Genomic DNA, 111707 nt, shown 5'->3' with positions numbered 1-111707 from the left:
CAGATTCGGAGCACGTCACCGGATTCGGATCAAACCGGCATCCACATCCGAATCTGCGGCCGATCTCCGAATCTGGTGACGCGGGCCGAGCGTGGTCAGGCCTCGGCGCGCGAGAACTCGGACGCCCGGGCCACCTGCTCGGGGGTCGGCGTGACGCCCGTGTAGCGCGCGAACTGGCGAGCGGCCTGCAACGCGATGACCTCGGCGCCCGTGATCACCGCCCGGTCGGCGGCGCGCGCGGCGCGGATGAGCGGCGTCTCGGAGGGGAACGCGACGACATCGAACACGGTCGTCGCGGCCTCGATGTGGGCGGGAGTGAACGACAGCGTCTCGGCATCGGCGCCCCGCATGCCGAGCGGCGTCACATTGACGAGCACGCTGTGCCCCGGCGCCGGATCGGCGGTGACCGATCGGTAGTCGTAGGTCGCCGCGATCGCATCGCCGGCATCCGCGTTGCGGGCGACGATCGTGACGTCGTCGAACCCGGCGCCGCGGAACGCCGCGACGACGGCCTTGGCCATGCCGCCCGAGCCGCGCACGAGGACGGATGCCGCGGGGTCGAGCCGGTGCTCGGCGAGCAGCTCTGCGACCGCTTCGTAGTCGGTGTTCGACGCGGTCAGCACGCCGTTGTCGTTGACGATCGTGTTCACCGACTCGATCGCGGCCGCCGACGGTTCGACGATGTCGACCAGCGGGATCACCGCCTCTTTGAACGGCATCGACACCGAGCAGCCGCGGATGCCGAGGCCGCGCACGCCGGCGATCGCCGCGTCGAGGTCATCGGTCGTGAACGCTTTGTAGACGAAGTTCAGGCCGAGCTCGTCATAGAGGAAATTGTGGAACCGCGTGCCGATGTTCGACGGCCTCGCCGCCAACGAGATGCAGAGGGTCATGTCTTTGTTGAGAATCGGCATACCCACATCCTCCCGCACGGGTCGCCGCGCGCTGTCAAGCCCCCTGCTCGCGCTGCGGAGCGGCGCTAGGTTCGCGGCATGGGCAAGTTCATCTACGAGGGGTCGATCAAGGTCGACTTCGACGACCGCGTGCTCGCGCATCTGCAGGTGGTCATGCTCGACAAGCTGCGACGCGGCGAGCCGTTTCCGTTCAGTTGGAAAGACGATCGCAGCATCGGCAACGGGCGCACGACAGTGTGGGTGCACCCGCACGCGTCGCTCGTGTTCAAGTTCTACGGTTCTCGGCCGCCATCGATGAACCGCGCCTGGGTGGATGCCATGAGCCAAGCGGCGAATTCTGCCCGCGGCCTGTGGATTCTGCCCGAGGCGACCGAGGACTCGGCAACGGAGGAGACGGCACGATGAAGCGGATCGACATCGAGTACGGCGGGCGGCTGTACAGCATCGGCGGGCGGGAACTGGTCGATGTGCTGAAGGAGGTCGAAGACGGCGTCGCCTCGGGCGGGGCGACGTGGATGAAGGTGAACGACGGCGAGGGTGAGCGCCGCGACGCGCTGCTGCTGATCACCCCCGGTGTGCCGTTCGCCGTCATCCCCGTCCCGGCGCCCGAAGAGGGCGACGACGAGGATTCCGTGCCACCTGGGCTCGCCTGAAGGCGGGCCGCCCAGACGCTCACGGGGAAGTCAACCCCTACCGGATGTCGCAGGGATGAGTAAGACTCTTATCCGGGGGTGAGTGCATGAACGGTGTACTCGGTGCGCAGACCACTTCTGCGCGGAACAGTCTCGTCATCGAGGCGCTCGGGCAGGACGACGCGTGGCGACTGTGCGACGGGCGGGTCGGCCCGCGCGACGCCGAACACGTCATTGGCTACGCCGAGCGCACGGCCGGCGGCTTCGACGTCGTGTGGTTGTGCGGCGCGGAACACCGCGGCCGCTACGACGTGTGGGAGTCGGTGATCGCGGCAGCCGAATGGCATCTGTCATCGCGCGGCACCTCTGGCGCCACCCGGCCCATCCCGATCGCGTCGAAGGCGCCGCGCCGCGCCTGACGGGCGCTCGGCCGGCAACGCGCGGCGCCTGACGGGCGCCCGGCCTGACGCACGAGAACGGCGCCCCACCCGAGGGTGGAGCGCCGTCACGACGGGTCAGTTGTTGAAGGCGTCCTTGACCTTCTCGCCGGCCTGCTTCAGGTCGGCTTTGGCCTGATCTGCCTTGCCTTCGGCTTCGAGGTTCTCGTTGCCGGTGACCTTGCCGGCGGCTTCCTTCGACTTGCCGCCGAGGTCCTCCGCCGTGTTCTTGATCTTGTCGTCGAGGCCCATGGCATCCGTCCTTTCGTCTGAGACCGCCCGGTGTGGCGGTGGCTTTCCACGCTAGGCACGTCCGGCCGGTGAGCCGAGGGGGTTGACCGGGGCCGGGTCGTCGGTTACGCGAGTACCGCGACGACGTCCCCGGGCCGCGCGTCGCAGATTCGGAGATTGTCGTCGGAATCGGATGCCGCGGGCCCTCGCATCCGAATCTGCGGTCATTCTCCGAATCTGCGACCGTAGGCTGGAGGTATGGCTGCCGGGGCGACGATCCACACGTTCGATGTGCAGTTGGCGAACGTGGATCGCGGCGTTTATGAAGACCTGACGCTGCGGGTCGCGCGGCATCCGTCCGAGACCGACCAGTTCATGTTGACGCGGCTGCTGGCGTACTGCCTCGAATACACCGAGGGCATCGCGTTCAGTGAAGGCATCTCGGCGACCGACGAGCCCGCCGTCTTCGTGCGTGACCTCACCGGCCGCCTCACCGCCTGGATCGAGGTGGGCGCGCCGGATGCCGAGAAGCTGCACCTCGGCAGTCGCCAGGCCGAGCGCACCGTGGTGTACACGCACCGCGACCCCGCCAAGGTCGCCGCGCGGTGGGAGGGTGCTCGCATCCACCGTGGCGAAGCCATTTTGCTGTACAGCTTCGACCCCGGCTTCATCGACAGCGCCGTCGGCTCGCTCGAACGCCGCAACACCCTGACGGTCTCGGTCACTGAACGCCAGCTCTACCTCGTCCTCAACGGCGTGACGACGTCATCTGCCGTGCACGAGCAGCCCGCGGCCTGACGCCGAGTCGCTGGGATTCGATGATGTGCGCGGGAGCGCCCGTGCATTACGCTGTGATCGCATCCAGCGGTCGACCGGGTTCGGGGTGGGGTCTGATCTCTCATCGGTGACGCTGACTCGTGCGGCGCGCGACCCGGCATCCGGGTGGCGGGCCGGGCAGATCAGCCCACCGAACGAGAGAGGCACCGTCATGCCCAACCCCCGAAAACTCACGACCATGTTCAGCGCCGCGATGGTCGCAGTCGCGCTGACCATCACCCCGGCGCTCGGCGCATCGGCCGCGACGAACCCCCCGTACGTCACGAAGACCGAGTTCGGACAACTGAAGTTCGGCATGACGCGTAGTGCGGTCGCGAGTCTTTTCGGCACATCCGGCCGCACCTACGCCGAGAACGAGGACTACATTCTGAAGGAGTACCGGATCGCGTACGGCAAACGTTCGTACAGCGTAGACCTCACCTTCTGGGTGGATGACCGCGGTGTCTACCGCATGGTGGACTACAGCGCGATCTGGACCTACAAGCCCAACCGCACGCAGGACCCGGCAACGAAGACCGAGTACAGCAAGATCAAACTCGGCCACTCCCTCGCTCAGGTGCGAGCGACGATCGGGTCAGCGGGCACGATCTGGTTCGACAATCACGCCGACCTCGAGTCGCAGGAGGACTTGCATATCAAGTCCTTCCTCTGGCCGGTCTCGTACAACAGCTACGGCGAGGTGCAGATCACCTTCGAACGCAACGCCTCAGGAACGTACGTCGTGACCGACAAATGGGCGTTCTGGAGCTGACCGGAGGGTCCGAGACGCCCGCGGCCTGACCGTTCGCACCGTCACCGGATTCGGAGATTGTCGCCGGATTCGGGGCGGATCAGGCTCCCGGGTCCGAATCCACGACCTTCGTCCGAATCTGCGACACCTCGGGCCGCACGAACAGCGCGACCGCAACGGCAGCGCCCACCGCGGCGCCCACGAGCTGTGCGGCGATGAACGGCAGGACGGATGCCGGGGCGATGCCGGCGAACGTGTCGGTGAACGCGCGGCCGATCGTGATCGCAGGGTTCGCAAAGCTCGTCGACGACGTGAACCAGTAGGCGGCGCCGATGTAGGCGCCGACCGCCGGCGCGACCCATGTCGAGCGCCCGGCCCGCACGAGGCCGAAGATCACGAGCACGAGGCCGGCGGTAGCGACGACCTCGGCGAGCAGCGTCGTGCCGGACGCGCGCTCGGTCGTGCTCCAGGCGACGGCCGGCAGGCCGAACATGGCGTTCGCGAGCATCGCGCCGGCGATGCACCCGGCGATCTGCGCGCCGATGAACGTCATCACCCGTGCGGGCTTCGGGGGCCCGCCCCGCACCGCGAGTGCCGCATCCACGAGCGTCACCGCAGGATTGAAGTGTGCGCCGCTCACCGGCTGGAACACCGCGATGAGGACTGCGAGTCCCAGGGTCGTCGCGAGCGAGTTCTGCAGCAGCTGCAGCCCGACGTCGCCGGGGGAGAGGGATGCCGCTGCGATGCCGGATCCGACGACGATGGCCGACAGCAGCAGTGCGCCGGTGAACTCGGCGCCGGCCGCACGGGCGAGACCGGTCACGTCGTGACGAACAGGCCGGACAGGCGCTCGAGCGCGCCGGGCACGATCGCGTAGTACGCCCAGGTGCCGCGCTTGCTGCGGGTGAGGAACCCGGCCTCCGTGAGGATCTTGAGGTGGTGCGACACGGTCGGCTGGCTGAGGCCCACCGGGTCGGTCAGATCGCACACGCACGCTTCGCCGTTCTGGGTCGCGGCGACGATCGACAGCAGCCGAAGGCGCGTCGGATCGGCGAGCGCCTTGAGGGTGTGGGCGAGCTGCTCGGCATCCGCTGCCGTGAGCGTCTCCCGCACGAGCGGCGTGCAACAGGCGACTGTCGAGATGTCGGTGACGTCGAGCGTGGTCATGCATCGATGATAGTCGATATTGACAAACTTCGATACAAGGTGGAAGCTCGCTTGCATTGACGATCTTCGATATAGAGGAAGTTGGCATGACGCTTCTCGATCTCACCCCCACGCGACCGCACGTGGCGACCATCTCCCACCCGGTGGTGATCATCGGCGCCGGACCGGTCGGGCTCGCCGCGGCCGCGCACCTCGCGACACGCGAGATTCCCTTCGAACTGTTCGAGGCAGGCGACATCGCTGATGCCGTCGACCGGTGGGGGCACACACGACTGTTCTCACCGTGGCGCTATCTTGTGGATCCGGTGGCGGTCGAACTGCTGGAGACGACGTCGTGGGCGATGCCTCCGGCAGATATCGCCCCCATCGGCACCGAGTTGCGCGAGGCGTACCTGCGCCCGCTCGCCGAGCTCCCACAGCTTGCCACTCACCTCCACACCGGCGCTCGCGTGACGGGGGTATCGCGACAGGGGATGGATCGCACGCGAACCCGCGGCCGCGCTGCCGCACCGTTCGTCCTCAGAGTTCAGCGGGGAGATCGCGAAGAAACGGTGCTCGCGAGCGCCGTCATCGACGCGTCGGGCACGTTCGACCAGCCGAGTCCGCTTGCATCCGACGGACTGCCGTTGCGCGGTGCCGATGACATCGGCGATGCGCTCGTCGGGCCGCTCCCCGATGTGCTCGGTAGTGATCGGCACCGCTTCGAAGGACGGCGCGTCAGCGTGGTCGGCGCTGGACACTCCGCCGCGAACACACTGTTGGCACTCGTCGCGCTCGCCGACGAAGCGCCCGCGACCCGGATCGCGTGGGTCATCCGCACCGCCGACGCCGTGCGGGTGTCGAGTTCGAGCGACGATGAGCTTCCCGACCGCGCCGCGCTCGGGCGACGCCTCGATGCGCATATCGCCGCCGGCAGGATCGACGTGGTCGACCGGTTCGAGACGGATGCGGTGCGACGTGTCGACGGCGGGATTGAGCTCATCGGACGAAGCGGGCCGGTGTCCTCGGTGCACGCCACCGATGTGGTTGTCGCGTCGACCGGCTTCCGACCCGACCTGGGCATGCTGCGCGAGCTCCGTCTCGACTTCGACGAGATCGTCGAGGCGCCGCGTCGACTCGCGCCGCTGATCGACCCCAATGTGCACAGTTGCGGCACCGTCGAACCGCACGGTTTCCGAGAGCTCGCACATCCCGAGGAGCACTTCTTCGTCGTGGGAATGAAGTCGTATGGGCGAGCTCCGACCTTCCTCCTCGCGACCGGTTACGAGCAGGTGAGGTCGGTGGTTGCGGCGATCGCAGGCGACCTCGAGGCCGCCTCGCACGTGCAGCTCGAACTGCCCGCGACCGGTGTGTGCTCGACGGGTGGGGTGGGCGAGGGGTGTTGCGGGTGAGTGTCACGACGAGGTCGATGGATGCGGGGGATTGGCCGGCCGTCGAGCAGATCTTCGCACAGGGGATTGAGGACGGAGAGGCGACGTTCGAGTCGTCGACACCCGAATGGGAGGCGTTCGATGCGGCGCGCCGATCCGACCTCAGGCTCGTCGCGGTCGATGCCGACGGCGCGGTCGTCGGCTGGGTTGCGGCATCCCCCGTCTCATCGAGGGCGGCGTACCGCGGCATCATTGAGCATTCGGTCTACGTCGCGCGCGGCGCGCGGGGCCGAGGGATCGGTGGCATATTGCTCGCTGCATTCATCGATGCCGCTGAGGCTTCGGGGGTGTGGACGATCCAGTCGTCGATCTTCCCCGAGAACGCGGGAAGTGCTGCGTTGCACGAGCGAGCGGGCTTTCGTGTCGTGGGCCGGCGAGAGCGTATCGGCAGGTCGGAGCGCGGCGTGCACGCCGGGCGGTGGCGCGACACGCTGCTCATCGAGCGACGCAGCCGGACCAACGGGGTTGATGGTCAATAGACTGTGATCTATGCGTCAAGCGCAGGATCTTTCGGTGCTCGCCGATCCCAGGCGCGCCGGCATCCTGCGGATGATCCGCGACGCTCCGGATGGCCGGGTGCTCGTCGGTGATGTCGCCGAGCGCCTCGGACTTCGGCAGCCGACCGTCAGTCATCACATGCGCGTTCTGCTCGACGACGGGATCGTGACGCGGACGCCGGACGGGCGGCGTGCCTGGTATGCACTGGCACCAGCGCATGCGGCGCGGGTCAGTGCCCTGCTCGAACCCGGTGATGAGCCGCTTGCGCCGAGCCGTGACCGTGCCGTTGCAGACCTCGCGAGACGCTACGCCGGTGTGTACGGTGCTGAGACCGTCGCCGAACAGTTCGCCGACAGCATCGAACAACTGCGTGGCCTCGGGCTGGACGACGCGACGTTGCTCGCGCGGGCTGCAGCGTTCACGGTCGGGCGGCTCGATATCGCGGCCGACAGTGCGAAGCCCGAGGTGCTGACCGTGCTGTTCGTGTGCGTGCAGAACGCCGGGCGTTCGCAGCTGGCGGCTGCGATCTTGCGGCGGCTCGCCGGTGATCGGTTGGTTGTGGCGACGGCAGGGTCGAACCCAGCGTCCGAAGTGCGTCCGGTTGTCTTGCAGGCGCTGACCGAAATCGGTATCGCGGCCGAGGGGGAGTTTCCCAAGCCGCTCACCGATGACGTCGTGCGGGGCGCCGATGTCATCGTCACGATGGGATGCGGCGATGCGTGCCCGGTCTATCCGGGGCGACGCTACCTCGACTGGGAGGTCGACGACCCCGCAGGGCTGCCGCTGCCACAGGTGCGCGCGATCCGCGACGACATCGATCGTCGGGTGCAGGCGTTGGTCGACGAGCTGGTCGGGTGAGCGTTCACCGCTCGTTCATCGACAAATAGATAGATCTGCATCTATGCTTTTGGAAACACCAGAAGGGATGCCCCGATGTCTCACACCCCCACCGTCCTCTTCGTCTGCGTGCACAACGCGGGCCGATCGCAGATGGCCGCAGGGTTCCTGCGCGAACTCGGCGGCGATCGCGTCGAGGTGCTGTCGGCGGGCTCGGCACCGAAGGATGAGATTAACCCCGTCGCGGTCGCCGCGATGGCTGAGGAGGGCATCGACATCGCCGGTGAGCAGCCGAAGGTGCTCACGGTCGACACGGTGCGCGAGTCCGACGTCGTCATCACCATGGGATGCGGTGACGCGTGCCCGATCTTCCCCGGCAAACGCTACGAGGACTGGCAGCTCGACGACCCCGCAGGACAGGGCATCGAGGCGGTGCGGCCGATCCGCGACGAGATCCGCGCCCGCGTCGAGGGCCTGCTGGCAGAACTCGTCAATGGGCGGGCGGCATCATGAGCGGGAGTGATGGGCAAGGGTCGCTCCTCGCGCCCGAGCAGTTGCTGCATCGCGCGGCCGAGCGTCTCGCCGACGCCTTCGACGGATCGATCTCGGCCGAGACCGTCGAACGCGTCGTGTTCGAGTCGTATACGGCGCTCGGACGCACGGCGACGGTCCGCACCCACCTGCCGAGTCTCACCGAGCGGTTCGCCAAGGACCGGCTGACCGCGCTTGCGCAGTCGCGCGGGCTGAGCGCGAAGCCGGTGCCCGAGGTGCTGTACATCTGCGTGCACAACGCCGGCCGCTCACAGATGGCGGCGGCACTCACCGAGCACCTCGCGCGCGGGCGAGTCCATGTGCGATCGGCGGGTTCGCAGCCGTCGGGCACCGGCATCCTGCCTGCAGTCGTCACCGCGCTCGCCGAGATCGGCATCGACGTGACAGAGCAGTACCCCAAGCCGCTCACGGACGACGTCGTGCGAGCGGCGGATGCCGTCGTCACCATGGGGTGCGGCGACGCGTGCCCGGTCTACCCGGGCAAGCGGTACCTCGACTGGCAGATCCCCGACCCCTCCGAGCTGGATTTGGGCGGGGTGCGCCGGATCCGCGACGAGATCCGCGCCCGCGTCGAGACGCTCCTGGCAGAACTCATCGGCTGACATCGCCCCAAGGTCGTCGGTCGGGACTACCGTGACGTCATGACCGACGCGTTCACCCCGGCCCAGCGCCTCACGCTGACGGTCGCGGTGCTGGCGTCGTTCGTGTCGTTCCTCGACGGCACGATCGTCAACGTCGCACTCCCCGCGATCAGCACCGAGCTCGGCGGCGGGCTCACGACGCAGCAATGGGTCGTGGATGCCTATCTGATCACGCTCGGCGCCCTCATCCTCGTCGCGGGTTCGGCCAGCGACGCGTTCGGCCGACTGCTGGTGATGCGCATCGGGCTGGTCGGATTCGGGGTCGCCTCGGTCGCGATCGCGCTCGCTCCCGACCCGGTGTTCCTCATCGTCGCGCGCGCCGTGCAGGGCGCGGCCGCCGCCTTCTTGGTGCCGAGTTCGCTCGCCCTCATCACCTCCACCTTCCGCGATGCGGCGCAGTCGCGCGCGATCGGCATCTGGACGGCCATGACCACCGCCGCGATGCTCGTCGGCCCCCTGCTGGGTGGCGCACTCATCGACCTCGCATCGTGGCGGTGGGCCTTCCTCATCAACGTGGTCCCGATCGCCGGGACGCTCGCGCTCATCCCGCGCACCGGACTGCGCGACGTGCGCACACCGGATGCCGCGGTCGACGTGCTCGGCGCCGTGGTGTGCACGCTCGGGCTCGGCGCGACGGTCTTCGCGCTCATCGAACAGCCGAACCTTGGGTGGGCGCACCCGGCGGTGTGGGGGTCGCTCCTCGGCGGTATCGCATTGCTCGCCGTCTTCCTCGCTCGACAGCGCCGCGTGCGGGCGCCGATGCTGCCGCTGTCGCTGTTCCGGGTGCGCAACTTCTCGGCGGGCAACCTGGCCACACTGTTCATCTACGCCGCACTGTCACTTGTGATGCTCGTGCTCACGGTCTATCTGCAGCAGACCCAGGGGTTCTCGGCGACCCTCGCCGGGCTCGCGAGCCTGCCCGCGACGGTCCTCGTCGCGATGCTGAGCTCACGCGCCGGCGCGCTGGCTGGCCGTTACGGGCCGCGGGTGTTCATGACGGCCGGGCCGCTCATCATGGCCGGGGGACTGCTGTTGCTGCTGACCGTCGGCGAACCGTTCTCGTATTGGTGGCAGGTGCTGCCCGGCATGCTCGTGTTCGGCGTCGGACTCGCCGCGACCGTCTCGCCCCTCACCTCCACGATCCTCGGTGCGATCGGGCCGGAGCGGGCCGGCACCGCCTCGGCCGTGAACAACGCGATCTCGCGCATCGCCGGCCTGCTGGCCGTCGCGGCGCTGGCGTTCATCGTCGGCGGCGCGCTCGATCTCGAAGGCCTGCACCGGGCCGTCATCGCGTGTGTGCTCCTGCTCGTCGCCGGTGGCGTGACGTCGTGGTTCGGCATCCGGATGCCCGTCACTTCACCTGGCGCTTGACGCGGCTTCGCCCTCGTTCGCCTGTCGCGTTGTGCGCCATGCGGGCGCCGAAGCGACCAGACGCGCCAGGCGAACTGAATGCAGGGCGCGTGCGCGCGCCGAAACGACAACACGCGCCAGGCGAACGGCGCGCGCAGATGCAGGACGCGTGTGGCCGCCTCGACACGCGCGACGCGACCACACGCGTCCTGCAGAGACCGATGCCGGGGTCAGCGCACCTCGAAGCCCGCGACGAGCAGTGCCTCTTCGCGCGAGGACGGGCCGACGAGCATCTCGAACGCGCCGGGTTCGACGATGCGGTCACCGGCGGTATCCACGATCGTGCACGCGGCGACCGGCACCTCGAACGTCACCGTCTCGGCGGTGCCGGGCGCGACCTCGTCCCGACGTCGCGGTCTGACGCCGCGCGTTCGCTGGGCGCGTGTGGTCGCTTCGGCGCGGTTTACAGGACGCATCTTGTCGCCTCGGGCGTGCTGAGCCGACAAAACGCGCCCTGTAAACGAGGGGATTGGGGCCCGTCGCGCCTCGTCGGGCATACCCCCAGGGGGTACCATGGCGGCATGGAGACGACGCAGCGCACGCGGGCCGGGTGGGCCGTCGCGCTGCTGCTGGCCGTTGCCGTCATCGCGGGCCTGCTGGGCATGCACGTGCTTTCGCCGCCTGGTGGGCACGATGCCCACGGAGCGACCACCGTGGCCGCGCCAGCCCATCACGCCGCTGACCCCGCCATCGAGGATGCGGTGGGGGCGCCCATGGGCGCCGACGCGGCGGCCGTGCTGTGCCTGTTGGCGCTCCTGGCGCTCGTCGCGTTGGGTGCACGTCGCGTCGCACGACTGCGGGTGCGGATGCCGGTGCGCAGACCCGCGGCATCCACGCGACCGGCGGGCGTGATCGGTGCCCCTGCGCCGGATCTCGCGCTGCTCTGCATCAGTCGTACGTGAGGCCGTGCCGCGCAGCGGCCTTTCGACGCGTCCCGTTCCGGGCGCGTTCCTTCGCGCGCCCGCGAAACGTCGGCGCGCCACGACGACACCACGAAAGCAGAACCCATGAAGATGAAGACCCAGATCCGTGCCGCACTGGCGGCGACCATTCCCCTCGTGCTCGCCATGACCCTGGCGGGCTGCTCGGATGCGTCGACCACGCCGGCCGACCCGTCGGCGACCGGCGAAGCGCAGAGCCCCGGCATGGCCGACATCATGTTCACCACGATGATGATCCCGCACCACGAGCAGGCCATCGAGATGAGCGACGTCGTGCTCGACAAGGACGGCATCGACCCGCGCGTGGCCGACTTGGCGGAGCGTATCAAGGCGGCCCAAGGCCCCGAGATCGACATGCTCCGCGGGTGGCTCGACGCGTGGGGCGTCGACGAGGCCGGCGACATGTCGGGTATGGGGCACGGCGACGGAATGATGTCGGATGCCGACATGACCGCGCTCGCGGATGCCCCAGCCGACGAGGCGTCGCGACTGTTCCTGGAGCAGATGATCGTGCACCACGAAGGTGCCGTCGAGATGGCCGAAGTGCAGGTCGCCGAAGGACAGGATGCCGGCGCCATCGCGCTCGCCCAGGCGGTGATAGACGCGCAGACCGCGGAGATCGCCGAGATGCGGGAGTTGCTCGAAGACCTGTGATCCGGCGCTGGGGGTGGGGGTGCACGGGTGCTCCCACCCTTGGCCGGGAATACCCCCGGGGGGTATTCTGGTTGTTGCGGAGAGACGACATCGGAAGGATTGCACCATGAGCGCTCACGACCACCACGGCACCCACACGCCGGCCGAGCCCGCATCCCCGAACGCGCACGCGTCGCAGGATCACTCTGCGCACGACCACGCCGGTCACTCCGGTCACGCCGGTCACGCCGGTCACGCCGCTCACGACCACGCCAGTAGCCACGCGGCGCACGCCGGGCACGACCACGCTGGGCACGAGAGCCACGGAGGTCACGAGAGCCACGGAGGTCACGACATGGCGGGCGGCCACGGCGGCCACGGCGGGCACGGGGGCCACGCAGGACACGGCGACCACGTCGGCCAGTTCCGGCGCCTCTTCTGGATCAACCTCCTCCTCGCCGTCCCGGTCGTCGCGTTCTCGGGCATGTTCGGCATGCTGCTGGGCTACCAGATTCCGGCGTGGGCGACGTTCGTGTCTCCCGTCATCGGCACCGTCATGTACGTGTGGGGCGGGCGCCCGTTCCTCACCGGCGCCGTGTCCGAACTGCGCTCCCGCAAGCCCGGCATGATGCTGCTGATCGCCCTCGCGATCACCGTCGCGTTCTTCGCGTCGTGGGGAGCGAGCCTCGGCATCCTGCACCACGAACTCGAGTTCTGGTGGGAGCTGGCGCTGCTGATCGTCATCATGCTGCTCGGCCACTGGATCGAGATGCGCTCGCTCGCGCAGACCACCTCGGCGCTCGACTCGCTCGCGGCCCTCCTGCCCGATGAGGCCGAGCGGGTCGAGGGCGACACCATCGTCACGGTCTCGCCCACCGACCTGCGGGTCGGGGACGTCGTCGTCGTCCGCCCCGGCGGCAGTGTGCCCGCCGACGGTCGTGTCGTCGACGGTGCCGCCGATATGGACGAGTCGATGGTCACCGGCGAATCCCGCCCGGTCGCCCGCACCGTGGGGGACACGGTGACGGCCGGCACCGTGGCGACCGACTCCGGCATCCGCGTCGAGGTCACCGCGATCGGCGATGACACGGCGCTCGCAGGGATCTCGCGCCTCGTCGCCGACGCGCAGGCGTCGTCGTCGCGCGCCCAACGCCTCGCCGACCGCGCCGCCGGGTGGCTGTTCTGGTTCGCACTCGGCGCCGCCGTGATCACCGCGGTCCTGTGGTCGGTGCTGGGCGATCCGGATGCCGCCGTCGTCCGCACCGTCACGGTGCTCGTGATCGCCTGCCCCCACGCGCTGGGCCTCGCGATCCCGCTCGTCGTCTCCATCGCGACCGAGCGCGCGGCGCGCGGCGGCGTGCTCGTGAAGGACCGCCTGGCCCTCGAGAGCATGCGCACCGTCGACACCGTGCTGTTCGACAAGACCGGCACCCTCACCAAGGGTGAGCCGACGGTCACCGGGGTCGACGCCGATGGCGATGAAGACCGGATGCTGGCGCTCGCCGCATCCGCAGAGGCCGACAGCGAGCACCCGCTGGCCCGCGCCATCGTGCGCGCCGCGACCGAGCGCGGCCTCGATCTGCCGCGGGCGACAGGGTTCACGTCGTCGCCCGCGGTCGGCGTGACCGCGACCGTCGACGGCGCCGAGATCCGGGTCGGCGGCCCGAAGATGATCGAAGAGATCGGGGCGTCCGAGCGCGCGATCGCCGACACGTGGCGTGCGGACGGGGCGATCATCCTGCACGTCGCCCGCGACGGGGTCGTGATCGGTGCCCTGGCCCTCGCCGACGAGATCCGGCCCGAGTCGCGTGAGGCGATCGAGGCGCTGCACCGCGTCGGGGTGCAGGTCGTGATGATCACCGGTGATGCCGAGGCCGTCGCGCGCGCGGTCGGCACCGAACTCGGCATCGACCGGGTCTTCGCCGGGGTGCGCCCGGAGGACAAGGCCGCGAAGGTCGCCGAGCTGCAGCGCGAAGGCCGCAAGGTCGCGATGGTGGGTGACGGCGTCAACGACGCACCCGCGCTCGCGCAGGCCGACGTCGGCATCGCGATCGGCGCCGGCACCGATGTCGCGATCGGCTCGGCCGGTGTCATCCTCGCCGGGGACGACCCGCGCGCGGTCCTGTCGATCATCGAACTTTCGAAGGCGAGCTACCGCAAGATGCAGCAGAACCTGTGGTGGGCGGCGGGGTACAACCTCATCTCGGTGCCGCTGGCCGCCGGCATCCTCGCCCCCATCGGGTTCGTCATGCCGATGTCGATCGGCGCCATGCTGATGTCGCTGTCGACCGTCGTCGTCGCTGTCAACGCCCAGTTGCTGCGCCGCCTCGACCTCGCCCCCGCCGCCGTGGTCGGCCGCATCCTGCGGGGCTGACCGCCCCGCCCCGTTCAACATTCAGTCTCCGCGACGCCCGCCCCGCGCCGCACCCGCGGAATTCCGCGGGCCGGGGTGCGGCACGTCGCGCAGAGCCTGAATGTTGCACGCCATCGCGCGCCTCGGGGTCTTGTGCCCCGGCGCGGGCGGCCTTACCCTGGCGGCACGCACCACCGGACGACCCGACGACCGGACGACCCGACGTGAGCGACATGGGGACGCACGCACGCAGAGCGACATCGACCACGGCGCGCGCACTCCGCGCGCTGGTCGTGGTCGTGTTCGCGCTCGCCGTGGTCGTGGCGCCCGCGTGGACAGCCTCCGCTGCGACCACGCAGCCGGTCACGTGCGACGACCTGGTCGACCAGCAGCTGCGCGCCGAGCTCGCCGAGGCGCAGTACACCTTCTTCGACACGTCCGGCGCCGACACCGGCGGTGTGGAAAACCACCCCGACGCCGAGGACTGGACGGCCTGGGGACACCTCGGCGAAGGCGGCGGACTGACGTGCTGGTGGTTCCAGATGGACGGCTCCGAGGCCGCAGCCATCGGCTACGCCCTGCTCGACGACGAGACGGACCTCGTCACCCGCCTGACGGATGCCGGCTACGCACCGTCGCAGACACCCGACGGCGCCGTGTTCTCGCGCTACGAACCGCTCGACCTGACCCAACCCGAAGTGTCGTATCCGGCGCAGGAGGTGCTGATCGGCGAGGGTGTCGTCATGGCCGGACGGGGGTTCGCGCCCGAGCTGCTCGCGCAGATCCGCGCGAGAATCCTCCCGCTGCTCGACATTCCCGAACCGTCGACGCCGACACCGCTGCCGACCGAGGAGCCCGTCACCGAACCGGTCGCCATCGAACTCGCCGAGGAGGAGCCGGTCGTCGCCGAACCGATCGCGGGCGGGCGGCTCGCAGAGGGTCCCGGGGCGCCGTCGACCTATGACGGGCTCAGGACCGGCGCGCAGCTCGATCTGCGTCCGGTGGTGCTGGCGTGCACGGTCGCGCTCGTGCTGGTGTTCGCGGCAATCCTCGCCTTTCCGGGCAAGCTGCTCGAGTCGGCTGTGCAGGAGCACTACGACCGGGTCTCACGGCTGTGGGCACCGGCATCCCGACTGATCGGACGTATCGGACGCGGCCTGCATCGGGGTGGCCAGTCGCTGCCGATCTGGATGCCGGTTGCCTTCGGTCTCGTGGCGGCGGCCGTGATCGCGGGCTTCGTGGATCCGTCGTTCGGCTTCAACGCCGGATCGGTGCGGATGGTCGCGTCGAGCCTGGTCTCGTTCATCGTCGAAGGCGTCGTCGCGGCGCTTGTGGTCGGCGCTGTCGCCGTGCGGTGGGGCGTCGCCGAGCGGCCTCGCGTGCGACTGCTCGGCGGTGCGCTGGTCCTGCTGGTCGTGACGGTCGTGCTCTCCAGGGTGACTGGGTTCGTGCCGGGCGTCGTGTTCGGCGTGCTGCTCGGCGCGGTGCTGCCGGCGACCGTTTCGCAACGGGACACGCTGCGCCTCGCCCTCGTCGAGGTCGGGTACGTCGCGACGCTCGCGATCGTCGCGTTCGCCGGCTACTCGGCGCTCGCCGAACCGCTCGGCGAGACCGGCGGCGTGCTCGACACCTTCGCCGTCGAAGCCCTCGCCGCCACGGCGGTGGTGGGGTTCTCTGCGCTGCCGGTCATGCTGCTGCCGTTCGCCGGGATGCCGGGAGGTGTGCTGTTCGCGCGCAGCCGCTGGTGGTGGCTGGCGACGTGGACGGCTGCAACGATCGCGTTCATGATCGTGCTGCTGCCGTTCCCGGCGAGCTGGGAAGAGACGAGCACGCCGTTCTGGCTGTGGATCTCACTGTTCGCGGTGTACGCCGCGGTGGCGGTCGGCGTGTGGTGGTGGCTCACGGCGACGGCGACGGCGAAGACGGTGGCGGCGAAGCAGGAGTCGAAGCGGCCGTCGCGCTGAAACGTGGGAGACCCGTGCCGGTTCGTCGGATCGCTGTGGCTGGTGTCATCCGGTGAGGAGCCGGCGACGGTCGCGGGTGCCGTGCGGGAAGTGCTCGCCCTGCTGCGCGCGATCGACACTCTCGAGAAGCCTGAATGTTGAACCGGAACCCGGGTCAGACCTCGATGCCGACGGTGGCCGTGCAGCGTGCGAGCTCGTCGTCGGTGAGGCTGAGATCGGCGGCTCGTGCCGAGTCGCTGATGGATGCCGCGCGTCGCGCGCCCGGGATCGGCACGACGTGGGGGCTCAGCGACAGCTCCCAGGCCAGCACGACCTGCTGCGGGCTGACACCGTGCGCGTCGCCGATCTCGCGGAATACGCCGAAGCGTTCGCCGACCGACCGCCCGCCGCCACCGGTGCCGCCGAGCGGGCTCCACGGCAGGAAAGCGATGCCGTGGTCGTGGCAGTAGCGCAGTTCGCCGTAGCTGCCGGGGTGGCGGGGCGAGAACTCGTTCTGCACGCTCACCAGGCCGCCCTCGCCGAGCACCTCCTGGGCGATCGCGATCTCCTCGACGCTCGCGTTGGAGATGCCGATCTCGCGCACGTGGCCTTCGTCTCGGAGCGTCCGCAGGTTCTCGATGATGTGTCCGTAGACCATCCAGCGGTCGGGGCGGTGGTACTGGTAGAGGTCGATGACGTCGACGCCGAGATTGCGCTTCGATGCCTCGACGGCACGGCGCAGATAGTCGAGCGAACCGTCGCGGCCGAAGTCCTTGTGCTCGTCGCGTGTGATGCCGCCCTTGGTCGCCACGAGGACCTTCGAGGTGTCGCCGTGCCACGATGCGAGTGCGTCGCGGACGATCTGCTCGTTGTGGCCCATCGTGTCCCACGAGGGCGCGTAGATGTCGGCGGTATCGATGAAGGTCAAGCCGGCGTCGAGGGCGGCGTGCACCGTCGCAATCGCGTCGTCGCGGTCGGGCAGCACGCCGTCGCCATTCATCGAAACGGGCATCGCGCCCAGTCCGATCGCCGAGACGCTGAAGGGGCCGATTGTTCTGGTCTGCATGCGATTCCTCCGGTGTGTCAGCGGGTCGTCACCCAGCCGGCCAGTGCGGCGATGAGCGCGCGGTGGCCGGGGGACTCGTATGAGCGTACGTCGTGGCCGAGGACGTCGACCGCGACCCGCGCGGCCCCGTACTCGCGCACCCACGCGGTGGGCTCGGCTGCGGGCGCGTCGTCGGCCCCGTCGTGCCGGGCCACGATGTGCCGCCTCCCGATCTGCTGCAAACGGCAGTAGCGCTCGTCGAAGAGTTCGAAGTCGTCGATGGGCGTGCCGTCCGGCAGTGCGCCGCCGCGGATCGTCGTCACCCCGGCATCCGGATGCATCGACAGCGACGGCACCCACATGGCGCCGACCGCCGCGGCCCAGTCGGGGTAGTCGCGCAGGGTTGCCGTCGCGCAGTGGAACGCGAGGATGCCGATGCCGCGGTCGATCGCGGCGGCGAACCCGTCGAGCGAGCCCTGCGCCACCTGCACCGGCTCGGCGTCGCGCCACGGGTCGCCGGCGTTGACGACGATCAGGTCGACGCCGTCGAGTCGGGTCATCGCGCCGTCGATGTCGTCGTCGATGCGCACCGTGAAGCCGGCGTCTTCGAGCACGTCCGCGATCAGGGGACTCGTGTCGGGGAACGGATGCCACGGGTCCGCGTAGCGGCCTGCACCACTCGCGATGACGGCGGTGGGCTGCGGCGTCGTCGACATGCCCCCAGCCTACCGGGGAGAGCGCTTACCGGGGTCGGCTCAATTGTGGGGGAAGTCGATCTCGATGCTCGCGAACCGTGTGCCGTCGACGAGATTGATCTCGACGTCGGCACCCTTCAGCGCACCGGCCTCGAGGCCGAGGCGGCTCTCGAGCTGCGCCGTGCTGAGCGCCGCGAGGTTCGCGATCTCAGACGCCGGTGCGAGGAACTTCATGTCCTGTCCTGGTGCCTTCTCGCCGTAGGCGTCGGGCTTTCCCTGACCGATCGCGTCTTCGTAGAGCTCTTCGATGAACTGCTGGGGCACCTTCTTCGGTGCGCCCTTGATCTCATCGAGGATGTCGCCGGGAACGGCGCGGATCTCTTTCGCGATGGATGCGCCGAGGTCGCGGGCGGCGTCGTAGTCGGGATCGGCGTGCTTGCCGGTGCGCCCGATCTGTTCGCGCCCCTTCGTGACGTCGGTGAGGATGTCGTATTTCTTCGCGTGCGACGTCGGCTTGTCGGCCCGGTGCTTGGGCTTCGCATCCTTGGCGTTCTTGCGGTCGAGCTCTCGGATGGCATCCGCGTCGGCGCGGTGCTTGCCGCCGCGTGCGCGGAAGGCGCCCGAGAACCCCTTCTTGAATTCGTGCCCCGCGCTGTCCATCGTGTCGATGATGTCGCGGATGACCTTCTTCATCGTCATGGAGTCACTCCCCGGAGATCTGCAGGTTGGCCAAGTCGGCGATGAGGCGTTCGGTCAGCTCTTCGACGTCGTCGGCGTGGGCGTCCATGTCTTCGGCGGCCTGATCGAGCGCCATGAGGTCGGCGTAGAACTCGTCGGCATCGCCGATGTTGTCTTCGACCACCGGCGCGTCGAGCATCGCCTGCACGAGACCCGGCACCTTCTCGGCGAGCGGCTCGACCGCCAGCGGCAGCACCTCGTTGATGACCTTCTCGAGGGTCGCCTCCATCATGAACGAGAACATCTTCTTGCGCGCGAGGATGAGCAGCGCCGCACCGCCCGCGCCGAAGGGACCGGCGGCCAGCAGCGGGACGAGTTGGATGAGGGTCAGCGTGACCTCGGCGATCACCTTGATCTTGAGCGCCAGCACGATGTCGGCGGCGATGTCCATGCCCTGGGATGCCGGGCCCAGCAGGTCGATGAGCTGCTGCACGTTCTCGGACCGGTTGCGGTTCCATGCCTCGACGTGAGCCGGGCCCAATTGGCCGCGCATGGCGTTCGCGATGTCGCCGTTGATCTTGCGGTCGGCGGTCTGCACGAGTGTCTCGAGGTCGTCGCGATAGGTGCGGACGTAGTCGGCGCCCTTGCGCACCTCATCTTCATCGATGTCGGGCCACTCCAAGCCGAGCTTGTCCATCACCCACACGAGATCGTTCGGCAGCATCATGCCCATGTCGACCACCTCCGCCGACGACGCTATCGGCGGGCATGCCGCCACGGCGATGGGGAGAACACCCCACCCGTGGTCAGCGGGGCTGGTCTCCGGGCACGAAGTACCGTGCGGGGGAGAGCCCGGTGCGAACGATCGCATCGTCACCGGCGTCGAGGAACTGATCCATCGTCGCGACGCTCAGCGTGCCCGACGGATCGGCGATCATGACGTTGTCGACCACCGGCAGCAGCGTTGCGGTGCCCTTCGGCCACGCCGCGAAGGTGAGCGTGACGCCGTCTTCGCGCACGTGGATCTTCGGGTCGGCGATGTGCACGTCGGGTCGGGCGAGGGCGACAGACTGCGCCTCGTAGGCGCGAACGCTGAACAGGCGAAGCGCGCGCTGGATGCGCAGGTCGAGCGCGGGAAAGCGCTCGTGCCACGCGAACGGGGCCCACGCGCCGTCGGTCAGCACGATCGGGTGGGCGCTGACGAGGGGCCCACCGGCTTCGAAGAGCTGATCGATGAGGTCGAGCACCGTGGCTACGCCCGCTTCGTCGTCGGATCCGACGACGACGACCTGCTCACGCGAGAGGGCGAACACGACGGGGTCGCCCTCCAGTGCCGGCCACTGCACGTTCGCGGGCGTCAGCAGCACCGCCGCTGCCTGCGTCTCGTCGGTGACGGTCGCGAGACCGTCACGCGTCTCGAAGGTCGTCTGCTGGGGAAGCGCTGCTGCGACGGTGTCGTCGAACGGAGCGGCTGCCTGCGCCGCGTCGCCCTGCGTGATCGCGCCGCCGGTCGAACGGTCGAGACCGACGAACAGTTCGCCGCCGACGTAGACCACCCGCGGGTGTGCGTCTCCCGGTGCGGTGAGCGACAGCACGCCGAGCTCGCTCGCGCCGTAGATGCGCGGGGTGATGTCGATCTCGACGTCTCCGAAAACAGCGGTCATCGTCTGGTGCCTTCCTGTGGCGATCGGTTCAAGCGTATCCGGCGGGATCGGTGCCGATGTCAGAGATCGACCACCGCAGATCATCGGCGGCGGGGGCGGCCGCGCCGCCGATGCCCGCCCACGCGGGCGGCACGACCTGCAGTGACAGTGAGAGGTCGCCGTCGGCGGCGTCTCCGGTCGTCACCAGCACGAGCGCATGACGTCCACCGAACGCCCAGTACTCGGCGGCGGTGGCGCCCGCACCGCGCAATGCGTGCGCGTACACGGCGGCCGCGTCCGTGCCCGTCGCCGCGAGGTCGAGACCGATCGCCTGCCCCTCACGGTGCTCGCAGGCATCGCGGACGTCGTCGTGCAGCGCCGTGATGCGCCGCCGTTCCTCGCGCGGGTCCCGTCCGCTCGAGGGCGGTGCCTGCACTGCGAGCGGGATGATCTGTGCGGCGCCGCGTTCGATGACGGGCACCGCGGTGACCGGTGATCCGGCGGCGACCAGCAGATCGACGGCATCCATGATGTCGCGCGATCCGCCCGCGATCCGCCACCCGCCGTCGGTCGGCACCTCGCCACTCGCATACGCTTCGACGGCCGCGAGGGCGGCGTCGATCGCATCGAGGCCGAAGCGCTCCGACTCGCCTGGCGCCGAGGGGGCCACGACGCCGTCCCACTCCCCGAACGGCGGGAGCGCCGTGCGAACGTGGGCGAGATCGACCGCGCCCTCGACGACCGTGTCATGCTCGATCGGCGACGAGAGGACGGAACGGACGATGCCGTCGGCCCCGATCTCATGCGTCACCGAGAACACCTGACTGAACGGCACTCGCCGGCCGGGGTCGCCGTCCGGGTAGAAGAGATCGATCAGGCGACGGCACAGCAGCCCGTCACCGTCGCGCTCCCACGTTGCATCGCGCAGCGGCGTGCCGGTCGGCGCATAGAAGGTGACCGAGAAGCGGTGGTGATCCGGCGCGACGAGCAGGAACCACGCCGGCGGCTCGCCCTCGGGCACGACGTGCAGGCTGTTGCCGGCCGCATAGCGCTGCTGCGCTTCGGTGACCTCGAGGTGCGGGGGTGTGCCCACCGCCACGAGCCGCGCGATGTCGAACTTGTTGGGGTACCGCACGCCCGCCGCGCCGGGTGACTGACTACTTGACATAGAAGTGCGTGAAGGTGCCGCCCGAGCCGTCCGAGACGTTGAAGACCGCCTCGGGGATGCCCTCCGGCAGGTAGCCGCCGGGGATCCACTGCGCGTTCGCGCCGCCCTCGGTGCCGCGCGGCATGCGGATGTTGCCGTTCATGAGCTGCTCAGGGTCGAAGTCGGCGCGGATGATGTCGACCGCGTTGCCATCGGCATCCACAAAGAAGTTCTCGCCGAGCCCGAGCATCGTGCCGAGCTTCTTCGGGTCGCCGTCGGCCTTCTTGATGATGTCGTCGATCTCAGACGTCGGGAACACGAAGGTCGTGCCGTTGTTGCCGGGACCGTACTTGTCGAGGCTGTCGGCACGATAGAACCGGGTCGCGCCATCGTCGAACCGGGCGATGTGCTGCTGGATGTAGTCGTTGTCGAGGTATTCGGCCGGGTAGGGGCGGTTCTGCTTGCCGCCCGCGACGACGCGGTCGGGGGTGTGCCAGCTGTCCTTCTTCCAGCCGTCGCGCAGTTCCTGCGGCACACCGGTGTTGTCGAGATCGGTGACTTCGCTGTCGTTGCGCTTCTGCTTCTTGCCGTGCTTGCGGAACATGTCGGCGAGCTGGCGCACGTGCACGGGCATGTCGTCGAGCGAATTCTTGAGCGGGCGGATGATCGCCTCGCCGATGTCTTTGCCCACGTCAGTTCTCCGGGTTCGGTCGTGTCTGGTCTGCTGCTTCGACCACGTCGGCCCATGTCCACGCGAGATCCACGTCGACCGCGGGTCGCTTGCGCGTGTCCGTGACCCAGGCCAGCGGAACCACCTGCACAGCCGTCGCGGACTTCGGTGCAGGGATCCCTTCACCGTAGACGACGAGTACGACAGCCGCATCGCCGAACGTCCAGCGGTCCGCGCGTCGCGCACCGGAACGTCGCAGCGCGATCGCATACGGGTCGGTCGTGTCCGCATCGAGGCCGATCGAGATCGGCGCGCCATGTCGGTACTGGCAGGCACCCGAGACCTCGGTCCACAGCTCGGTGGCACGTCGGCGCAGGGAGTCGACCTGCTTCGCATCGCTGCCGGCATCCACCGGCTCCCACGACAGCGGCACGATCGTCGCCTGCCCGCGGTGCAGCGTGACGACCTCGGGCAGCAGCCACGCGCCGTCGGTGCTGCCGGCGTCGATCGCCTCGACGATGCTCGCGCCGCTCGTCACGAGATGGTCGCCGCGGTACGTGACGACGGCGCCCGTGCCGACCGACTGCGGGTCGTACGGCGACACGTCAGCTGTTGCCATTGTTCGTCAGCGTCAGGCCCTGGCCGGTGCCCGGCCACAGTCCGTGGTTGTAATCGGTGCCGCCGTTGTCGAGATTGCCGTACCCTGTGGCCGACTCGGGCACGTCGATGACGGCCTCGGGGATGCCTGTGGGCAGATAGCCGCCGGGAATCCACTTCGGATTCGCCCCGCCCTCGTTGCCGGAAGGCATGCGCAGCCCGGACAGCTCGTCGGGTGTGAAGTTGCGGATCTCGACGGGCAGCGGGTTGCCGTCGGAATCGAGGTAGAAGTCGGCATCCATGCCGAGTCGCAGCGCGAGCTGCTGGGCGTCGCCGCCGGTCTCGTCGAGGATGGTCTGCAGTTCGTCGGTCGGGAAGACGAACGTCGTGTGGTCGGCTTGTCCCGGTCCCCACTGGTGCAGAGATCCCGACACGTAGATGCGGCTCGCACCGTTCTCGAACCGCGCCAGGTGCTGATCGATGTAGGACTGGTCGAGATACTCCGACGGATCGGGCCGGGTACCGTGACGATCGCCCACGACGCTGTTCGGGGTGTCGCCGTCGCGTCGCCACCCGTCGCGCAGCGGCTGGGGCACCTCGGTGTTGTCGAGATCGGTGATCTCGCTGTCGTTGTCCTTCTGCTTCTTGCCGTGCTTGCGGAACATCTCGGCGAGCTGGCGCACGTGCACCGGCATGTCGTCGAGCGAATTCTTGAGGGGGCGGATGATCGCCTCGCCGATGTCCTTCCCCACGTCAGTCTCCCGAGATGTTGAGGCTCGACAGGTCCGCCATGAGGCGCTCCGTCAGCGTCTCGACGTCGGCGGCGTGCTGCTCCATCTCGCCCTCCGCAGCCTCGAGCGCCTGCAGGTCTGCATAGAACTCGTCGGGGTCACCCGCGACGGCCTCGACGATCGGCGAGTCGAGCGCGGCCATAATGACGGTCGGCAGCTCTTCGGCGAGCGGCTCGATGACCATCGGAAGGATCTGGTTCAACAGCTGCTCGATGACGATGTCGACGGCAGCGCTGAGGAGCTTCTTCTTGATGATCAGCATCGGGCCGGCACCCGCCGCGGTGATCGGGTTGGTGAGCATGCCCACCAGTGTGATCATCGTCGTGGTGACGTCGGCGATGACCTTGATCTTGAGCCCGAACACCACGTCCGCGGCGATCTCCATGCCGGTCGGTGCGGGGCCGAGCAGATCGAGCAGCTTCTGCAGGTTCTGCGAGCGGTTCTGGTTCCACGCACCCACGTACGCGGGCCCTGCCTGGCCCCGCATGGCGGCGGCCAGGTCGCCGTTGACCTTGTTGTCCATCGCCTGGATCTTCGACTCGAGGTCGTCACGGAACACCCGGACCATGCCGGCGCCACGGCGCAGCTCGTCCTCATCGACATCCGGCCAGTCGAAACCGAGCTTCTCCATCACCCAGATGAGCTCGTTCGGCAACATCATTCCCACGCGCAAACCTCCGATGATGACGATAACCGCTGGCGCGAATCCGCTGCGATGGGGAGAACACCCCATGCCCCGATCACGGGACCGCCGCCCATTGCGCCGCCCCGTACGTCCACGGCGCGACCGACCCGCTTCTCGGCGCGATGCCGGTCACGTCGCGGTCGATGACACTCACCCGAGGGTTGACGGCCAGCGGACGAACGACCGCGGCGCGCACGATCGTGGCCTCGATCTGCGCGAGCACTTCGCGGGCCTGATAGACATCGCTCGTGTGCGCGTACTGTGCGATCAGCTCGTCGCGCTCGGGATCGGATTGGCGGGCGATCGATGTCTCCGACCCGCTGCCCCATTGCGCCGCGATGTCGGCAGGGGTGCGCGGCACCGCGATGCGGGTGATCACGGCATCCCACCCGCGCGCCTTCAGCGAGGCGCCGAAGTCGTCGGTGCTGCAGTCCGTGACGTCCCAACCGCCCTCGCGGGCGCCCTCACGGAGCGCTGCGAAGGCGCCGGTCGCGAATTCGCTGCGGCGGTCGTACAGCACGCACACGCGTGTGCCGTCGGACGCACCCGCGTCCTGCCGGTCGACGGCCGGGTCGTCGGCCGGCGAGCCCAGTTGCTCCGTGAAGCCGGAGTCCTCGTTCACGATGTCGTACGCGCGCGCACCGGGGGCTGAGACCACAGACGTCGATGCGGCGTACGCCGACGCCCACTGGCCGCCGCCGCGCTCGACCATCGCGCCGGCGGGGATCGCGCGGATGAACGCCGCACGCACCTGGGGCCGCGCGAACGTTCCCGTCGGCTTGAGGACGACCGCCCACGTCGTGCCGTCATGCGAGGTGTCGACGATGAAGTCGGTGCGTTCGAGGTCGCGCACGGCGGTACGTGTGGATGCCACCGGACTCACGCGCGCGAGATCGAGGGTGTCGCCGAGCGCTGCGACGGCATCGTCACCGGGCGGCACGAGCGAGACGCGCGCGATCTGTGGCGATACGAGCCCGCGGTACGCTCCGTTCGGCACGAGCTCGACGGACTGCCCGTCGCCGGACTCGGTGGCCTCGTCGATCGAGAACGGGCCGCTCGACAGTCGCAGCGCTGCCGGGATGTCGGCGCCTTCGACGATCTCGAAGCCGGTGTGCCAGACGTCGGTGATCGAGGCCAGCGCCGTCTTGTCACCCGACTGCACCGCCTCGATGACCGCCTGCTTGGCCTCCATGGGGTCGTCGATGCCGAACGCCTTCTGGCCCACGATGTGGGCGGGCACCGGCACCGTGACCGCCTGCTGCCACAGCACGCTCGGCTCGGAGAATGCGATGTCGACGGAGCGCGCGAACTCGTCAACGCCGACGAGCGACTGCTCCGTCGACGTCGATGTCGCGTCGGTCGCTTCGGGCTCGAGGGCGAACGCGCCGGCGGCACCGGCCCAGCCGAGCACCAGATCGGCGGCGTCGAGCGGGATGCCGTCGGACCACGACGGCTCGGCGAGGTCGAAGCGGACCGTGAACGGGTCGTCGGCGACGATCTCGACGGTGCCGAAGCCCTCGTCGGGGACGAACTCGCCGTCGATGACGTCGCCGAAGTCGCCGCGGATCATCTCGGCGACGTCGAGGTTGCCTGCGGTCGGCGAAGCTGCGGCGTTCACCGACGTGAACGTCCCGGTCCAGCCGACCGTCACCTGCGTGCCCGGAACGACCGACTCCGGCACGCTTGGACCGCACGCGACCAGTGTTGCGGCCAGCAGCACGACGACCGGCGCCGCGGCGCGGCGATACCCGGTCACCACGTCGGCGTCACAGGTAGTCGGCGGGGGTTTCGCCCTCGGCCTCGGCCTCGGCCATTTCGCGGAAGGGCTCGCTCTCTTCGCTTTCGAGCCACGCGCGCGCGTGCTCGAGCAGCACGGCGGGCGACTCCTCCGCTTCGGCGGCCGTCGCGAACGGGCCGAGCGTGTCCTCAGACGGACGCTCGTCCGCGCGCAGCACGGACTGGGTGGTCAGGTTGTACCAATAGCTCTGCGACCCGCTCATCAGCTCGACGCTCCGTTCATGTCCCCGATTGTATGTGGCGCGGGAATCCTCCCCGCAAAAGGAGAGAGGCCGCGGCGGCGGTCTTTCGACCGGCGCCACGACCTCCCTTGCTGCAGCGCGACGGATCAGCCGCCGGCGAGCTCCGAGTCCTTGTCGCGGATCTGGTCCGCCATGCGGTCGAGCGCCTGCGCCATGTCGTTGACGGCCTCAGCGGCGTCGTCGAGCGACGTGGTCAGCTCCGAGTACGCGGTGGAGTAGGCTTCCGACGCGTTCTCGGTCTTGAAGCCGTCCTGCACGAGGTCGTCGATGACGCCCTGCAGTTCCTTCAGGGTGTCGGTGACGGTGCTGCGACCGTCGCGCAGGCGCGATGCCGCGCTTTCCATCTCGCTGTATGTTGCTCCGAAATCGTGGGCCATGAGAACCGCCTCCTAAGCGTTCGTTCTGATCAGGCCGCTTCGGCCTCTTGCGTCGAGAGTATCCAAACTTCCCAATTCATCGAATGGGGAGATGTACCCATCCCTAGGACGTCGCCGCCTCATCGGCCACGAAGGGCATCTGCATCGTGATGGCACGCCCGGCCTGTACGAAGATGCCTCGACCGACGGGGAAGTCTGCACGCTTGATGCGACCGAACGGCGTCTTGAAGATCGACTCGCCGTCGTACGTGTCGGGTTTGAGCACGATGCCCTGCCGGCCCGTCTTCCACTCGCCCAGCACGCCGATGCTGCCGCTGGCGCGTGTGATCTCGGCCTCGCCGATCAGCAGGTGATCGCTGTTGTTCATCGCCTGCAGCAGTGCGCGCATCGGCCGGTCGGCGGGGCCGTCGGCCAGGTGCGGCATGTCTTCGATCACGATCATGATGCGGCCTTCGGTCGTGTCGCTCGTCACGAGCTCGGCCAGCTCCGCAGCCAAGTCCTTCTCGTCCTCGGGGCGGGTGGCGCTGGCCACCCACGGACGGAAATCCTTGAGCTCGGCGCGGCGACTGCCGAAGTGATACATGCGCACCTTCGGATCGAACCGTTCCACGGCCACGACGAGCGCCTTCAGCGCGTTGGTCTTGCCCGACGCGGGCGGGCCCGAGATGACGAACGAGCCGATCGGTTCGAAGCCGTGCGGCGCGAGCGTGTCGTCTGCGACGCCGAAGACCGGGAACTCGCCAACGGTGCGCGGCATCTCTTCGACCGGAACCATCGTCGGCAGCGCGCCGATCTCGGGCAGATCCCGCACGCCCTCTGCGCGCAGCCGTTCGCCGAGCACGCCCAGCGCCTTCGTCTGCTCGACGACGTTCGTGGTGCCGCCCAGCACGGCGATCTGCGCCTCGTGGCCGTCGATGACGGCCCGGCCCGGCTCGGACTGCTCGTCGAGCACGTCGCGGGGCACGCCCAGCAGCATGTACTGGCTCGCGTCACCCATGCGCAGCACGATGCGGCGGGGGATGTTCGATGCGACGGCGCTCGGCACCGCGTTGCCGCGGTCGGCCGTGATGACCGTGTGCAGCCCCAGCGTGCGGCCTTCGCCGAGCATCCGCATGAAGATGCGGTAGAACGGGCCGCGGCCCGGTGCCATCTCCCAGTCCTTCTTGAACTCGGGATAGTTGTCGATCAGCACCAGGATGCGGGGCATGTTCGGGTCGGCGATGTCGCGGTACTCCTGCACCGACGCGGCGCTCGCGGCCGAGAACGCGGCGGCGCGCCGATCCATCTCGCCGTCGAGGGTGCGAAGCAGGCGCTGGATGCGCTCGGCATCCGAACTGTCGACGACTGACCCGACGTGCGGCAGTGCGGCGAGCGGGCCGAGGGCACCCGAGGCGAAGTCGAGGCAGTACACCTGTACGCGGCCGAGGTCTGGGCGCATGCCGGCAGAGGTCGCGATCGTCTTCAGCAGCGTCGACTTGCCCGAGCCCGACGTGCCGTACACGACGAGCGAACCGTCGCGGTCGGGCGAGAACACGCCGGCCTGCTGCAGCTGCTTCTCGGGAACGTCCATCATGGCGATCGGGATGCGGGTGTCGCCCTCGTGCGGCAGCGCGTTGAGATCGACCAGCGGAGAGAGATCGTCGAGCCACGGGCGGCGCGGAGCGGGCAACGCCGCCGTCTCGCTCGCGCGGATCAGCGTGCGCACGATGCGCTTCTGGTCGTTCGGGCCGAGATCCTCCTCGTGCGAGTCCGACTCCGCGGGCCGGTCGGGCTCCCATTCGCTGACCGCACCGAAGCGCAGTTCGCCGACGCGCACCTCGGCGGTGCCCGACTCGTCGTCGGTGGTCCAACCGCCCGCATACGCGGACTGGAACGGCACGAGGCGGCCGGGGCCCGTCTTCGCGATCGCGCGGCCGGGGAGGGTCGCCGGGAACGAGGCGGCGATGTCGTCGTCGACGACGTCGCGCGAGTCGGACTCGTCGGCCATGCGCAGCGCGATGCGCAGGTTCGTGTTGGCGCGCAGGTTGTCTTTGATGACACCGGCGGGCCGCTGCGTCGCCATGATCAGATGGATGCCGAGCGAGCGACCGCGCTGGGCGATGTCGACGACGCCGTCGACGAACTCGGGCATCTCCGAGGCGAGCGCCGCGAACTCGTCGATGACGAGCACGAGCGCGGGCGGTGTCTCGGGATCTTGGCGCTTCTCGAGTTCGAGCAGGTCCTTCGCCTTCTTGCGGTTGAGCAGGTGCTCGCGGTGGTGCAGCTCGGCGCGCAGGCTCGTGAGCGCGCGGCGCACGAGATGCGGGCTGAGGTCGGTGACCAGCCCCACGCAGTGCGGCAGCTCGACACAGTCGGCGAACGCCGACCCGCCTTTGTAGTCGACGAACAGGAACGTCACGCGGTCGGGGCTGTGCGCGGCGGCCATACCCAGCACCCACGCCTGCAGGAACTCCGACTTGCCCGCGCCGGTGGTGCCGCCGACGAGGGCGTGCGGGCCGTGCGTGCGCAGGTCGAGGGTCATCGCGTCGCTCGCGCCCTGGCCGATGATCGCGCGCAGCGTCCCCGACTTCTTCAGACGCGGACGCGGATTGGGGGAGCGGTCGACGATCGTGTTGTTCTGCCGCCAGCGTTCGATGACCACCTGCGGGTCCTCGGCGATCGCGGGGTCGACGAGCTGCAGGAACATCACCGAACTGGGGATGTCGGACGAGTCGTGCACGACGGTGCTCGCGTCGACAACCGGCGCCAGACGGCGTGCCAGCATCTGCATGTAGGCGTTCGAGACGCCCTCCACGCGCACGTGCTCGAAGTTCTCGCCCGCGCGGACGAGACCCACAGTGGCGTCGTTCAGCCCCGTCGTGACGTCGATGTAACTGCGACAGGCGGCCGGCAGTGACTCGACGGTGGGCGCGACGAACACCGCGTGCACGCCGTAGTCCGCCCCGCGCTCGAGCACGTCGGTGAGGCGGCCGCGATCGACGGGTGCGTCGCCGCTGACGAAGACGAGCACCGAGACCGGCGGCGTCTTGAGGTGCTCACCGGCCGCTCGCGAGACGTCGGTGCCGTACAGCTGCGGGTTCCAGTCCTCCTTGAATGGACCGCGAGGGTCGCCGGCGGGGGCGTTGCCCGCGGCCTGCTTCACGTACTCTTCGAGCGAACTGAGCAGGGCTGCCGCCGTCGGGGCGGAGTCGGCCAGCGGTGCGTGACGGAACGGGCTGCGCTCGCTGGAGGTGTGCGGCATCCACTTGAGCCAGTCGAGCTCGGGTGTCCACGACGAATCGGCGAACGCGACCGCGACGACGTCGTTGGGGGCGTGGAGGCCGAACAGCTGCACCGCGATCCCGCGCATCGCATCGGCGACCGGTCCCTGGGGGCCTGCGATGCCGATGGAGCCCGCGTCGGCCATCGTGTCGAAGATCGGCACGTCGTCGACGTACTTGTAGCGTTCACGCAACCGCTCGACGCGGTCGATGAACTCGGGCAGGCCTTCGGGGGTCTCGGTGTCATCGATCGAATTGCGCGCCGGCAGCCGGCAGCTGCCGAGCCGCAGACCGAGGAAGTTCCAGTGCTCGGGGCGTCTCGTCCACAGCAGCGGGCCGAGTCGGAGGGCATGGTCGAAGACCTCGGCGACCGGGGGCGCCTCGGCGTTGCGGACGGCCTCTTCTTCGGGCTTGCCGCGGAAGAAGTCTTCTTCGAGCTGCTCGTACTGCCGCTCGAACAGCAGGAACTCATGGTTCTGGCTCTTCTTGCTCTGCGCGCTCTGGTTGATGATGTTGCCGAACATCATCAGCGGCGTCATCACGATCATGAGCAGCGCGCGAGGGTTGCCGTTCATGAGATACAGCGCGACACCCATCAGAATGGGCGCGATCAGAATCGGCCACGGGAACATCTTGCCGATCTTCTCGGTGGGCAGCCGCGGCGGCTTGAACGTCGTGCCCGGGTAGCGCACCTCGACGCGGGGGCTGCGGTTGAACAGCAGCCCGCCGCCGCGCTCGATGACCGGTTCGTCGGCCGTCGACCCGTCGAACGACCGCGCCAGGCGCAGCACCAGGGTCGTGCCGCCGATGACGAACGGCTCGCCCTCTTCGACGCGCACACGCTGGATCGCCACACCGTCGACGAGCACGCCGTTCGCGGAGTTGAGGTCGACGACCTCGATGTGCGCGCCCACTTCGAGTCGCGCGTGGCGCTTCGAGACCATCGGGTCGGCGAGGACGACATCGTTGCCGCTCTCACGGCCGAGGATCACGTGGCCGGCGGCGATGGGAAACTCCTGCCCGGCAAGGGTTCCGGCGATCGCGTGCAGGGTGCCGACGACGCGGCGCTGGTCGGAACGCGAGAACTCCGGCCCGTAGTTGACGATCGACGCGGCGAAGCCCGATCCGATGGGTGCTTCGCCGATCGGCACGTCGGGCTGCAGGGGCACGAGGCGCTCGCCCGACGGCGGCGCGACGGCGAGGGTGACGACGTCGCCGTCTGCGACCGGCGTCGACCTGCTCGGGTCAGCCTCGGCGACGTGCCGGGCGACATCGCCCGTGGTCGCGGTCGAATCCGTCGTGATGACGATGTCGACGGGGTCTTCTGCGGGGCGGTGGAGGGTCAGCTTCAGCCTCATGCGTGCGACTCGGTCCCGTTCATCAGTTCAGCGGTCAACGTGTTTCTTCCACTTCTCGGCTGTGGCGCACCGGTCACACCCGCACGACGTCGGCCGTGCGGTCGCCGATGCGGATGATGTCGCCCTCGATCGTGGCCACCGCGGCGCCGGCCTCGACGGTGTGCTCGACGCCCTCGCGCACGAGCGCGGAGCCGTTCGTCGAGCGGCAGTCGGTGATTTCGAGGCCGCCGGCGATCGGGCGCACCAGCAGGTGGGTCTTCGACAGCGAGCGGCTCTCATCGGGGAGTGGAACGGCGCGCGCACCGGGGTGCCCGCTGGCATCCGGGTTGCGTCCGAGCAGGACCGGGCCGGAGATGAGGATGCTCTCGCCCGTGTCGAGTCGCAGTCCGAACCGCGCCGCGGGCTGCTGCGCGGAGGGCTTCGCGGCGGCGGGCTGTGGTGCCGCGGGGGTGGGTGCGGGTGCCGGTGCGGCGGCGGGCGCCGGCGTCTGCACTGCCGGTGTTTGCGGGGAAGGGGCGGATGCGGTCGGCTGGGGCCCCGGAGCTGCGGCCGGGAGGGTGGCCGGCGGCGTCCACGCGGGCGGCGCGGGCTGTACCGGCGTGCCGTCGACTGCCGGTGCGGCGCTTGCGTCGGGGGCACGGTAGCCGCCCAGCACCGGCTTGCCTGCTTCGGCGGGCGCGGCTTCGGTGCGCGGCGCCGACTGCGAGAGGCCGATTGACGGACGCTCGCGGGACTCGTGCGGGCGGGCGACGCCGAGCACCCCCGCGCTGACCCGCGATCCGGGGCGATACTCGGGCTGCGCGCCGGGGTCGAGCGGCGTGGCGAGCGAGGGCAGTGCGGAGCGCTCCATCGTGGGCTCGGCTTTGACGACCTTGCGGGCCACCCGCATCCGCTTCTCGTCGTACGGATGCAGGCCCTGGCGCACATCGACGAGCCAGACGCCGGTCGCCTTGTCGTGCCAGCCTCGGCCACGCCCGCTCGGATCGAAGGTGGGGGAGAGGATGAAGAGTGCTGGACCGATCGCCGGAACGAGGCCCGAGCCGACGATGATCAAGAACCGCAGCAGCACCGGCCCGGCTCCGGGCCGCTCGAGGGTGCGCACGTTCACCGAGCGGATGCCGGAGATCGCCTTGCCGATCGTCACACCCTTGCGGCCGTGCAGCACGAGCTGCACGATCGAGAACGCCAGCGTGAGGAGCACCGTGACGCCGGCCATGACGGCGGCGAGTACGAAACTCGGATGGTTGACGAAGCCGTAGGTCGAGACCGAGCCGGTCATGAGCTTGGCGAGAAGCGGCATCGCACCGATCCACAGGGGCAGCTGCAGCAGCAGGAACACGGCGTAGTCGCAGGCCACGGCAAGGGCGCGGCGGCCGAACGGGGCATTGAGCAGACCGAGGGCCGCTGCGTACGCGGGGTCCGGGCGTCCCTCTGCGTCGAGTCCCTCGATCGTCCGCTTCTTCTCGTCGATCTCCCAGATCATGCCGTGTGCTGTCTCCCTCCGCGCCCGTCACGCCGACAGCGGCTCCGGTCAACTGTACGGGGTCGGGACGCACCCCTGGCAATGGGGCGAACTGCCCGTTTTCACGGTGTGTCGAATGCACACGACGACGGCCGACGGGAGCCCCCACCCGTCGGCCGTCGTCGTGTTCGTGCGTGTCTACAGGCGCGTCCAGGCCTCCGTGAGGACGCTGCGGAGGATCTGCTCGATCTCGTCGAACTCGCTCGGCCCGATCGTGAGCGGCGGTGCGAGCTGGATGACGGGGTCGCCGCGGTCGTCGGCGCGGCAGTACAGTCCCGCGTCGAACAGCGCCTTGGAGAGGAATCCGCGCAGCAGGCGCTCCGACTCGTCGTCGTCGAAGGTCTCCTTCGTGGCCTTGTCCTTGACGAGTTCGATGCCGAAGAAGTAGCCGTCGCCGCGCACGTCGCCGACGATCGGCAGGTCGGTGAGGCGCTCGAGGGCCGCGCGGAACAACGGTGAGTTCTCACGCACCCGTTCGTTGAGCCCCTCCTCCTCGAAGATGTCGAGGTTCTCCATCGCGACCGCCGTCGAGACGGGGTGCCCGCCGAAGGTGTAGCCGTGATAGAACGCGCGGTCGCCGTGGGCGAACGGCTCGTAGATCTTGTCGCTGACGACCGTGCCGCCCAGCGGTGCGTAGCCGCTCGTGACGGCCTTCGCGAACGTGATCATGTCGGGCTGGTAGCCGTACGCGTCGCACGCGAAGGTGTGGCCGATGCGGCCGAAGGCGCAGATGACCTCGTCCGAGACGAGGAGGACGTCGTACTTGTCGCAGATCTCTCGCACGCGCTGGAAGTACCCGGGCGGGGGAGGGAAGCATCCACCCGAGTTCTGCACCGGCTCGAGGAACACTGCCGCGACCGTCTCTGGCCCCTCGAACTGGATCATCTCTTCGATGCGGTCGGCCGCCCACACTCCGAACTGCTCGAGGCTGTCGGACGGCGCGCCCATCTCGGCGGCGCGGTAGAAATTCGTGTTCGGCACGCGGAACCCGCCCGGGGTGACCGGTTCGAACATCGCCTTCATCGCAGGGATGCCGGTGATCGCGAGCGCCCCTTGCGGGGTGCCGTGGTAGGCGACCGAGCGCGAGATGACCTTGTGCTTGGTGGGCTGACCCTGCAGCTTCCAGTAGTACTTCGCGAGCTTGAACGCCGTCTCGACGGCCTCACCGCCGCCGGTGGAGAAGAACACCTTGTTGAGGTCGCCGGGCGCCGCGTCGGCGATGCGGTCGGCGAGCTGGATGGCCGGCGGATGCGCGTACGACCAGATCGGGAAGAATGCGAGCTCTTCGGCCTGCTTGGCCGCCGCCTGAGCCAGCCGCTTGCGGCCGTGGCCAGCCGCGACGACGAACAGGCCGGCGAGGCCGTCGATGTACTTCTTGCCCTTGTCGTCCCAGATGTGGTGGCCCTCGCCCTTGACGATGATCGGCACGCCCGGCCCGTCGGTCATGACGGACTGGCGTGCGAAATGCATCCAGAGGTGGTCGCGGGCCTTTTCCTGCAGGTCTGCGGAGTCGTATTCGGTCATGGGGTCCCCCAGTTGTAGAGCTGACGGTGGAGCTTGAGGTACACGAAGGTCTCGGTCTCGCGCACGTTCGGGTGCGCGCGGATGCTGTCGTTGAGGATGCCGATGAGGTCGTCGTCGCTCTCGCACACGACCTCGACGAGCACGTCGAACGAGCCGGCAGTGGCGACGACGTACGAGACGCCCGGGAGCTTCGCGAGGTCTTCCGCCGCCACCCGGATGTCGCCGATGACCTTAACGCCGATCATCGCCTGGCGTGCGAAGCCGAGCTGCAGCGGGTCGGTGACGGCGACGATCTGCATGACGCCGGCATCCGTCAGCTTCTGCACGCGCTGTCGCGTCGCGGCCTCGCTCAGCCCGACCGCTTTGCCGATGTCGGCGTACGAGCGGCGGCCGTCTTCTTGCAGCTGCTCGATGATGGCCTTCGAGGTCTCATCCAGTGGTGTCGCGGTGGTTTTCGGCATCGTTATCGTCCTGCCGCAACGGTATCAGTCGCGGTTCATGCCGTCCACGGTGCTTTTCGTCAGCCGGTCGCTCGGCGGCCCCGGCATCCCGGCATGCACCGGATTCGGATCGTGCACGCAGATTCGGGCCACACGGCCGGGTCCGATCCGAATCCGGCGTCATTGTCCGAATCCGGTGCACCGTGCGGACGGCGGATGGTGGCGTCCGCGGGCGCCCGGAACTCAGGCCATGGTGTCGAGGATGCCGGTGAGGTCTTCGAACGTGGTGCGCGGGTTGAGGATCGCGAAGCGGGCGTTCGTGCGGCCGGCGTGGCTCGACGGGGTGACGAAGGCGTGCTGGTCGTCCAGGAGTTTCGACGACCAGGCGTTGTAGTCGGCCTTCTCCCACCCGCGACGCTCGAAGACGACGACGCCGAGCTGCGGGCGGCGAACGAGTTCCAGTTCGGGACGCGTCTCGATCTCGTCGGCGATGCGGCGGGCGAGCTCGATCGACGACGTGATCGCGTCGCGGTAGACGCCGGCGCCGTACGTGGCGAGCGAGAACCACAGCGGCAGGCCGCGGGCGCGCCGGGTGAGGTGCGCGGCGAAATCCGACGGGCTCCAGTCGCTCGTCTCGGTGAGCGTGTCGAGATACTCGGCGTGCTGCGTGTGCGCGCGGCGGCCGAGTTCGGGGTCGCGGTAGATGAGCGCGCACGCGTCGAACGGTGCGAACAGCCACTTGTGCGGGTCGACGATGAGCGAGTCGGCGTGCTCGACGCCCGCGAAGAACGAACGCGCCGCCGGCGACAGCATCCCGGCCAGCCCGTAGGCGCCGTCGACGTGCAGCCAGACACCCTTCTCGCGGGTCACCGAAGAGATGGATGCCAGGTCGTCCACGATCCCGAAATTCGTCGACCCGGCGGTCGCGACGACCGCGAACACGCTGTCGCCGTGCTCGTCGAGCGCTGCACGCACCGCGTCGCCGCGCAGCACGCCACCGGCATCCGGCGCGACCGGCACGACCTCGATGTCCATGACCCGCGCGGCCGACTTGATCGACGAGTGCGCCTCGGCCGAGCACACGACCCGCCAGCGGTCGGGGCGGATGCCGCGGTCACGCGCCGTCTCCCGCGCAGCCACGAGCGCCGACAGGTTGCCGAGTGTGCCGCCCTGCACAAAGACGCCGCCCGCACCGGCCGGCAGTCCGAACTCGGCTGACAGCCATCGCAGCACCTCGTTCTCGGCGTGTACCGCCCCCGCCCCCTCGAGCCAGGACCCGCCGTACAGTGCGCTCGCCGAGACGACCAGGTCGAACGCGGCCGCCGCTTTCGACGGCGCGCTCGGGATGAACGACAGATACCGGGGGTCGTCGATCGTGAGGCACGCGGGCGCCAGCACGTGCTCGAACACGCCCATCGCCTTGCGCGCGCCGATGCCCGCCTCGCTGATCGTCGTGCCGGCGAGCCGGGCGAGTTCGACCGGCGGCAGCGGCTTGTCGAGCGGGTTGTCGTCGGTGAGCAGCCGGTTGCGCGAATAATCGAGCACCAGGTCGACGATCTGACGGGTCTCGTCGGTCACGTCGTGCATGCGCGCGGGCTGCGGGCGCTGGGTCATCGGGTCTCCTTGGGTCACGTCCATTGTGTGGTGCGGGGGGCGTTTCGTCTCGCTTCGCTCGCTCAACGACCGGGGCTTCGCTCGCGAGGCGACCGGCAACGGTTCTGGTCGTTGAGCGAGGAGCGACGCGACGAGACGAAACGCAGACGAGATGGAACGCACACGAAGCGGGTCAGCCGAGTGGCGGAGTTCGCGGCGGGGTGGTGCGGCGGGGACGGAGGGCCTCGAAGGCGGCGGCCAGGCGCAACAGGGCGGTGTCGTCGTAGGCGCGGCCGGCGAAGGTGAGCCCGACCGGCATCCGGATGTCGGCCATCGTGCCCATCGGCACCGTCACGGTCGGGATGCCGAGGTGTCGGATCGCCAGGTTGCCGTTGGCGACCCAGGTGCCGTTGCGCCAGCCGAGGTCGGCGGAGGCTTCGTTCACGTCCATGTCGGCAGGGCCGACGTCGGCGACGGCGGGGAAGACGACGGCATCCAGGCCGAGGCCGTCCATCCACTCCTCCAGGTCGACGCGGCGGGTCTGCTCCAGGCCGCGCAGGCCGTCGGCGAGCTCGGGCATGTCGTCGAGCGCGGCATCCGGATGCCGTCGCACCCACGCCGGGTAGTCGGCGATGTCGTCGTCGAATCCCGTGTAGCGGTCGGGGAGGGCGCCGGGTGGATGCGGGAAGATCGTCGCACCATCGACGTCTGCGAGCGTGCGCAGCGCGGGGTCGCCGTTGGCGGCGAGGAAGTCCTCCCACCCCCACGCCGACAGGTCGACGATCTCGCGGTGCAGGTACTCGGGGCTGACGAACCCGCGGGTCGCGATCGTCGGCGCGCCGGCGCGGTCGCCCTCGTAGTTGCTGATCACCGGAAAGTCGACCTCGACCACTTCGGCGCCTGCGGCTTCGAGGTCGGCGCGGGCCGCCCGCCACAGGTCGACGACGGATGCCCGGGTCTCGATGCGCTCGCCCGTCGGGCCGCCGATGCCGGTGCCCGTGCCGGCATCCGCGTCGTCATTGAGGTACATGCGGGGGATGCCGATGCGTGTGCCGGCGAGCGTCGCGCCCTCGGCCACGGTCGGGTATGACGCCGGTCGAATCGCGGATGCCGCGGGAATCTCGACCCACGGCTGCACACGCCAGAAGTCTCCGCGGGTCTCGGCGTCGTCCGCGACGATCACGTCGAGCACCTCGAGCAGGTCCGCCATCGTGCGGGTGTGCGGCACGACGACATCCATCGTCGGCACGAGCGGCCAATTGCCGCGCACGGAGATGACTCCGCGCGACGGCGTGTAGGCGCAGAGTGCGTTGTTCGAGGCGGGGCCGCGGCCGGACGACCACGTCTCCTCGCCGAGTCCGAACGCCGCGAAGCTCGCCGCCGTCGCGGTGCCCGAGCCGTTGGACGATCCCGAGCCGAACGGTGCCGTGAGGAACTCGGCGTTGTACGGGCTCTCGGCGCGGCCGTAGACGCCGCGCTGCATGCCGCCGTTGGCCATCGGTGGCATGTTGGTGAGGCCGAGGCAGATCGCACCGGCATCCCGCAGCCGTTCAATCGTGAACGCGTCGCGCTGCGCGACGAGGTCGGCGAACGCGGGGGAGCCTGCCGCGGCGGTCAGTCCGCGGACGAGGTAGCTGTCCTTCGCGGTGTAGGGGATGCCGTCGAGCGGCCCCCGCACCTGCCCGCGCGCCCGGCGCTCATCGGATGCGGCCGCTTCTGCTCTGGCATCCGGATTGCGCACGACGACCGCGTTCAGCGCGGTGTCGGTGCCGAGGTCGTCGTATGCGTCGATGCGCGCGAGATACGCGTCGACGAGCTCGACCGCCGTCGTCGTGCCCGCTTCCAGCGCCGCCCGCAACTCGGCGATGGACGCCTCAGTCACCTCGATCATCGCCCTGACTCCCTACCCGCCACCTGCTCACCTGTCACGATCCCCGGCGCGCAACGCCGTTTCGTGACAGGTGAGCGGCCGGCGGTCGTGCTCGCCTGTCGCAATCGTCGGGCGGTGACCCTCGTTCGTGACAGGTGAGCGGTGGGCGGGGTTGACCGGGGCGCGGGGGCGCGGGCGATCACGACGCCACCGCCGGCTGCTGCTGGGTGATGCAGTGGATGCCGCCGCCGCGGGCGAACAGGCCCCTCGCGTCGACGGTGACGACCTCGCGGCCGGGGTAGGCATCGGCGAGGATGCTGCGGGCGGTCGCGTCGGCCTGCTCCTCACCGAACCCGCATGCGATGACGCCGCCGTTGACGACGAGGTGGTTGACGTAGCTCCAGTCCACGGGCCCGTGGGCGTCGGTGAGGGTCGCGGGGGCGGGCAAGTCGATGATCTCGAAGGTGCGGCCCGCGGCATCCGTCTGCCCGGCGAGCTCTGCCCGCAGCTGTGCGGAGACGGCGTGGTCGGGGTGGTCGGCATCCCGCTGGTCGTGCAGCAGCAGACGCCCGGGTGAGGGGATCGTCGCGACGATGTCGACATGCCCGTTCGTGCCGAAGTCGTCGTAATCGCGGGTGAGTCCGCGGCTGAGCCAGACCGCGCGGGTCGTGCCGAGCGTGCGCGCCATCTCTGCCTCGACGCGCGCCCGGTCGACGAACCGATTGCGCCGTGGGTCGAGCTGCACGGTCTCGGTCAGCAGCACCGTGCCCTCGCCGTCGACGTGGATGCCGCCGCCCTCGTTCACGAGCACCGACGAGACGACCTCGGCGCCGACCTCGGCCGCGATGAGCCGCGCGTGGGCCGCCGAGTCCTGCCACTGCGCCCAGTCGGGCGCGCCCCAGCCGTTGAAGATCCAATCGACGCCGCCGAGCGCGCCCGGCCGTTCGTCGTCGACGACGAAGGTGGGGCCGTGGTCGCGCATCCAGAACTCGTCGACGGGCGCTTCGAGCAGCGTGATCTCGCCCGGCAGCATCCGCCGCGCGCGATCGAGCTCGCTCGGATCGACGACCATCGACACCGGCTCGAACCGGGCGACGACGGCGGCGACCGCTGCCCAGGTCGCATAGCCCTCTTCGCGCTCGGCGTCGGTCTCGCCGAGAGTGAACCCCTCGCGCGGGAACGCCATCCAGGTGCGCTCGTGCGGGTCGGTTTCGCTCGGCATCCGCCAGCCCATGGCGTTCTCCCTCGGTCTGCGATAGGTTATTGATCACGCGATCAATACGAGGAGCGTACCGACCAGATGAGCGACACGTCAACCACCCGCCGCGTGCGCAAGAGCCCCGAGCAGCGCCGCACCGAGGTCTCGGCCGCCGCGATCGAACTCGCCCTCGAGTCGGGACTCGACGCCGTCACGCTGCGCGCTGTCGCCGCGCGAGTGGGCGTCGCACCGGGGCTCGTCGCCCACTACATCCCCAGCATGGACGTGCTCGTCGCCGAGACCTTCGGCGAGATCGTCGCAGGAGAGTTGCGCGGTGTCGTCGGTCTTCTCGAGGGTGTGGATGCCGCGCCGCAACGTCTCGGCATGCTCATCGACACGGTGCTCGACGGGTCGCGCCGCGACGTCACGCTCGTGTGGGTGCAGGGGTGGGCGCTCGGTTCGCGCAACGACGCCCTTGCTGCGAGGGTGCGAGGCGAGATGGATGCCTGGCAGCAGATGATCGCGGCCGAGATCGAGCGCGGCAAGCAGGCCGGAGCATTCGGCGAGGTCGACGCCGACGCGATCGCCTGGCACCTGCTCGCGATGATCGACGGCCTTGGCGCCCACGGTCTCGTGCGCTGGCGCGAACACCCCGAGCGCGCCGACCTCACCCGGCGAGTGCTTGCCGGGCTGCTGGGCGTCGCGCCCGAGGCGCTCGCCTAGGTGAACGCGGGTCGAAGCTCGTCGCTCACCGTGTCGATGTTCTCGGGAGTCACCTTCCAGCGCGTGGCATCCGCATCTTCATAGGTGATCTCGAACTGTCCGGAGTCACGATTGAACTGCACAAGCAGCTTGAGCGGCAGCTTCTGATCCGGCGTGTACTTGTCTGCCAGGTACGCCTGTACTGCAGGCAGGATGCCGGAGGGGCGGGAGGCGACGGCCGAAACCGCACCGTCGGGCGAGTAGGTGTAGCCGAACGTGTTGCCCACACGGCCGTCGCGCAACTCCACGACGATCGACAGCGTGCGCCAGCCCTCTGCCGCTCCGCGCATGTGCTCGATCAGCGCTCGGACAAGGTCAGTCGTCGGATCGCTGGGCCGCGACGTCACTCTTCGTCGGGTGTGGGGTTGAAGAACGGATCCCACTGTCCGAAGGCGGGCACCGCGAACCAGTTCACCGACACGTCGACGTCGTTGTACTCCCGCTCCTCGGTCGACGCGGGCTCGCCGGGACCGCGCTTGGTGGTGCGGACTTCTTTGCCGTACCCCTGCGGCGTGAACTCCATGCGCACGTTGCCCAGAGACTCGAATCGATCCAAAAAGCGATCAGCCTCGGGATAGACGTACCAGACGATCTGGTTCAAGAAGAGTCGAGGTGCGCCTTCGCCCGCGTCGGCATCATCGCCGGTCGCGTACGCGCCCCACGAGTACGACGCAGCCACGCTGCCGTTCCGGTCGAGCGTGTGCAGCACCACCCCGTTCGCCTGAGGGCACATTTGGAGGTACGCAGACGGAGCTTCGTCGTCGACAGTTCGGACGATTCCGAACCAGTCGTCACGTCGTGAAACCGGAAGCGCATACCGCTGCATCGCCTCCTCCGGCGACAACTCTTCGGTGAACAGCCCCCAGCGCTTCGCGGGATGCTCCGGCCCAGCACCGACCTTGTCCGTGTAGATGTATCGCTCAGTCATGACACTCTCAGTTGTACACGTTGCCGAGGACGTCTCGGATCACGACCCGGGGATCCTTGCTGTTCGCATGATCGATGATCGTCTGCGACACAGGCGAGTTCTGGACGGGCACCTCGAGGATCGGGGTGCCGTCGAGCACCTCGGTGTCGTTGATCTTCGTACCGGGGGCGTACTTGTTCAGCACTTCGTTGATGTAGTTGATCGCGGTCTCCGGGCGAACATCGTCAAGCTGCGTGTTCTTGCGCGAGACGATCGCCTCGCCCGGGTCGTACGAGTCCACTCGTTTGCCGTTCGCGAGGGTGACCTCGTTCTGCGGGTACCGGTGGTGGTTCTGGTAGTTGAACTGGTCGCCCTCGGCCATGCGCCTGCGCCAGAACGGCAGGTCGGTATCGGCGAGGCGATCGTTGAGCCAATCCGGATTGCGGCTCGGGTCGATCGGCGGATTGCGGCTCGGGTCGATCGGCGGGTTCTGGCCGGGGTTGTTCGGCGTGTTGGGGGCGTTCGGTGTGTTCGGGGCGTCGTTGAACTCATCGAGACTGTGCACACCCTGGCGCGAGGTCACGACATGGTTGTCGATCTTCTTGGCGACCCCGTCCGGGAGCCGCACGTTCATGTCGTCGGCGCTCTTGCGAATCGCTTCCAGTCCATCCTTGAGGATGCGTCCGGCGGTCGTCATCAGGCGTCCCCTCCGAAGTCGAGGGCGGCGACGTCGGCGACGAACGTCGACGTCAGGGTTTGGATGTCTGCACCGTGGATGCCCAGCGAGGCTTGGGCGTCGTCGAGCGCTTGCAGATCCGCGTAGAACTCGTCGGTGTCGCCGACGGTGTTCTCGACGACCGGTGCATCCAAGATCGCGTCGAGCACGGCAGGAAGCTGCTCGGCCATCGGTTCGATGACCATCGGGGCGATCTGGATGATCAGCTGTTCGACGACGATGTCGACGGCGGCGTTGAGCAGCTTCTTCTTGATGAGCAACATCGGACCCGCGCCTGCCGCCGTGAACGGGTTGGTCAGCATCGCGACAAGCGTGATCAGGGTGCTCGTGACGTCGGCGATGACCTTGATCTTCAGGCCGAAGATGACATCCGCACCGACATCCATCGCCGTCGAGGCCGGGGGCATGATGTCGATCAGTTTCTGCAGGTTGGTCGACCGGTTCGCGTTCCAAGCGGCGACGGTCGCGGGGCCGGTCTTGCCGCGCATCGCGTTCGCGAGATCGTTGTTGACGACCCGGTCGACCGCCTGGATGACGCTCTCGAGGTCGTTGCCGTAGTTGCGCACGAGCACGGCCGCCTTGCGGACTTCGTCCTCGTCGATGTCGGGCCACTCGAACCCGAGCTTCTCCATCACCCAGATGAGCTCGTTCGGCAACATCATTCCCATGGCGCGACCCCCCTTTGGATCGACCGTAGATGCATGTCGGCGGAATGAACATGGGGAGTGCTCCCCATGCCCTGCAGCGCGACCGAAGGCTCCGTTCCGCGCATGAGAACTGCAAGCTATTGTCATGATATGAGCACGCTGCAGGTGAGGAACCTTCCCGACGAGCTGCACGCCAGGCTCGGCGAGCGAGCGCAACGGCTGGGCATGTCGATGTCCGAGTACGTGACGCGTGTGCTGCGCGACGACCTCGCGCGCCCGCTCGTGGAGGACTGGGCGGCATCCGCCCGGGCTGCCGGTCAGGGGCGTCCGATCGACGTCGTCGGTGCGCTCGATGGCGTGCGAGTCGAGTACGACCCGAACGCATGAGCAGGCGGGTCGTCGATGCGAGTGCGTTCCTCGACGCGGTGTTGCCGACGGATCGGCAGGACGCGGCCCTCCGCGCACTTTCGGGGCATGAGCTCTGGGCGCCCGCGATCCTCGATCTGGAGGTGACGTCGGCGCTCTGGCGTCTCGCGCGGACGTCGGCGATCTCGCTCGAAGAAGCGGAGCGGGGGCTCGCCCGGCTCCACGATGCGCCGATCCGACGCGTGGACCATGTGGGGCTGGCGGGGGCGGCATGGCGGTCGCGGGAGGCGATCCGGATCAGTGACGGCTTCTATGTCGCAGCGGCGCACGCGCTCGCCGCTGACCTGCTCACCTCTGACGCGCGACTCTCGCGCGCTCCGAGTCTCGGAGTCACCGTCACACTCCTGCGCTGACGTTTCGTCTCGCTGCGCTCGCTCAACGACCGAGAGCGGCGTGCTCCGGTCGTCGAGCGAGGAGCGCAGCAACGAGACGAAACGCTGCGCCGGTCAGCGGCCGGCGACGACGTTCGCGGCGTGCGCGATCCACGAGGTGCGCTCGCCGCCGCGGGCCTCGATGCGGTCGGCGATACCGTAGGCGGTGTAGAGCCCGTGGGTCGCGAGCCAGCGCAGCGGCTCCACCTCCCAGCGGCGGGCGCGGTGTCCGACCCACGGCAGGCGCACGAGGTCGGTGTCGCGGCGCAGCACGAGGTCGGCAAGCGTGCGGCCGGCGAGGTTCGTTGTCGCGACCCCGGTGCCGACGTAGCCGCCGGCCGAGCCCAGGCCGGATGCCGGGTCGAACCGCACCGACGGTGACCAGTCGCGGGGCACACCGAGCACCCCCGACCACGCGTGCGCGATCGGCACGTCGGCCGCTGCGGGAAAGAAGTCGCGCAGGAGCGCCGTGAGCGAGGCGATCGTGCGCTGCTGCGTGCGGCCGTCGGTGTCGACCCGTGACCCGTACCGGTATGGCACACCCCGTCCGCCGAACGCGATGCGGTCGTCGGCTGTGCGCTGTGCATACATGTAGACGTGCGCAGCGTCGCCGAGGGTCGCGGCATCCGCCCAGCCGACGGCCTGCCAGAAGGATGCCGGCAGCGGGTCGGTGACGATCATCGACGAGTTCATGGGCAGCCACGTGCGGTGCTCGCCGGCGAGATCGGCGGTGAAGCCCTCGGTCGCGCGGATGACGGCATCCGCCCGCACCGTGCCGCGATCGGTCACCGCGCGACCCGGCTCGATCGCGTCGACCCGGGTGTCTTCGTAGATCGTCACGCCGAGGCCTTCGACGGTCTCGGCGAGCCCCCGCACGAGCTTGGCGGGGTGGATGCGGGCCCCGTGCGGGTGCCACGCCCCGCCCAGCGCCCCGGCGATCTGCAGCCGCTCGCCGAGCCCTGCGGCATCCCACAGTTCGACGTCGGTGTGCGGCCAGGTCTGCTCGGCGCGGGCGTCGGCCCGCGTGCGCGCCCACTGGGCGGCGTTGCGGGCGACGACGAGCTCACCGCCCTTGCGGATATCGGCGTCGATGCCCTCGGCATCCGCCACCCGGATCACCTCGTCGACGGTGTCGTTCATCGCGACCTGCTGCGCGATCGCGGCATCCCGCCCGTGCGTCTTGACGTACTGACCGCGGCCGCCGGTGACCGAGTTCACGAGCCAGCCGCCGTTGCGGCCCGACGCGCCGAACCCGGCGAAGCGCTGTTCGACCACCGCGATGCGGAGGTCGGGCTGCAGCGTCTTCAGGTAATACGCCGTCCACAGCCCGGTGTAGCCGGCGCCGACGATGCAGACGTCGACGTCGAGGTCACCCGGCAGTGGCGCCCTGGCCGGTGCGACCCCGACCTGCCGCCACCAGAACGAGACCTCGCCGTTGCGCGTCACGCGAGGCTCGACATGACGTGCTTGATGCGCGTGTAGTCCTCGAAGCCGTAGACCGAGAGGTCTTTGCCGTAGCCCGAGTGCTTGAACCCGCCGTGCGGCATGTCGGAGACGAACGGGATGTGCGCGTTGATCCACACGCACCCGAAGTCGAGGTCGCGGCTGAAGCGCATCGCGCGGCCGTGGTCGCGGGTCCAGATCGAGGATGCCAGGGCGTACGGTACGCCGTTGGCGAGCGCGAGGGCCTCTTCGTCGGTGTCGAACGGCTGCACCGTCAGCACCGGGCCGAAGACCTCCTGCTGGACGACCTCATCGTCCTGGTTCACGCCGGTGACGATCGTCGGTGCGAAGAAGAAGCCGCGGTCGCCGACGCGGGCGCCGCCGGTCGCGACGGTCGCGTGCGCGGGCAGTCGGTCGATGAATCCCTGCACCCGGGCCAGTTGGTCGGCGTTGTTGACGGGCCCGAAGAAGACGCCATCCTCGTGCGGTGCTCCCGTCTTCGCGTGCGCCTCGGTGTGCGCGACGAGGCGGCTGACGAGCTCGTCGTGCACTGAGCGGTGCACGAGCACGCGGGTCGCGGCGGTGCAGTCCTGCCCGGCGTTGAAGTACGCGGCCTCCACGATGCCGGGGACGACGGCGTCGAGGTCGGCGTCGTCGAACACGATCGCCGGCGCCTTGCCGCCGAGTTCGAGGTGCACCCGCTTGAGCTGCTTCGACGCGGCCTCGGCGACCGCCATGCCGGCGCGTACCGACCCGGTGATCGCGACGAGCTGAGGGGTCGGGTGCTCGATCAGCAGCTGGCCGGTCGAGCGGTCACCGAGGACGACGTTGAAGACACCGGGCGGGAGGATGTGCGAGGCGAGCTCGGCCAGACGCACCGTCGTCTGCGGGGTCGTCTCGCTCGGCTTCAGCACGATCGTGTTGCCCGCCGCGAGGGCGGGAGCGATCTTCCAGATCGCCATGTTCAGCGGATAGTTCCACGGCGTCACCTGCGCGACGACGCCGATCGGCTCGCGCCGCACGAACGACGTGAACCCCTCGGCGTACTCCGCGGCGGCCCGCCCGTCGAGGTCACGGGCGGCACCCGCGAAGAACCGCAGCTGGTCGACCGACTGGTCGATCTCGTCGGCGACGAGGCTCGCCCGCGGCTTGCCGGTGTCCTGCGATTCGAGGTCAGCGAATTCCTCCGCCGCGTCTTCCAGGGCGTCGGCGAGGCGGAACAGCATGAGCTGCCGCTGCGCCGGCGTCGTCTCGCGCCACGCGGGGAAGGCTCGCTCGGCCGCGGCGAACGCGGCATCCACCTCGTCGGCGGTGGAGATCGGCGCCCGCCCGTACACTTCCTCGGTGACCGGGTCGATGAGGTCCATCAGCTCGCCCGACGACGGCGACAGCGCCCCGTCGATGACGTTGTGCAGGGTGGTCATGTCGTCCTCCTCGGTGAGAGCGGATGCGGACGTGGGTCCGTCTCGTGTCTACAGGGCGGCGTCGGCCTCGTCGAGCACCCGGTCGATGATGTCAAGCCCGCGCACCAGGTCGTCCTCGCTGATCACGAGCGGCGGTGCGACGTGCACGCGGTTGAAGTGCGTGAACGGCCACAGCCCCGCCTTCTTGCACGCGGCGGCGACGGCGGCGACCGGGGCGGCATCGGCGCCGGCGGCGTTGAACGGCACGAGCGGCTCACGCGTCTGCTGGTCGCGCACGAGCTCGATCGCCCAGAACAGTCCGCGCCCGCGCACCTCACCGACCGACGGGTGACGCTGCGCCAGCTCACGCAGGCGCGGGCCGACGACCCGCTCGCCGAGGTCGCGCACACGCTCCAGGATGCCGTCGCGACGGAATACCTCGAACGTCGCCACGCCCGCGGCGCACGCGAGCGGGTGGCCCGAATAGGTGAGGCCGCCGGGGAAGGAGACGGTGTCGAAGTGGCTCGCCACGGCATCCGAGATGACGACGCCGCCCAGCGGCACGTACCCCGAGTTCACGCCCTTCGCGAAGGTGATGAGGTCGGGCACGACGTCGAACGCGTCGATCGCGAACCATTCCCCGATGCGGCCGAAACCGACCATGACCTCGTCGGCGATGTAGAGGATGCCGTACTTGTCGCACAGGGCGCGCACACCCGGCAGGTAGCCGGGCGGCGGGATGAGGACGCCGTTGGTGCCGACGACGGTCTCGAGGATGATCGCGCCGATCGTCGACGCGCCCTCCAGGATGATCGTCTGCTCGAGGTGCTCCAGCGCGCGAGCCGTCTCCTCCTCAGGGCTCGAGGCGTGGAACGGCGAGCGGTACGGGTAGGGGCCGAAGAAGTGCGCGACCGAACCGTCGCCGGGCTCGTTCGGCCAGCGGCGGGGGTCACCGGTCAGCGTGATCGCCGTGGAGGTGTTGCCGTGGTAGCTGCGGTACATCGACAGCACCTTGCGCTTGCCGGTGACCAGCCGTGCCATGCGCACCGCGTTCTCGTTCGCGTCGGCGCCACCGTTCGTGAAGAACACCTTTGAGAACCCGTCGGGCGCCACCTCGGAGATCAGTCGGGCAAGCTCGCCGCGCACGTCATTCGCCATCGACGGCTGGATCGTCGCCAGCCGCCCCGCCTGCTCCTGGATCGCCGCGACGAGATCGGGATGCTGGTGCCCGAGGTTCAGGTTCACCAGTTGCGACGAGAAGTCGAGGTAGGTGTTTCCGGCGTAGTCCCAGAACATCGCGCCGTCACCGCCCGCGACCGGCAACGGATCGATGAGGGCCTGTGCGCTCCACGAGTGGAAGACGTGCCCGCGGTCATCGGCGCGCACGCGCGCGTCGGCGTCGAGGTCGACGGTGGGGGAGACGGTGGTCATGGTGTCCTTCTTCCGGTGGTGCGAAACCGTCAGTGGTTGCTGGGGAAGCCGAGGCTGATCTGGCTCTCGGACGGTTCGGGCCAGCGAGTGGTGACGACCTTGCTGCGGGTGTAGAAGTGGATCGATTCGGGGCCGTAGATGTGCGAGTCGCCGAACAGCGAGTTCTTCCAGCCGCCGAACGAGAACGCACCGACCGGCACCGGGATCGGCACATTGATGCCGACCATGCCGACCTCGATGTCGAACTCGAACTGGCGGGCCGTGCCGCCGTCACGGGTGAAGACGGCCGTGCCGTTGGCGAACGGCGAGTCGTTGACGAGCGCGACGGCCTCGTCGTAGTCGGCGACGCGGGCGACCGACAGCACCGGACCGAAGATCTCGTCGTCGTACACCTTCATGCCGGGCTTCACGTGGTCGACGAGCGAGACGCCGATGAAGAAGCCGTCTCCGTCGAAGGACTGCGTCGTGCCGTCGACGACGACCGTCGCACCCTCGGCGGCGGCGCCGGTGACGTACGAGGCCACCTTGTCGCGGTGCTCGCCGGTGATGAGCGGACCCATCTCGCTCGCGGCATCCGTGCCGGCGCCGATCGTGAGGCCGGCGATGCGCTCGGCGACCTTCGAGACGAGGGCGTCGGCGGTCTCATCGCCGACCGCGACCAGCACAGAGACGGCCATGCAGCGCTCGCCGGCGGAGCCGTAGGCAGCCGAGACGGCGGCGTCGGCGGCGGCGTCGAGGTCGGCGTCGGGCATGACGACCATGTGGTTCTTCGCGCCTCCGAGGGCCTGCACGCGCTTGCCGTGGTCGGCTGCGCGCGTGTAGATCGACTTCGCGATCGGGGTGGAGCCGACGAAGCTCACGGCCCGCACGGTGGGGGAGTCGAGGATCGCGTCGACGGCGACCTTGTCGCCCTGCACCACGTTGAGCACACCCGCGGGCAGGCCTGCCTCTTCGTAGAGCTGCGCGAGGAACAGGGCCGCCGACGGGTCCTTCTCGCTGGGCTTGAGCACGACGGTGTTGCCGCACGCGATGGCGGATGCCGTCATCCACAGCGGCACCATCACCGGGAAGTTGAACGGGGTGATGCAGCCGACGACGCCGACGGGCTGCTTGACGGAGTGCACGTCGACGCCGCGCGAGACCTGCTCGGCGCGCTCACCCTTCAGCAGGTGCACGAGGCCGGCGGCGAACTCGACGTTCTCGATGCCGCGGCTGATCTCGCCCTTCGCGTCGGAGAGCACCTTGCCGTGCTCACTCGTGATGATGGCGGCGAGGTCGTCGGCGCGCTCCACGAGCAGCTGGCGCAGTCGGAAGAACACGTCGGCACGCTTGATCAGGCTCGTCGCGCGCCACGCCGGGAGGGCTGCTGCGGCGGCGGCGATGGCGGCATCCGTCTCGTCCTTCGACGCGAACGCGACCTCGTGCTGCACGACGCCGGTCGCGGGGTCGTACACCTTGCCGGTGCGCTCGGCCGAACCGGACTCGGCGCCCGCGATGTGGTGGCGAATGAGGGCCATGGATGCTCCTGTGGGGGTCTTCGGGGCGACTGCGAGGGCCCGATCCGGACAGATCGACCGGCGCTCGCTAGGCTGTTCGCGTCCCAGTGTGTCAGAGCAGAAGTGGGTGGCCGAGTGGCTGAACGTCGCGAAGAACCGTCGATCCATACGGATCGTCCGGGTACGCACGAGAGTTCGCCGACGGTGCGCGAGATCATCGGTCTCGATGCCGTCGTGGCGGGGCATCCGCAACTGCTCGCGGGCGAGTCCGGGCTCGATGCGCGCGTGCGCTGGGTGCACGTCTCCGACAGCGCCGGGGTCGCCCGTCTGCTCGACGGCGGCGAGTTGCTGTTGTCGACAGGATCGGGCTGGCCCGAGCAGCCCGACGAGTTGCGCGCGTTCGTCGACGGGCTCGTCACGGCGGGCCTCGCCTGCCTCGTTGTCGAACTCGGCACCCACTACCGCTACATGCCGGCGGTGCTCATCGACGCGGCGCGCGCCGGCGGACTGCCGCTGGTCGCGCTGCACCGCGAAGTGAAGTTCGTGACCATCACCGAGGCGGTGCACCGTCGCATCATCGCCGAGCAGACGGCAGCCCTGCGTGCCCGCGACGACGTGCGCGCCCGGTTCACGGCGCTGGCGCTGCGCGGCTCACCGGCCGACTTCATCGTGCACCAGCTCGCCCAGACGCTCGGCGCTGCCGTCGTGCTCGAGAACCTCGCCCACGAAGTCGTCGTCGCCGATGTCGCCCCGAGCGTTGAAGAAGAGGTCCTCACCCGGTGGGAGGTGCGATCGCGCATCGCCCATCGTGACGGCGCCGCATCTGCCGAGGACTGGCTCATCGTGCCGGTCGAGGCACGCGGCATCCGGTGGGGGTACCTGGTCGCGTTGCCGGGCCCGCCACACCCTGCCGGTCGTGCCGGTGTGCTCGAACAGGGCGCGATCGCGCTCGCTCTGGGCAGACTCACCGACACCGACGGCGACGAATGGGCGCTGATCGGCAGGCGCCGACTGCTCGACGAGCTGCTCGCCGGCCGGTGGTCGACGGCCGGCGGCGCCACCGCGCGCGTCGAGGCGGCAGGCATGCCCGTCGACAGTGCCCAGCTCTACGGGCTCGTCGCCTCGGGAGTCGATGTGCGTCCCGAGACGGCGGATGTCGCGGCGGCCGAGCTCGGTGGCCGTGCGCTCACGGCAGGCGGCCCGAACACGGCGATCCTGCTCTCCCTGCCGGCACGCGTCCCCTTCGACGATGCGACGGCGCGCCGCTTCGCATCGGCGCTCACCCCCGTCGCCGATCGGCTCGTGCTCTCGATCGGCGCCGCCGGCGTCGGGCTCGAAGCGGGTCTGCGTTCCGTGCAGGAGGCCGCAGATCTTGCCCGTGCGGTGCGCCCCGTGGCAGCTCGCGGACCGCACATCCGGCGGGTCGACGAACGGCCGCTCGCGCGGCTCGTCTCAGCGTTGCGCGACGACCACCGCGTCCTGCAGCACGGCGAACGGATGCTCGCACCGCTCATCGAGTACGACATGACCCGCCACGGCGACCTGCTCGATGTGCTGGGGGCAATGCTCTCCCACCCGGGCAACCGCACGGCGGCGGCATCCGCCTCACATCTGTCGCGTTCGGTGTTCTACCAGCGCATCGCACTCATCCAAGAGCTGTTGGATGCCGACCTCGACGACGGCGAAGTGCAGGCGGCCCTCCACCTCGCCCTGCTCGTGCGGCGCAGCTCTGCCCGGTGAGGCGCCTCGCCTCGTCCGCGAACCCACACAGTTTTCGCCAACCCACATACTTTGCGCGCAGAGAACGTGTGGGTTCGTCGAAAGTCTGTGGGTTCGCGGGTCAGGGGCCGCTGACGGCGGAGAGTTTGTCGGGGTTGCGGGTCGCCCAGATGCGCTCGATCAGGCCGTCGCGCACGGCGACCTGGTAGATGCCGTCACCGTCGGATGCCGACAGCACCAGCAGCGCCGTCCGCCGGTTGACGTCGACCGCGTTGATCGCATCGACCTGCCACTTCGTGAGCGCCCCTAGCAGGAACCGCAGTACATTGTCGGCCCCGACGATCGGGCGTCGCGACGCGCGCGCCCGCCCGCCGCTGTCGGCGATGAACTCCACCGTCGGCGACAGCAGTGCGAGCGCCGCCTCCACGTCGCCGCGCTGCACGGCGTCGGCGAACGCGAGCGATGTGCGAGTGTGCGAGGCGGTATCGGCATCGTCGGGCGGGTCGTCCTTCAGGCGCGACCGCGCGCGGGAGACGAGCTTTCGCACCGCCTCGGGCGAGCGTTCGAGCGTGTCAGCCACGTCGGCCGTCGACACGTCGAACACGTCGCGCAGGATGAACGCGGCGCGCTCGAGCGGGGAGAGCCGTTCGAGCATGACGAGCATCGCGAACGACACCGAGTCGGCGATCTCCGCCGCCTCATCGGGCAGTCGCGCGCTGGAGACCGGTTCGGGCAGCCAGTCGCCGATGTAGTCCTCACGCCTGCGTGCCAGGGTGCGGATGCGGTTGAGGGCGCGGTGGGTCACCGCCTTCGCGAGGTAGGCGGCCGGATTGTCGACGGATGCGGCACCCACCTCGTTCCACGCGATCCAGGTCTCCTGCACGACGTCTTCGGCGTCGGCGAAACTGCCGAGCAGCCGGTACGCGATGCCGAGCAGCCGCGGCCGTTCGTCGTCGAACGTCGTCATCGCGCTCCGCTTCGTGCCGGCAGCGCGCATTGAGCCTTGAAGCCTTGGCTGGTGAGTCCCAGTGCGCTGTTGAACCGGGATCGCTGGTTCTCCACAGCAACCATCATGGCCAATTCCACCAGCGCAGGCTCGCCGAGTTCTTCGCGCAGGTGCGCCACGAGCCCGTCGGGCACGTCCTGCACCTCGCCGCTGACGAGCTCGGCGAACTCGAGCACCCGCCGCTGCGTCGGGGTGAACACGTCGCTCTCGCGCCACCGGGGGACGGCTTCGAGGAGTTCGACCGGCATCCCTTCAGCGTGCGCCGACCAGTAGCCGAAGTCGGTGCACCACGAGCATCCGATGCGATGGGCGCTGCCCATGACGGCGAGCACCTTCAGCTGCGGGTCGAGCGCGCGCCAGCCGCGCAGGCCCAACTCGAAGAATCCGTACGACCACATGACGCGGCCGTTGTGCGCCACCGCCGCCACAGGGTCGAGCTCAGCCTTGTTGACGCGGCGCGAGACCCATCTGAACAGCCGGTTCGACAGCGATGGTCGTGGGGTGAGCGAAATGCGGGCCATGGTTCCTCCTCGATCGGGGTTCACCAGGAAGACACCGCCCGCGCCCGGAGTGTGACATCCGGTCCGAGAAACCAATTCCGCGCCGAGAAGCCGCTGCTGGCGTAGTTTCTCGGGCAAGAGTGGTTTCTCAGGTCGGTGTCAGACCAGATACACCTTGCGAAGGGTTTCGCGGACGGTCCACACCGTCTTCATGCCGGCTTCGAGCGAGACGACGGCGCCGGGGGCGAGCTCGATCGTGGGGAGCTTCGGGTCGACGAACTCGACCGTGGCGGAGCCTGCGACGACGACGAACACCTCCTCGATCTCGGTGTCGCGCATGGCGCCGGGGGTCATCTCCCACACGCCGATGCCGAGGTCTTCTTCGAGGTCGACCGAACCGGTCGCGGGGGTGCCGGCGACGACCTGCGCGGCTGTGACGGGCTCGAGGGGCACCTCGACGGTGAGGGCGGAGACGACGCGGCCGGGATCGAGTTCGGTCATGAGTCGAATCCTAGGCCGAGGGCGTCGAGGGTCTTCAGCAGCAGGTTGCGGCGACCGCCGTTGTGGTCGGCGCGGTCGAGCGACCACCGTGTCGCGTTGATACCGATCGCCGCGGCCGGCTCTGGTGGGAATGGCAGCGGGCGCTTTCGCACCATCTCGAGCTCGGTCCGCTCGTTCTTCGTGCCCGCCAGCAGGTCGAGCATGACGTTGCCGGCGAAGCGGGTCGACCCGACGCCGAGGCCTGTGAATCCGGCGGCGTAGGCGACGCGGCCACCGCGGGCCGTGCCGAAGAACGCCGTGAACTGGGTGGACGTGTCGATCGCCCCGGCCCACTGGTGCGAGAAGCGCAGGCCCTCCAACTGCGGGAAGGTCGTGAAGAAATGACTCGCGAGCTTGCGCCACACGTCGGGGCGGTGCTCGTACGCCGGGTCGACGCGGCGCCCATAGTGGTAGAGCGCGTCGTACCCGCCGAACAGGATGCGGTTGTCGCGGCTGAGCCGGTAGTAGTGGAACTGGTTGGCCATGTCGCCGATGCCCTGCCTGTCCGCCCAGCCGATCGAGGCGAGCTGGTCGCCCGTGAGCGGCTCGGTCATGAGCGCGTAGTCGTACACCGGCACCGTCATGAGGCGGTTGCGCTTGAGCAGCGACGGAAACACGTTCGTGGCGAGCACGGCCTGCTCGGCATCCACCCGTCCCGACGCCGTCATGAGCGAGACGCGCCCGCCGCGGGTCTCCATGGCCGCGACGCGCGACCGCTCGAAGATCTCGACGCCGCGCTCCTCGGCCACGCGGGCGAGCTCGGCTGCCATGCGGGCCGGATGCACGAGCCCGCAGGTGCGCTGCTCCCACATCGCGGCGAGGTAGGTCGGCGAGGCGACGGATGCCTGCACCGCAGCCTCATCGAGGTAGACGACGTGCGGGTCGTCGGCGGCCTCGGCACGCCACTCGTCGAGCCACTCCAACTGGTGCGGTTCGATCGCCGGCGCGAGCTGCCCGGTGCGCTCGAAGTGGAAATCCATGCCGAACTGCGCCTCCGACGCCTCGATCTCGTCGAGGTTCTCGAGCCCCAGGCGGTGCAGCGTCGGCATTTCGCCCGGCCAGCGGTTCTGCCCGTTCTCGTCGCCGTGGGTGAGGCTCGATTCGCAGAATCCGCCGTTGCGGCCCGAGGCCGCCCATCCGACGCGGTTCGCCTCCAGCAGTACAATGCGCCTGCCGGGGTCGCGCTCCTTGGCGAGCAGTGCGGTCCACAGGCCGGTGTACCCGCCGCCGACGATGACGAGGTCGGCGCTGGTCGTACCGCGCAGCGACGGCCGGTCGGGTCGGAGGTCGGCGGGCAGGTCGTCGATCCAGAACGCGCCCTCACGGGTGTTCGTGAACGACTCGTCGATGACGGATGCCGAGGGCACACGTCTCTCGAAGACGGTGGTTCCCACGGGTATCACTTCCTTCTGTTGGGTGTCGGCGTCGGCGGGTACTCCGCAGTTTGACGCCTTCTCCGCAGGATTCTCGTCGGATTCTGCGGAGTTCGCGACAGTGTGCGGAGTTCGAGGGTGGATGCGGACGGTTCGGCGCGTCGCGGTCAGGCGTCGTCGGCGGCGTAGACGCGCTCGCCTTCGACGAAGGTCTGCAGCACGCGGGTCGCGCCGATCTCGTCGGCGGGGCCGGCGAACGGGTCGCGGTCCAGCAGGGCGAGGTCGGCGTACTTGCCGACCTCGATCGTGCCGGTCGACTCGTCGAGGTGGTTCACCCACGCAGAGCCGGCGGTGTAGGCGGTGAGGGAGGTCGCCAGGTCGATCGCCTGCTCGGGCAGGAACGGCTCGTAGTCGCCCTCCTCGTGACCGGGCGCGGCCTGTCGGTTGACGGCGGTGTGGATCGCGGCCATCGGATCGGGCGAGCTCACCGACCAGTCGCTTCCGGCCGCGAGCACCGCGCCCGAGCGCAGCAGGTCGCCGAACGGGTACTGCCAGGCATCCCGCGGCGACCCGAGGAACGGCAACGTGAGTTCGACCATCTGCGGCTCGAGCGTCGCCCACAGCGACTGCATGTTCGCAGCGACCCCCAGCGTGCGGAAGCGCGGGATGTCCTCGGGATGCACCACCTGGATGTGCGCGATGTGGTGGCGATTGTCGCCGCGCCCGTTGCGGGCGATCGCGTGCTCGACGGCGTCGAGGCACTCGCGCACGGCGCGGTCGCCGATCGCGTGGAAGTGCACCTGAAAGCCTTCGGCATCCAGCAGCGGCACCGCCTCGTTCAGGATCTCGGGCGGCACGAACGAGATGCCGCTGTTGTCGGTGGGGTGGCCGTGCCCGTCGCAGTAGGGCTCGAGCATGGATGCCGTGAAGTTCTCGGCCACGCCGTCCTGCATGACCTTGATCGAGGTCGCCGCGAACCGTCCGCCGCGGTAGCGGTCGCGACGCTCCAGAAGCGACGGGATCTGCTCCAGCCCCTGCGTGCGGTCCCACCAGATCGCGCCGACGACGCGGGCGGTGAGCGTGCCGTCGGCGGCTGCCTTCAGGTAGGCGGGGCCGGGGTCGCCGGCATCCCCGTATGCGCCGACGATCGCGTCCTGCCAGGCCGTGATGCCGAAGGAGTGCAGGTAGCGCTGCCCGACGAGGAGCGCTTCGGTGAGGCGCTCCAGTGGTTCTTCGGGCAGCAGGCGGTTCACGAGCGACATCGCACCCTCGTGCAGGGTGCCGCTCGGCGTGCCGTCGGCGTCGCGCTCGATGCGTCCGTCGGCCGGATCGGGGGTGTCGCGGTCGATGCCCGCCAGCCGCAGGGCGGCCGAGTTCACCCAGGCACCGTGTCCGTCGCGGTTCGGAAAGAATGCCGGACGGTCGCCGGTGACGGCATCCAACGCGGATGCCGTGGGCGTGCCGCCCGGGAATGCCGACATCTGCCAGCCACCCCCGAGGATCCACTCGTCATCGGGGTGCGAGGCGGCGTACGCGCCGATCGCCTCGAGGTATTCGGGCGCTGTCGAAAGCTCAGCCAGGTCGCACCGGAGCATATCGAGACCGCCCCACACCGGGTGCACGTGCGCGTCCTGGAAGCCGGGCACCAGCATCCGCCCGGCCAGGTCGACGACCTCTGTGCGCGGCCCGATGAGCTCACGCACCTCATCGCCGCCCACCGCGACGATCCGTCCACCGCTGACCGCCACCGCCGACGCCCGCGACCGCACCGTGTCGGCCGTGAACACCGCCCCGCCCGTGAACACCAGCTCCGCGTGCGTCACGATCAGCCGCCGGTCATGGTGCGGGCGATCTGCGTCGCCGAGTCGCCGGCGCGGCGCAGCACGAGTGCGACGATCGCGAGCGCCACGAGCGTCAGCAGCAGCATGACGGTCGACACCGCGGCGATCTCGGGGCGCAGGCCCGAGCGCACGGCGCTCAGCACGTACACCGGCCACGGGGTCGTGCCTGAGACCTGCACGAACGCGGCGATGATCGTGTTGTCGAGGCTCAGCGTGAACGCCAGCAAGAAGCCGGCCAGCACGGCGGGCATCGCCAGCGGCAGCGTCACCTTGAAGAACGTCTTCAGCGGGCGGGCGTAGAGGTCGGCGGATGCCTCTTCGAGGTTCGCCTCCTGCCCGACCAGGCGTGCCCGCACGATGTACGACACGACGGCCGTCGCGAACAGCGACGAACCGATCGACAGGCGCACGATGCCGTCGTTGAACGCGGTGATGCCCATGTCTTGACCGAGGAAGACGTACCAGGGGAGCAGCGAGACGGCGTCGACGATCTCGGGTGTGACCGACACGAGCAGTAGCAGGACGAGGAACCAGCCCACCCATTTGCCGGGGAAGCGTGCCATCGCGATACCGGCGAGCGTGCCCAGCACGGTGGCGATGATCGCCGAGATGACGGCGACGATGAGCGAGATGCGCACCGCGTTCTGCACGGCCGGCTTATTGAGGATCGTCGCGAACGCGTCGAGCCCGAAGCCGTCGAACGACACGAGGAGCCTGCCGGTGTTGAACGAATACACGACGATGACGATGATCGGCGCGAACAGGAACAGCATCACGAGGACGCCCCACACGTTCAGCGCGACGTCCGACCACGAACGGCCCGACGTGCGGCGCACCTTCGTGGTCGAGCGCTCGCGGGCGATCGCCTCGGTGACGGTCTGCGTCATGCGGAGGCCTCCTGTCCGAGCACGAGCCGCTGCCGGGCGCGGAACGGCAGACTCACCAGCCACAGGATGAGCGCGGCGACGCCGATGGTCAGCGCGATCACGAGCATGAGGATGACGGCCATCGCCGATCCGAGCGCCCAGTTCTGCGCCGTCTGGAACTGGCTGGCGACGAGCTGGCCGATCATGTTGCCGCGCGCGCCGCCGAGCACGGTGGCGGTGATGTAGTCACCCATGAGCGGAATGAACACCAGCAGCACGCCGGCGATGATGCCGGGTCGCGAGAGCGGCAGCGTCACGCGCATCAGGGTCGACAGCCGCCCGGCGCCGAGGTCCTTCGACGCTTCGCGGACGGCGGGGCCGACCCGGTCGAACGCGACGAACAGCGGCAGGATCATGAGCGGCAGGTAGTTGTAGACGACACCGATCAGCACAGCCTCGCGGGTGTACAGCAGGTCGAGCGGGCCGTTCGCGAGCCCGATCGACTGCAGCAGCGTCGAAAGCCACCCCTCGGGCGCGATGATCACCTGCCAGCCGATGGTGCGTACCAGGAAGTTCGTCCAGAACGGCACGAGCACGAGCGCGATCAGCAGTCCGCGACGTTCGGGACGCACCTTGAACGCCATCCAGTACGCGACCGGCGCGCCGATCGCGAAGCACAGGATGGTGCCCAGCACGCCCACCCACAGCGTGTTCAGGAACACGCTGAAGAAGGTGGGCGTGAGCGCTTCGGCGTACCGGTCGAACGACAGCACATCGGTGGCGTGCGTGCCGAAGATGCCCGGCTTGTAGCCGAAGCTGAAGTACACCACCATCCCGACCGGGACGATGAAGAAGATGACGAGCCACACCCACGCCGGAACGGCGAGAGCGGCTCCGAAGGAGCGTCTACGCACCCGCAGCGGCCTTCATCTCGTTCCAGATCGCCACACGCGTGGTCTGCGAGTCGTTGAGTTCCTGCTCGTGCATCGCGGCGAGCTGCTCGTCGCTGAAGAAGATCAGCTCGGGCAGGTCGAGCCCGTTCGCCTCTGCTTCGCCTTCCATGTCGGCGCCGCCGACGTTGTAGCCGATGTAGTCGAGGTTGAGGTAGAGGTTCTCGGGCGTCATGGAGTGGTTGATGAACGCGTGCGCGGCCTCGGGGTGCGGAGCGCCCTCCGCGATGGCCCAGTTGTCCATCCACAGTTCGGTCACGGGGCCGGGCAGCACCCACTGCCAGCGCTCGGGCTCGCTCGATTCGAGTAGGCCGAGTCGGGCGTCTCCGTTCCACGCCTGCATGAGCACCTGGGTGCCCTGCGGGATCGCGTTCGTGCCGGGGTAGGAGTCGAACGCCGAGATGTGCGGGGCGATCTCCTCGACGAGGAACTTGCGGCAGGCCTCGAGCTCGTCGGCATCCTCGGTGTTCCAGTCCATGTCGTTGGCCCAGAAGTAGGCGCCGATGATCCCGGCCGGGTCGTCCGACATCGACGTCTTGCCGCTGGCCTCGTTCTTGGCGGCGTCGAAGAAGTCGCCCCACGTCGCCAGTTCGCGGGTGATGATGTTCTTGTCGTAGACGAATCCGGTCGTGCCCCACGCCTTGCACACCGAGTAGTCGTTGTTCGGGTCCCAGGCGCGCCCGAGTGCGGTGGGGTCCATGTTCTCGAGGTTCGGGAGCAGGTCCTTGTTGAACTTCATCAGCAGGCCGTTCTCGATCATCTGCGGAATGAAAACGCCGGTGGGCACGACGATGTCGTAGCCCGACGTGCCCTTGGCCGCGATGAGCTTCGCGATCAGCTCTTCGTTCGAGCTGTATGAGTCGAGGGTGACCTTCGGGCCGAGCTCGGAGGTGAACGACGAGACGACGTCGGGGGAGTCGTAGTCGCCCCACGTGTACACCGACAGGGCGTTCTCGAGTGCGCCTCCCGTCGCCCCGGCGGACGGGGCGGTCTGACCGCCGCCGGTGGAGCAGGCGGCGAGCAGTGCGGTACCGCCGGCGACCGCCGCGAGGCTCAGGAGCCTGCGACGCGAGAGTTCTTTCGCGATGATCGGCACCGAAGCGGAGGGCGCGATGATGCGGATGGGGGTACGGGACTCGGACATGCGGTGCCTCCTGGTCGGGTTCGGGATCACGCGGTGGGTGGTGCGACGTAGCCGCCGGCTTCGGCGGCGGTGTCGGCGGGGAACAGCAGGACGTGCTCGGGCGCCCAGCGGCACACGACGCGGTCGCCGACCGACAGCCCGAGCGCTTCGGGTGTGGGGCGGCGCGCGATGATGCTCTGCGCCTCGCCGGCGGGGCCGGTGAGTTGTACGAGGTACTGCATCGTCTCGCCGAGGTGCGAGATGCCGATCAGTTCGCCGACGGGGGTGTTGACGTCGGTGGTGGCGTCGGATGCCGCGCGCTCCACGCGCACGTTCTCGGGGCGGACCGCTGCTTCGGCGTTGCCCGCGGCGGCCAGCGGCGCGTTCGCCTTGACGACGACGTGGGGCGATTCGACCGCCGAGCCACCCGCGGCGAGCGGGCCGCGGAAGAAGTTCTGCTGGCCGACGAAGGCGGCGACGTATGCGGATGCCGGGCGCGCGTAGACCGTGTCGGCATCGGCGAGCTGTTCGATGCGGCCGCTGCGCATGATCGCGATCCGGTCGCTCATCGAGAGCGCTTCGCCCTGATCGTGCGTGACGAACACGAAGGTGATCCCGAGTCGCGCCTGCAGCAGCTTCAGCTCGAGCTGCATCTCTTCGCGCAGCTGCCGGTCGAGTGCGCCGAGCGGCTCGTCGAGCAGCAGCACCGAGGGGCGGTTGACGAGGGCTCGGGCGAGCGCGACGCGCTGCTGCTGACCGCCCGAGAGCTGCGTGGGCTTGCGGTCGGCGAAACGGCGCATCTGCACCATGTCGAGGGCTGCGGTGACCCGCTCCCGCACCTCCGACTTCGGTGTGCGGCGCTGCTGCAGCCCGTACGCGACGTTCTCGGCGATGGACATGTGCGGAAACAGCGCGTACGCCTGGAAGACGGTGTTCACGTCGCGCTTGAACGGCTGCGTGCCGAGCACGCTGGTGCCCGAGATGCGGATGTCACCGGCATCCGGGTGCTCGAAGCCGGCGATCATGCGCAGGGTCGTGGTCTTGCCGCAGCCGGACGGCCCGAGCAGCGAGAGGAACTCACCCGCTTCGATCTCGAGGGAGAGGTCGTCGACGGCCGTCTGGTCGCCGTAGCGCTTGGTCACGCCGGTGAGGACCACCGTGCCCGTGCTGTCTGGGCCGGACGGCCGTTCGATCGTCGTTTCGGGTGCCGACGTCACGCGTACTCCGCTTCTGCTTCACCATGTCGCCTTGGGGTGATGCGTGTCGGCCATTCAATACGTCCGGGTCGGGGTGCGCAATGGTCACGTGGGTTCACCGGACGGAGTCTCCCGTCGAATCGGCGCGCCCGACAGTCTGTCCGAACGTGCGTAACGGTGCGGAAACACCGTTGTCTCGCGCTCGCCGTCGCGCTATGGCATCGGGGGTTCCGCAGCGAGTGGATGCACGTGAGGATGGGCGTATGCGACGTGCGTGGGCGGGTGCGGTCGCGGTGATCGCCGCGTTCGCGCTCGCCGCGTGCACGACCGAGGCGGAGCCCGTGCCGCGGGGTCCGGATGTTCCGGAGCCTTCGGCATCGGCGACCGCCGATCCTGCCGACACGACATCGTTTGCGGTCGAAGAGATCGATCGCTTCGACGATCCGTGGGCGATGGCGTTCCTGCCCGACGGTGCGCTGCTGATCACCGAACGCACCGGCGCGTTGCATCTGCGCGACATGGATGCCGGGACGCTCGTGTCCGTCTCGGGTGCGCCCGAGGTCGTCGTGGCGGGGCAGGGTGGCCTCGGCGATGTCGTGCCGTCGCCGACGTTCGAGGCCGACGGCGTCGTGTACCTCAGTTGGGTCGAAGCGGGCGACGGCGGCACGGGCGCTGTCGTCGGGCGCGCGGTGCTCGAACGTGCCGGCGATGCCGCCGCGCTCCAGGGCCTCGAAGTCATTTGGCGGCAGCAGCCCAAGACGACGGGCGACGGGCACTTCAGTCACCGCATCGCGTTCAGTCCCGACGGTCGGCACCTGTTCGTCACGTCGGGGGATCGGCAGCAGATGGACCCGGCGCAGGACCGCTCCAACACCCTCGGCACGATCGTGCGGCTCACCCTCGACGGCGAGGCCGCGGCGGATAACCCCTGGAACGACGAGGGCGGGGTGACGGCGCAGATCCACAGCTACGGGCACCGCAATCCGCTCGGCATCGCCTTCGCGCCCGACGGCACGCTGTGGTCGACCGAGATGGGACCGCAGGGCGGCGACGAGCTCAATCTCATCGAAGCGGGCGGCAATTACGGCTGGCCGCTCGCGTCGAACGGCAGCCACTACGGCGGCGGCGAGATCCCCGACCACGCTGCCGGCGACGGATTCGTGGCGCCGAGCGTGTGGTGGAATCCGAGCATTTCACCCGGTTCGCTGCACATCTATCGCGGCGACCTGTTCGCGGGATGGACGGGCGACGCCGTCATCGGCGCGCTGTCGGGGGAGTCGCTCATCCGCGTCGATCTCGAGGGCGAGACGGCGGGCATCGTGGTCGATTGGCCGATGGGCGCCCGCATCCGCGCCGTCACCGAAGACGCCGACGGTGCCATCTGGGTACTGGAGGATGCCGGGTCGGGGCGGCTTCTGCGGCTGACGCCCGAATGACGTGCGTGGTGGGGATGTCGGCGCGACGCGCGGGTGGGCGCACGTAGACTTCGAGGCGTGGCAGCACCCGATGGCAAAGAGCCGACCTCACCCGCGCGGATCGCGATCTGGGTGGTCGTCGGCGCCATCGGCGCGTACATGCTCATCAGCGGCCTGCTTGGCGCGCTGACCTGACGCCTCATCGGTCGCGGGAACAGGCGCGACGTCTGAGACCCCGAGCAGGAACCGCACGATCTGGATCGCCGGCGCTTCGAGCGCCGGGCCGCGCCCCAGTGTCCAATCGGTATCGCTCGCCCTGATGGTGTGCCCTGAGACGACGGCTCGCCGATCGAACGGCAGCCGCGCAGAGGCGAGCATCGCGGTCGTGCCCAGCGCGGCATCCGACAGCGAGACCGGAACGCCTGCAGCATCCGATGCGCGCAGCAGTATCGTCATCGCGCGCAGCAGTTCGGCGGTCGTCCGGCCACGGCCTGCCGCGGCGGCGACGGCTTCGCGGTCGCCGGCAGGCAGCACGCGCGCAGCGGCGACGACCTGCGCGATGAGCGCACGCCGGTCTGTCGTCAGGCCGGACTCGTCGTCGTCCGACCGTTGACTCAGCGGAAGGAAGCGGGCGAAGTCGGGCACGAGCACAGTGTCGCACGACCGCGATCGGCGCGGTGGATGCCGCCCGACGCATGTGACAGTCACATCGCCGCGTCTGCCGGGGCGCGCTCGGAGTCGTTCCTGCGTCATAATCGCAGGACAGCCCCGTGTGACCGTGCACACGGCGAACGTGCGAAGTGAGCCTCATCGATGAGCGGAGACGTCTCCGGACGACGCCCCAGCATTCGCGATGTCGCGCGCGTCGCCGACGTGTCGCATCAGACCGTCTCTCGCGTGCTCAACGACCACCCGAGCATCCGCGAAGAGACGAAGCAGCGCGTACTCGAGGCGATGGAACAGCTCGCCTACCGACCGAATCGCGCGGCACGGGTGCTCGTGACGAGTCGCTCGCAGACGATCGGCATCCTCGCGGCGTCCAGTTCGATGTACGGGCCGGCGTCGTCGATCGCAGCCATCGAGGCCGCGGCACGGGAGCGCGGGTACTGGGTCAGCACCGCCAACATCGATCCGCGCGACCCGAAATCGATCCCCGAGGGGCTCGCGCACCTGATGGCCCAATTGATCGAAGGTCTCGTGGTCATCGCACCGCAGGCCCGCGTCATCCGGACCCTGGCCGCGCAGTCGATCGACATCCCGTACGTGACGCTGCAGTCCGCCGACCTCGATGTCGACCACGTGCTCAACGTCGACCAGATCGCCGGTGCGCGCATGGCCACGCGGCATCTGATCGACCTCGGGCACCGTGACATCTACCACCTGGCGGGGCCGCAGGACTGGATCGAGGCGGAAGGGCGAATGCGCGGATTCCTCGAGGAGATGAGCGCGCGAGACGTCTCGACGACGGCGCCGATCCTCGGCGACTGGACGGCAGACTTCGGGTTCTACGCCGGCCGCGAGATGCTCGGCATGCGCGACTTCACGGCGGTCTTCTGCTCGAACGACCAGATGGCGCTCGGGTTCGTGCACGCCGTCCACGATGCGGGGCTCCGGGTGCCGCACGACGTGAGTGTGATCGGCTTCGACGACATTCCCGAGGCCGCGCATTTCTGGCCGCCGCTGACCACGATCCGCCAGGACTTTCCCGAGCTCGGCAGGCGGTGCGTCGACCTGCTGCTTGGCCCGTCGGACCCGGCGACGACGGCGCGCAGAGCCCCGATCACCCCCGAGTTGATCGTGCGTGGATCGACCGGCGCACCTGCGTGGCGCTGACCGGGCGCACGCAGCGTCGATCGACGGGTCCATCGGATGCCGTGATCATTCCGTGACCTGACGATGTTGGCGTGCTCGCCGACGATGTGGCTATCATCGCCATGTGAACGGTCACATCGCGTGACCATCGATCGCAGCAGACGATCCCGCACCCAGACGAAGGAGTCGACCCCGTGTCAGGCGAAGCCACCGAGCAGGACCGCTACGTGAGCGGTGTGAAGACCGAGGTGGCCATCGCCCGGGTGCGTGAAGAGGTCGCAGCCCTGCACGCAGAGCTCGTCCGCTACGGCCTCGTGGTGTGGACCGGCGGCAACGTCTCGGGTCGCGTGCCCGGCGCCGATCTGTTCGTGATCAAGCCTTCCGGCGTCTCATACGACGACCTCGCGCCGGAGAACATGATCCTCTGCGACCTCGACGGCAACGTCATCGCGGGCACCCCCGGCAGCGAGCGCGCACCGTCGTCCGACACGGCCGCGCACGCCTACGTGTACCGCAACATGCCCGAAGTCGGCGGTGTCGTGCACACCCACTCCACCTACGCCGTCGCGTGGGCCGCGCGGGGCGAAGAGATCCCCTGCGTCATCACGGCGATGGCCGACGAGTTCGGTGGGCCGATCCCGGTCGGGCCGTTCGCGATCATCGGCGACGACTCGATCGGCCGCGGCATCGTCGAGACGCTCAGCGGGCACCGCTCGCGCGCTGTGCTCATGCAGAACCACGGCCCGTTCACGATCGGCAAGAACGCGAAGGATGCCGTGAAGGCCGCCGTGATGCTCGAAGACGTCGCGCGCACCGTGCACATCGCGAAGCAGGGCGGCGAGCTGATCCCCATGGCCGAAGAGGCGATCGACAGCCTCTACGACCGCTATCAGAACGTCTACGGACAGACCACCGACGACCGCCGGTAGCCCACGGGCACGCGGTCACCACCCCCACAACAGAACACACACCGAGGACCCAGAGACAGCGATGTCCATGGAAAGGAACACACAGTGAACGTGAAGAAGATCCTCTTCGCCGGCGTGGCAGCCGGCGCCCTGCTGCTCGCCGGCTGCGCGAGCGGCACCGGCGGCACCGGTGGCGAGGGCGAAGGCGACGGCGGCCTCATCGGCGTCGCGATGCCCACCAAGAGCTCGGAGCGCTGGATCCAGGACGGGAACGCCGTCAAGGCCGCGCTCGAAGAGCAGGGCTACACCGTCGACCTGCAGTACGCAGAGGACGACATCCCCACGCAGGTCTCGCAGATCGAGAACATGATCACGAAGGGCGCCGAGGCGCTCATCGTCGCCTCGATCGACGGCACCACCCTCTCGGAGGTGCTGCAGACCGCGGCCGACAGCGAGATCCCCGTCATCGCCTACGACCGCCTCATCAAGGGCACCGAGAACGTCGACTACTACGCGACGTTCGACAACGAGCTCGTCGGCAACCAGCAGGCGTGGACGGTGCTCAACGGCCTGGGCCTGACGGATCTCGAGGGCAACCCGCTCGACGACGCGCCCGAGGGTCCGTTCAACGTCGAGCTGTTCGCGGGTTCGCTCGACGACAACAACGCGTTCTTCTTCTTCAACGGAGCCATGGACGTGCTGCAGCCCTACATCGACGAGGGAACCCTCGTCGTCCAGTCTGGCCAGACCTCGATCGAGCAGGCCGCGACGCTGCGCTGGGACGGCGAGACCGCCCAGAGCCGCATGGAGGACATCCTCACGGCGAACTACTCCGACGGCTCGCAGGTCGACGCCGTGCTCTCGCCCTACGACGGCATCTCGCGCGGCATCATCTCGGCCCTCACCGACGCCGGCTACTCGGTCGGCGACGAATGGCCGATCATCTCGGGTCAGGATGCCGAGGTCGACTCGGTCAAGGCGATCCTGTCGGGCGAGCAGTACGCGACCATCTTCAAGGACACCCGTGAGCTCGCGAAGGTCGCCGCCGGCATGGCCGTCTCAGTGCTCAACGAGGAGGAGCCCGAGGTCAACGACACCGAGACATACGACAACGACGTGAAGGTCGTCCCGTCGTACCTGCTGGCCCCCGTGCCGGTGGTCAAGGACAACGTCGAGTCGTCGCTGGTCGACACCGGCTACTGGACGGCCGAGGAGCTCGGCCTCTGATCGGCGACCAGCCCTTCGACGCACAGCGGTGACGCGGCGGCGGCGGGAGCACCCCTCCCGCCGCCGCCCGCATCGCCGCTACGCTCCCCACACAGTCACTCAGTCCCCACGAGGAAGTCGGCGAACGTGAACGACAACATCCTGGAGATGCGCGGCATCACCAAGACCTTCCCCGGCGTGAAGGCGCTCTCGAATGTGAACCTCGCCGTGCAGCGCGGCGAGATCCACGCGATCTGCGGCGAGAACGGCGCCGGCAAGTCCACCCTCATGAAGGTGCTGTCGGGCGTCTACCCGCACGGCACCTACGACGGCGAGATCATCTACGCCGGCGAGAACGTCGAGTTCCGCAACCTCCGCGACAGCGAGGCCAAGGGCATCGTCATCATCCACCAGGAGCTGGCGCTCAGCCCCTACATGTCGATCGCCGAGAACATCTTCCTCAACAACGAACGCAAGGTCGGTGGGCTCATCGACTGGAATCAGACCAACCACGAGGCCGCGAAGCTGCTCAAGCGCGTCGGCCTGCGCGAGAACCCGACGACCAAGGTCAACCAGATCGGCGTCGGCAAGCAGCAGCTCGTCGAGATCGCCAAGGCACTGTCGAAGGAGGTCAAGCTCCTCATCCTCGACGAGCCGACGGCCGCCCTCAACGACGAGGACTCCGACCACCTGCTCGACCTCATCCTGAGCCTTCGCGAAGAGGGCATCAGCTCGATCATCATCAGCCACAAGCTGAACGAGATCAAAAAGGTCTCAGACACCGTCACGGTCATCCGCGACGGCAAGACGATCGAGACGATCTCGAAGACCGACGTGACCGAAGACCGCATCATCAAAGACATGGTCGGCCGCGACCTCGAGCACCGTTACCCCGACCACGAGCCGCAGCTCGGCGAAGAGCTGCTGCGCGTCGAGAACTGGACCGCGCATCACCCGCAGGACCCGACCCGCGTCATGGTCGACGACGTCTCGATCACGGTGCGCGCCGGCGAGATCGTCGGCATCGCGGGCCTCATGGGCGCCGGGCGCACCGAGTTCGCGATGAGCCTGTTCGGCCACTCCTACGGGTCGCGCATCTCGGGCAGCGTCTTCATGCGCGGCAAGCCCATCAAGACGCGCACCGTCTCGGAGGCGATCTCCAACGGCCTCGCCTACGCCACCGAAGACCGCAAGACCTACGGGCTCAACCTCATCGAGGACATCAAGCGGAACATCTCGATGGCATCCCTGAAGAAGCTCGAGCGCGGCGGCCTCGTCGACGACAACGAAGAATTCAAGATCGCCAACGAGTACCGCAAGAGCATGAACATCAAGGCGCCGAGCGTCCTCGCCAAGACCGGCAAGCTCTCCGGCGGCAACCAGCAGAAGGTCGTGCTGTCGAAGTGGATCTACTCCGACCCCGACGTGCTGATCCTCGACGAGCCCACCCGCGGCATCGACGTCGGCGCCAAGTACGAGATCTACACGATCATCAACCGTCTCGCGGCATCCGGGAAGGGGATCATCGTGATCTCGTCCGAGCTGCCCGAACTGCTCGGCATCTCCGACCGCGTCTACGCGCTGTCGGAGGGCCGCATCACGGGCGAGCTGCCCATCGAACAGGCCACCCCCGAATCCGTCCTGAAGCTCATGACCATGGAGAAGCCCCGCTGACGGGCAGGAGAACGACATGTCGAACGACACCCTCACCCCCGACACCTCCGCAGGCGGCGGCGTCAACCCGGCCGAGAACCGGTTCACGCGCTGGCTGAGCCACGTGCTCAGCGACCTCGGCAAGAACGGCATCTTCATCGCGCTCATCGCCGTTGTGGCGCTGTTCGCGATCCTGACCAACGGCATCCTGCTGCGGCCGCAGAACATCTCGAACCTGATCGTCCAGAACGGCTACATCCTGGTGCTGGCGATCGGCATGGTGATGATCATCATCGCCGGCCACATCGACCTGTCGGTCGGGTCGGTCGCCGCCTTCATCGGTGCCGTCTCGGGCGTGCTCGCCGTCAAGATGGGGCTGCCGTGGTGGCTCGCGATCATCCTGTCGCTGCTGATCGGCGCCCTCGTCGGCGCCTGGCAGGGATTCTGGGTCGCGTACGTCGGCATCCCAGCGTTCATCGTGACGTTGGCGGGCATGCTGATCTTCAGAGGGCTCGCCCTCGTCGTGCTCGGCAACGCGAACATCGGTTCGTTCCCGACCGAATACCGCGCGCTCGGCAACGGCTTCTTGTCGGGGCTGTTCGGCGAGACGGATCCAGACGTGTTCACGCTGCTCATCGGTGCCGTCGCGATCGTCGCGCTCGTCGTGCAGCAGGTGCGCACGCGCGCCGCCCGTCAGAAGTACGACCAGGAGGTCGAGCCCTTCGTCTGGTTCGTCGTCAAGCTCGCCCTCATCGGCGTCGTCATCGCGTGGTTCACGTGGGCGCTCGCCTCGTACAAGGGCATCCCGGTGACACTCATCGTCCTTGCCGTGCTCGTGATGGTCTACGGCATCGTCATGAACCGCACCGTGTTCGGCCGTCACGTCTACGCGATCGGCGGCAACCGTCACGCGGCTGAGCTGTCGGGCATCAAGACCCGTCGCATCGACTTCTGGCTGTTCGTGAACATGGGCGTGCTGGCTGCCCTCGCCGGCCTCATCTTCACGGCGCGACTGAACCTCGCCGGCCCCAAGGCCGGTGACGGCTTCGAGCTCGAGGCGATCTCGGCGGCCTTCATCGGCGGCGCCGCGGTGCAGGGCGGTGTCGGCACGATCGGCGGCGCGATCATCGGTGGCCTCATCATCGGTGTGCTCAACAACGGCATGTCGATCATGGGCATCGGCATCGAGTGGCAGCAGGCCGTCAAGGGGCTCGTGCTGCTGCTGGCCGTCGCGTTCGACGTCTACAACAAGCGCCGCAGCGGCCACTGAGGCACCGCGCGATTACCGCCCCGCGGTCAGGCGAGCGAGAGGAACAGCTTCTCGAGCTCGGCGACCGTGGGGCGGCCGTCGTCGGTCTCGGTCTCGTCGTCGGTGAGGCACTCCTGCATGGCGTGGGCGATGATCATGAATCCCGCCCGGTCGAGGGCGGAGCCCACGGCGGCGAGTTGGGTGACGACCGCGCGGCAGTCCGCATCCGCCTCGACGGCGCCGATGACGGCGGCCAGCTGACCCTGCGCGCGTCGCAGCCGGTTGATCACGGCTTTGCGGGTCGTCTCATCGGTGCTCATGCGCCGACCTCCTCGCGGATGCGATCCGCGGCACGTGCGGAGGTGCCGGCGAGCCAGGTGCGGTAGCCGCCGTCGAGGTTGACGGCGTCGATGCCGTGGCCCGCCAGCAGGCGTGCGGCGGTGTGGCCGCGCTGGCCGACCTGGCAGTGCACGACGAGCCCGCCGTGGGGGAGTTCGGGCAGTTCGTGCAGGCGGTCGCGCAGCTCGTCGACGGGGATGTTGATCGCGCCCGGAATGGCTCCTGCGGCGAACTCTCGCGCCGTGCGCACGTCGATGACGGGGCGTTCGTCACCGGCGAGTTCGTGCCACTGGATGCTGCGGCTCGACCCGGCACGCAGATTGTCGGCGACGTAGCCGACCTGGTTGATCGGGTCTTTGGCCGACCCGAACTGCGGTGCGTAGGCGAGCTCGAGCCGGGTCAGGCCCGATGCGGTGATGCCGCCGGCCATCGCGACGGCGATGACGTCGATGCGCTTGTCGACCCCGTCGCGGCCGACGATCTGCGCGCCGAGGATCGCGTCGGTGTCGGCGTGGACGAGCAGTTTGATCGACATGCCCTGCGCGCCCGGGTAGTAGGTCGCGTGCGAGGCGGGGTGGGTGTGGACGATGCGGTGGGGGATGCCGGCGGCCACCAGTTGCTGTTCGCTCCAGCCGGTTTTGGCCGCAACCATGCCGAGCACGGCGACGATGCTGGTGCCGAGGGCGGGCGTGTTGCGCTCGTCGCGACCCGCGATGATGTCGGCGACGGTGCGGCCGTGCCGGTTGGCGAGTCCTGCCATCGCGATGAGTGCGGGTGCGCCGCCCACCGCGTCGACCTTCTCGACCCCGTCGCCGACGGCGAACACGTTCGGGTCGCTGGTGCGGTTGTCGTCGTCGACGGCGATGCCGCCGGTCGCGCCGATCGCGAGGCCCGCGGCGACGGCGAGGTCGGTCGCGGGGCGGACGCCGGTGGCGTCGATCACGAAGCGTGCCGTGATCGTCGTGCCGTCGCTGAGCGTGACGCCGTCGGCGGTGACGGCCGTGACCACGGTGCCGGTGCGCACGTCGACGCCGCGTGCGAGCAGGTGCTCGTGGATGGGCTGCGCCATTTCGGGGTCGAGTGGTGAGAGCACGTGCGCGCCACGCTGCACGAGGATGACATCGAGGCCGCGTTCGACGAGGTTCTCGACCGCTTCGAGCCCGATGAACCCGGCGCCGGCGACGATGACAGGCCCGCTGGCCGCGGTGTCGTCGAGCAGTGCCGTGATCGCGTCGACGTCGTCGATCGTCCGCAGTGTGTGCACCGGCACGCCGGCGTCGGTCGGCAGGGTGCCGCCGGCGGCACCTGTCGCGATGATGAGGTGGTCGTAGCGTTCGATCTGTTCATGCCCGGTCTGCGTGTGGCGGACGGTCACGGTGCGCGCGTCGCGATCGATCGCCGTGACCTCGTGGTGCACACGGACGTCGAGCCGGAAGCGCGCGCCCAGGGACTTCGGGGTCTGCAGCAGCAGACTGCTGCGGTCGGTGATCGCGCCGCCGACATAGTAGGGGAGGCCGCAGTTGGCGAACGAGACGTACGGCCCTCGCTCGAGCACGACGATCTCGGCCTGTTCGTCGAGCCGGCGGAGTCTCGTGGCGGCCGACATGCCTGCGGCGACGCCGCCGATGATGATGGTGCGCATGTCCGCTATTATACCCCTGGGGGTATGTTGAACGCCCCGCCGACGACGAAAGAAGATGCCCCATGTGTTACCCCGTGACCTGCCCGACCTGCGGCAAGACGACCTGGGACGGCTGCGGTCAGCACGTCGACAGCGTGCGCGAGCAGGTGCCCGCCGCGCAGTGGTGCGAGGGCCACGCGGCGCGCTGAGCGCCCGCGTCAGACGGCGGTGAGCCTGGGCGATGCGCCCGGCTCGCCGTGCAGTTCGCGGTGCAGCCGCTCCATGCGCGCGTCGAGTTCAGCGGCGGTGCCTGCGGCATCCGTGAGCTCTGCCAGGAGTCCCGCGGGCACGTCGCCGTCGTACTTGTAGTAGATCTTGTGCTCGAGGCTCGCCCAGAAGTCCATCGCGATTGTGCGGAACTGCACCTCGACGGTCACCTCGACCCGGCCCGACGACAGGAACACCGGAATCTGCACGATCGCGTGCAGGCTCTTGTACCCGTTCGCCTTCGGGTGCGCGATGTAATCCTTCACCTCGAGCACCGTGATGTCGTCCTGCTGGGTCAGCAGGTCGAACAGGCGATACGCGTCCTTCACGAAACTGCATGTGACCCGCACGCCCGCGATGTCGGTGATGTGTCGACGGATGCTGTCGAGGTCGGGTTCAACGCCCTTGCGCACGACCTTCTCGACGATGCTGTCGGCCGACTTCACACGGCTCGAGACGTGCTCGATCGGGTTGTAGTCGTGCATCGTCTGGAACTCGTCGCGGAGAATGCCGATCTTCGTCTCGACCTCGCGCATGCCGAAGCCGTATTCCATGAGGAAGCGCTGGAACTCGTCGCGCATCGCGCGCAACTGCTCCGGCGAAAAGGTCGCCGCTCCCGCTCCGGTCGTGACGGTCAGAGACTCCGGCGTCGCACGCATGCTCCGAACGTACCCGCCGCCGTTCTGCGGTGGCTGTGAATCACGATCCGCACGACTGTCTTGCACGCCGCTCGGCCCGCGCAGTGGGCGTGATCTGATGGACTGTGGGTGGAGGAATCACCCATGACGACAGTTCCCGCGGCATCCGCACCCGCCGGCCGCGCCCGCGGTGCGCAGACCGTGCTCGAAGTGGTCGCCACCGAACAGCTCACGCCGCACCTCGTGCGCGTGCACCTCGGCGGTCCCGGCTTCGCGGCGTTCGTCACCGGCGCCGACCCCGCCAAGCTCGCGCTCACCGACAAGTACGTGAAGCTGCTGTTCGCCGACCCCGCGCTCGGCCTCGAGCCGCCCTACGACATGGAGGCGCTGCGAGAGACGCTGCAGCCGCACCAGATGCCGACGCGACGCACCTACACGATCCGATCGGTCGGCCCGCAGTCGCTCGCCATCGACTTCGTCGTGCACGGCGACGAGGGCATCGCGGGGCCGTGGGCTGCGCGCGCCGTCGTCGGCGACAAGATCGCCTTCAGCGGTCCCGGCGCACAGTTCGCACCGCGCCCCGAGGCCATCGAGCGGCGCTACCTGGGTGATGACTCGGCCATCCCCGCCCTCGCGGCCGCGCTCGAAGCCCTCCCCGCAGACGCGACGGGAATCGCACTCATCGAGGTGGACAGCGCCGCCGACGAGGTCGACCTCCAGGTGCCCTCCGGCATCGAGCTCACGTGGCTGCACCGACGCGGCGACGACGGCGAAGTCGCGCCGTACGGGCAGCGGCTCGTGGATGCCGTCGCTGCGCTGCCGGCACCCGACGGCCCCGTCGAGGTGTTCGCCCACGGGGAGCGCGAGGCGATGAAGCGATTGCGCCCCATCGTCAACGGTGAATGGGGTGTGCCGCGAGCAGACCTGTCGCTGTCGGCGTACTGGGCGTTCGGCCGCGCAGAGGACACGTTCCAGGCCGAGAAGCGCGCGCCCGTCGGGCAGATCTTCGAGGACTGACCGCCCAGACCCCGTGGTCGTTCGGGGTGCGCGGCGCCGACTGCCGACCGAAGCCGAGTGGGAGGCCGACTGGTTCCGCACCGTCGCGCTCGGCGCCGGGCGCCCGCGACGGCTAGCTGTAGGAGGCCAGGACGTTGTTGACGCGTGCCGGAGTTGCGGATGCGGGCGGCTGTCCTTTATGAGCGCCGTGGGGTCGGTGGTAGTTGTAGTGGCGGTTCCAGGCGTTGAGTGCGGTGGACCGTTCGGCCTCTGAGTGCCAGGTGCGGGCGTAGAGGAATTCTTCGGCGAGGATTCGGTTGTAGCGCTCGATCTTGCCGTTGTGCCGTGGGGTGTACGGAGTGATGCGCTGGTGTCTGCTCGTGCCCACCGCTTCGCGGAACGCGTTCGCTCGATAACAGGCGCCGTTGTCGGTGACGATCCGCTCGATGGTCAGGATGCCATGGCGGGCGAACCATTCACGGGCGCGGTCGAGGAAGGCGACGGCGGTGGCGGCCCTCTCATCGGGCAGCGCTTCGGTGTAAGCGAGGCGCGAATAGCCATCTATCGCGGAGTGCAGGAACACGTAGCCGGCTTTGGTGCCTCGGGTCTTGGTTCGAGCGATTGCTCTGGCCTGCTCGCTGTGCTTCCCGTGGACACGCCACCCACCACCATCGGGGATTCGGCCGACCTTCTTCACGTCGACGTGGATCATGTGTCCTGGCCTCTCGGCCGTGATCCGTTGCGGCTGGCGGTTGCTGTCGCCGTTCGGGTCGATGAACCTTCGTCTGTTCAGGCCGAGCTGCGCGAGCAGCCGGGTGACGGTGCGCCGACTGACTGGCGTTCCGGCTTGATGAAGCTCGTGCGAGATCCGGGACGCTGACCACTTGCCCTCTCGGCGCATAGTCTCGATTCGATCGATGAGACGGCCGGGTGTGGCTGTCGATTGCAGCGTCGGCGCCGATGAACTGTCGAGGAGGCCGATGTCCCCCTAGCGCCGGTATCGATTGACCCATTTGGATGCGGTCGCTCGGGAGATCCCCATCTCGGCCGCGACGTGCGCGATGGGGCGTGTTCGGCAGCGTTCGACAAGTCGTCTCCGCCCTTCTGGGGAGAGCGGGGCGTTGGAGTGCCCGCGGTTTGCCACGATGATCCGATTCCGACGCTCAGATCAGTTCCATCACCGGCCCCTCGTGTACGGCCCGGTAGATATCGTTGCGGATCTTGTTTGCCTCATCGGAGGTGAGGGTGCGATCGATGGGTCGCAGCACGATCCGTAGCAGCACATTCACCTGCCCGGCGCGGGTGTCCAAGCGGGTCTGAGCGGCCTCGGGGAGCTCGTCGTGCGGGGTGCGGCTGAGCACTTCGACGGACTCGATCACGTCGGCGTCGTCGCCGAGCGCTGTGCGGATCCGATCACCGAGCGTCTCGTCGTCCTCATGCTCCCCGAGGACGACGGAGATGTCGCGGCGGGTCGCGGGCAGCGGTGAAACGTGCTGCCAGGGCTCGAGTGTGAGCATTTGCTCCGCGATCCGGGGCTCTGCCGCCCGGAGGTACCGGATGTCGGGGATGGACTTTCGCAGCATGAGGGCTCGCTCCAACCCCATGCCCAGCGCGAGCCCGGACCAGTGAGCGGGGTCGAGGCCTGAGCCGCGCAGCACGTCGGGGTGGATGCGTCCGCACTCTGCGAGTTCCAGCCACTCACCGTTGTGGAGCACGTCGATCTGCCGGCCACCGAGCGTGTACGGGTGGGTGACGTCGGTGACTGTCCACTCGGCGCCGGGGAGCACCGCCTCAACCAGCTGGCCGATCATCGTGAGCATGTCGCCGTCGTCGATATCCGGCGCGCTACAGATGCGCCACAGATCCACTTGATGCGGTTCGCCGACGTGGCTGCGGTCGACGACGTCACGTCGGTAGACGAGGCCAGGGGCGACGATCAACTCGTCGACGTCGGCATGCCCCGCGTAAGCGTCGAGCGCGGAAGGGAGCTTCGCGCTCGTGTGACTGCGGAGCATCACCGTCGGGCTGATGTAGCGGGTGTATCGCTGCGCCCGGGTGACGTCGCCGGGTTCGTAGCCCAGGCGATCGTAGTTCTCCCGGACGGGCACAATCGGGGAGCTGCGCACGTAGCGGACGGTGTTGCCCCACGTGGACTGAAGCGCCGAGACGACCGCATCGAGGAGGGCTTGGATGGCGTGCGTGCCCTGCGCGGGATCGGTCAGATCACGCATCGTCAGTGCGCGGTGGAGCTGGTCAGAAGTCAGATAGTCGGCATGCGACATGAGAGGGTCTCCGTTTGGTTGAAGGCTGGCTGCGAGGAGAACTTCCCCCGGCCGCGCCTACGGAGACCCAAGTGCTACTGGCGCACGTCGATGACCCCGCGGCCATATCCCGGCCGGGGGCTACAAAATCGCTGCTGCCAACGCACGGTCCCAGAGTACATGGCGAGGTGGGTCACATCGACCTGCCGCCAACAACGTCATGGCCAGCAACAGCTAGCAGGTCGGCGCGCGGGCGGCAAGGCCCTGGGCGGCCGGCCCGGCGTCGGCGATGATTCGAGCGAGCCCGAAGGAGCATCTTCCGGAAGGAGGGCCATGAAGCACCTGCACCTCGCCGGCCTCGATCTGCAGACCACCGACGACCTCGCCGACGCGACGCTGCGCTACGCGTTCGAACTCGGGCAGCGCGGCTCGTCGGATGTCGTCGAGATTCCGGGGGTCGTCGACGGACAGTTCGCCCGCTGCACGCTGCTGCTCAGCGGTGCCGGGGTCATGGCCACCGTCGCCCCCGCTCGCGGCAGACCGGACTCGCTCGACGGTGCCGATGAGGCGTGCGCCGACATCCGGCGACGACTCGGGGAGCTGTGGCCGGAGGTCACTTGAGAGCGGTCGTCAGCCCGTCGCCGACTCGACGTGCTCCTCGGTGAGTGTGATGCCGCCCGACGTGTTGGCCGAGTTGGCGAGCTCCTCGATCCACTGTCGGCTGAGGGTCGGCGGCTCGGTGTCGGCGAAGTCGAATTGCAGCGGGATCGCCGGGTGCAGCCAGATGCTCGATCGACCGACCGGTCCGCCATCGGTGTGCCGCCATGACAGCGTGAAGCTCTCGTTGCGACGGAGCTTGGTCGCGATGACGACCTTCAGATGTGCGAGGGCGCGATCCTCGATGTCGATCGGCAACGCCGATCCGCCGTAATAGAGTGTGCCCACGTCCGCTGACGCTACTACGTCACCGGCGACACTCCCGGTAGCCCCGACGAAGGATGTGCATGGGCAAGCTCACATATGAAGGCAACGTGTCGATCGACGTCGAAGACCGCACGCTGCTGCACCTCCAGGTCGTGATCGGTGCGAAGCTGCGCCGCGGCGAGGCGTTCCACTTCACGTGGCGCGACGACCCGAGCATCGGCGACGGGCGCACGACCGTGTGGGTGCACCCCCGGTCGTCGCTGGTCTACAAGTTCTACGGCAGCCGCACCCCGCGCCTGAACCGCGCATGGGTCGACGCGCTCGCGCAGACCGCGAACGCGCCCGGCGGACTGTTCATCGTGTCGGAGCCGCCCGAGCCCGCCGCCGGAGACGACCTCACGGGGGAGTGATCGTGTGAGCGAGCCCGCCGAGATGTCGGTCGCGCAGCGCACCCATACGTGGTTGCGGCTCTCGCTCGTGGGTGTCGTCGTGGTCGTCTTCGCGGCCGTCGCGGTCGAAAGCGTGCGCATCGGCGGCATCTTGCCCTCGGTCAGCCACTACTACTACTCGCCGGCACGCAATGCCCTCGTCGGTGCGCTGATCGCGGCATCCATGGCCTTGCTGGCGCTGTCGGGCCGCAACATCGAGTCGGCGCTGCTCGACCTGGCGGCACCGCTCGCGCCGCTGGTCGCGCTCGTTCCGACGCGTGTCGTGATCACCGACGTGCCCGGTGCGGTCGCGACCTGCCCCGCCGGACGGGACGAGTGCGTGCCGCAAGAGGTGATCCCGGATGTCGTCAACGGCGTCACCGTCTACCTCGCGGTGCTGGGCATCCTCGTCGTGACGGGCGTCGTGCGGGCGGTGAAGGCGGGGCCGTCGCAGCCCGGCGAATTCGGTCCGCGACGACGGATCACGGTCGCCGTCGTCGGTGGCGCCGTCGTCGGGGTCGGGGTGCTCGTCGCGGCGGTGATCCCCGCGGCGACCGGGCAGCCGCCGCTGCTCACGCTCGTGCACTTCGCGGCCGCAAGCCTCTTTCTGCTCGCGGTGGGGTCGGTCGCGATCCTCAATGCGTTCTGGCGCACCGACGCCCGCCAGGCGGCGGGGTGGGAGCGGGTCGTCTACATCGTGATCGCGACGCTGCTGCTGGTCGATCTGGCCGTCGCAGTGTGGGCGGTCTGGTTCGCGCCGGCCTCGACGGCCGTGTTCTGGGTCGAGATGGTCGCGCTGGTCCTCATCGCCGCCTTCTTCACCGTGCAGACGGTGCAGCGCCGCGGCGACGAAGACCCGCCGTCACTGCGGGCGCACGTGCAGCGACTCGCGCCGCTGCGCCCCTCGCTCAGAGCCAGCCGCGGCGCTTGAAGATCGCATAGAGACCGCCCGCGAAGGCGAGCATGAGCGCGATCGAGGCGGGATACCCCCAGGGCTGTTCGAGCTCGGGCATGTAGGTGAAGTTCATGCCGTAGACGGCCGCGATGAGACTCGGTGCGAAGATGATCGCCGCCCAGCTCGAGATCTTCTTCGACTGCTCGCTCTGCGCGAGCGCCGTCTCGGACAGGTTCTTCATCTCTTCGTTCTGCCGCTGCGCGACGAGCGTCGAATGCACCTGCAGCGCGTTCTGCAGCAGCTGCCGGAACCCCTCGCCGCGCTCGACGATGCGCAGAACATGGTCTTTCACGTCGCGCAGGTAGCGCTGCAGTTCGAGGTCGACCGCGTACTTCTCGAAGCCGCGTTCCAGCCCGTCGAACATGGCCACGAGGGGCCGCGTCGCTCGCTGGAACTCCATCACCTCGCTCGCCAGCGCGTAGATGCGCCGGGTCACTTCGGGGTCGCCCGAGAACAACTGCTCCTCGATCTCGTCGATGTCGTTCTCGAGCCCGGCGTCGACGGGTGCGTACTCGTCGACGACTTCGTCGAGCACGGCGTAAAGCACCGCCTCAGGCCCCTGCGCGAGGAGGTCGGCGGCCTCTTCGAGCCGCCGCCGTACGCGGGCGATGTCGGGCGACTCGGAGTGGCGGATCGTGATGGCGAAGTCGGGCCCGATGAACACGTGCAGTTCACCGAATTCGACCTGCTCGCGGTCATCGAGGTAGCGGGCGGGTCGCAGCACGACGAACAGGGTGGTGCCGTAGCGCTCGAGCTTCGCGCGCTGATGGCCCTTCTTCGCGTCTTCGACGGCGAGCGGATGCAGGTCGAACTCGCCCGCGAGGGCGTCGATCTCGGCATCCGTCGGCCGGTACAGGCCGATCCACGCGAACCCGCCGTGCGCGGCGCGGGTCTCGAACGTCTCGGTGAGCGAGGCGGGCGTCGCGACCCGCCTGCCCTCGCGGTAGATCGCATTGTCGACGACGGGCATGGCGGCAGTCTCGTCGGCTTCGCGCGCGGCGGCGTGCGGACACGCCGCCGCGCGAGCGCGTCAGAACGGGCTCGATCAGCTCGCGCGTCGGCTCGTGGAGTCAGCGGTCGCGCACGCCCGGCTGCCCCGTCGCGGTCGGAAACACGCCTGCAGACATGGTCGGCGTCGTCTGAGCGTGGCGCCTGCGCGTCGCGAGACTTCACGAATGTCACGTTTTGATCGTTCACAACGAGACATTTGTGAAGTCTCGCGGGCTATCAGCGGCGGCGGAACCAGCGGCGGCGCGGCGGGGGAGGCGTGGCCGGAGCGGGGGTGGATGTCGGGGCCCGGCGGGCGCGCCACGCGGCGACTTCGGCATCGACGTCGCGCAATGGGGTGACGACGGGCGGGCCGCCCTGCAGTTGACGACGGGCGTCGACCACGCGCCGGTTGAAGTCGTCGACGTACTCGCGCACCTGCTCCTCGCGGGTGAGCGCATCGACGCGCTCGTCGAACTCTGCGTGCTCGGTGCGCAGCAGCAGTGCCGGCGGTCCGAGCCCGGTGAGCTGCTCGGTCTGGATCTTGCGCCGGATCCACCAGTCCGGGTCGTGGTGGGTGCCGAGGCCTTCGAGGGGCTTTCCGGCACCGGGCAGGTCGTCGAAGTCGCCGCGCCGGATCGCCTGCTGGATCGCGGTCTCGACGTACATCGCGCGGTCGGCCGCTGTCGGGGTTCCCGCGGTGCCGCGCGGTTCGGCGGGTGCCTCATCGGGCTCGGCGAATCCGGCCTCGCGGGCGGCCTGCTCGGCGCGGTAGCGTGCCGCTTCGAGCTTCGCGTCGCGGTCGGCATCCATGCCTCAACGCTACGCCGCGTGGGATGGTTGAGGTTGCATGCGCAGTATGCATATACTCGGAAATTACATACTGCGTATGGGTGATGGGAGATGTGGATGTCGGTGCGACAGAGCCTGCTGGCGATCCTCGATCAGGGGCCGTGCTACGGCTATCAGCTGCGGGCGGAGTTCGACCGTCGCACGGGATCGACCTGGCCGCTGAATGTGGGGCAGATCTACAACACGCTCGACCGACTCGAGCGCGACGGGCTCGTCGAGAAGGGCGAGGTCGACGAGCAAGGCCACGTCTACTGGCAGATCACGGATGCCGGTCGCACCGAGGTGCGCACCTGGCTCGCCTCGCCGGTCGAACGCGCTCAGGGCACGCGCGACGAGCTCGCGATCAAGCTCGCACTGGCGGCCACACTGCCCGGCGTCGACGTCGCGCAGGTGATCCACACGCAGCGCATCTCGTCGCTGCGGCAGCTGCAAGAGCTCAATCGCGCCAAGTACGCCGGCAGCAACCCCGACGGCGCCGAAGAGCTCGCCTGGTCGCTCGTCGTCGACTCGATGATCTTCCAGGCCGAGGCCGAGATCCGCTGGCTTGACCACACCGAGGCCCGCCTCGCGCAGCATCCGCAGCACACGCTCGCACTCGAGCTCTCGACCGACCGGCCCAAGCGCGGCCGACCGGCGAAGGCGGATGCCGCGGTCGGCGGCGACGTGCAGGCCGGCGCATGACCGCGCCCGTGCTGCAGCTGGTAGGGGTGACACAGCAGTACGGCGAAGGCGCGACGAGCGTGTCGGCGCTGTCGGGCGTCGACCTGCAGGTCGACAAAGGCGAACTGGTCGCCATCATGGGCGCGTCGGGTTCGGGCAAGTCGACGCTGCTGTCGATCGCGGGCGGCCTGCAGAAGCCGACCACCGGCGAGGTGATCGTCGAAGGCACGTACCTGTCGACGGCATCCCCTCGCGAGCTGGCGGCGTTGCGCCGCCGATCCCTGGGCTTCGTGTTCCAGGACTTCAATCTCATCCCGACCCTCACGGCCCTCGAGAACGTGACGCTGCCGCTGGAGCTCGACGGCTTCCGAGCCCGCGCAGCGAGCCGTGCGGGTCGGGATGCCCTTGCCTCGGTCGGCCTCGAGGACAAGCTCGCCTCCTATCCCGATGACCTGTCGGGCGGGCAGCAGCAGCGGGTCGCGATCGCCCGCGCCGTCGTGGGCGGACGGCGACTCATCCTCGCCGACGAGCCGACCGGGGCGCTGGACTCGGTCACCGGTGAGGCGGTCATGAAGATGATCCGTACCCGCGTCGACCAGGGCGCCGCCGGCATCCTCGTCACGCACGAGGCACGCCACGCCGCGTGGGCCGACCGCATCGTGTTCCTGCGCGACGGTCGCATCGTCGACGAATCGCGCCGCGACGGCGCCGAGACGCTGCTGGCCGCACGATGACCGGGGTGCTGGAGCGGCCGAAGGCGGATGCCGCGGCCGTGTCATCGGGGGAGCGCAGGCGCATGCGCTCGAGGTTGCGGGTCGACCTGCGCCTTGCTCGCCGACAGGTGATGCGCACGAAGGGATCGAGCCTGCTGGTCGGGCTGCTCGTGGCGATCCCTGTCGCCGGCATGGTGGCGGCGGCGGTGTACTGGCAGAGTCACGTGCCCACCCGTGCGCAGGAGGTCGGTTTCGAGCTCGGCGGGATGGCCTCGCGCGTCGAGATCGTCGGCGGCGAAGACCCGAGCCGGTGGCAGGCGGTCGACTCGACCTGGGACTACGGCGTCGACTACGACCAGAACACCGGGCAACCGTTGAACCCCGAGCGGCCGATGCCGGAGAATCCCGACGGCGTCATCCCCGCAGCCAGCACCGTGTACCCGGTCGAGGAGTATGGCTCGGTCGTGGTCGAAACGGCGACCGGCATCGGCCGCGTCGATGTGACCGCAGGCGACGTCTGGGCGCCCGCGTTCGAAGGACGATTCGTCGATCGCACGGGCGAGACGCCCACCGGCCCCGACGAGGCGATGGTCACGCCGGGCCTACTCGACCGCCTCGGCGTCGGCATCGGCGCCGAGGTCGTGCTCACCGACGGTAGCCCGAGTTTCACGATCACCGGCACGATCCGCCGCGCCGACATGCGCCCGAGCGAGCAGATGCTGTTCCTGCCCGCGGCGGCGGGCGATGTGATCCAAGGGAACACGATCTGGTTCGTCGAGGACTGGCAACCGACCCTCGCCGAACTGGCGGATGCCAATGTCGCCGGCTTCATGATCTACGCGCGTGATTTCGCGCTCGACCCGCCCGCTGGTGCCCGAACGACCGAGTACCGGGCCGACACCCAGCAGGGGTGGGCGATGCTCGTCACGGGGTCGATCGTCGGGACCTTCGCCGGGTACCTTGTCGTGCTGCTCGCGGGCGCCGCGTTCGCGGTCGCCGCGCGCCGTCAGCAGCGCACCCTCGCCGTCGCCGGCAGCGTCGGCGCCGACAAACCCGACATCTTCCGCATCGTCGTGCTGCAGGGGACCGTGCTCGGGGTTGTGGGAGGTGTCGTCGGTGCCGCGGTCGGTGTCGGACTGGCCGCCGGGGTGATCGCCGCGACCGACGACGGTGCGGTCGGCGGGTTCTGGGGCGCGTGGGGGTTCAACGTTCCGTGGATGCTCGTCATCGGCATCCTCGTGTTCGCGACGGTCGTGGGGACGATCGCTGCGATCGCGCCGGCCCGCTCGGCGACGAACGGCGACGTGCTGGGCGCCCTGCGGGGCTCCCGGCGCCCAGCCACGCTCAACACGAAGCGCCCGCTCGCCGGGGTGGGCATGATCGTCGGCGGTCTCGCGGCCACCGTCGGATCGAGCCTGCTGCTCGTCGCACTCATGCAGTGGGCACCGCAGGACTACGGAAACCCACTGTGGATCGTGCTGCAGTTCGGGATCGTGCTCGGTCCGATCGTCTTTCAGATCGGGGTGCTCGTCGCGGGGCACTGGATCATCAGCATGATCGCGAAGGTGCTGTCACGACTCGGCCTGGCGGCCCGCATCGCGGCGCGGGATGCCGCGGCGAACCCCTCGCGCGTCGTGCCTGCGTTCGCGGCGATCGCCGCGTGTGTGTTCATCGCCTCGTTCGCACTCTCTGCGGTTGCGATCACGTCGGCGTCCAGCACGCGCAACTACTACTGGAGTGCGCCGCTCGGGTCGCTGTCGGTCAACATGTGGAGCGCGACCGGTGATGAGGACGCGGCTCTCGAGGTCGCCCGGGAGGTCGTCGCCACCTTCGACGCGGATGGCGCGGTTGTCGTCTCGGTGCCGAAGAATCCGGTGTGGGATGAAGACACGGGCGCTGCCGTCGATCCGGAGGCGCCGGTCTTCTCGATCGCCTGGCCCGAGGGTGAGCGATGCGCAGGATGCCTCGAACGGCAGTCGCTGGCAAACGGGCAGCTGTACATCGTCGAACCTGACGACGTGGTCGCACTGCTCGGGGCCGACGTTTCCACCGACGCGCTCGATGCGTACCGGAGCGGCGCAGCGCTTGCTGTTGGAGACGAGGCGGAGTACCTCGTGTCAGCGGCCGGCACGTTGTCGATCACGGAGTGGACGAGCGAGTCATCCGACGCATACCACGACGCTCTCGGCGACATGTGGAATGCGTCGAACGGCGGCGATCCGACCGACGCTCAGCTCGACGCCCTTCCGGGGCCGGATCGCGTCCATGCGGTCGACGCCGTCCATGTCGATCTCGGGTACCCGGTGCAGCACGGCACGCTCATCGCCCCCGAGACCGCCGAGGGCATCGGCATCGACCCGGCCCCCTCGACGCTCATCGCGCTCTTCGACGAGGTGCAGTCGACCGCCGATTACGACCGGATGATGGCGGAGGCCGAGAGTGCGCCCGTACCGGACGGCGCTTTGCACGCGTACCCCGAGCGTGGACCGGAATCGTCGGATCCGTGGCTGTGGCTCATCGCGGGCGCCGCCGTCGTGCTGGTGGTCGGCGCCGGTGCCGTCTGCCTCGGCCTCGCGCGCTTCGAGCGTCGACCCGACGACGCGACACTCACCGCAGTCGGCGGGAGCACCGGCATCCGTCGTCGCATCAACGCGTGGCAGGCGGCGATCATCGTGGGGATCGGTGCGGTCGTGGGGACGATCGCCGGTCAGATCCCGATGTGGGGCATCGCGCAGACGTCGACCTCGATCCGCTACTGGCAGGACGCGCCCTGGTTGTGGCTCGCCGTGCTGGCCGTCGGTCTGCCCGTGCTCGTGACGGTGGTGTCGTGGCTCGTGCCGCCGCGCAAGCCCGAGCTGACCCGCCGCACCGCGATCGCGTGATGGAATGGGGGCCACCCACCGGCGCAGGCCCCCATGTCAGCCGGCGCCCTCGTCACCGGCGCCTCGTCGGGGATCGGCGCAGCCACCGCGCTGCAGCGGCTCGGCTCGGCGCCCGAGCTCGTCGGCCGGCTGCTCGCCTGACCGGGCGAGCGTAGCCTCCCGTTCGTTCGCGCCCAACTGTCGCCCCGCCCCTGCACAGGCAGCACGACGGCGCGAATGAACCTGGCATCCATCTGTTCATTCGTGCCCAACTGCGCGCTGAGTTCCGCAGACCCAGCACTTCGGCGCGAGCGAACCGAACGCCCCGGCGTAGCCTCGGGAGCATGGATGAGAACGGGATGCTGATCACCTCCGCCGAACTGGCCGATGCGCTCGCCGGTGGCGCGCCGCCGCGGGTGCTCGATGTGCGGTGGCGGCTCGACCGGCCGGACGGGCGCCCCGAGTACGAGGCCGGCCACATCCCCGGCGCGGTGTACGTGTCGCTCGACGACGACCTCGCTGCTCACGGTGAGCCGACGGACGGCCGGCATCCGCTGCCCGCCGTCGCCGACCTGCAGGCCGCGGCGCGCAGGTGGGGGCTCGACGACGGCGACGAGGTGGTCGTCTACGACGACTGGTCGTCGTTCTCAGCCGCGCGGGCCTGGTGGGTGCTCACGGATGCCGGGGTCGCCCGGGTCCGCATCCTCGACGGCGGGCTCTCGGCGTGGCGCGCGGCCGGACTGCCGCTCGAGACCGGCGACGTGCAGGCTGCGCGCGGCGACATCAGCCTCGCACCCGGCCACCTGCCGCAACTGACCCCCGACGAGGCGGCCGAGCTTGCGGCATCCACCGGCACCCTGCTCGATGTGCGGGCGCCTGAGCGCTACCGCGGCGAAGTCGAGCCGATCGACCCGCGTGCGGGGCACGTGCCCGGCGCCGTCAACGCACCGACCGGTGGCAACCTCGACACCGACGGACGGTTCCTGACACCCGCCGCGCTGCGCGCCCGGTTCGAGGCCCTCGGTGTCGACGGCGCGGTCGGGGCGTACTGCGGGTCGGGGGTCACGGCATCCCACACCGTCTTCGCCCTTCGCCTGGCCGGCATCGACGCCGCCCTCTACCCCGGCTCGTGGAGCCAGTGGTCGAACCTGTCCGACCGCCCCGTCGCGACCGGCGCCACCCCCTGAGTCCACGATTCCAGCGCGAGTCACCCGCTCAGACGGGCGGACTCATGGTCGAAGCCCGGACTCACCGGCCAACGCACGGCGACGCGGCAAGATGGGCGCATGGGCAGCAGCGACACGAGCACGGCGCGGTGGGCGATTCTCGGGGCGGGCGGCATCAGCCGCGACTTCGCGGCGGGACTGCGGCATGCGCAGCGCGGTCGGCTGCATGCCGTCGGCGCGAGGGATGCCGCGGCTGCACGGGCGTTCGCCGACGAGCACGGCGCTGACATCGCCGGCACGTACGACGAGGTCATCGCGCGCGACGACATCGACGCGGTCTACATCGGCACGGTGCACACGACCCACGCCGAACTCGCGATCGCAGCGCTCGAGGCCGGCAAAGGCGTGCTGTGCGAGAAGCCGCTGACGGCAACCCCCGCCGACACCGACGCCGTGCTCGACGTCGCGGCGCGCACCGGGATGCCGCTGCTCGAAGCGTTCAAGTACCGTTTCGGTCCCTTCCCGACAGCGCTCGCCGAGCTGATCGCGGGCGGGGCGCTCGGCGCCGTGCAGCGGGTCGATGCCGAACTCGGGTTCGCGGCCGCCGAGCGCACGGGGCGCCTGTTCGACCCCGCGGTCGCGGGCGGGGCGATCCTCGACGTCGGCTGCTACCCGGTCTCGCTCGCCGTCGGTGTGGCGGCCTGGGCGGGCGCGCCGGTCGAGCAGGCGGCCGTGGTCGACGCGACAGGTGTGATCGGCCCGACGGGGGTCGACGAGACGGCGACCGCGTCCCTTCGGATCGGCGGCGTCGACGCGCACGTGCACACCTCGATCGTCGAGCCCACGCCCCGCGCCGCGCGGATCACGGGCGACGAGGCAGTGCTCGAGATCCCGAACGCGTGGGGGAGTCGCACCGCCAGCACCGACACCGCGACGCTGCGCCGCGCCGACGGGTCGGTCGAGACCCTCACGTTCGGCACCGTCGAGCCGATGGCGGCCGAGGCGGATGCCGTCATCCTCGCGCTGCTCGAAGGTCGCACCGAGGTCCCCGAAATGCCGTGGGTGCAGACGCGTGCCGTGGCCCGCCTGCTCGCCGACTGGCGCGCCGGACTCGGCTGAACCGTGTTCGGCTGAACCGCGCTCGACGGAACTGCGCTCGACCGGACCGACCCGCCAGGCGCCGTCAGGCGCGCGGCGCCGCCGTGGTGTCGCGCACGATGAGCCGGGGGCTCAGCTGCACGCGGTGTGCGGGGCGGTCGGGGTGAGCGATGCGCTTGGCGAGCAGGCCACCCCCAGCGAAGTGCAGGCGGCGCTCGGCCTCGGGCTCACCGGGCTGGAGGCGTTCCCCGCGCAGTGGCTCGGATCGGCGTGGTTCCGCCACATCCGCGGGCCGTTCCCGCAGGCGCGCTTCATCGCGACCGGCGGGATGGATGCCGGCTACGCCGCCGAGTTCCTCGATGCCGGTGTGCGGGTCGTCGCCGTCGGATCGGCGCTCGAGGACGAGACCCAGCTGCAGCAACTCGCCGGGCTGCTCGCCGCGCGCCGCGGCTGAGTGTCTGACCCGACCGCCCATCCACACCCGCCAGGATTGACGCATGACCCGTTTCGAGATCGGTGAGACCGACTTTCTGCTCGACGGCAGCCCCCACCGCATCCTCTCGGGGGCGCTGCATTACTTTCGTGTGCACCCCGGGCAGTGGGCCGACCGCATCCGCAAGGCCCGGCAGATGGGCCTCAACACGATCGAGACCTACGTCGCGTGGAACGCCCACGAGCCCGTGCGCGGGCAGTGGGATGCAACGGGTGCCAACGACCTCGCGGCCTTCCTCGACCTCGTCGCCGCCGAAGGCATGCACGCCATCGTGCGCCCGGGGCCGTACATCTGCGCCGAGTGGGCGAACGGCGGGCTGCCGGCCTGGCTGACCGCGATCCCGGGCATCGGCCTGCGCCGCTCCGAGCCGACGTACCTCGCCGAGGTGACGCGATACCTGCAGCGCGTGTACGAGATCGTCGCGCCGCGGCAGATCGACAACGGTGGACCCGTCATCCTCGTGCAGATCGAGAACGAATACGGCGCGTACGGCGCCGACAAGGCCTACCTCGCCGAACTCGTCCGCATCACGCGGGATGCCGGCATCACGGTGCCGCTGACGACGATCGACCAGCCCACGCCGCAGATGCTCGGCGACGGCTCGCTGCCCGAACTGCACAAGACCGGCTCATTCGGATCGCGCGCGACCGAACGGCTCGCGACGCTGCGCGAGCACCAGCCGACCGGGCCGCTCATGTGCGCCGAGTTCTGGGACGGCTGGTTCGACTGGTGGGGCGGCGTGCACCACACCACGACGCCCGCGGTCTCGGCCGCCGAACTCGAGAGCCTGCTCGCGGCGGGTGCGTCGGTGAACTTCTACATGTTCCACGGCGGCACCAACTTCGGCCTCACGAACGGCGCCAACCACAAGGGGCGTTACCTGCCGATCACGACGTCGTACGACTATTCGGCCCCGCTCGACGAGCGCGGCGGCCCCACCGACAAGTACTGGGCGTTCCGCGACGTCATCGCCCGATACGCCCCCGTGCCTGACGACGTGCCGCCCGCATCCGGCCCGGCACCGGCGCTCGAGGTCGAACTCGCCGACGTCGGCGACCTCATCGGCGACGTGCCCACCGACACGACGGTGCGAACCGTGCCGCCGACGTTCGAAGACCTCGCCTTCCCCGGTGCCCTCGTGCGCTACGAAGCGACCCTGCCCGCGGGCGACGGCGCACGCCGCTTCGAAGCCGGCGAGGTGCGCGATCGCGCGTGGATCGAGGTCGACGGCACGCCGGTCGGCGCCCTCTCGCGCACGCACGGTGAGCGCTCGCTGCCGATCCCGCCGGGTCGGACCCTGCGGGTGCTCGTCGAAGAGCAAGGCCGCGTCAACTACGACGAGCGCATCGGAGAGCCCAAGGGGCTCATCGGTCCCGTACGCGTTGGCGGTATCGAGCCGACCGAGTGGACGGCAACCCCGATCGACCTCGACGCCATCGCGGCCGCCGCGCTCGAAGCTGCGGCATCCGACGGGCCGGCGCGTGCCGGCCGCACCTGCCTGCGGGCCGCGTTCGATCTTGACGAGCCGGCCGACCTGTTCCTCGACACCACCGGATGGGGCACCGGCTACGCCGTCGTCAACGGCTTCGTGCTCGGCCGCTACAACCGCACTGGACCGCAGCGAACCCTGTACGTGCCCGCCCCGGCGACGAAGTCCGGCGCCAACACGCTGGTCGTCATCGAACTCGCCGACGCGCCCGACCCGGTCGCCCGCTTCGTGCCCGCGCCACTCCTCGGTCCCATCGAGGAGTAACCCGCCGTCCGGCGCGCCCCGCCTGGTACGCCCCGCGCGTGCCCCGCGCGTGCCGAACTCCTGAGTATTGGTCTCCGAGCCCCCGAAAGGCCCGGATTCTGGGCGCCCGGTGGCGAAAACTCATGAGTTACGCGCAAGGGGCGCTTGGCGATGTCGAGTCGAGGATGTCCGGGCATGTGTGGCCTGAGCGCTCTGGACAAGCCGCCACCGCGTGCCGAACTCCTGAGTTTTGGTCTCCGAGCCCCCGAAAGGCCCCGATTCTGGGTGCCCGGCGGCGAAAACTCAGGAGTTACGCGCAGGGCGTGAGTGGCCGCACCGGCCGCTAGCCTTGTCGATCATGAGCGAGACGACCGAGGCGGCCCCGCGCGCACGGGTGGGTGTGCGAGAGGTCGCGGCGGCGGCGGGCGTGTCGACGCAGACGGTGTCGCGCGTCATCAACGATCACCCGCACATCCGCCCCGAGACGCGCGAACGGGTCGAGGTCGCGATGGCCGAACTCGGTTATCGCGTCAACAACGCGGCCCGCGCGCTCGGCACTGCCACGACCCGCACGATCGGGGTGCTCGCGTCCGATTCCGATCTGTTCGGCCCGGCGGCGGGCATCGCGGCGCTCGAAGCGGCGGCCCGCGTGACGGGGCGATGGATCTCGACCGCGTACGCCGACGGCGCCGACACGGATGCCGTGGTCGCAGCGGCAGAGCATCTGCTGGTGCAGGGGGTCGACGGCATCGTCGTCGTCGCGCCCCACGCCGGCACGCTCGACCAGTTGGCGGCGGCGAAGCTCGGCGTGCCGCTCGTTTCGCTGCACGGCGACGCGAGTGGGCAATCGGCGGCCATCGCGCTCGCGGTCGATCACCTCGTCGAACAGGGGCACCGCCGCATCGCGCACCTGAGCGGGCCGGGCGCGTGGGTCGAAGCGGCCGCGCGTGCCGGCGGCGTCACGGCGGCGCTTGCACGGCACGGGCTCGAGCCCGGAGGGGTGTGGGAGGGTGATTGGTCGGCGCGTTCGGGCGCAGCGCTCGCCGCCCCGATCGCCGACGCGCTGCGCACACCGGACGCGCCGACCGCGATCGTCGCGGGCAACGACCAAATGGCGCTCGGGCTGGTCGCGGGGCTCGATGCCCTCGGCATCCGCGTGCCAGAGGACGTGAGCGTGACGGGCTTCGACGACAACCCCGACGCCGCGTTCTATCGTCCCGCGCTGACGACGGTACGACTCGACGTGGCGGGAGAGGCCCGGCGCTGCATCGAGGCGTTGACCTCCGGTGGTGCCGCGCCCGCCGCAGCCGAGGCGCGGCTCGTCGTGCGCGCCTCGACGGCACGGGCCTGATCGGTGCGGGCGGTCGTGCTGGCATCCACAGCGTGTTACCGGTAACATAGCTACGTCTTCACGGCACGAGACCAATGGAGGAACCCGTGACCCGCACCGACGACGTGCGCGAGGCGATCGCCGCAGGCCGCACGAGCCTCGGTATCGAGCTCGGCTCGACCCGCATCAAGGCCTGCCTCATCGGCGCCGACCCGTCAGATGTGCTCTCCGTCGGCGACCACGCGTGGGAGAACAGTTTCGAGAACCGGCTGTGGACCTACCCGATCGACGAGGTCTGGGCAGGACTTCAGGCCGCGTTCGCGGCACTGGCATCCGACGTCGCCGACCGCTACGGCGTGCCGCTGCGCACGGTCGGCGCCCTCGGTGTCTCGGCGATGATGCACGGCTACCTCGCATTCGATGCCTCAGGTGACCTGCTCGTGCCGTTCCGCACTTGGCGCAACACCAACACCGGTCCTGCCGCCGCCGAGCTCACCGATCTGCTCGGCGTGAACATTCCGCTGCGGTGGTCGATCGCGCACCTGCACCAGGCCGTCATCGACGGCGAGGCCCACGTGTCGCAGATCGCGAGCATCACGACCCTCGCCGGCTACGTGCACCGCGCGCTCACCGGCCGTCACGTGCTCGGGGTCGGCGACGCGTCTGGCATGTTCCCGATCGACTCTGCCACCGCCGACTACGACGCAGATCTCGTCGCCCGCTACGACGCCCACGCCGCCGGTCGCATCCCGGGCCTGCGCGACCTGCTGCCCCAGTCGTTGCCGGCCGGTGCGGATGCCGGCACGCTCACCGCCGAAGGGGCGGCGCTGCTCGATGCGACCGGAACGCTGCAGCCCGGCATCCCGCTGTGCCCGCCCGAGGGTGACGCCGGCACCGGCATGGTCGCCACGAACGCCGTCGCGCCCCGCACCGGCAACGTGAGCGCCGGCACCAGCATCTTCGCGATGGTCGTGCTCGAACGGCCGCTGACGCAGGTGCACCACGAACTCGACCTCGTCACCACGCCCGTCGGCGATGTCGTCGCGATGGTGCACTGCAACAACGGCGCCAGCGAGCTGGCCGCGTGGGTCAGCATGTTCACGCGGTTCGCCGAGGCCGTCGGCACCCCGGTCGGCGCGGATGCCGCGTACGACACGCTCTTCCGCGAAGCGCTCGCCGGCGACGCCGACGCGGGCGGACTGCTCGCCTACAACCACCTCGCCGGCGAGCCGATCGCGGGGCTCACCGAGGGGCGGCCGCTGTTCGTGCGCACGCCCGACAGCGCGTTCACGCTGGGCAATGCGATGCGCGCACAACTCTACGGCGTGTTCGGCACGCTCGCCCTCGGCATGGAGGTTCTCGCGGGGGAGGGCGTCGCCCTCGACCGGATGTATGCGCACGGCGGCATGTTCCGCACGGCCGGGATTGCGCAGCGGTTCCTGGCCGGAGCGCTCGACGCACCCGTGGCTGTCGGCGAGACGGCATCCGAGGGTGGCGCGTGGGGCATCGCGGTGCTCGCCTCGTACCTCGCGCACACCGACCGCCCCCTGCCTGTCTATCTCGACGAGACCGTGTTCGCGTCGGCGCCCGTCACCGTCGCCGACCCCGACCCTGCCGATGTCGCGGGCTTCGCCACCTACCTCACCCGCTACCGCGCCGGCCTCGCCGTCGAAGCCGCCGCCGTCTCCGCCCTCTGACCATGAAAGAAGACACGCCATGACGCTCACCACCAGCCTCGACCAGTACACGGTCTGGTTCGTCACCGGCAGCCAGAACCTCTACGGCGAAGAGACGCTGCGCCAGGTCGCCGAGCAGTCGCAGGCCGTCGCTGCCGGGCTCGCGGGGCTGCCGGTCAAGGTCGAGTGGATGCCGGTGCTGAAAGACGCCGACAGCATCCGCCGCCTGGCCCTCGACGCCAACGCGGATGACAGCGTCATCGGCGTGATCGCCTGGATGCACACGTTCAGCCCCGCGAAGATGTGGATCTCGGGCCTCGACGCGCTGCGCAAGCCGCTCCTGCACCTGCACACGCAGGCCAACGTCGAACTGCCGTGGGCAGACATCGACTTCGACTTCATGAACCTGAACCAGGCCGCGCACGGCGACCGCGAGTTCGGATACATCCAGACCCGCCTGGGCGTCTCGCGCAAGACGGTCGTGGGGCACGTGTCGAACCCGGCCGTCGTGCAGCAGATCGACGACTGGCAGCGCGCCGCCGCGGGTTGGCAGGCGGCCCGCACCCTGAAGCTCGCCCGCTTCGGTGACAACATGCGCTACGTCGCCGTCACCGAGGGTGACAAGACCGAGGCTGAGCTCGCGTTCGGCGTGCAGGTGAACACGTGGGGTGTGAACGACCTGGTCGAGGCGGTCGAGCAGGCATCGGATGCCGAGGTCGACGCGCTCGTGCGGGTCTACCTCGACGAATACGACGTCGCGCCCGAGCTGCTGCCCGGCGCCGAGCGACACCAGTCGCTGCGTGACGGCGCCGCGATCGAGCTGGGCCTGCGATCCTTCCTCGAAGCGGGCGGGTTCGGGGCGTTCACGACGACCTTTGAAGACCTGGGCGCGCTCAAGCAGCTGCCCGGCCTCGCGGTGCAGCGGCTGATGGCCGAGGGGTACGGGTTCGGCGCCGAGGGCGACTGGAAGACCGCCATCCTGGTGCGCGTCGCGAACGTCATGGGGGCGGGGCTGCCCGGCGGGGCGAGCCTCATGGAGGACTACACGTACGACCTCGCACCGGGTGACGAGAAGATCCTCGGCGCGCACATGCTCGAGGTCTCGCCGTCGCTGACCACCGAGCGCCCGCGTCTCGAGGTGCATCCGCTCGGCATCGGCGGCAAGGAAGACCCCGTCCGTCTGGTGTTCACCGCCGACCCCGGCCCCGCGCTGGTGGTGGCGATGAGCGACATGCGCGACCGGTTCCGCCTGGTCGCGAACGTCGTCGAGAACGTCACGAGCCCCGACCTGCCCAACCTGCCGGTGGGGCGCGCGGTGTGGAAGCCGGCGCCCGATTTCGCGACGAGCGCGGCGTGCTGGCTCGCCGCCGGGGCCGCGCACCATACGGTGATGACGACGGCCGTCGGCATCGAGGTGTTCCGCGACTTCGCCGAGATCGCGAAGACCGAACTCCTCGTCATCGACGACGACACGACCACGCGCTCGTTCCAGCGCGAACTGCGCTGGAACCAGGCCTACTACCGACTCGCCCAGGGATTTTGATGACACCGCTCTCCGGAACGCAGTACACACTCGAAGCAGGCGACTACCGCGCCGACATCGCCTCGGTGGGTGCGTCGCTGCGTACGCTCACCTTCCGCGGTCGCGATCTCGTCGTGCCGTTCCAGGCCGATGAGGTGCGGCCCGGTTCGCGGGGCGTGCTGCTCGCACCGTGGCCGAACCGTGTCGTCGACGGCAAGTACTCGTTCGACGGCGTGGACTACGTGCTGCCGCTGACGGAGCCGGCCCGGCAGCAGGCGCTGCACGGCTTCGTGATGTGGCAGGAGTTCACCCCGGTGGCGCAGTCGCAGACCGAGGTGACCCTCGCGACGGTGATCGAGCCGCGTCGGGAGTATCCGTGGCGCATCTTCCTCGAGACGACGTTCTCGCTCACCGCGGAGGGCCTCACCCAGTCGGTGCGCGCGTCGAACCTCAGCGCGTCGGCGGCCCCCTTCGGCACCGGCCCCCACCCGTACCTCGTGGGTGGCACGTCGCCGCTGGATGAGTGGACGCTCGAGCTGCCGGCATCCGATGTCATCGAGGTGACGCCCGACCGGCTCTCGCCGGTGGCGCTGCACGCAGCCGCAGACCTCGACGCCGAGCGGTTCGACTGGCGTGAGCAGCGGGTGCTGGGTGAGGTGAAGATCGACCACGCGTACACGGGGCTGACCCGCGACGCCGACGGCATGGCGACCGTCCGGGTGACCGACGCGTCGGGTTCGGGTGTCGCGATGACGTGGGATGCGCGGTGCCCGTGGGTGCAGATCCACACCGCCGACCTGCCGAACGGCCGTCAGCCGAACCGGGTCGGACTCGCTGTCGAGCCGATGACGTGTGCGCCCGACGCGTTCAACGACGCGAACTACCCGTTCGACACCGGTCTGCAGGTGCTGCAACCGGGTGCGAGCCTCGACGCCGGCTGGACGATCACCGCGATCTGAGTCGGGGCTCAGTGCCCGTCGTGCGTCTCGACCCGGTGCTCGGAGTGATCGGGCGCGGCAAGCCCCGCCTGCGTTGAACCGAGCGCCGGGGTCGCGATCGCGGCGACCGCGACGGCCGCGATGAGCACGCCGGGAACGGCTGAGCGGCTGCGCCGAGGGGTGGATGCCGCGCGCTCGCGCAGCGTCAGCCCTGCTGCCGCGGCGACGGCGAGCAGCAGCACGGCTGCGGCGCCGGCGGCGGGCAGCCCTTCGGTGCCGTTCGAGGCGGCCAGCAGCGCCACGAGGGCGACGAGCCCGGCGACGGCGCCGATCGTGGCTGCGGCCGGGCGCACCGGGCGACCGGCGGCGAGGGTCGCGACGCCCCACGCGATGGCTGCGACGGCCGCGATCAGCACAGCGACGCCCGACGCACGCAGGGCTGGATCTGCGGCGGTGACGGCGGACGCACCGAGCGCGCCGAGCACGAGGCCGGCGCCCCAGGCGGCGATCGCCGCCCAGGGGCGCACGGCGCCCGATGTCACCGTGGGAGCGGTCACGGTGCGTTCGCTCATGCCGCGACCGTGGTGCGCGTGGTCCGCTCGGCGCCGATGCCGACACCCAGCAGCACGAGGGCGCTGGCGAGGTGCAGGAAGTGGTCGAACGTGTTCAGGGCGAGCACGTTGAGCGCACTGTCGGCGATGAAGAACCCGACGACACCGAGCAGCAGGTAGGCGGCACCGACGATCGTGTTGACCGTTTTGGCGGCCCGTGGTGAGGCGAGTCCTGCGATGAGCAGGGCGGCGCCGATCAGCAGATGGGCGACGTTGTGCAGCGGGTTGACTTCGAAGATGCCGAGGAGCATGCCGCCCTCGGTGGCGATGAATCCGACGCCGCCGGTCACGGCGAAGCCGAGCAGACCGACGAGCAGGTAGACCGCGCCGAAGATCGTCGCGACGAGTCGGTTGGGAGACGTGCGCATGAGAAACCTCCTGGTTCGTGCGCGGCGTGTGCCGCGTCTGGAGGTTGTTCGCGCGGCCCGTCAGATCGGATTGCCCGCGAAGTGCCGGGTGAGCACGCGACGCCACTTGTTCGACGGCAGCGCGGGGTCGAGGGCTGCCATGCCGGTGCCGTACTTCGAGATGGATGCCGGGCGATGCCCGCCTCGCCACAGTGCACGATCGAGGGCGCCGGGGCGCTGACCGGACTTGGTTTCGACGATCACCGACCCGGGCAGTTCGATCGTGCTGCCGTCGGCGCCGATCCAGGTGAGGTCGACGTCGATCGTGCCGCGTGAGGCGTCGCCACCCGCCACCGCCGGCAGGAGCACGGTTGCGCGGCGGTAGCGGGTGACGAGCACCGGTTCGAGCCGCTCTGCGAGGTCGGCGGCACGGGGGATGCCGGCATCTGCCAGCAGGTCTCCGGCGTAGGTGACGGCGTCGTCGTCGAGGGTGTCGCCGTCGACGGGCACACGCTCTTTGACGGTGGCCGAGCGTCCGCCGCGGGTCTTCACTTCGAGGAACGACCCGCCGGAGTCGACGTAGGTGCGGGCGCGCACCTTGAACCGGCGGCGGCGGCCGCGTGCGGCACCGAGATAGCTGTCGAGCTCGGGGGTGTCGAAGTACTGCGACGCGTACTGCAGGGCGGTCGAGCCGTTGATGTCGAGCACTTCGGCGCCGACGGGCAGCTCGCTCAGCACGCCCGGCAGGCTCCGCATCGGAATGATGTACTTCCGGTCGACGCGGGTCTGCAGCTGGGCGGCACTGTTGAGGCCCTCGAGGTCGATGGTGCGCAGTTCGTCGAGGTGGGCGAGGGCGTTCATCGGGTCACCTCGAGCGTGGCGGCTGCGCGGGATGCCTGGCCTGCGGCGCTGGCGCCCGCGCGGGTCGCGGTGACCTCACCGACCTCGGCGACAGCGGGGGAGGAGGCGGCATCCGACCGGCTTCCCGCACGGGGCGCGCTGTAGCGGATGTCGACGAGGGTCGTGTCGGAGACGAGGTCGAGCGAGCGCACCGAGACGACGTGGGGGCGCACCCCGATGACGCGTTCGACGGCGTCGAAGAGTTCGGTCTCGTCGGTGTAGGCGCGGTCGAGCACGAGTGCCTGCTCGCGGGAGCGGCGCAGCAGCGCGGGGCTGTCGACGATCGCGATCACCGCGACGATGAGGGCGATCAGGCCGGCCGAGATGAGGGTGAGGGTGCCCGAGAGGCCCGCGATCAGACCGATCGCGAGCGATGCGAGGTAGTAGGCGACTTCGCTCTGCTCGATCTCTCGCGAGCGCAGTCGGATGATCGACAGCACGCCGAACAGGCCGAGGCCGAGGCCCGCGCTGACGGTCGAGGAGCCGAGCACCATCGACACGGCCAGCACGCCGACGTTGACGCCGACGAAGGCGATCGCGAGGTCACGCCGCCGATGGCGGGGGTAGTACACGCCGAAGGCGAGCAGGGCGATGGCGAGAAGGTCGAGGCCGATGATGGCGAACTGATCCATGAGAACTCCAGAGGTGAATGTCTGGTGTCCATTCAGGGGCCACTGGCTATGCGAACCCTATGACGCGCATAGCCTCCGGGTAGGAGTCTCAGATCGGCGTCGTCGTGTCGATGGCCTCTTTCATGGGGCGCCGCATGGCCGACCAGTACCGCGTCGGTGTGAGGCGCGCGAGCAGATCGACCAGTCTGGCTTCGCGTCCGAGCATGGTGCGTGCGCGCCGTCGCACCGTGGCATCCACGATCGTGCGCGCAGCGTCGGCGGGCTCGGTGTGGTACATCTGCGCCTGTGCCTGCGCGGCGCGATCGGCGACGGCCGGATCGATCGCCGCGGCGTAGCGGCCGTGCAGGATGATGCCCGTCTTCACGCCTGCGGGGTAGATCGCCCCGACACTCACCGACGAGCCCTCGAGCTCGTGCCGCAGTGCCTCGCTGAAGCCGCGGACGGCGAACTTGCTCATCGCGTATGGGATGCGACCGGCGGGTGCTGCCAGCCCGTAGACGGAGGCGAGGTGGGTGATGTGCGCGGCCGGTTCGCGGCGCAGCGCGGGCAGCAGGGCCTGCGTGATGTTGACGGTGCCCCACAGATTGACGTCCATGAGCCAGCGCATCTCGGCCATCGTGAGCTGGTCGATGCTGCCGAGCATCGACGAACCGGCGCACGTGATGAGGGTCTGCAACCGCGGGTGGGCGGCGATGAGGTCGCCCGCGAGTGCGGTGACGGCGTCGTCATCGGTCAGGTCGACGACGTGCACCGTGTGCCCGGTGCCCGAGAGGGATGCCGCGACGGCCGCGAGCCCGTCGGCGTTGCGGTCGACCAGGGCGACGCGTGCCCCGCGCGCGGCGAGCTGTCGGGCGACGGCGGCGCCCATGCCGCTTGCCGCACCGGTGATGACACTGGTCGCGCCGCGGACATCGAGAGGTCGCATCCCTCGATTCTCGTCGATGCTCGCCCGTAGGATCGAGGGGGAGGATCCCGTGCCCGAGAAGCAGAAGCGTGCCCGTACGCGCGATGTCGTCGCCGAGGGGCTCTACATCGCGTCTGCGGCGACCCGGCTGAGCCTCAAGAACAAGATCCTCGTGCACATCCTCGTCGACGGAGATGACTTCGACGCCGACCGCTTCCTCGGCGACGCACGAGAAGCACTGCTCGCGCTGGCAGACGAGGCAGAGCAGGATGCCGCGCGCACCGAGCGCGAGCGCAAGGCGGCCCGGGGGCGGCACGCGGACTCTGACGGCACCCACGACTACCGCAGCCGCGACGTGCGCAATCTGCGGCGGCGGCAGAAGCAGTCGCTGCACGTCGCCGCCGAGTTGCGCAAGCGCGCCGCCGAAGACGACGAACTGCGCAAACTGATCGCCGACGCGCGGGATGCCGCGTGGGGTGAGGTCTCGAAGAACATCGACCGCACCCTGCGCATCGAGGCGGCCCGGCCCGATCTCGAGCCCGACTACGAACGCATGCGCACGGCCCGCATGCAGGCCCTGCGGCTGGTCGATCTGCCCAAGCTGCGCGCACATCGCCGCAGCTCGCAGAAGCAGTCCGAACTGCGTGAACAGGGTGTCGAACCGGGCCCCGTGCTCGAGGCTTCGTCGGCCGACATCGACCCCGGCGAACTCGAATAGACGCCCGAGCGGCTCGATTCGTCTGATCCGCAACGGTCATGTATTCTGGACGCTGGCCTTCGAAAGAATCGGCCGGGCGCCTCTAGCTCAATGGATAGAGCATCTGACTACGGATCAGAAGGTTGGGGGTTCGAGTCCCTCGAGGCGCGCACTGTGTTGAGACAGTCCTGAACTCCCTCGGTCATCGACCGGGGGAGTTCGTGTTTGTCCCGACCTCTCGTCAGAGGGCCCGCACCCGAAGCCACGCGAAACCGTGGGGTGAGAGCACGAGGCCTTCGTCGAGGTCGATGTCGACGGCGTGCACGATGTCGCGTGCGGTGCGGTCGAAGCCCGACAGGGTGAGCGGGTCGACCACGACCTGTTCGTCGCCGACGTTCGCGAGCGCCAGCACGACCTGGCCGTCGGTCCCGGGTCGCTGGTAGCCGAGCACGGAAGCCTTCGGCACATGGAAGCCGACGAGGTCGTTGCCGCCGAACTCGGGGGTCTGGTGCCGCACTGCGATCAGGTGCGTGAGTCGCGAGAACACGCGCCCCGCATCTGTCTCGAGGTCGGTGCGCTGAAAGTAGCGGTCGCGCGGTCGCTGCCCGCGGTGCACCCAGCGGGTGTCGTCGCGGCGTGCCGGGTCGTCGGCGTAGCTCGGGTCGTTCAGCTGGGCGACCTCGTCGCCGAGGTAGAGCAGCGGGATGCCGCCGGTCGACATCGCGATGGCGTGCGCCAGCACGACGCGGTCCACTCCGGCCGGGTCGCCCGCCTCGATGCCGGCAAGGGACGCCGTCGTTCCCGCGACGCGGGCATCGCCCGTCTTCGGGTTCTCTTGGAAGGGCACACCCCGCGCGAACGAGTCCTCGTGACGTCCGTTGTAGAACGCGTTCAAGAAGCGGCGGTGTGCGCCGCCCTCGATGCCGAGCTCAGCGGCATCCTCGTCGGCGAAGGTCCACCCGATGTCATCGTGACTGCGCACGTAGTTGACCCACGCGGTGCCGGCGGGCAGGCTGTGACGGCGTTCGAGTGCCTGCTGCAGCAGTCGCGCGTCACGGGTGGCGAGCGCCTCCCACGTGAGCGCCATCTGCAGCGGGTTGTACGACAGGCGGCATTCGTCGGCCGAGATGTACTCGATGACCTCGTCGGGGTGCACGATCGCCTCCGACTTGAACTCGACGCCGGGCGCAGCCATCGCCAGCACCGCGTTGAACGCCTGCAGCAGCAGGTGCGCCTCGGGCAGCGACTCGCACGCCGTGCCCAACTGCTTCCAGATGAACGCGACGGCATCCATGCGCAGGATGTCGACGCCCTGGTTCGCGAGGAACAGCATCTCTCCCGCCATCGCCGTGAACACCGCCGGGTTCGCGTAGTTCAGGTCCCACTGGTAGCGGTAGAAGGTCGCCCAGATCCAGCGGCCGTCCTCCAGCTGCACGAACGAGCCCGGGTGGTCGTCCGGAAAGATCTCGCGCGTGGTCTGCTCATAGGCATCGGGCATCTCGCGGTCATCGAAGATGAGATAGAAATCTTCGAACGCAGGGTCACCCGCGACCGCCTTCTGCGCCCATTCATGGTTGCTGGCGGTGTGGTTGAACACGAAGTCCAGCACGAGCGAGATGCCGGCCAGGCGCAGCTCTGCAGCGAGCTCGGCAAGCTGTTCCATCGAGCCGAGGCTCGGGTTCACGCGCCGGTAGCTCGAGACGGCGTACCCGCCGTCGTTGTCGCCGTCGGGGGTGTCGAACAGCGGCATCAGGTGCAGGTACGTCAGGCCCAGATCGCGGAAGTACGGAATCTGATCGCGGATGCCGGCGAGATTTCCGGCGTAGCGGTCGACGTAGCAGACGCCGCCCAGCATCCGCTCCGACGTGAACCAGTCGGGCTGGTCGAGGCGGGCGCCGTCGCGCACCTTCAGCTCGAGCGGACGTCGACTCCAGCTCGTCGAGGCGAGGGCGATGAGCTCGCTCAAGCGGTCCTGACCGTCATCGCGCCCGCCGTACAGCTGCGTGAAGAGTCGGTGCAGCCGGGGAAACTGCTCGTCGAAGCGTCCGAGGAACGCGTCGTCGACGCGACCGGCGTCACCGGCGGCCGCGAGCGCGGCGGTGCGGTCGTCTTCGAGGGTGCTCAGCGGGGTCATCGTTCTCCTCCGCGCCCCAGCCTAAGCGGCGGCGCTACGCTGAGCACACGACGGCGCGCGCCCGCCCGACGCGGAGGGGAACATCGATGGAGCTGCGACAGATCGCCCAGCGGGCGACCGACCTGGACCGTGCATCCGACTTCTACACGGTGCTGCTCGAACGGGCGCCTTCGGCCCGGTTCGCCGACCCCGACCTGTTGTTCTTCGACCTCGACGGGGTGCGACTGCTGCTCGACGCGAACGCGCCCTCGGCGCTGCACTACTTCGAGGTCGACAACGTGCACGAGACGATCGAGCGGCTCGGCGGGGCGATCGAGGTCGTCACGCCGCCGCACGTCATCTTCGTGCACGACACCCACGCGATCGGCCCCGAAGGGCACGAAGAATGGCAGGCGTTCGTGCGCGACACCGAGGGCAACACGATCGGTCTGATCGCCTTCCAGAAGCCGTGACGGTATCAGCGGGAGCGTTGCCGCCTCTTCTGATGTGACCCGCACCGCGCGGGCCCTCGCTCCTTGAGGAGGCCGACATGGCCGACACCGCCGCACTCATCGCCGTCGCTGCGCAGATCCATCCCGCCAGCTGCGACCTGCTCTTTCCGCGAGGCGAGCGCACCGCGCCGCCGCCCGTGCCGCTGCTGATCGGCATCGACGCCGGATCGCGCGCCGGACACGAACTCGTGCGGGGTGCGGCAGCCGGCCACACCGTCGGTCCGACGCTGTCGACCGTGCCGCAGTCGGGCAGTGCCTTCGCCTACGGGTTCTCGATCGGGCTCGGCGTCGTACTCGCGGCGCTCGCCCCGTCGTGGCAGTCGACGCCGAGCGCCCACGTGCTCGCCGCGCTGGTGCGCAGGCAGGTCGAGATCGTGGTCGACGAGAGCGAGTGGTTCCGCGCCGCATAGTCGCTCCCCGCCGCGGTGATCGTGCCGCGTAGGCTCGATGCCATGAGCGCGTACATCTCAGCGTTCGAGCTGTTCTCCATCGGGGTAGGACCGTCGAGTTCCCACACAGTGGGACCGATGCGCGCCGGCCGCGACTTCGCAGCTCGGTTGCGGGCAGCAGGGCAGCTGCCGAACGTCACCGCCGTCGCATGCACGCTGTACGGGTCACTCGGCGCCACCGGCATCGGCCACGGCACCCCCGACGCCGTCGTCGCGGGGCTGCAGGGTCTCGAGCCCGAGACCGTCGACCCCGCTGCCGTCCGCTCCGCGTGGACCGACTGGCCGACGGGTGAACCGTTGCTGCTCGACGGCGATCACGCGGTGGCCTTCCGCAAGGAAGACATCGTGTTCGCGCCGCGTGAGCGGCTGCCCGGGCACCCCAATGCGATGACCCTCGTGGCCCGCGACGCGGGCGGGCAGGTGCTCGCCGAACAGACCTACTACTCGATCGGCGGCGGGTTCATCCGACGCGACGGTGCAGACGAGCAGGTCGCGGCGGCGCCGTTTCCGTTCGCCTACGACTCGGCCGACGAACTGCTGCAACTGTGCGACCGTCACGGCCTCACGATCGCCGAGGTCGCGCGCCGCAATGAAGAGTCGCTGCGCTCCGAAGACGAGGTCGCGGCCGCGCTCGACGCGGTGTGGGATGCCATGGCCTCCTGCGTCGTCGCGGGCCTGCACGCCGACGGGGTGCTGCCCGGCATCCTCAAGGTGCGCCGCCGGGCCGGTGCCATCCGGGCGCAGCTCGAAGAGGCCGAGGCGGACGGGCGACGCGAATTACCAGGGGAGTGGCTGGGCGCGTTCGCGCTCGCCGTCAACGAAGAGAACGCGTCGGGCGGGCGGGTCGTCACGGCCCCGACGAACGGTGCCGCCGGCATCCTCCCCGCCGTCGCGATGTACTGGTGGCGGTTCATGGCCGACTCCGGTCTCGGCGGCGGCAACGCGGTCACGCCGTACGGCGAGCTCGTCGGGTCGGCGCTGCTGGGCTTCCACCCGCCGACCGCCCCCGAGCTCGCCCTGCCGGCGGTCGACGCGGCGGCAGACGAGGCCGCGATCGCTGAGGCGAATCGTCGCCGCGGCATCCGCCGGTTCCTGCTGACGGCGACGGCGCTCGGTTCGCTCTTCAAGGCGAACGCGTCGATCTCGGGCGCCGAGGGCGGATGCCAGGCCGAGGTCGGGTCGGCGTGCGCCATGGCCGCCGGGGGCCTGACCGCGGTCATGGGTGGCACGAACCGGCAGATCGAGAACGCCGCCGAGATCGCGATGGAGCACCATCTGGGGCTCACGTGCGACCCGGTCGGCGGGCTCGTGCAGATTCCCTGCATCGAACGCAACGCGATCGCGGCATCGACGGCGGTGACGGCGGCGCGGCTGGCGCTGCGCGGCGACGGCACGCACTACGTCTCGCTCGACACGGTCGTCGAGACGATGCGGCAGACCGGCATCGACATGTCGACGAAGTACAAGGAGACCAGCGAGGGCGGGCTCGCCGTCAACGTCATCGAGTGCTGACAGGCCCACGCAGTTTGCCGGTGAGCCGCTGCAGGTCGCGCAGCTCGTCGTCGGTGAGCACCGACATCCGGCCCGCAATGGATCGCCCGTGCGTCGTCGCGACCCGGCGAAAGATCGCCAGCCCCGTCTCGGTCGCCCGGACGATGGCGCCGCGGCCGTCGCGGGGATCGGGACACTTCTGGATGAGGCCGCGCGCGACCATGCGGTCGACCAGGCGCGAGACGCTCGGCTGGCTGATCAGCATGTTCGCGGTGACATCGCGCAGTCGGGCCGCGTGCTCGTCGCCGCGGGTCACCGTCAGCAGCACGTCGTATTCGGGCTGGCTGAGGGTGTCGTCGTCGAAGTCGGCCGAGATCTCTCCGAACACCTCGTGCTGTGCGCGGAACAGGCTCTCCCATGCCGCGATCGCGAGGTGCCGGTCGGTCATGGGGTCCAGACTATCCCCGGCACCGCTCGCCGCCCCGTAGCGTGGATGGCATGGCACAGACGGGGTGGCGCAGGTGGTCGACGGTTGTGGGTGTGTTCGCGCTCATCCTGCTCGCGGGTGCCGTGTTCGGTGGGCCGGTGCTCGGTTCGGCTCAGCCCGCGTACGCCGACGTCGATGACTTCACGTTCGAGTCGATGACGGCCGACTACACGCTGAGCACGGCCGACGACGGTACGAGCCGGCTGCACGTGGTCGAGACGTTCGTCGCCGTCTTTCCCGAGACGGATCAGAACCGGGGGATGCGTCGCGTCATTCCCGACCGGTACAACGGGCAGCCCCTCAACCCGACGCTGATCTCGATCACCGACGAGCGCGGTGCGAGCCGTCCGTCCGAGGTCGACACCGACGGCGACTACGCCATGACCTCTCGCGCCACCGGCTACGTGCACGGCGCGCAGACCTACGTGTTCACGTACACACTCGAGCACGTCGTGTGGGACTTTCCCGACACTGGTCTGGAGTTCTACTGGGACGTCAACGGCGTCGACTGGGCGCAGCCGTTCGGGCAGATCACGGCGCGACTGCACCTCGATGCGTCGCTCGCCGATGAGCTGACCGGCAACCTCGCCTGCTACCAGGGGTCGCAGGGAGCTGAGACCCCGTGCGCCGACATCGCGCAAACCTCGGATGCCGCGGGCGTCGTCGTCACGGCACGCGCCGAGCAGGTCGCGCCCGGCGAGACGTTGACGATGGCGGTCGGTCTCGACGACGACGCGTTCGAGGCGTTCGACACGTCGTTCGCCGCATCCGGGTGGAGCTGGCTGCAGACCGGGGCGCTCGCGCTCAGCGCCGGCGCGGTCGGCACCGCGGTGTGGACGCGACGCCGGTTCTTGCGCGATGCGCCGGGGCGGCCGACGATCATCGCCGAGTACACGCCGCCGCGCGGTGTCGACGCGCTCGAGAGCGCCGTGCTGCTCGGCAAGCGCGCGAAGGGCATTCCGGCCGAAGTGCTCGAGCAGGCCGTCGTGGGGTCGATCCGCATCCTCGAGGGCGAGAAGACCTGGTACGGGCGGGTGCCACTGGTCGCGGAACTCGTCGATGCAACGCGCGCCGACGCCAACGGGCAGATCCTGCTGCGCGGGCTGTTCGGCGGTGGCGGGCCGGGCACGCGGTTCACGTTCGGCCGTCAGGATCGTGGCCTGTCGAGGGCCGCGCAGTCGATCCTCGCCGACGCGTCGAAAGACCTGCGCGAACGCGGCTTCGTGCGCCCGGTGTCGGCGTGGGCGTACGCCAGGGCGCCGTTCTTCGCGTTCGTCGCGTTGGCAGGCGTCGTGGTCGCCGGCATCCTGGCGATGGAGTCCGGGGTGTCGTCGGCGCTTCCGGGTGTGCTGATCGGTGTCGCGGTGGTCGCCACGATCGCCGCGATCATCGTGATCGCGAAGCAGCCGCTCACGGCCGCGGGTGCCGAAGTGCGCGACCACCTCGCGGGGCTGCGCGAGTTCATCGAGTGGGCCGAGGCCGACCGCATCCGCATGCTGCAGTCGCCCGGAGGAGCCGAGCGGGTGGGCGTCGACGTGTCGAGCCCGACCCAGATGCTGAAGCTGTACGAACCGCTACTGCCGTACGCCGTGGTGTTCGGGCAGGAGAAGGAGTGGTCGCAGCTGCTGTCGCAGCTCTACACGAACACCGGCGCGGTCGGCCCCGTTTGGTACGTCGGCGCGGCGGGATTCAACGCGTCGTCGTTCGCGTCCGGCATCGGGTCGCTGTCGGCCGCCGCGTCCGCCTCGTCATCGACGTCGGGCGGTTCCGGTGGCGGCGGAGGAGCCGGTGGTGGCGGCGGCGGAGGCGGTGGTGGCGGCGTCTGACCCGGTGAGTCCGCCCCGTCGCGCTGCGGGCTTCGGGCAAGAGTAAGCCCCGGTCAGAGAGGCTTCCGACCGGGGCTTGTCCCTTGCACCAAGAGTGTCCTGCAATCACATGCCGGTAGCTGCCACAGCAAAACAACTACCGTGCTTGCACTCTATAACGGGAAGGTAACGACGGCAAGGGTTTGTCGTTATCTTTTCGTGATGGGCGCTCGTGTTGTGTCCGATGATGTCCGATGACATTGATTCTGTGTCTGTGCCATTGATCTTGTGTCGGTGACGTTGATTCTGTGTCTGCGCCGTTGATTCTGTGTCTGCGCCGTTGATTCTGTGTCTGGAGTCGGGCGACACGCGGCCGCGGTCGGCGGGCGTCTCGGGTGGATGGTCGTACTCTGGCGCCGTCAGGTTCCCTTCTTCAACTGAACATCCATCAGTGAGGGGGTGGGCGAGTGAACGGGATCCAATCTCCGGCGCCGAGCATCGACGTGGCTCGTGTCGAGATCGAGTGGGTTGCGTCTGGTCGCCGGGATCGTCGGAGTGCTGTGGACGTCGCCGGGGTTCTTTTCGAGGTCACGGATCGTGTGCGCCAACCGGAGTCGTGGAAGCACAAGAAGAACTACGAGGGCTTCTACTGGGCGGCGACCACCGGTCGGCACGTGTGGTTCGAGTCGTTGTACGAGCGCGCCGCACTGATGCGGTTCGACCGTGACCGGCGGGTGCTCGCCATCGCGTCGCAGCCGATGACGGTTCATTGGGGAGTCGGTGCGCGGTGGCATGTCCCGGACTTCTTCGTTCGATACCGCGACGGTCGCGGAGTTGTCGTCGACGTGAAACCTGCCAAGCGTATCGATGAGCGGGATGTCGAGACGTTCCGGTGGACCGCTGCGCTATGCGAGGGTCTCGGCTGGGGCTATCAGGTGGTGAGCGACATCTCAACGATGGAGGACCGCAACCTCCGATTTCTCTCCGGGTACCGCTACGACCGGTGGGTTTCCACCGGCGCGGACGTGTGCCTCGGCGCGCACGTGGGGGAGGAGCGGACGTTGCAGGATTGGGCGTCAGAACTCAACGACGCGTGCCCGGAACCACTGGGTGCCGTCTACTCCGCTGCGTGGTGGCGGCGGCTTCAAGTCGACCCGGACGATCGATTGTCGCTGCGTTCGATGGCGAGGGCGGTGTAGCGATGCGCGCCGGGATCGGGACACGGCTGACGTGGGACGATCACGACTTCATCATCATCGCGATCGACTACCGACATGCGGTGCTGCGATCCCTGAAAGAGGACTTCGTCCGACAGGTTGTCATTGAAGAGTTGCTCCGCTTGCCGAATGCCTCCTGGCATGACGTGCGGCCGCCGTCGTCCGAACCGTCAGATCTTCAGCTGATCGCTGAGCTGCCTGCGATTGAGCGACGTCTCGTCGAGGCGTGGGTAGAGCAATTCGAAGCGATGAAGCTCCTCCTCGACAAGGGCGCGCCTCTGGGGTCACTGCTCAACGATGTACGGACCGCGATGCAGCCCCACCTCGATGCCTCGACGGAGACCGTGCGCCGAAAGTTCCGTCGCTACCTGGCGGAGGGAGTGATCGGGCTCGTCGACGGCCGACGCTTGAACGGGCGCAAGCCTGGCATTGACGCGCGGATTAGTGCGGCGTTGAGCGAGCTCGGCGCGGCCGGCATCAAGCGTTCATCGGGGACTCGCACCCGCACGGTCGACAACCTGAAGTGGATGCTTGAGGAGGACTTTGGCGACGATCTGGAGCTACCGAGCGACCGGACGCTGCATCGGCTGATCGCGGCGCACCCGACCGCACGGAAGCTGAATAGCTCCGCGCGGGCGAGAGAGACGGCGGCGAACAAGCCGGGTCGCGCGTTCGAGTTGCATGGGTCGTTGCGGCCGGGGGAGCATGTGCAGATCGATAGCACGGTGATCGATGTGCCGTCCCGGTTGCTGGATGGCCGGCTGAATCGTGCGGAGTTGACGATCATCCATGATGTCGCGACGAGGTCGATTCTCGCGGCGTTGGTCCGTGCGATCGCGACGAACAGTGCGGATCTGGCTGGTGTGCTCGCGCGGGCGCTGACGCCGTACGAGTTCCGTCCCCCGGGGGCACGGGAGCAGCGGGAGCGGGTCGCGGCGTCGTGGGCGGGGCAGTTCATGATCGAGCAGGACAAGCTCGATCAGTACCGGTTGGCGCAGCCGTACATCTTCCCGGAGACGATCACGACCGACAACGGCAAGATCTACCGTTCCGAAGCGTTCCGGTCGGGATGCGCACGGGTGGGGATCTCGTTGATCTTCGCGGGGAAGGAGACCCCGACGGACAAGCCCCATGTGGAGCGGACGTTCGAGTCGATGGTGACCCGTTTCGTGCAGTACCTGGAGGGGTTTACCGGTGGCAGTGTGGACAGGCGGGGTCGGGCGGAACCGACCGATGATGTCCTCGCGGTCGCGCAGTTGCAGGAGTTGTTGGAGGACTGGGTTGCGATCGAGTGGCAGAACCGCCCCCATGACGGGCTGACCGACCCGCTGCTTCCGGGTCGGTCGTTGACACCGAACGAGATGTTCCGCGCGTACCGACGGGTCGCGCCAGAGATTCACGTGCCGTTCGGGGTAGATGACTTCATCGGGCTGCTCCCGTCGAAGAAGGTGACGTTGCAGGACTACGGCATCAACCAGAACCGGCGGGTGTACCGGTCGAAGCGACTCCCCGACCTCCGCGCGGCCGGCTCGCGAGGGGAAGGGGCGACCCGTCCATGCGTGATCCGGTACGACCCGCACAACCCGCTGTATGTGTGGGTCGAGCATGACGGCGCGTTCGTTCCGTTCCGCGCCACACCGGACCTCCTCGACGAGCCGATGGGCGGCGACATCTGGCGGGAATCCCGCGCTACTGACGCCGATGCCGACCGCGTGACCCGGGAGGACGCTGCCCAGCTCGCGGATCGGATGAAACGCGCCCAGTGGGTCCGCCCGGGCACGAAACGTAACCGGGCGGCGCGATCCGCGGAGGTCAACCGCGATCCGATGCACTACACGAGCGCCGCGCAAGCCGACGCCCGCGACGACGCAGCCGAGGAGCAGGTAGAAGACGAAGTGATCTGGGAGCGCGGCGGTGGGTTCTCGCTGCTTGACGATGATGACGGGGTGTGGGAGCGGTTGACATGACGCAGGCGATCAATACGAGGGAGGGGTGGTCCGCGTTCGTGAGCGAGACCGTCGACCAGCCACTACCAGTCACTCGCGAGGAACTGGAGGCGATGTCACCAGCGGACCGTGCGCTGCACCGTGAGGCGCGGAAGCAGTTCATGGTGCGTGGGTCGGTGGTCGCTACCGGTCAGTTCGCGGCGATCGAGGCTGAGATCCGCCGCCGGCTGATGTTGAACACGTACAAGTCGCACGGGAAGCTCGGTGTGATCGTTTCGGGCGAACCGAACATCGGGAAGACCACGACCGTCGCGCACATCGCCCGCCGGTTCGAGCGGCGCCGTCGCGATGTCGGCGGGTCCGGGTCCGGGTCGATCCCGGTGATCTACGTGTCGGTGCCGCCGTCGTGCACCCCGAAGCTGATGCTGGGCGAGTTCGCGCACTTCCTGGGCCTGCCGGTGCGGACCCACTACAACACGGGTGAGCTGATGAACACGGTCGCGAGCGTGATCGCGACGTGTCGGACCGAGCTGATCATCGTCGACGAGATCCACAACATCAACCAGAAGTACAAGCAGATGAGTGAGGCGTCCGACACGCTCAAGCAGCTGTCGGAGAAGTGCCCGGGCACGTTCGTGTACGCCGGCGCGGATGTCGAGGGCAGCGGGCTCCTGGATGGCACGAGAGGCCGGCAGATCACGAGCAGGTTCCAGATCATGCGGCTGCACAAGTTCGAAGCCACCGGCAAGGCCCGCGCCGCGTGGGCGGACTTGTTGCTCGCGGTCGAAGCGTCGCTGGGGCTGATCGATCAGGAACCCGGCGCGATCCTCCGCCACGTTCGCCATCTCCACACCGCGACCGGAGGGGTCATTGGGGATCTCACCGGGATGGTGCACATGCTCGCGATCGACGCGATCGACACGGGTACCGAACGCCTCGACCTCGACACCGTATTCGGGACCACCCCCGCGCCCGATCCAACACCGGCCGTAGTCGAGGTGTGAGGGATGCGGCAGGGGCAGGCACCCGTCGCTGATGTCCGCGCCCTGCCCGTCCCGGTCCGCACGGTTCCGGGGGAGACCGTCACCTGCTACCTGGCCCGCCTCGCCGAAGCGAACACGCTCACCGAACGTGACCTTCGGCTTCATGTCACGGATATCGCCGGCCTGTCGCCGTTCCGCCCGAACCTGGAGAATGCGGGACCGTGGGCAGAGCGCCTCGGGTCGCTACCCGTAGGGCACTTCGACCGCGAAGCCCGCCGGAACGCGATGTATGTCCGCTGTCAGCACTTCGCGTGGCAGCCCGGCAACTGCACACGCTGCGGGTACACCCAGCAACCTCGCACAGCGTGCCGACGGTGCGCCCGCGGCGCGTCCACGATGGTCCGGAGTCGTGGGGGTGCGGTCTGCAACCATCATCGCCGTTGGCACCTTGACGGTGTCGACATCGACCTGACCCGTCACCCCGACTACGCGCACGCGGAGCGATGCCTCTCTGGCACGCTGTGGAAGCGAGGCATCGGCCTGCACACCGGCGAACTGCAACTCGCTGCCACCCTCATCGAACACTGGGCGAGAGACGCGAAGCCCGCGCGACGCGTTGCTGACCGGATGGCAGACCTCGGCATCGGCGAGTTGGGCCGCGACACCGTGCTCCTCGCGGCATATCCCGAGGTCGTGCGACTCACGGCCGTGCTGACCGACCTGTCGTTCGCGTCGTACCTCCTCAGCTCCCGGTTCAAACTCGCTGAACAGGTATGGGCGCTTGAAGCCGCCGTCGTCACGATCATGCAGGGCACCACAACCACTCACCTCCACGACATCGCCGAACGCATTGTCGCCCGCGGAAAGGCCGCAGTCGAGACCGCGTTCAGCATGCGCCTCAACGCCGGCTGCAAGCGCCCCGCCGCGCTCGAGAAGGCCCTCGTGGCATCGTCGCAACGGCATCGCATTTGCTTGCTCCGACACCTCAGCACCGTGCGCATCCAGATCATCCCCTACACCCCCGGTATTGCTGTGCCAAGGAACCGAACTGTGGTCGCGCGCGGAGGTCTGTCAGACGCGCCGCTGACCTGACGTATCAGACGATCGGCCGCATCGAGGTCGTGTAGTGCTGGGGCAAACGACCAGCAGGGCTGAGGTGGCTTTGGGCGTTCGAAGTACTCACGCATACGATCGACGTCGCCGATCGGAATCAAGGGTGTAGGTGGGGTCTGAAGCCGGCGGCTCCCAAGGTGACGGTGCCATGTCATGCCGCGCTCTCCAACCCAACGAAGCGTCGCGCGGGCGGCGCCCCGACGGGGCACGGCGCGCTCAACGCCTCTCCCGTCGTGGCCCTCTTGACATCGAGTACGCGCCGCTGATTGCATTTCACCAATCGGAAGTGGGTGGGTAGACATGCCGCGACACCTGATCGGGAGGACAGCGGTCCGCGGAACCATCCTCGCTCTCGCCCTCGCGAGCCTGCTCTTGTCCGAACGAGCGCAGGACACTGAACCATCAACTTCCTCGACCTCGAGCGTTACGGCCGTCGACTTCGCCGCCGCAGGCGCGGCGGCGGCCCCGGCCGAGACGGAATCGATGTCCATCGCGGAATCCTATGCAGCGGACTATGGCGTGAGCGTCGAGGATGCAAGCAAGATCCTCGACCTTCAAGTCATCTCGGGAGATCTGGTATCCACACTCGCCGAGCGCTTCGGCGAAACCTCGTTCGACGCATGGCGGGAAGTCAGTGCGGGAGCGGCCACGCTCGTTGTGCGAACGGATGACGTCGAGATAGTCCGCACCGCCGAACGTCTCGCGGATGCCGCGGGGGTTCCTCTCTCCACGCTGCACGGGGTCGCCTTCTCCTCGCAAGGTGATGTCCTGGTCGATCTCATCCCACGGATTCAGGATGTGTACGCGGGTGATACTTCAGCGCTTCAGGGTGCCTACATCGACGCGAAGACCGGGCAGATCGTGCTCGACGTGCGCTCATCATCGGCAGCGCAAGAGTCGTCGGCCGAGAGTCTCGTCGGCTCAGCTGTCCGAGGTCTTGACGCATGGTCCTCGCTGGGGGCGGATGACAGCATCCTCCGCGTGCAGGCCACGAACGGCGAGGTGGGAGATTCCGCGATCCTTCGAGGGGGAAACGCGACGGTGCCTGCGTGCACCGTTGGTTTCACCGCACAGATAGGCACGACCTCGATCTCGTCAAGGGGATTCTGGACAGCGGCGCACTGCCTGACCTCGATTCCTTGGTTCGCCAACCCCGGCGGATCAGGCACGAGCTATGCATCGTCGTACAGCCACCGCAACTGGAACGGGTACGCGGATATTGCCTACTTCACGATCAACACATCATCGCATAGCGCCTACACGACGTTCTACGGCGACTCCCTGACAACTCCACGCCAGAACCCCAGTTCGTACACATTTGCGGTGGCAACCGACTACCTCTGCCATCGTGGAGAGACGAGCGGGCAGCGTTGCGGCACAGTATCCAGCACCTCGTACGCACCGACTTGGAGCAATGCATGCAACGGGGCGATATGCCAGCCCGTGTTCGTCCGAGTCAACGGTGCGGGCCAGGATAGCGGAGACAGTGGTGGCCCCTGGTACTACACGAACGGCGCTGGCACGAATCGCGCGTACGGCATTCACAAGGGCGGAACCTACCCGGGCACGACACCGACGTTCAGTGTCTACTCGAAGTTGCTCTATCGGCCGCTTGAGACCCGTCTGCGCTACAACTACTGATCTCGACAGACGACGATGCGAGCAACGAGACGACGACCCCTGGCGTCGGCTGGCGGTTTCCTCGTCGCTGCGGTGCTATCCGGCTGCGGGACGATCGAACCGGAGATCGTCGTCGCCACCTACGATCCGTCGGGAGAGGGCGGATTCGGATCGGGCATCGAGGGCCGTCTGGTCGTCGATGTCGATGGTTGCCTCGCCGTCGATCTGGAAACCGGTGAGCGCGTCGTTCCTGTGTTCCCCGCGCCCGAGATCGCCGTCGACGGAGACCTCGTCAGCTACCGAGGCGACGACCTAACCGGTGGTGACGCCGTAACGCTGCCGGGCGGGTTCTCGGAGGTCTCCGAGCTCCCGGACGCCTGCGAAGGCGCGGGCGAGACATTCGTGGTCGGCAACCGCGGCTGACTGTGACGATGGCGGTGGGAGTCCCGCAGCGGTCTTCCTGACTCAGCGGCTGAGTGCCGCGCTAATAGATCCGGGGATTCCCGTCGTCGAGTTCGCGTCGCGGTTCCGAGAACCTACAGGTTGAATGGCAAGGACCGGCGCAGACGAGCTGCTGGGATTCAGTGCGGTCGACGGGAACCTGCGGATTCTCGACACAGAATCAATGGCAGGGACGACAGAATCACTGTCATCGGACAGATGACAGTGATTCGGTGCTGGGTGCCATTGATCTTGTCTGCGACACGCGGGCGGCACCGCGGGTGCGCGATGGTTCGCGGTCGTACTCTGGCGCCGTCAGGGTCGTTCTCCAACTGAATATCTGCAGTGGAGGTGACCATGGAAGCGATCGCCGGACTCGGCACTCGGTTGATTACTCAGGTGCAGATCGAGTTCGTCCTCGACGGGCGTCCGGATCGGCGCGACGGCGACGCTATCGACCTTCCCAGCGAGCTTCTGATCAAGCCATCGGAGTGGGCAGGGTCGGCGCCGGCACCCACCCGGTCGGACAGATCCTGGGAAAGGCATCCCGCCGAAGCGAGAGGCCAGGCGATTCAAGAGTCACGACCAGACGGAGCACCAGCACCCACTCTGCCAGCCGACCCCAGGCCAGCCATCTCAGAGACTTACAGGTGATTCAGTCACCAGTTCGTTCGTCACGCCCCTC

The 111707-nt window shown here is 69.0% G+C and carries 109 protein-coding genes, 1 tRNA gene and 1 pseudogene; 53 read left to right on the top strand and 58 right to left on the bottom strand.

The window, feature by feature from the left end:
- Positions 1–95: 95 nt before the first annotated feature.
- Positions 96–914, bottom strand: a complete 819-nt coding sequence (locus tag AC3ENX_RS05860) for a shikimate 5-dehydrogenase (protein WP_434810922.1) — start codon at positions 912–914, stop codon at positions 96–98.
- Between the two features lie 78 nt (positions 915–992).
- On the opposite strand from AC3ENX_RS05860, the gene AC3ENX_RS05855 reads away from it, so the two are divergent.
- From AC3ENX_RS05855 to AC3ENX_RS05845, 3 genes are all read left to right on the top strand, one after another.
- Entirely contained in the window at positions 993–1319 is a 327-nt protein-coding gene (locus AC3ENX_RS05855) for a DUF7882 family protein (protein ID WP_434810921.1), read from the top strand.
- Entirely contained in the window at positions 1316–1567 is a 252-nt protein-coding gene (locus AC3ENX_RS05850) for a hypothetical protein (protein ID WP_434810920.1), read from the top strand. Before AC3ENX_RS05855 ends, AC3ENX_RS05850 begins: the two co-directional genes overlap by 4 nt.
- An 86-nt stretch (positions 1568–1653) precedes the next feature.
- Positions 1654–1965: a hypothetical protein gene (locus AC3ENX_RS05845; protein ID WP_434810919.1), complete on the top strand. Its 312-nt coding sequence runs from the start codon at positions 1654–1656 to the stop codon at positions 1963–1965.
- 96 nt (positions 1966–2061) lie between these two features.
- Here the strand turns inward: AC3ENX_RS05845 and AC3ENX_RS05840 are convergent, their stop codons facing one another.
- Positions 2062–2235 (bottom strand): CsbD family protein, encoded by a 174-nt coding sequence (locus tag AC3ENX_RS05840; protein WP_434810918.1) that lies wholly within the window; start codon positions 2233–2235, stop codon positions 2062–2064.
- A gap of 237 nt (positions 2236–2472) precedes the next feature.
- Between AC3ENX_RS05840 and AC3ENX_RS05835 the strand changes: the two genes are divergently transcribed.
- Complete coding sequence (locus AC3ENX_RS05835; protein WP_434810917.1) at positions 2473–3012, top strand: YaeQ family protein; 540 nt, start codon at positions 2473–2475, stop codon at positions 3010–3012.
- Between the two features lie 190 nt (positions 3013–3202).
- On the top strand, positions 3203–3802 hold the full coding sequence (locus AC3ENX_RS05830) for a hypothetical protein (RefSeq protein ID WP_488184905.1): 600 nt from the start codon (positions 3203–3205) through the stop codon (positions 3800–3802).
- Between the two features lie 79 nt (positions 3803–3881).
- Here the strand turns inward: AC3ENX_RS05830 and AC3ENX_RS05825 are convergent, their stop codons facing one another.
- Together AC3ENX_RS05825 and AC3ENX_RS05820 are read right to left on the bottom strand one after the other, a co-directional pair.
- Positions 3882–4604, bottom strand: a complete 723-nt coding sequence (locus AC3ENX_RS05825; RefSeq protein WP_434810915.1) for an aquaporin — start codon at positions 4602–4604, stop codon at positions 3882–3884.
- Positions 4601–4948 (bottom strand): ArsR/SmtB family transcription factor, encoded by a 348-nt coding sequence (locus tag AC3ENX_RS05820; RefSeq protein ID WP_434810914.1) that lies wholly within the window; start codon positions 4946–4948, stop codon positions 4601–4603. Before AC3ENX_RS05820 ends, AC3ENX_RS05825 begins: the two co-directional genes overlap by 4 nt.
- Positions 4949–5034: 86 nt before the next feature.
- On the opposite strand from AC3ENX_RS05820, the gene AC3ENX_RS05815 reads away from it, so the two are divergent.
- From AC3ENX_RS05815 to AC3ENX_RS05790, 6 genes are all read left to right on the top strand, one after another.
- Entirely contained in the window at positions 5035–6339 is a 1305-nt protein-coding gene (locus tag AC3ENX_RS05815) for an NAD(P)-binding domain-containing protein (protein WP_434810913.1), read from the top strand.
- Between the two features lie 17 nt (positions 6340–6356).
- Entirely contained in the window at positions 6357–6857 is a 501-nt protein-coding gene (locus tag AC3ENX_RS05810; protein ID WP_434811140.1) for a GNAT family N-acetyltransferase, read from the top strand.
- Between the two features lie 10 nt (positions 6858–6867).
- A complete protein-coding gene (locus tag AC3ENX_RS05805) occupies positions 6868–7734 on the top strand; it encodes a metalloregulator ArsR/SmtB family transcription factor (RefSeq protein ID WP_434810912.1) in 867 nt (288 codons plus the stop codon).
- 75 nt (positions 7735–7809) lie between these two features.
- On the top strand, positions 7810–8226 hold the full coding sequence (locus AC3ENX_RS05800) for an arsenate reductase ArsC (RefSeq protein WP_434810911.1): 417 nt from the start codon (positions 7810–7812) through the stop codon (positions 8224–8226).
- Positions 8223–8867, top strand: coding sequence for an arsenate reductase ArsC (locus tag AC3ENX_RS05795; protein ID WP_434810910.1), 645 nt, complete (start codon positions 8223–8225; stop codon positions 8865–8867). Before AC3ENX_RS05800 ends, AC3ENX_RS05795 begins: the two co-directional genes overlap by 4 nt.
- A 39-nt stretch (positions 8868–8906) precedes the next feature.
- A complete protein-coding gene (locus tag AC3ENX_RS05790; RefSeq protein WP_434810909.1) occupies positions 8907–10277 on the top strand; it encodes an MFS transporter in 1371 nt (456 codons plus the stop codon).
- A 209-nt stretch (positions 10278–10486) separates the two neighbouring features.
- On the opposite strand, the gene AC3ENX_RS05785 is transcribed toward AC3ENX_RS05790, so the two are convergent.
- Positions 10487–10732: a fibronectin type III-like domain-contianing protein gene (locus tag AC3ENX_RS05785; protein WP_434810908.1), complete on the bottom strand. Its 246-nt coding sequence runs from the start codon at positions 10730–10732 to the stop codon at positions 10487–10489.
- 105 nt (positions 10733–10837) lie between these two features.
- Between AC3ENX_RS05785 and AC3ENX_RS05780 the strand changes: the two genes are divergently transcribed.
- From AC3ENX_RS05780 to AC3ENX_RS05765, 4 genes are all read left to right on the top strand, one after another.
- The gene (locus AC3ENX_RS05780) at positions 10838–11218 is read left to right on the top strand and encodes a DUF6153 family protein (RefSeq protein WP_434810907.1); all 381 of its coding nucleotides are present in this window, start codon (positions 10838–10840) and stop codon (positions 11216–11218) included.
- Between the two features lie 105 nt (positions 11219–11323).
- Positions 11324–11911, top strand: a complete 588-nt coding sequence (locus AC3ENX_RS05775) for a DUF305 domain-containing protein (RefSeq protein ID WP_434810906.1) — start codon at positions 11324–11326, stop codon at positions 11909–11911.
- Between the two features lie 106 nt (positions 11912–12017).
- Entirely contained in the window at positions 12018–14264 is a 2247-nt protein-coding gene (locus AC3ENX_RS05770; protein WP_434810905.1) for a heavy metal translocating P-type ATPase, read from the top strand.
- Between the two features lie 203 nt (positions 14265–14467).
- Positions 14468–16207: a hypothetical protein gene (locus tag AC3ENX_RS05765; RefSeq protein WP_434810904.1), complete on the top strand. Its 1740-nt coding sequence runs from the start codon at positions 14468–14470 to the stop codon at positions 16205–16207.
- A gap of 154 nt (positions 16208–16361) precedes the next feature.
- On the opposite strand, the gene AC3ENX_RS05760 is transcribed toward AC3ENX_RS05765, so the two are convergent.
- The 20 genes from AC3ENX_RS05760 to AC3ENX_RS05665 all read right to left on the bottom strand — a co-directional run bounded on the left by AC3ENX_RS05760 (position 16362) and on the right by AC3ENX_RS05665 (position 39354).
- Positions 16362–17252: an aldo/keto reductase gene (locus AC3ENX_RS05760; protein ID WP_434810903.1), complete on the bottom strand. Its 891-nt coding sequence runs from the start codon at positions 17250–17252 to the stop codon at positions 16362–16364.
- A gap of 17 nt (positions 17253–17269) precedes the next feature.
- A complete protein-coding gene (locus AC3ENX_RS05755) occupies positions 17270–17947 on the bottom strand; it encodes a ThuA domain-containing protein (RefSeq protein ID WP_434810902.1) in 678 nt (225 codons plus the stop codon).
- Between the two features lie 39 nt (positions 17948–17986).
- Positions 17987–18625 carry a hypothetical protein gene (locus AC3ENX_RS05750; RefSeq protein WP_434810901.1) on the bottom strand — a complete coding sequence of 213 codons (639 nt, stop codon included), beginning with the start codon at positions 18623–18625 and terminating at the stop codon, positions 17987–17989.
- A 4-nt stretch (positions 18626–18629) separates the two neighbouring features.
- Positions 18630–19337, bottom strand: a complete 708-nt coding sequence (locus AC3ENX_RS05745; protein WP_434810900.1) for a WXG100-like domain-containing protein — start codon at positions 19335–19337, stop codon at positions 18630–18632.
- Between the two features lie 73 nt (positions 19338–19410).
- Positions 19411–20268, bottom strand: coding sequence for a hypothetical protein (locus tag AC3ENX_RS05740; RefSeq protein ID WP_434810899.1), 858 nt, complete (start codon positions 20266–20268; stop codon positions 19411–19413).
- Positions 20269–20296: 28 nt separating this feature from the next.
- Positions 20297–21382, bottom strand: coding sequence for a hypothetical protein (locus AC3ENX_RS05735; RefSeq protein ID WP_434810898.1), 1086 nt, complete (start codon positions 21380–21382; stop codon positions 20297–20299).
- 22 nt (positions 21383–21404) lie between these two features.
- A complete protein-coding gene (locus AC3ENX_RS05730; RefSeq protein ID WP_434810897.1) occupies positions 21405–22085 on the bottom strand; it encodes a hypothetical protein in 681 nt (226 codons plus the stop codon).
- A gap of 1 nt (position 22086) precedes the next feature.
- Complete coding sequence (locus tag AC3ENX_RS05725) at positions 22087–22683, bottom strand: hypothetical protein (RefSeq protein WP_434810896.1); 597 nt, start codon at positions 22681–22683, stop codon at positions 22087–22089.
- Positions 22670–23413: a hypothetical protein gene (locus AC3ENX_RS05720; RefSeq protein WP_434810895.1), complete on the bottom strand. Its 744-nt coding sequence runs from the start codon at positions 23411–23413 to the stop codon at positions 22670–22672. The genes AC3ENX_RS05725 and AC3ENX_RS05720 overlap by 14 nt, the downstream gene beginning before the upstream one ends.
- Position 23414: 1 nt before the next feature.
- Entirely contained in the window at positions 23415–24113 is a 699-nt protein-coding gene (locus tag AC3ENX_RS05715; RefSeq protein ID WP_434811139.1) for a WXG100-like domain-containing protein, read from the bottom strand.
- A gap of 79 nt (positions 24114–24192) precedes the next feature.
- A complete protein-coding gene (locus AC3ENX_RS05710) occupies positions 24193–25893 on the bottom strand; it encodes an ABC transporter substrate-binding protein (RefSeq protein WP_434810894.1) in 1701 nt (566 codons plus the stop codon).
- Between the two features lie 10 nt (positions 25894–25903).
- Positions 25904–26137, bottom strand: a complete 234-nt coding sequence (locus AC3ENX_RS05705) for a hypothetical protein (protein WP_434810893.1) — start codon at positions 26135–26137, stop codon at positions 25904–25906.
- Between the two features lie 125 nt (positions 26138–26262).
- Positions 26263–26553, bottom strand: a complete 291-nt coding sequence (locus AC3ENX_RS05700) for a WXG100 family type VII secretion target (RefSeq protein WP_434810892.1) — start codon at positions 26551–26553, stop codon at positions 26263–26265.
- Positions 26554–26656: 103 nt separating this feature from the next.
- Positions 26657–31171, bottom strand: coding sequence for a type VII secretion EssC family protein (locus AC3ENX_RS05695; protein ID WP_434810891.1), 4515 nt, complete (start codon positions 31169–31171; stop codon positions 26657–26659).
- A 73-nt stretch (positions 31172–31244) separates the two neighbouring features.
- Positions 31245–32654 (bottom strand): RDD family protein, encoded by a 1410-nt coding sequence (locus AC3ENX_RS05690; RefSeq protein WP_434810890.1) that lies wholly within the window; start codon positions 32652–32654, stop codon positions 31245–31247.
- 177 nt (positions 32655–32831) lie between these two features.
- Complete coding sequence (locus AC3ENX_RS05685) at positions 32832–34217, bottom strand: aspartate aminotransferase family protein (protein WP_434810889.1); 1386 nt, start codon at positions 34215–34217, stop codon at positions 32832–32834.
- A complete protein-coding gene (locus tag AC3ENX_RS05680; RefSeq protein ID WP_434810888.1) occupies positions 34214–34678 on the bottom strand; it encodes an Lrp/AsnC family transcriptional regulator in 465 nt (154 codons plus the stop codon). The genes AC3ENX_RS05685 and AC3ENX_RS05680 overlap by 4 nt, the downstream gene beginning before the upstream one ends.
- A 222-nt stretch (positions 34679–34900) precedes the next feature.
- On the bottom strand, positions 34901–36271 hold the full coding sequence (locus AC3ENX_RS05675; protein WP_434810887.1) for a pyridoxal phosphate-dependent decarboxylase family protein: 1371 nt from the start codon (positions 36269–36271) through the stop codon (positions 34901–34903).
- Between the two features lie 172 nt (positions 36272–36443).
- On the bottom strand, positions 36444–38141 hold the full coding sequence (locus AC3ENX_RS05670) for an amidase (RefSeq protein ID WP_434810886.1): 1698 nt from the start codon (positions 38139–38141) through the stop codon (positions 36444–36446).
- Positions 38142–38319: 178 nt separating this feature from the next.
- Complete coding sequence (locus tag AC3ENX_RS05665; RefSeq protein WP_434810885.1) at positions 38320–39354, bottom strand: agmatine deiminase family protein; 1035 nt, start codon at positions 39352–39354, stop codon at positions 38320–38322.
- A 66-nt stretch (positions 39355–39420) separates the two neighbouring features.
- Between AC3ENX_RS05665 and AC3ENX_RS05660 the strand changes: the two genes are divergently transcribed.
- A complete protein-coding gene (locus tag AC3ENX_RS05660) occupies positions 39421–40041 on the top strand; it encodes a TetR/AcrR family transcriptional regulator (RefSeq protein ID WP_434810884.1) in 621 nt (206 codons plus the stop codon).
- On the opposite strand, the gene AC3ENX_RS05655 is transcribed toward AC3ENX_RS05660, so the two are convergent.
- The 4 genes from AC3ENX_RS05655 to AC3ENX_RS05640 are packed head-to-tail and all read right to left on the bottom strand — an operon-like array spanning position 40038 to position 42391.
- The gene (locus AC3ENX_RS05655; protein ID WP_434810883.1) at positions 40038–40370 is read right to left on the bottom strand and encodes a hypothetical protein; all 333 of its coding nucleotides are present in this window, start codon (positions 40368–40370) and stop codon (positions 40038–40040) included. The genes AC3ENX_RS05660 and AC3ENX_RS05655 overlap by 4 nt on opposite strands.
- A gap of 53 nt (positions 40371–40423) precedes the next feature.
- Positions 40424–41008, bottom strand: coding sequence for a hypothetical protein (locus tag AC3ENX_RS05650; RefSeq protein WP_434810882.1), 585 nt, complete (start codon positions 41006–41008; stop codon positions 40424–40426).
- A gap of 7 nt (positions 41009–41015) precedes the next feature.
- Positions 41016–41684 (bottom strand): hypothetical protein, encoded by a 669-nt coding sequence (locus AC3ENX_RS05645; RefSeq protein WP_434810881.1) that lies wholly within the window; start codon positions 41682–41684, stop codon positions 41016–41018.
- Positions 41684–42391: a WXG100-like domain-containing protein gene (locus AC3ENX_RS05640; RefSeq protein WP_434810880.1), complete on the bottom strand. Its 708-nt coding sequence runs from the start codon at positions 42389–42391 to the stop codon at positions 41684–41686. Before AC3ENX_RS05640 ends, AC3ENX_RS05645 begins: the two co-directional genes overlap by 1 nt.
- Before the next feature lie 129 nt (positions 42392–42520).
- Between AC3ENX_RS05640 and AC3ENX_RS05635 the strand changes: the two genes are divergently transcribed.
- Together AC3ENX_RS05635 and AC3ENX_RS05630 are read left to right on the top strand one after the other, a co-directional pair.
- Entirely contained in the window at positions 42521–42757 is a 237-nt protein-coding gene (locus AC3ENX_RS05635; RefSeq protein ID WP_434810879.1) for a FitA-like ribbon-helix-helix domain-containing protein, read from the top strand.
- The gene (locus tag AC3ENX_RS05630) at positions 42754–43149 is read left to right on the top strand and encodes a type II toxin-antitoxin system VapC family toxin (protein ID WP_434810878.1); all 396 of its coding nucleotides are present in this window, start codon (positions 42754–42756) and stop codon (positions 43147–43149) included. The genes AC3ENX_RS05635 and AC3ENX_RS05630 overlap by 4 nt, the downstream gene beginning before the upstream one ends.
- A 93-nt stretch (positions 43150–43242) precedes the next feature.
- Here AC3ENX_RS05630 and AC3ENX_RS05625 read toward each other — a convergent pair whose 3' ends face one another.
- The 4 genes from AC3ENX_RS05625 to AC3ENX_RS05610 are packed head-to-tail and all read right to left on the bottom strand — an operon-like array spanning position 43243 to position 48961.
- Positions 43243–44613: an NAD(P)/FAD-dependent oxidoreductase gene (locus AC3ENX_RS05625; RefSeq protein ID WP_434810877.1), complete on the bottom strand. Its 1371-nt coding sequence runs from the start codon at positions 44611–44613 to the stop codon at positions 43243–43245.
- The gene (locus tag AC3ENX_RS05620) at positions 44610–46034 is read right to left on the bottom strand and encodes a gamma-aminobutyraldehyde dehydrogenase (RefSeq protein WP_434810876.1); all 1425 of its coding nucleotides are present in this window, start codon (positions 46032–46034) and stop codon (positions 44610–44612) included. Before AC3ENX_RS05620 ends, AC3ENX_RS05625 begins: the two co-directional genes overlap by 4 nt.
- Positions 46035–46082: 48 nt before the next feature.
- A complete protein-coding gene (locus AC3ENX_RS05615; protein ID WP_434810875.1) occupies positions 46083–47444 on the bottom strand; it encodes an aspartate aminotransferase family protein in 1362 nt (453 codons plus the stop codon).
- A gap of 29 nt (positions 47445–47473) precedes the next feature.
- Positions 47474–48961 carry a CoA-acylating methylmalonate-semialdehyde dehydrogenase gene (locus AC3ENX_RS05610; protein ID WP_434810874.1) on the bottom strand — a complete coding sequence of 496 codons (1488 nt, stop codon included), beginning with the start codon at positions 48959–48961 and terminating at the stop codon, positions 47474–47476.
- 114 nt (positions 48962–49075) lie between these two features.
- On the opposite strand from AC3ENX_RS05610, the gene AC3ENX_RS05605 reads away from it, so the two are divergent.
- Positions 49076–50680 (top strand): PucR family transcriptional regulator, encoded by a 1605-nt coding sequence (locus tag AC3ENX_RS05605; RefSeq protein ID WP_434810873.1) that lies wholly within the window; start codon positions 49076–49078, stop codon positions 50678–50680.
- 100 nt (positions 50681–50780) lie between these two features.
- Here the strand turns inward: AC3ENX_RS05605 and sigJ are convergent, their stop codons facing one another.
- The 9 genes from sigJ to AC3ENX_RS05560 form a co-directional block, all read right to left on the bottom strand.
- Positions 50781–51626 (bottom strand): RNA polymerase sigma factor SigJ, encoded by an 846-nt coding sequence (gene sigJ / locus AC3ENX_RS05600; protein ID WP_434810872.1) that lies wholly within the window; start codon positions 51624–51626, stop codon positions 50781–50783.
- Entirely contained in the window at positions 51623–52186 is a 564-nt protein-coding gene (locus tag AC3ENX_RS05595; RefSeq protein ID WP_434810871.1) for a carboxymuconolactone decarboxylase family protein, read from the bottom strand. The genes sigJ and AC3ENX_RS05595 overlap by 4 nt, the downstream gene beginning before the upstream one ends.
- 138 nt (positions 52187–52324) lie before the next feature.
- Positions 52325–52666, bottom strand: a complete 342-nt coding sequence (locus AC3ENX_RS05590; RefSeq protein WP_434810870.1) for a cupin domain-containing protein — start codon at positions 52664–52666, stop codon at positions 52325–52327.
- On the bottom strand, positions 52663–54099 hold the full coding sequence (locus AC3ENX_RS05585; protein WP_434810869.1) for an NAD(P)/FAD-dependent oxidoreductase: 1437 nt from the start codon (positions 54097–54099) through the stop codon (positions 52663–52665). The genes AC3ENX_RS05590 and AC3ENX_RS05585 overlap by 4 nt, the downstream gene beginning before the upstream one ends.
- 146 nt (positions 54100–54245) lie before the next feature.
- On the bottom strand, positions 54246–55901 hold the full coding sequence (locus tag AC3ENX_RS05580) for an amidohydrolase (protein WP_434810868.1): 1656 nt from the start codon (positions 55899–55901) through the stop codon (positions 54246–54248).
- A gap of 2 nt (positions 55902–55903) precedes the next feature.
- On the bottom strand, positions 55904–56806 hold the full coding sequence (locus AC3ENX_RS05575; RefSeq protein ID WP_434810867.1) for an ABC transporter permease: 903 nt from the start codon (positions 56804–56806) through the stop codon (positions 55904–55906).
- Entirely contained in the window at positions 56803–57699 is an 897-nt protein-coding gene (locus AC3ENX_RS05570) for an ABC transporter permease (RefSeq protein ID WP_434810866.1), read from the bottom strand. Before AC3ENX_RS05570 ends, AC3ENX_RS05575 begins: the two co-directional genes overlap by 4 nt.
- A complete protein-coding gene (locus AC3ENX_RS05565) occupies positions 57692–58879 on the bottom strand; it encodes a polyamine ABC transporter substrate-binding protein (RefSeq protein WP_434810865.1) in 1188 nt (395 codons plus the stop codon). The genes AC3ENX_RS05570 and AC3ENX_RS05565 overlap by 8 nt, the downstream gene beginning before the upstream one ends.
- Positions 58880–58905: 26 nt before the next feature.
- Positions 58906–60075 carry an ABC transporter ATP-binding protein gene (locus AC3ENX_RS05560; RefSeq protein WP_434810864.1) on the bottom strand — a complete coding sequence of 390 codons (1170 nt, stop codon included), beginning with the start codon at positions 60073–60075 and terminating at the stop codon, positions 58906–58908.
- 242 nt (positions 60076–60317) lie between these two features.
- On the opposite strand from AC3ENX_RS05560, the gene AC3ENX_RS05555 reads away from it, so the two are divergent.
- A complete protein-coding gene (locus AC3ENX_RS05555) occupies positions 60318–61490 on the top strand; it encodes a PQQ-dependent sugar dehydrogenase (RefSeq protein WP_434810863.1) in 1173 nt (390 codons plus the stop codon).
- Positions 61491–61577: 87 nt separating this feature from the next.
- Here the strand turns inward: AC3ENX_RS05555 and AC3ENX_RS05550 are convergent, their stop codons facing one another.
- Positions 61578–62114 (bottom strand): hypothetical protein, encoded by a 537-nt coding sequence (locus tag AC3ENX_RS05550; protein WP_434810862.1) that lies wholly within the window; start codon positions 62112–62114, stop codon positions 61578–61580.
- Positions 62115–62282: 168 nt separating this feature from the next.
- On the opposite strand from AC3ENX_RS05550, the gene AC3ENX_RS05545 reads away from it, so the two are divergent.
- The 5 genes from AC3ENX_RS05545 (at position 62283) to mmsB (ending at position 68318) form a co-directional block, all read left to right on the top strand.
- Positions 62283–63302: a LacI family DNA-binding transcriptional regulator gene (locus AC3ENX_RS05545; RefSeq protein ID WP_434810861.1), complete on the top strand. Its 1020-nt coding sequence runs from the start codon at positions 62283–62285 to the stop codon at positions 63300–63302.
- Positions 63303–63475: 173 nt separating this feature from the next.
- On the top strand, positions 63476–64210 hold the full coding sequence (locus AC3ENX_RS05540; RefSeq protein ID WP_434810860.1) for an L-ribulose-5-phosphate 4-epimerase: 735 nt from the start codon (positions 63476–63478) through the stop codon (positions 64208–64210).
- 84 nt (positions 64211–64294) lie between these two features.
- Positions 64295–65416: a multiple monosaccharide ABC transporter substrate-binding protein gene (gene chvE / locus AC3ENX_RS05535; RefSeq protein ID WP_434810859.1), complete on the top strand. Its 1122-nt coding sequence runs from the start codon at positions 64295–64297 to the stop codon at positions 65414–65416.
- Positions 65417–65542: 126 nt separating this feature from the next.
- Positions 65543–67069 (top strand): multiple monosaccharide ABC transporter ATP-binding protein, encoded by a 1527-nt coding sequence (mmsA, locus tag AC3ENX_RS05530; RefSeq protein WP_434810858.1) that lies wholly within the window; start codon positions 65543–65545, stop codon positions 67067–67069.
- Positions 67070–67085: 16 nt separating this feature from the next.
- Positions 67086–68318, top strand: coding sequence for a multiple monosaccharide ABC transporter permease (gene mmsB / locus AC3ENX_RS05525; RefSeq protein WP_434810857.1), 1233 nt, complete (start codon positions 67086–67088; stop codon positions 68316–68318).
- Positions 68319–68344: 26 nt separating this feature from the next.
- Here mmsB and AC3ENX_RS05520 read toward each other — a convergent pair whose 3' ends face one another.
- Both AC3ENX_RS05520 and AC3ENX_RS05515 read right to left on the bottom strand, forming a co-directional pair.
- Entirely contained in the window at positions 68345–68617 is a 273-nt protein-coding gene (locus AC3ENX_RS05520; protein WP_434810856.1) for a metal-sensitive transcriptional regulator, read from the bottom strand.
- Positions 68614–70278: an FAD-dependent oxidoreductase gene (locus AC3ENX_RS05515; protein ID WP_434810855.1), complete on the bottom strand. Its 1665-nt coding sequence runs from the start codon at positions 70276–70278 to the stop codon at positions 68614–68616. Before AC3ENX_RS05515 ends, AC3ENX_RS05520 begins: the two co-directional genes overlap by 4 nt.
- A gap of 62 nt (positions 70279–70340) precedes the next feature.
- Here AC3ENX_RS05515 and AC3ENX_RS05510 point away from each other — a divergent pair, with 62 nt between their 5' ends.
- Positions 70341–70466, top strand: a complete 126-nt coding sequence (locus AC3ENX_RS05510) for a hypothetical protein (protein WP_434810854.1) — start codon at positions 70341–70343, stop codon at positions 70464–70466.
- Positions 70467–70475: 9 nt separating this feature from the next.
- On the opposite strand, the gene AC3ENX_RS05505 is transcribed toward AC3ENX_RS05510, so the two are convergent.
- Complete coding sequence (locus AC3ENX_RS05505) at positions 70476–71183, bottom strand: GTP pyrophosphokinase (protein ID WP_434810853.1); 708 nt, start codon at positions 71181–71183, stop codon at positions 70476–70478.
- Between the two features lie 123 nt (positions 71184–71306).
- Here AC3ENX_RS05505 and AC3ENX_RS05500 point away from each other — a divergent pair, with 123 nt between their 5' ends.
- Positions 71307–72179 carry a siderophore-interacting protein gene (locus AC3ENX_RS05500; protein WP_434810852.1) on the top strand — a complete coding sequence of 291 codons (873 nt, stop codon included), beginning with the start codon at positions 71307–71309 and terminating at the stop codon, positions 72177–72179.
- 112 nt (positions 72180–72291) lie between these two features.
- On the opposite strand, the pseudogene AC3ENX_RS05495 reads toward AC3ENX_RS05500, so the two are convergent.
- Positions 72292–73302: pseudogene (locus AC3ENX_RS05495) on the bottom strand (IS481 family transposase).
- Between the two features lie 19 nt (positions 73303–73321).
- Positions 73322–74440 (bottom strand): PheS-related mystery ligase SrmL, encoded by a 1119-nt coding sequence (srmL, locus tag AC3ENX_RS05490; RefSeq protein WP_434810851.1) that lies wholly within the window; start codon positions 74438–74440, stop codon positions 73322–73324.
- Between the two features lie 312 nt (positions 74441–74752).
- Between srmL and AC3ENX_RS05485 the strand changes: the two genes are divergently transcribed.
- Positions 74753–75040 carry a hypothetical protein gene (locus tag AC3ENX_RS05485; RefSeq protein WP_434810850.1) on the top strand — a complete coding sequence of 96 codons (288 nt, stop codon included), beginning with the start codon at positions 74753–74755 and terminating at the stop codon, positions 75038–75040.
- Positions 75041–75049: 9 nt separating this feature from the next.
- On the opposite strand, the gene AC3ENX_RS05480 is transcribed toward AC3ENX_RS05485, so the two are convergent.
- Positions 75050–75364, bottom strand: a complete 315-nt coding sequence (locus tag AC3ENX_RS05480; RefSeq protein WP_434810849.1) for a DUF7882 family protein — start codon at positions 75362–75364, stop codon at positions 75050–75052.
- A 59-nt stretch (positions 75365–75423) separates the two neighbouring features.
- Here AC3ENX_RS05480 and AC3ENX_RS05475 point away from each other — a divergent pair, with 59 nt between their 5' ends.
- Both AC3ENX_RS05475 and AC3ENX_RS05470 read left to right on the top strand, forming a co-directional pair.
- Complete coding sequence (locus tag AC3ENX_RS05475; protein ID WP_434810848.1) at positions 75424–75753, top strand: DUF7882 family protein; 330 nt, start codon at positions 75424–75426, stop codon at positions 75751–75753.
- A 4-nt stretch (positions 75754–75757) separates the two neighbouring features.
- Positions 75758–76702 (top strand): hypothetical protein, encoded by a 945-nt coding sequence (locus tag AC3ENX_RS05470; RefSeq protein ID WP_434810847.1) that lies wholly within the window; start codon positions 75758–75760, stop codon positions 76700–76702.
- On the opposite strand, the gene AC3ENX_RS05465 is transcribed toward AC3ENX_RS05470, so the two are convergent.
- Complete coding sequence (locus tag AC3ENX_RS05465) at positions 76680–77696, bottom strand: magnesium and cobalt transport protein CorA (RefSeq protein ID WP_434810846.1); 1017 nt, start codon at positions 77694–77696, stop codon at positions 76680–76682. The two genes, AC3ENX_RS05470 and AC3ENX_RS05465, sit on opposite strands and share 23 nt — an antisense overlap.
- A gap of 257 nt (positions 77697–77953) precedes the next feature.
- Complete coding sequence (locus AC3ENX_RS05460; RefSeq protein WP_434810845.1) at positions 77954–78526, bottom strand: DnaJ family domain-containing protein; 573 nt, start codon at positions 78524–78526, stop codon at positions 77954–77956.
- Between the two features lie 96 nt (positions 78527–78622).
- Between AC3ENX_RS05460 and AC3ENX_RS05455 the strand changes: the two genes are divergently transcribed.
- The 11 genes from AC3ENX_RS05455 (at position 78623) to AC3ENX_RS05405 (ending at position 92775) form a co-directional block, all read left to right on the top strand.
- On the top strand, positions 78623–79246 hold the full coding sequence (locus AC3ENX_RS05455; RefSeq protein WP_434810844.1) for a PadR family transcriptional regulator: 624 nt from the start codon (positions 78623–78625) through the stop codon (positions 79244–79246).
- Positions 79243–79959: an ABC transporter ATP-binding protein gene (locus AC3ENX_RS05450; protein WP_434810843.1), complete on the top strand. Its 717-nt coding sequence runs from the start codon at positions 79243–79245 to the stop codon at positions 79957–79959. The genes AC3ENX_RS05455 and AC3ENX_RS05450 overlap by 4 nt, the downstream gene beginning before the upstream one ends.
- Positions 79956–82820: an FtsX-like permease family protein gene (locus AC3ENX_RS05445; RefSeq protein WP_434810842.1), complete on the top strand. Its 2865-nt coding sequence runs from the start codon at positions 79956–79958 to the stop codon at positions 82818–82820. The genes AC3ENX_RS05450 and AC3ENX_RS05445 overlap by 4 nt, the downstream gene beginning before the upstream one ends.
- A gap of 323 nt (positions 82821–83143) precedes the next feature.
- Positions 83144–83986 (top strand): sulfurtransferase, encoded by an 843-nt coding sequence (locus AC3ENX_RS05440; RefSeq protein WP_434810841.1) that lies wholly within the window; start codon positions 83144–83146, stop codon positions 83984–83986.
- Between the two features lie 99 nt (positions 83987–84085).
- Positions 84086–85084 (top strand): Gfo/Idh/MocA family protein, encoded by a 999-nt coding sequence (locus tag AC3ENX_RS05435; RefSeq protein WP_434810840.1) that lies wholly within the window; start codon positions 84086–84088, stop codon positions 85082–85084.
- A 142-nt stretch (positions 85085–85226) separates the two neighbouring features.
- Positions 85227–85517, top strand: coding sequence for a hypothetical protein (locus AC3ENX_RS05430; RefSeq protein WP_434810839.1), 291 nt, complete (start codon positions 85227–85229; stop codon positions 85515–85517).
- Between the two features lie 43 nt (positions 85518–85560).
- Positions 85561–87309, top strand: a complete 1749-nt coding sequence (locus AC3ENX_RS05425; RefSeq protein ID WP_434810838.1) for a glycoside hydrolase family 35 protein — start codon at positions 85561–85563, stop codon at positions 87307–87309.
- A 337-nt stretch (positions 87310–87646) separates the two neighbouring features.
- Positions 87647–88639 carry a LacI family DNA-binding transcriptional regulator gene (locus tag AC3ENX_RS05420; protein WP_434810837.1) on the top strand — a complete coding sequence of 331 codons (993 nt, stop codon included), beginning with the start codon at positions 87647–87649 and terminating at the stop codon, positions 88637–88639.
- 86 nt (positions 88640–88725) lie between these two features.
- Positions 88726–90315 carry a xylulokinase gene (locus AC3ENX_RS05415; RefSeq protein ID WP_434810836.1) on the top strand — a complete coding sequence of 530 codons (1590 nt, stop codon included), beginning with the start codon at positions 88726–88728 and terminating at the stop codon, positions 90313–90315.
- 19 nt (positions 90316–90334) lie between these two features.
- The gene (gene araA, locus AC3ENX_RS05410) at positions 90335–91837 is read left to right on the top strand and encodes an L-arabinose isomerase (protein ID WP_434810835.1); all 1503 of its coding nucleotides are present in this window, start codon (positions 90335–90337) and stop codon (positions 91835–91837) included.
- The gene (locus AC3ENX_RS05405; protein WP_434810834.1) at positions 91837–92775 is read left to right on the top strand and encodes an aldose 1-epimerase family protein; all 939 of its coding nucleotides are present in this window, start codon (positions 91837–91839) and stop codon (positions 92773–92775) included. Before araA ends, AC3ENX_RS05405 begins: the two co-directional genes overlap by 1 nt.
- Before the next feature lie 8 nt (positions 92776–92783).
- Here AC3ENX_RS05405 and AC3ENX_RS05400 read toward each other — a convergent pair whose 3' ends face one another.
- The 5 genes from AC3ENX_RS05400 to AC3ENX_RS05380 form a co-directional block, all read right to left on the bottom strand.
- Entirely contained in the window at positions 92784–93326 is a 543-nt protein-coding gene (locus AC3ENX_RS05400; protein WP_434810833.1) for a hypothetical protein, read from the bottom strand.
- On the bottom strand, positions 93323–93733 hold the full coding sequence (locus tag AC3ENX_RS05395; protein WP_434810832.1) for a DUF4383 domain-containing protein: 411 nt from the start codon (positions 93731–93733) through the stop codon (positions 93323–93325). Before AC3ENX_RS05395 ends, AC3ENX_RS05400 begins: the two co-directional genes overlap by 4 nt.
- A 60-nt stretch (positions 93734–93793) precedes the next feature.
- Positions 93794–94573 (bottom strand): polyphosphate polymerase domain-containing protein, encoded by a 780-nt coding sequence (locus tag AC3ENX_RS05390; RefSeq protein WP_434810831.1) that lies wholly within the window; start codon positions 94571–94573, stop codon positions 93794–93796.
- Positions 94570–95244 (bottom strand): DUF4956 domain-containing protein, encoded by a 675-nt coding sequence (locus AC3ENX_RS05385; RefSeq protein WP_434810830.1) that lies wholly within the window; start codon positions 95242–95244, stop codon positions 94570–94572. The genes AC3ENX_RS05390 and AC3ENX_RS05385 overlap by 4 nt, the downstream gene beginning before the upstream one ends.
- Before the next feature lie 88 nt (positions 95245–95332).
- Positions 95333–96169, bottom strand: a complete 837-nt coding sequence (locus tag AC3ENX_RS05380; RefSeq protein ID WP_434810829.1) for an SDR family NAD(P)-dependent oxidoreductase — start codon at positions 96167–96169, stop codon at positions 95333–95335.
- A 16-nt stretch (positions 96170–96185) separates the two neighbouring features.
- On the opposite strand from AC3ENX_RS05380, the gene AC3ENX_RS05375 reads away from it, so the two are divergent.
- Together AC3ENX_RS05375 and AC3ENX_RS05370 are read left to right on the top strand one after the other, a co-directional pair.
- Positions 96186–96866, top strand: coding sequence for an asparagine synthase (locus AC3ENX_RS05375; protein WP_434810828.1), 681 nt, complete (start codon positions 96186–96188; stop codon positions 96864–96866).
- Between the two features lie 76 nt (positions 96867–96942).
- A tRNA-Arg gene (locus AC3ENX_RS05370) sits at positions 96943–97015 on the top strand.
- A gap of 71 nt (positions 97016–97086) precedes the next feature.
- Here AC3ENX_RS05370 and AC3ENX_RS05365 read toward each other — a convergent pair.
- The gene (locus AC3ENX_RS05365) at positions 97087–98979 is read right to left on the bottom strand and encodes an alpha-amylase family protein (RefSeq protein WP_434810827.1); all 1893 of its coding nucleotides are present in this window, start codon (positions 98977–98979) and stop codon (positions 97087–97089) included.
- A gap of 86 nt (positions 98980–99065) precedes the next feature.
- Here AC3ENX_RS05365 and AC3ENX_RS05360 point away from each other — a divergent pair, with 86 nt between their 5' ends.
- The 3 genes from AC3ENX_RS05360 to AC3ENX_RS05350 all read left to right on the top strand — a co-directional run bounded on the left by AC3ENX_RS05360 (position 99066) and on the right by AC3ENX_RS05350 (position 101431).
- Entirely contained in the window at positions 99066–99431 is a 366-nt protein-coding gene (locus AC3ENX_RS05360; protein WP_434810826.1) for a VOC family protein, read from the top strand.
- Positions 99432–99508: 77 nt separating this feature from the next.
- Entirely contained in the window at positions 99509–99880 is a 372-nt protein-coding gene (locus AC3ENX_RS05355; RefSeq protein ID WP_434810825.1) for a hypothetical protein, read from the top strand.
- 42 nt (positions 99881–99922) lie between these two features.
- Positions 99923–101431 carry an L-serine ammonia-lyase, iron-sulfur-dependent, subunit alpha gene (locus tag AC3ENX_RS05350; protein WP_434810824.1) on the top strand — a complete coding sequence of 503 codons (1509 nt, stop codon included), beginning with the start codon at positions 99923–99925 and terminating at the stop codon, positions 101429–101431.
- Here AC3ENX_RS05350 and AC3ENX_RS05345 read toward each other — a convergent pair.
- Positions 101418–101858, bottom strand: coding sequence for a MarR family winged helix-turn-helix transcriptional regulator (locus AC3ENX_RS05345; RefSeq protein WP_434810823.1), 441 nt, complete (start codon positions 101856–101858; stop codon positions 101418–101420). The genes AC3ENX_RS05350 and AC3ENX_RS05345 overlap by 14 nt on opposite strands.
- A gap of 50 nt (positions 101859–101908) precedes the next feature.
- Between AC3ENX_RS05345 and AC3ENX_RS05340 the strand changes: the two genes are divergently transcribed.
- The 7 genes from AC3ENX_RS05340 to AC3ENX_RS05310 all read left to right on the top strand — a co-directional run bounded on the left by AC3ENX_RS05340 (position 101909) and on the right by AC3ENX_RS05310 (position 111004).
- Complete coding sequence (locus AC3ENX_RS05340) at positions 101909–103723, top strand: DUF2207 family protein (RefSeq protein ID WP_434810822.1); 1815 nt, start codon at positions 101909–101911, stop codon at positions 103721–103723.
- A 539-nt stretch (positions 103724–104262) separates the two neighbouring features.
- Positions 104263–104901, top strand: coding sequence for a TnsA-like heteromeric transposase endonuclease subunit (locus tag AC3ENX_RS05335; RefSeq protein WP_434810821.1), 639 nt, complete (start codon positions 104263–104265; stop codon positions 104899–104901).
- Positions 104902–104903: 2 nt separating this feature from the next.
- Positions 104904–106886, top strand: a complete 1983-nt coding sequence (locus AC3ENX_RS05330) for a Mu transposase C-terminal domain-containing protein (RefSeq protein WP_193599396.1) — start codon at positions 104904–104906, stop codon at positions 106884–106886.
- Positions 106883–107869 carry a TniB family NTP-binding protein gene (locus AC3ENX_RS05325; protein WP_193599397.1) on the top strand — a complete coding sequence of 329 codons (987 nt, stop codon included), beginning with the start codon at positions 106883–106885 and terminating at the stop codon, positions 107867–107869. Before AC3ENX_RS05330 ends, AC3ENX_RS05325 begins: the two co-directional genes overlap by 4 nt.
- A 375-nt stretch (positions 107870–108244) precedes the next feature.
- Positions 108245–108940 carry a hypothetical protein gene (locus AC3ENX_RS05320; RefSeq protein ID WP_434810820.1) on the top strand — a complete coding sequence of 232 codons (696 nt, stop codon included), beginning with the start codon at positions 108245–108247 and terminating at the stop codon, positions 108938–108940.
- 321 nt (positions 108941–109261) lie between these two features.
- On the top strand, positions 109262–110602 hold the full coding sequence (locus AC3ENX_RS05315; RefSeq protein WP_193599399.1) for a chymotrypsin family serine protease: 1341 nt from the start codon (positions 109262–109264) through the stop codon (positions 110600–110602).
- A 72-nt stretch (positions 110603–110674) separates the two neighbouring features.
- Positions 110675–111004, top strand: coding sequence for a hypothetical protein (locus AC3ENX_RS05310; protein ID WP_434810819.1), 330 nt, complete (start codon positions 110675–110677; stop codon positions 111002–111004).
- Positions 111005–111707 lie beyond the last annotated feature (703 nt).

It is taken from the genome of Microbacterium sp. bgisy189, from assembly GCF_057707225.1.
The sequence above is the reverse complement of the archived record's forward strand: the minus strand, read 5'-3'. Positions and strand labels throughout refer to the sequence as shown.

What these genes read in the sequence shown, in the direction of transcription:
- AC3ENX_RS05860 (WP_434810922.1), bottom strand. Translation starts at nt 914, where the DNA reads ATGCCGATTCTCAACAAAGACATGACCCTCTGCATCTCGTTGGCGGCG.
- AC3ENX_RS05855 (WP_434810921.1), top strand. Translation starts at nt 993, where the DNA reads ATGGGCAAGTTCATCTACGAGGGGTCGATCAAGGTCGACTTCGACGAC.
- AC3ENX_RS05850 (WP_434810920.1), top strand. Translation starts at nt 1,316, where the DNA reads ATGAAGCGGATCGACATCGAGTACGGCGGGCGGCTGTACAGCATCGGC.
- AC3ENX_RS05845 (WP_434810919.1), top strand. Translation starts at nt 1,654, where the DNA reads ATGAACGGTGTACTCGGTGCGCAGACCACTTCTGCGCGGAACAGTCTC.
- AC3ENX_RS05840 (WP_434810918.1), bottom strand. Translation starts at nt 2,235, where the DNA reads ATGGGCCTCGACGACAAGATCAAGAACACGGCGGAGGACCTCGGCGGC.
- AC3ENX_RS05835 (WP_434810917.1), top strand. Translation starts at nt 2,473, where the DNA reads ATGGCTGCCGGGGCGACGATCCACACGTTCGATGTGCAGTTGGCGAAC.
- AC3ENX_RS05830 (WP_488184905.1), top strand. Translation starts at nt 3,203, where the DNA reads ATGCCCAACCCCCGAAAACTCACGACCATGTTCAGCGCCGCGATGGTC.
- AC3ENX_RS05820 (WP_434810914.1), bottom strand. Translation starts at nt 4,948, where the DNA reads ATGACCACGCTCGACGTCACCGACATCTCGACAGTCGCCTGTTGCACG.
- AC3ENX_RS05815 (WP_434810913.1), top strand. Translation starts at nt 5,035, where the DNA reads ATGACGCTTCTCGATCTCACCCCCACGCGACCGCACGTGGCGACCATC.
- AC3ENX_RS05810 (WP_434811140.1), top strand. Translation starts at nt 6,357, where the DNA reads ATGGATGCGGGGGATTGGCCGGCCGTCGAGCAGATCTTCGCACAGGGG.
- AC3ENX_RS05805 (WP_434810912.1), top strand. Translation starts at nt 6,868, where the DNA reads ATGCGTCAAGCGCAGGATCTTTCGGTGCTCGCCGATCCCAGGCGCGCC.
- AC3ENX_RS05800 (WP_434810911.1), top strand. Translation starts at nt 7,810, where the DNA reads ATGTCTCACACCCCCACCGTCCTCTTCGTCTGCGTGCACAACGCGGGC.
- AC3ENX_RS05795 (WP_434810910.1), top strand. Translation starts at nt 8,223, where the DNA reads ATGAGCGGGAGTGATGGGCAAGGGTCGCTCCTCGCGCCCGAGCAGTTG.
- AC3ENX_RS05790 (WP_434810909.1), top strand. Translation starts at nt 8,907, where the DNA reads ATGACCGACGCGTTCACCCCGGCCCAGCGCCTCACGCTGACGGTCGCG.
- AC3ENX_RS05785 (WP_434810908.1), bottom strand. Translation starts at nt 10,732, where the DNA reads ATGCGTCCTGTAAACCGCGCCGAAGCGACCACACGCGCCCAGCGAACG.
- AC3ENX_RS05780 (WP_434810907.1), top strand. Translation starts at nt 10,838, where the DNA reads ATGGAGACGACGCAGCGCACGCGGGCCGGGTGGGCCGTCGCGCTGCTG.
- AC3ENX_RS05775 (WP_434810906.1), top strand. Translation starts at nt 11,324, where the DNA reads ATGAAGATGAAGACCCAGATCCGTGCCGCACTGGCGGCGACCATTCCC.
- AC3ENX_RS05770 (WP_434810905.1), top strand. Translation starts at nt 12,018, where the DNA reads ATGAGCGCTCACGACCACCACGGCACCCACACGCCGGCCGAGCCCGCA.
- AC3ENX_RS05760 (WP_434810903.1), bottom strand. Translation starts at nt 17,252, where the DNA reads ATGCAGACCAGAACAATCGGCCCCTTCAGCGTCTCGGCGATCGGACTG.
- AC3ENX_RS05755 (WP_434810902.1), bottom strand. Translation starts at nt 17,947, where the DNA reads ATGTCGACGACGCCGCAGCCCACCGCCGTCATCGCGAGTGGTGCAGGC.
- AC3ENX_RS05750 (WP_434810901.1), bottom strand. Translation starts at nt 18,625, where the DNA reads ATGACGATGAAGAAGGTCATCCGCGACATCATCGACACGATGGACAGC.
- AC3ENX_RS05745 (WP_434810900.1), bottom strand. Translation starts at nt 19,337, where the DNA reads ATGGGCATGATGCTGCCGAACGATCTCGTGTGGGTGATGGACAAGCTC.
- AC3ENX_RS05740 (WP_434810899.1), bottom strand. Translation starts at nt 20,268, where the DNA reads ATGACCGCTGTTTTCGGAGACGTCGAGATCGACATCACCCCGCGCATC.
- AC3ENX_RS05725 (WP_434810896.1), bottom strand. Translation starts at nt 22,683, where the DNA reads ATGGCAACAGCTGACGTGTCGCCGTACGACCCGCAGTCGGTCGGCACG.
- AC3ENX_RS05715 (WP_434811139.1), bottom strand. Translation starts at nt 24,113, where the DNA reads ATGATGTTGCCGAACGAGCTCATCTGGGTGATGGAGAAGCTCGGTTTC.
- AC3ENX_RS05705 (WP_434810893.1), bottom strand. Translation starts at nt 26,137, where the DNA reads ATGAGCGGGTCGCAGAGCTATTGGTACAACCTGACCACCCAGTCCGTG.
- AC3ENX_RS05700 (WP_434810892.1), bottom strand. Translation starts at nt 26,553, where the DNA reads ATGGCCCACGATTTCGGAGCAACATACAGCGAGATGGAAAGCGCGGCA.
- AC3ENX_RS05695 (WP_434810891.1), bottom strand. Translation starts at nt 31,171, where the DNA reads ATGAGGCTGAAGCTGACCCTCCACCGCCCCGCAGAAGACCCCGTCGAC.
- AC3ENX_RS05690 (WP_434810890.1), bottom strand. Translation starts at nt 32,654, where the DNA reads ATGATCTGGGAGATCGACGAGAAGAAGCGGACGATCGAGGGACTCGAC.
- AC3ENX_RS05685 (WP_434810889.1), bottom strand. Translation starts at nt 34,217, where the DNA reads ATGACCGAATACGACTCCGCAGACCTGCAGGAAAAGGCCCGCGACCAC.
- AC3ENX_RS05680 (WP_434810888.1), bottom strand. Translation starts at nt 34,678, where the DNA reads ATGCCGAAAACCACCGCGACACCACTGGATGAGACCTCGAAGGCCATC.
- AC3ENX_RS05675 (WP_434810887.1), bottom strand. Translation starts at nt 36,271, where the DNA reads ATGACCCAGCGCCCGCAGCCCGCGCGCATGCACGACGTGACCGACGAG.
- AC3ENX_RS05670 (WP_434810886.1), bottom strand. Translation starts at nt 38,141, where the DNA reads ATGATCGAGGTGACTGAGGCGTCCATCGCCGAGTTGCGGGCGGCGCTG.
- AC3ENX_RS05665 (WP_434810885.1), bottom strand. Translation starts at nt 39,354, where the DNA reads ATGGGCTGGCGGATGCCGAGCGAAACCGACCCGCACGAGCGCACCTGG.
- AC3ENX_RS05660 (WP_434810884.1), top strand. Translation starts at nt 39,421, where the DNA reads ATGAGCGACACGTCAACCACCCGCCGCGTGCGCAAGAGCCCCGAGCAG.
- AC3ENX_RS05655 (WP_434810883.1), bottom strand. Translation starts at nt 40,370, where the DNA reads ATGCGCGGAGCGGCAGAGGGCTGGCGCACGCTGTCGATCGTCGTGGAG.
- AC3ENX_RS05650 (WP_434810882.1), bottom strand. Translation starts at nt 41,008, where the DNA reads ATGACTGAGCGATACATCTACACGGACAAGGTCGGTGCTGGGCCGGAG.
- AC3ENX_RS05645 (WP_434810881.1), bottom strand. Translation starts at nt 41,684, where the DNA reads ATGACGACCGCCGGACGCATCCTCAAGGATGGACTGGAAGCGATTCGC.
- AC3ENX_RS05640 (WP_434810880.1), bottom strand. Translation starts at nt 42,391, where the DNA reads ATGGGAATGATGTTGCCGAACGAGCTCATCTGGGTGATGGAGAAGCTC.
- AC3ENX_RS05635 (WP_434810879.1), top strand. Translation starts at nt 42,521, where the DNA reads ATGAGCACGCTGCAGGTGAGGAACCTTCCCGACGAGCTGCACGCCAGG.
- AC3ENX_RS05630 (WP_434810878.1), top strand. Translation starts at nt 42,754, where the DNA reads ATGAGCAGGCGGGTCGTCGATGCGAGTGCGTTCCTCGACGCGGTGTTG.
- AC3ENX_RS05620 (WP_434810876.1), bottom strand. Translation starts at nt 46,034, where the DNA reads ATGACCACCCTGCACAACGTCATCGACGGGGCGCTGTCGCCGTCGTCG.
- AC3ENX_RS05615 (WP_434810875.1), bottom strand. Translation starts at nt 47,444, where the DNA reads ATGACCACCGTCTCCCCCACCGTCGACCTCGACGCCGACGCGCGCGTG.
- AC3ENX_RS05610 (WP_434810874.1), bottom strand. Translation starts at nt 48,961, where the DNA reads ATGGCCCTCATTCGCCACCACATCGCGGGCGCCGAGTCCGGTTCGGCC.
- sigJ (WP_434810872.1), bottom strand. Translation starts at nt 51,626, where the DNA reads ATGACGACGTTCGACGACGAACGGCCGCGGCTGCTCGGCATCGCGTAC.
- AC3ENX_RS05595 (WP_434810871.1), bottom strand. Translation starts at nt 52,186, where the DNA reads ATGGCCCGCATTTCGCTCACCCCACGACCATCGCTGTCGAACCGGCTG.
- AC3ENX_RS05590 (WP_434810870.1), bottom strand. Translation starts at nt 52,666, where the DNA reads ATGACCGAACTCGATCCCGGCCGCGTCGTCTCCGCCCTCACCGTCGAG.
- AC3ENX_RS05575 (WP_434810867.1), bottom strand. Translation starts at nt 56,806, where the DNA reads ATGACGCAGACCGTCACCGAGGCGATCGCCCGCGAGCGCTCGACCACG.
- AC3ENX_RS05565 (WP_434810865.1), bottom strand. Translation starts at nt 58,879, where the DNA reads ATGTCCGAGTCCCGTACCCCCATCCGCATCATCGCGCCCTCCGCTTCG.
- AC3ENX_RS05555 (WP_434810863.1), top strand. Translation starts at nt 60,318, where the DNA reads ATGCGACGTGCGTGGGCGGGTGCGGTCGCGGTGATCGCCGCGTTCGCG.
- AC3ENX_RS05545 (WP_434810861.1), top strand. Translation starts at nt 62,283, where the DNA reads ATGAGCGGAGACGTCTCCGGACGACGCCCCAGCATTCGCGATGTCGCG.
- mmsB (WP_434810857.1), top strand. Translation starts at nt 67,086, where the DNA reads ATGTCGAACGACACCCTCACCCCCGACACCTCCGCAGGCGGCGGCGTC.
- AC3ENX_RS05520 (WP_434810856.1), bottom strand. Translation starts at nt 68,617, where the DNA reads ATGAGCACCGATGAGACGACCCGCAAAGCCGTGATCAACCGGCTGCGA.
- AC3ENX_RS05515 (WP_434810855.1), bottom strand. Translation starts at nt 70,278, where the DNA reads ATGCGCACCATCATCATCGGCGGCGTCGCCGCAGGCATGTCGGCCGCC.
- AC3ENX_RS05510 (WP_434810854.1), top strand. Translation starts at nt 70,341, where the DNA reads ATGTGTTACCCCGTGACCTGCCCGACCTGCGGCAAGACGACCTGGGAC.
- AC3ENX_RS05505 (WP_434810853.1), bottom strand. Translation starts at nt 71,183, where the DNA reads ATGCGTGCGACGCCGGAGTCTCTGACCGTCACGACCGGAGCGGGAGCG.
- AC3ENX_RS05500 (WP_434810852.1), top strand. Translation starts at nt 71,307, where the DNA reads ATGACGACAGTTCCCGCGGCATCCGCACCCGCCGGCCGCGCCCGCGGT.
- srmL (WP_434810851.1), bottom strand. Translation starts at nt 74,440, where the DNA reads ATGTCGCATGCCGACTATCTGACTTCTGACCAGCTCCACCGCGCACTG.
- AC3ENX_RS05485 (WP_434810850.1), top strand. Translation starts at nt 74,753, where the DNA reads ATGAAGCACCTGCACCTCGCCGGCCTCGATCTGCAGACCACCGACGAC.
- AC3ENX_RS05475 (WP_434810848.1), top strand. Translation starts at nt 75,424, where the DNA reads ATGGGCAAGCTCACATATGAAGGCAACGTGTCGATCGACGTCGAAGAC.
- AC3ENX_RS05465 (WP_434810846.1), bottom strand. Translation starts at nt 77,696, where the DNA reads ATGCCCGTCGTCGACAATGCGATCTACCGCGAGGGCAGGCGGGTCGCG.
- AC3ENX_RS05460 (WP_434810845.1), bottom strand. Translation starts at nt 78,526, where the DNA reads ATGGATGCCGACCGCGACGCGAAGCTCGAAGCGGCACGCTACCGCGCC.
- AC3ENX_RS05455 (WP_434810844.1), top strand. Translation starts at nt 78,623, where the DNA reads ATGTCGGTGCGACAGAGCCTGCTGGCGATCCTCGATCAGGGGCCGTGC.
- AC3ENX_RS05450 (WP_434810843.1), top strand. Translation starts at nt 79,243, where the DNA reads ATGACCGCGCCCGTGCTGCAGCTGGTAGGGGTGACACAGCAGTACGGC.
- AC3ENX_RS05445 (WP_434810842.1), top strand. Translation starts at nt 79,956, where the DNA reads ATGACCGGGGTGCTGGAGCGGCCGAAGGCGGATGCCGCGGCCGTGTCA.
- AC3ENX_RS05440 (WP_434810841.1), top strand. Translation starts at nt 83,144, where the DNA reads ATGGATGAGAACGGGATGCTGATCACCTCCGCCGAACTGGCCGATGCG.
- AC3ENX_RS05435 (WP_434810840.1), top strand. Translation starts at nt 84,086, where the DNA reads ATGGGCAGCAGCGACACGAGCACGGCGCGGTGGGCGATTCTCGGGGCG.
- AC3ENX_RS05425 (WP_434810838.1), top strand. Translation starts at nt 85,561, where the DNA reads ATGACCCGTTTCGAGATCGGTGAGACCGACTTTCTGCTCGACGGCAGC.
- AC3ENX_RS05420 (WP_434810837.1), top strand. Translation starts at nt 87,647, where the DNA reads ATGAGCGAGACGACCGAGGCGGCCCCGCGCGCACGGGTGGGTGTGCGA.
- araA (WP_434810835.1), top strand. Translation starts at nt 90,335, where the DNA reads ATGACGCTCACCACCAGCCTCGACCAGTACACGGTCTGGTTCGTCACC.
- AC3ENX_RS05405 (WP_434810834.1), top strand. Translation starts at nt 91,837, where the DNA reads ATGACACCGCTCTCCGGAACGCAGTACACACTCGAAGCAGGCGACTAC.
- AC3ENX_RS05400 (WP_434810833.1), bottom strand. Translation starts at nt 93,326, where the DNA reads ATGAGCGAACGCACCGTGACCGCTCCCACGGTGACATCGGGCGCCGTG.
- AC3ENX_RS05395 (WP_434810832.1), bottom strand. Translation starts at nt 93,733, where the DNA reads ATGCGCACGTCTCCCAACCGACTCGTCGCGACGATCTTCGGCGCGGTC.
- AC3ENX_RS05390 (WP_434810831.1), bottom strand. Translation starts at nt 94,573, where the DNA reads ATGAACGCCCTCGCCCACCTCGACGAACTGCGCACCATCGACCTCGAG.
- AC3ENX_RS05385 (WP_434810830.1), bottom strand. Translation starts at nt 95,244, where the DNA reads ATGGATCAGTTCGCCATCATCGGCCTCGACCTTCTCGCCATCGCCCTG.
- AC3ENX_RS05380 (WP_434810829.1), bottom strand. Translation starts at nt 96,169, where the DNA reads ATGCGACCTCTCGATGTCCGCGGCGCGACCAGTGTCATCACCGGTGCG.
- AC3ENX_RS05375 (WP_434810828.1), top strand. Translation starts at nt 96,186, where the DNA reads ATGCTCGCCCGTAGGATCGAGGGGGAGGATCCCGTGCCCGAGAAGCAG.
- AC3ENX_RS05365 (WP_434810827.1), bottom strand. Translation starts at nt 98,979, where the DNA reads ATGACCCCGCTGAGCACCCTCGAAGACGACCGCACCGCCGCGCTCGCG.
- AC3ENX_RS05360 (WP_434810826.1), top strand. Translation starts at nt 99,066, where the DNA reads ATGGAGCTGCGACAGATCGCCCAGCGGGCGACCGACCTGGACCGTGCA.
- AC3ENX_RS05355 (WP_434810825.1), top strand. Translation starts at nt 99,509, where the DNA reads ATGGCCGACACCGCCGCACTCATCGCCGTCGCTGCGCAGATCCATCCC.
- AC3ENX_RS05350 (WP_434810824.1), top strand. Translation starts at nt 99,923, where the DNA reads ATGAGCGCGTACATCTCAGCGTTCGAGCTGTTCTCCATCGGGGTAGGA.
- AC3ENX_RS05345 (WP_434810823.1), bottom strand. Translation starts at nt 101,858, where the DNA reads ATGACCGACCGGCACCTCGCGATCGCGGCATGGGAGAGCCTGTTCCGC.
- AC3ENX_RS05340 (WP_434810822.1), top strand. Translation starts at nt 101,909, where the DNA reads ATGGCACAGACGGGGTGGCGCAGGTGGTCGACGGTTGTGGGTGTGTTC.
- AC3ENX_RS05330 (WP_193599396.1), top strand. Translation starts at nt 104,904, where the DNA reads ATGCGCGCCGGGATCGGGACACGGCTGACGTGGGACGATCACGACTTC.
- AC3ENX_RS05325 (WP_193599397.1), top strand. Translation starts at nt 106,883, where the DNA reads ATGACGCAGGCGATCAATACGAGGGAGGGGTGGTCCGCGTTCGTGAGC.
- AC3ENX_RS05320 (WP_434810820.1), top strand. Translation starts at nt 108,245, where the DNA reads ATGGTCCGGAGTCGTGGGGGTGCGGTCTGCAACCATCATCGCCGTTGG.
- AC3ENX_RS05315 (WP_193599399.1), top strand. Translation starts at nt 109,262, where the DNA reads ATGCCGCGACACCTGATCGGGAGGACAGCGGTCCGCGGAACCATCCTC.